Genomic DNA, 115,343 nt, shown 5'->3' with positions numbered 1-115,343 from the left:
CACAAAAATTCCATTATGCGGGTGCTGATTTTATCATTTCACCGGCGATGTTGACGGATGTTGCCCGTTTTTGTCAAACCAGAGGCATTTTTTATGTGCCGGGCTGCGCTACCATCACAGAAGTTCATACCGGTAAAAAACTGGGGTCAAGACTGATTAAAATTTTTCCGGGGAATGTGGTAGGCCCTGCCTTTGTAAAAGCTGTGCTTTCTGTGATTCCGGATATCAGATTGATGGCTACAGGTGGGGTAGAACCTAATGAAACCAATCTCAGGTCATGGTTTAATGCAGGAGTACATTGTGTAGGGATGGGCTCCCAACTTTTTGATGTTAAAGCATTGGAAAAAGGTGATTTCCAAGGTCTGAAGACCAATATCGAACAATCTTTGACCATCATTCAAAATCTGAAAAAATGATGCATCCCATGGGTTTAAGGTATTTCGTGAAAGCACTGTTAAAATGGATTTTTGGAATAGCGATGGTGCTGACTTTCAGTACCTGTAGTGGTCCCGGTGGCGTAAGAATCATCAAGATGGGCCATGGCTTAGGTGTCACTCACCCTGTTCATGAAGCCATGGTTTACATGGCCGACAGAATAGAAGAAAAATCCCAGGGCAGGATGATCGTTAAAGTTTATCCCAATCAGCAGTTGGGAACGGAAAGGGAATTGGTGGAATTGCTTCAAATTGGCAGCTTGGGTATGACCAAAGTGTCTTCTGCCACTTTGGAAAGTTTTGCTCCCCCCATGCAGGTCTTATCCATGCCCTACCTTTTCAGAGATGATGCCCATAGGGATAAGGTTTTGAAAGGCCCCATTGGCCAAAAATTGCTTTTAGAAAGTGAAGACTTCTGGTTAAGAGGCTTGTGTTATTACGATGCCGGAAAGAGGTCTTTTTATTCCAAAAATAAGCCCATTGAAACTCCGGAAGATCTAAAAGGATTAAAAATCAGGGTCCTGGAAAGCAATATGGCCACCAACATGATCAAGAGTTTTGGAGGTTCGCCGACGCCGATTTCCTATGGAGAATTGTATACAGCATTGCAACAGGGAATAGTAGATGCCGCTGAAAACAATCCTCCCAGCCTTTTCACTTCCAGGCATTATGAGGTTTGCAAATTTTATTCCATCAATGAACATACGGCAATTCCGGATGTGGTCATCATCAGTACCAAAGTTTGGAATAACCTCAGTCAGGAAGAACAGCAATGGATTCAGGAGGCAGCTGATGAATCTGCTGATTATCAATACAAACTTTGGGAAGCTTCGGTGGAATTGTCTTTACAGGAAATGGAAAAAGCAGGTGTAACTATCACTTATCCTGACCCTAGCCCTTTTCGGCAGGCAGTAGAGGTGATGTACGATAATTTTAAGACAACACAACCTGAATTATACGACATCATTGAGGAAATCAGAAAAACCGGGGAGTGATGTTAAACCTGATTTCAGTTGGGATTGCCTTAAGCAATGAAAAATGCTTAAGCCTAAATTGATTGCTAAAAAAATAGACACTAGGAATAAAACTATCATTTATGAAAGCAACCTTCAAATCAAATGTGGATAAGTTTGTGGCAGGAGTTCTCATTTTTTTGATGGGGATCATGGTGGTGAATGTGACCTGGCAAGTGGTTTCCCGCTACATCTTTCAAAACCCCAGTTCATTTACTGATGAGTTGTCCAGGTTTATGCTGATTTGGTTGGGTATGTTAGGGGCTGCATATGTGGCAGGCCAAGACCAGCATTTGGCCATTGATATTTTCCCACAAAAACTTGTGGGAAAAAGCCGGGCAAAGCTCATGATTTTTATTTACAGCCTTGTTCTGCTTTTTGCTTTTTTGGTCATGGTCTTAGGAGGTAGTAACCTGGTCTACATCACTTACATTTTGGGACAAAAATCAGCTACCCTGCAGCTTCCTTTGGCCTATGTGTACAGCATTATTCCCATTAGCGGACTTCTTGTCGCCTACTATCAGATCTATCAATTGAACCAACAAAGTATTTTGCTTAAAGCCCAATAACCTATGGAATACATCAGTATACTTATTCTTGTTTTATCCTTTATCACCTTGATGGGAATTGGTGTTCCTGTGGCCTGGAGCTTGGGTATTGCCAGTTTTTTGACCCTTTTGGTTTCTGTGGCAGCCATTCCTTCCGCTACTACCATTGCACAAAGGATGGGCACCGGCCTGGATAGTTTTGCCTTATTGGCCATCCCATTCTTTGTCCTTGCCGGTGAAATCATGAACCGGGGGGGTATTGCCAATAGGTTAATTGAAATGGCCAAGGCCATGACAGGGAAATTGCCCGGCGGATTACTATATGTCAATGTGATAGCCGCCATGTTGTTTGGTGCCATTGCAGGTTCTGCCGCAGCAGCAGTGTCTGCTATTGGTGGAATTTTGGGCAAAAGGATGGAGCAGGAAGGTTACCCAAAGGGATTGGGTGCTGCGGTCAACATCACCTCATCTACTACAGGTCTCATCATTCCCCCTTCCAACATCCTGATTGTGTATTCTTTGGCCTCAGGAGGGGTTTCTATTGCAGCCCTTTTTGTTGCAGGTTATTTACCCGGGATTTTTATTGGCTTGGTATTGATGTTAACTGCGGCCATTTTCATCAAAAAGCATAACCTGCCTGAAGGGGAAGTAAGCTCCTTTAAAGAATTGTTTGAAAAATCTGTACGGGCTTTTCCGGCATTGCTGCTACTTTTCATTGTGATTGGTGGGATAGTCGCCGGAGTGTTTACCGCGACAGAAGCTTCCGCCATAGCAGTGGTATATACTTTAGCCTTATCCTTTTTCTATAAAGAATTAAAGGTTAAGGATTTGCCTGCCATTTTATTGAAATCATCCGAGACCACAGCGGTTGTTTTGCTTTTAGTGGCAACCTCTATGAGTATGTCATGGGTGATGTCGAGTGAAGACATTCCCCAATCCATCAGCGAAGCCCTACTTTCCTTGAGTGACAATATTTTTGTCATTTTGATCATCATCAATTTAATGCTGCTCTTCGTAGGGATTTTTATGGATATGACTCCGGCAGTATTGATCTTTACGCCGATTTTCTTGCCCGTGGTTACTGCTTTGGGGGTAGACCCTGTGCATTTTGGCATTATCATGATTTTGAACCTTTGTATAGGCCTTTGTACACCTCCAGTGGGTTCTGTACTTTTCCTTGGGGTTCAGGTCGCGCAAATGAGCATTCAGAAGGCAGTCAAACCATTGATACCCTTCTTTATTGCCATGATTTTGGGATTGATTGTGGTGACGTTATGGCCTGGCTTGACATTATGGCTGCCTAGGTTATTTGGGTTGTAATGAAAAAAAACAGGCTGTCTCCAAAAAGAGGACAGCCTGTTTTTTTTATCCATTAAAAATTATTTCTCACCTATGAATGGCAAGCTTTCGGCAAGTGCAAGTAGGATGGTATTTTGAATATAGGTATCCAACTGTAAAAACCTGGCGGTTTCCATAGGAGAAATCACCTTATTGAATTGTTTATGGTACTTTTTGTGGAGGGCATTGATGGCAGCGTTGTTCCTGATGATGGATTTGGTAATGTCATTGGCATCTGCATCATTGAGATTATCGAATTTTTCAAGGTAATCATTGATGGTTTTTATTCTGTTCCGAATAAGCGCCCTTCTTTCATTTTCATAATTGTCATAGACTGTCCAAAATTGTGCATTCCTGTCATAACCCATATATTCCTCAATCAAGGCCCTTTTTTCCATGCCGAAGGCACTTTGGATCAGGGTAATTTCATCATCAATGGATTGGGCCCAAAGAAAAGCGGGACTTAACAATATTGCTGCAATAAGAATAAATCTGATTTTCATATAAGTATATTTTGGTTGGTTTTTAATTTTTTGATGGTAAATCAAGTTTTATACAAGATAAAAATAGTTTTTCTAATGAAATTTAAAATTCCGATTTAGATAGGTAACACGAAAGGTTAATCGGTGATTCTTTGCCAAATTTTAATGATTGTTTGCAATAATCAGGTCAAGGCAATTCATTCTAAGAATGAATTGTGCTGATCTTGGTTTAACTTTAAGGAAAGAAATTTCAGCGGTATGAAAAAAATATTTTTGTGGATCTTCCTATTTAGTATCATGATCCATGGAAAAGCTCAGGAAGCACATGTAGATCCGGGTGCAGTAATCATTTTGGACAGAATGAGCGAAATCATTGGGGACCTGAATTCCTGTAGTTTTACAGTGCACACTTCCAATGAAAAGTTTGATCCCGAAAAAGGCTTTGTCAAAAGCTTCCACAAGCATGAAGTGTATATGGCCGGGCCAGATAAAATGCATGTGTTAAATGAGGGCTCAAATGGTAAGACGGGTTACTGGTACCATGGAGACCTATTGCTGTATTATGCGGTGAATACCAATCAATATGGATTTATTGAAACGCCGGATAATATTATCGAAACCATTGATTTTGTTTACCAAGAATACGATTTGGAATTTCCTGCAGCTGATTTCTTTTATCCGGGCTTTACAGACGATCTGCTTGAAACTCACGAGCGGGTGACTTATGAAGGTTTGGTGAATATCAATGGGGTAGAAGCCCATCACATTGTGGCCTATGGAAAGGAAACCAATGTGCAGATCTGGGTCAGCAACGATACCTTTGCACTGCCCATACGTTATTTGATCCATGACCTTGCTACAGATAAACCTCTTCAGTTTGAGGGTGTGTTTTCCAATTGGGCATTGAATCCCATACTTCCCGATGCCATGTTTGACTTTGTGGTGCCTGAAAGTGCCAGTAGAGTCAGTATCCTTTCTAAATCATCCACTTACAGTAATATTTCCGACCAATGATGGCCTTCAAGTCTTTCCATAAAATATCCCTTTTGGGTTTCATTTTACTTTTCTTTTTTTTCAATCCCATTACCATGGAAGCCCAAAGGATGAATCATCCTTCTTCAGCCCGGTCTGCAGGGGCTTCAAGAGCTGCTTCACCTGGAGGAGGAGGGAATATGTCTAGACCTCCTTCAGGAGGAGCAGCTAGGCCCGCAACCCCTCCTTCGCGTCCGGCCACGGCACCTTCTTCAAGGCCTTCCAATACGCCTAATAGACCAAGTACGGCACCTGGCAGTAGACCCGCTAATCCAAGCATGAACAATCCCTCCCAAAGGGGAAATATCAATGGTGGAGCACAACGATCCCCTGACAGAAGGGTCAATACCCAAAATGCAACCCAAGACCGCTCCATCAACTCAGCAAGGGATCAAAGAGACAGGGGAGATTTTAATAGGGGGAATCAAGCTGGCTCCGACAGAACTGGAAACAGGACAGCCAATAGAGGAGGAAATGACAGGGGAGGAGCAGATAGGGGAAATATCAGGGACGGCAACAGAAATCCAGGAGGCAATAATGTCGGAAGGCCTTCCCGGCCGGGTGGAAATAATATCAATATAGGCAATAATAACAACATCAATATCAATGCACAACGCAACACCGTAGTCAGGGTGAACATGATGCATCCCATGATGATGAGGCCTCCTTTTATGTGGGGGGGCATGAGGGTTTTTGCTTTCCACTCCTTTTTCTGGTTTCCTTTTAGGCCCTTTTTCTGGGGTCCTATGTGGCATCCTTGGGGTTTTCATACGCCTATGCTTCCACCTCAGGCACAGGTGGTCAATGTAGTCAATGAAACCAATATCACGAATGTGACAAACGTGACCAATATCATCAATGAATACCATTATGTAGATGGTGTTTTCTACCAGAAAGATGATGAAGGCTATGTGGTAGTTCCTGCCCCTATAGGTGCAGAGGTAAGCCAGATTCCTGACAACTTTGAAAGAGTGGAGGTCGGTGAAAATGAATACAATTTTTATTGGGGTGGAGCCTATTTTGAGGAGACAGCCAATGGATTTAGGGTGGTGCCTCCTGTGGCAGGTACCCTGGTTGAAAACCTCTCTGAAGGGGGTGAAGAAGTTAAAATTGGGGACAGGACCTTTATCCGCTTTGGGGAAACCTATTATCAGCCGGTTCAGGTCAATGGAAAAAACATGTATGAGGTAGTGTATATTGAAATAGATGAAGAATAATATTTAGAAGAAGTTATCCTTACATATTGTTTTTTGCCTAAAAATTATTGATTTTCATACCGGTCATTATGGTATGAAACCAATAGTTTTTTATGGAAATATACCTCGATTGGAAAAATTCAATTTACCTGAGTTCTCAGTTAATTGGTTGTCTTATTGGATTTCTTCTGATTGGCAATGGATACAAAAAAAACCCATCGAATATTATTTTGGGTTTTATATTAATTAGTCTTTCGTACATAGCCTTTATTTCCTGGCTCGTCCATTCAGGTAATTTTATTTATTTTCCCCAATTGTACAGGACGGGAAACCTAGTGTCACTTGTAACGATTCCTTTTATTTTCTTGTATGTTCAGACGGTTATTCTCAGCAGGAAGGTTAAACCGACTGATTTGCTACATTTTCTGCCAGCTTTAATTTTTTTAGTCGATTTTTGGCCGGTTTTTATGTTGAACCCCCAAGAAAAATTAAAGCTGATTGAGTCAGAGATCTCTGATCCTGCTTTGTTTACCCAATATAATCAATCGAGGTTTTTCTCTTCCAATTTTTACACCTCTTTTCGAACCATTTTATTGGTTACTTATTGGATAGCTTCTTTAAGCTTGGTTTTGAAATGCCAATCCAAGATGCGTAAAACTTTCACAGATTTTGGAAAAACCTGGTTTAGTTGGATCAAGATTTTTTTGGGATTTGAATTATTATTGTTTATGCCATATTTGATTTTCATTAGGTCGGCTGATCCGCTCTTTGCTTTCGAATTGCTTCATTTTTTCGCAGCGGTTTTTACTTTGGGAGCTGGGGTAAGCTTGTTGTTTTTTCCTACACTGCTGTATGGTCTCAATGTAGAAAAACACATCGAGCAGAAAATCAAAGAAAAAACAGATACAAAAGATATTTTGACCCAGCAGAAGGTTTCAGAAATAGAAGCCAAATTAAAAGCTGTATTGGATCAAGAGAAAATTTTTTTGAACAGGGGATATTCTATTCATAATCTTGCTTTGGATACTGGTGTACCTGGTTATTTGTTGACCTTATTTATCAACCATCATTTAGATTGCAGCTTTTCAGATTTTATCAATCAAAAAAGAATTGATGAGGCTTGCCTGCTGATTGATTCCGGTAACTATAATCACCTTTCCATCAATGGATTGGCTGAATTGGCCGGTTTTAATAACAGGAATTCCTTTACCCAAGCTTTCCAAAAATTTAAGAACATCCCTCCATCAGCGTATATCAAGTCCTCAAAGGAAAAAACAGGCAAATAATCTCGCAAAGATTTATCAATTCTTGTCAACCCTACAAAGTAGAAAATAGAAGTAGCCGGTAATTCTAGGGTAATTTGTAATGTCATATCAAATTTATCCGACTATGAAGACAATTAATAAATTTCAGTACATTCTATCTTTTTTTATATCAGCATCAATGCTCATTTCCTGTTCATCTGGTGACTATTCAAGTGGTTCCGATGATGCCAATCTTGAGGTAAGCGGTCATTTTGATCCCAAAGGGAAAGGCCCCTCAAGTCACACCATTAAAATTCTGGATGAGGCCAGGAGAACCCTTCCTTTTTCTGACACCAGGGATTTTGAAGAAAACGAAAAAGGTTTTATTGCTGCGATGATGGAGCGTCAGATTAAAGCCAATGCCGGGCATATTGCCTGGGATATGGATGCTTTTAATTTTATTGATGAACAGGAGGAATATAGCAGTGTACATCCCTCCCTTCACCGTATTGCCAAACTCAACCAGAACTACGGTTTATATGAAGTCATTCCAGGTATTTATCAAGTGCGTGGCATTGACCTGGCTCAGATTACATTTATACGCGGTAAAAAGGGATGGATAGCCTACGATGTACTGGTAAGTGCTGAGACCGCAGCGGCTTCATGGAGACTTTTCCAGGAGCACATAGGTGGGGGATTGCCGATTACCACAGTAATCTATTCTCACAATCACGGAGACCATTGGGGTGGTGTTAGAGGATTGATTACTGATGAAGATGTAGCTTCAGGGCGTGTACAGGTTATTGCTCCGGATGGCTTTATGGATCACCTTGTTGCTGAGAACGTATTTGCAGGTAATGCCATGAACAGGCGCCTTTTCTATCAGTATGGTCTGTTATTGCCAAGGAGTCCATATGGCTATGTAACCCAAGGTCTTGGACATTTGATATCACAAGGATCAGTAGGACTAATAGCACCTACAAAATTGATCACCAAACCTATTGAGGAAGTAATGGTGGATGGTGTAAGGATGATTTTCCAACTAACCCCTGATACTGAGGCTCCTGCTGAAATGAACACCTATTTTCCTGACATGAAGGCCCTTTGGATGGCAGAAAATATAATGCACGGCATGCACAATATTTACACCTTGCGTGGTGCTCCGGTCCGCGATGCCCTGAATTGGTCCAAATACATCAATGAGGCGCTGTACCTGTTTGGACAGGAAGCCGAGGTGATGTTCGCCTCGCATCATTGGCCACGCTGGGGCAACGAGCGCATCCAGGAGATACTTCGGGCTCAGCGCGATGCATACGCCCACCTGAACAATCAGGTGCTACACCATGCCAATCAGGGTGTAACCATCAATCAAATTCATAATGTGTACGAAGTACCACATTCTTTGCAAAAATCTTGGTACACCCGCGATTACCATGGATCTCACCAGAATAATTCCAGAGCAGTAATACAGCGCTATCTTGGGTATTGGGACAACAATCCCACCACTTTGTTTCCTCTCTCTCCTGAAGAATCAGCGCCTCTTTATGTTGAAATGATGGGAGGTTCCAAAAAGATTATGGCCAAAGGCAAAGAACTGATCAGAGATGGCAAGTACAAGCATGCAACAGAAATACTTAACCGTCTCGTGCAAGCCGAACCAGGCAATCAGGAGGCTAAGGATTTGTTGGCAGATGCCTTCGAGCAAATCGGTTATCAACAAGAAAACCCGGGACTTCGTAACAGCTTTCTCGCCGGTGCATACGAACTCAGAAATGACATTCCTGCTTCTGCCATACCGAACTCCAGCAGTCCTGATGTGATCCGCGTGATGACCACAGGTCAGTTTCTCGACTTCCTCGCAATCCGGATGGATGGCCGAAAAACCCAAGGGATGAAGTATGGTATAAATCTTATCACCCCTGACAATGGTGAGAAGTATGCCATCGAATTAAGCAATGAGACGTTGACCAATATAAAAGGCTATGTACTCCCTAATCCCGATTTGGAGATTACCATCAATCGTAAAGACCTCGAAATAGTAATGATGGGCCAGAAGACTTTGGTGGATATGATCAAAGATGGCACGACAAAAACCCAAGGCGATCCAAGTATCCTTGCTAAAATCGGAGAGGCTATGGTCACCTTTGACCCGAGATTCCCAATCATGCCGGGGACCAAACTGCGTGGCTCAGAAACAATAAGTAAGGCCGATGCTTACTCAGCAGAAAAGTTGCCTCGTAATAATCCTGAATGAGGATGAATCTTGTTTTAATATTTGATCAAAGCCCCTGCGGATTTTTCTCTTTGCAGAGGCTTTGGTTTCAAAATCAGTTTTGAAGAAGATTTGAAATCTGTTAGTGGATTCAAGTCGCAAAAGTGAATTTGTATGGATTCATACCAGTGATTGGCTTCTTTAAGCTATTCATTATTGCTTGCCATGATTTATCAAATTCGGGCAAGGAATAAGAAAAGTTGAATTCCAATTTCAGTACATTCGACTGTTAATAATTAGTTTATCCCAAGAAAATCATGAAAAGAAGCTTCGTTAACATATGGATATTTGGTTTACTGTTTTTATTACCATTTAGTATGATGGCCCAAGGAGAAAAGGAGCTTGGTGAATTAGACAAAGACAAGGAGGAAAAGAAAGTAGACATTAACATATTGCCTGTCGTTGCCACCAACCCCACCGTAGGTTTCCTTTTTGGAGTGCTGCCCGGCGTGAACTGGAACATGGGAACGGAGGAAACCACCAGAAACTCTACTGCTTTAATTGGGCTGTATTATACTACCCTCAATCAGCTCTTCACCTCGGTTCGTGCAAACGCCTTTTCTAAGGAAGATAAATTTAATTTTCTGACCGACATCCGCTTCAACCTGAATGCCCAGCCTACCTATGGTCTGGGCTCAATATTGGACAGGAGCACCATTGTGAGTGGCGAAGAAATACCATCTGACAATCCTTATCCTCCCTTTCAGCAGCAGGAAATGATGTACTTCAACAATTTCCGGCTATACCAAACTGTGCAAATGAGGCACAAGAAAACCAATCTTTTCTACGGGATAGGTTACCATTTAGATATTTTTTGGAGTATAGATGATCGGCAGTTGGATTTGGAGGCAATTCCACCAAGAATTACGCATCATTACCAATTTCAAAGTCGCAAAGGTCTTGATACTGAGCGGTATTCTCAGTCAGGCCTTTCTGCCAATGGTACCTTTGATAGCCGTGACAATGTGGTGAATCCTTATGAAGGACATTTGGCTGCATTCTCATTTAGGGCTTTTCCTGAATTTTTAGGCAGCACGACCAATGCTTCCCAACTATGGATGGAGTACCGTACCTATGTAAACTTAGTTGAATCCCGTCCAAGAAATGTATTGGCATTTTGGACCTTTGGATGGTTTGTTACTAGTGGTACTTCTCCCTATATGGCCCTTCCTGCCCTTGGATGGGACATGTTCGCCCGTTCGGGAAGGCCTTATACCCAGGGAAGGATAAGAGGTGAGGATCTTGTTTATGGAGAGGCGGAATGGCGATTTCCTTTACAAAAGACGAAGGATAAATGGGGAGGGGTGTTGTTCCTGAATGCCACTACAGCAAGTAGTAGAACTGAAAACATCAACGCGTTTGATAATTTTGTGTTAGGATATGGTGGAGGATTGAGGTTTAGTATCAATGAAAAGAAAAGAGTTAATCTAGGCCTTGACTATGGTTTTGGTGCTAATGGTGCACAAGGTTTGTTTGTCAACTTAAACGAATATTTTTAGGAATTTGGAAGTAAATTAATTGAGGAATACAATTATGGATTGATTAAGGTGGAAAAGGTGAAAAACAGACAAAGGTCTAGGTTCATTTCGTTTTTTTGGATTTCTATGTCAAGGCAGATCAACAATTTTGCAGCAGCAGTGGAGGCCAAAAACCTGAAAAGTACCATTATCAAATCGGACTGGAGGAAGTTTTTCCCTTTTTTTATGTTTATTTTTTTGGGAAATCCTGTTCAGGCCCAGTTTGCCAAACCCCAATGGTGGTTTACCTTCAATCAAACAGGAAGATTTGAAGACAGGTGGAGTTATGGTTTAGACCTCAACTACCGTACCACTGGACTTATTCCCCTGAATTCCAGCCTGACAGCGGCAAGGGCTGGCTTGAATTATCATACCAATACAGGTTTTAGAGTTACCGGAGGTTATGCCTGGTTTGGAACCTATGCTCCTGAAGCAGAGCAGACCTATTTAAATGAAAACAGGATCTACCAACAACTGCAATACTATCATAAGCGGGGAGACATAAATATTGTACACCGGCTTCGCATTGAGCAACGTTGGAGGGAGCAATTTATCAATGAAACCTTGGAAGAAACCATTTCAACCTTTACAAACAGGTACCGGTATCTGATCCAATTTGATGGAACTATTACTGATTATCCTGAAAGTAAAATTCGTTTGCGATGGCAGTTGGCCAATGAATTTTTTATCCATAACAAGGAAGAAATAGGCTTTATGCTTTTTGACCAAAACAGGACCTTGGCAGGAGTACTCATTTCTCCACCAGGCAATGCTAATTTGAGTGTTGCTTTATTGTATCAGTTGATTGTTCAGCAACAGCCATTTTTAAGGGAAACTTTTTTGATCAATTCTTTTAGGGTCACCATTTTTCAAACATTGGATTTCAGGAAGAAGAGGAAAATTAAGATTCAAGATGAAGAAATTTTGGTAATTGATTAATCCAAAAAAACACTTTCAAGCAAGCCTTTCAAGTTCATTTTTTTCTAATTTATTTAGCAACAGTTTGCATCTTTGCTGGAGGGACAATTTTTTACTACGGTTTTAAATATTCTTCTCCGAATCAGCCTTTGAAAAAGGATTTATTCTCTCGATAATTTTACTCATATTTCTTTCTTCTTTTAAGTATCGGGGTCAGCTTAAAAATGATACTCATTTACAAAACTTTTAATTTTCAAAAAATAATCCAAAATTGAGTTTTGGTGATTTCGCCATAATTTCTGATAAGGCCGGCAATCATGGAGATTCAATTTGATTTTATCACTTTTGTTCAATTGGTCGTAGTGGCCTTGGGGGTAATCTCTGCTTCCGTGATTTTTTATTTTGGAATCAAAAAAAATCCGGCCAATATTCCTCTGGGAATTGCCCAGTTGAATGCTTCTCTGGCAGTATGGGTAAGCTTCTCCCTGACTTCTCAGTTACTGATTTATTGGCCGGTTTTTTATAGAACCGGACAGATATTTGTCCTCATTTTTTGCGTAATGGCATTTTTGCATATCGACTTTTATACGAAAGGCCGGAAATGGAAATGGCTTGACCTGCTGCATGCCATCCCACTTTTAATTTATCTGGTTGATTATTGGGATGTTCTGACCTTGCCTACTGCCGAAAAGAAGGAGCTTATTCTTCTGGAAATTAGCGATTTGGCACGTTTTGCCCAGTTCAATCAAAGTAAATTTTTTGGGCCGAATTTCCATCATGAATTTAGGACCTTCATTTTTGGAATGTATTGGATTGCTCAAGTGTATGTGTTGGTAAAATGGGTAAGGCATCAAAGCACTTTGAACAAGCATCAAAAAATTTGGAAAAATTGGATAATTGTGTTTTTAGGTTGTCAATTTTTTATTTGGTTTCCTCATATGATCAGTATTTTTTGGTTGGATCAATTTACCTCTTACCAATTGGCCAATACCGTTTCTGCAATTTGGTTGTTGATTTTAATTTTCTCTCTCTTTTTTTATCCTTCATTGCTGTACGGAAAATCATTCAACAGAAACCTAAAAACTTCTAAGGCTTTGGATAAAACCCAAATGACAGAAGAAGATAAAAAATTGGAGGAAATAATTTTTATGATTGATAGAGAAGTCCAAAGAAATCAATTGTTTCTAAAACTGGGCTACAGCATTCATGATTTATCCAGAGATATCAATGTACCTGCCTATCAAATATCAAAAAGTCTCAATGCATTTAAAGGCTATGGTTTTATAGACTTTATCAATCAAAATCGTATCCAGTATTGTGCATCAAAGTTAAAAAGTGGTGATTGGCTCAACTATACACTAGAGGCAGTTGCCTTTGAATGTGGTTTCAGTAATAGAAATTCCTTTACCAAATCATTCAAAAAAGTCATGGGGGTTTCTCCCTCGGAATATAGATCTACTTTGGAGAAATCAATCCGAAAATAGAATAATATGTATATCCGCAATGACACCAATAACCAAATATAATATTTTCACCTCGACAAGCTCGGTGACCGGATTGCTAAATTAATGGAGATGGGGGGTTTTAGAAATGCGGCAAAGCCGCATTTCTTCCCTCCCACTAGTTTAAAACCAATACCCGATCCCAAGAACTATCGCGGAAGAGGCATAAAAATTGATAAGTGTAACATTCCGAGTATAGAAAATCGGCATTTACAGAAATGGGAATGACAGCAAAGTTAACCTGATTAGGCCTCGGCAAGCTCGGCCACCGGGCCTGTAATGTGGGGAGGTGGGGATTGGAAAAGGGGCGCCGCCCCTTTTCCAATCCCCACCCTAATTAACCATTTTCTCCGTTCCCCGAGCTTGCCGAGGGGCATTTTAGGATTATGTCAATGGTATGTACGAGGGATCTCCAGAGGTTCTATTTATGTTAAATCTATCATTAAATGAACCTCATGAGATGCTTCCTTACGTTCAGCATGACGACTGGTCCGAAATTCTGTCATTGGTAACAGACAGAAAAGTTATTTATGTAAAAAAAGAACTTTTACTTCCATTGACTGAGAATTAAACTTTGTTGTTAATAGAAGTGATGGAAGAAATCTAACTAATTATGGATTTTCTGCTTGCATTCTTTAGATAAATCGGCGCAATGAGCCCAAGAATGCCGAATTCATTTGGTTTAAATTTGAATGTATCCTAATGATTTGTTCAAATGAAAACTATGAAAATCTGTTACTTACCTTTTATTTTTTTGATCCTTTCGGCATTGACTAATTGTACGCCCAAGGAAAAGTCTCTTAATTCAGGCGAACTACAGGCATATCATACTATGTCCTTCTCTGAAATGGAGCAGCAGGTTATAAAGCACCGTGCCGTCGAGGCTATGATATGGGGTATGCCTGCGGTTAATCTAGACCTTATGTACCAGGCCATGCTCCGCGAGACCGCTTGCCGGGACAACCAGATGCTGTATTGGTCGGGCCTGCTTGATTGGAAAAACCAAACACTTACGCCCAATACCGATGTCATCTATTTCACACCTTATTTTGATACGAAAGAAGTGGGGCCAGTGGTCTTAGAGATACCCCCGGCTGATGGCGGTGCAATTGTTGGGACTATCATGGATGCCTGGCAGATGCCGCTTGAAGATATCGGCCCGGCAGGTGCCGACGGGGGTAAGGGAGGTAAGTACCTCATTCTGCCTCCAGGGTATTCAGGCAATTTGCCCTCAGGATATATTGTTCTTCCATCGCTGACCTACAAGGGGTACGCTCTTATCCGTTCTGTACTAAAAAGTGGCAGTGAAGAAGACCTTGCCAAGGCAGTGGAATACGGAAAGCGAATGAAGATATATCCCTTGTCGCAGGCACAGGCTCCTCCGGCCACCGTTTATGTGGATGCGGCGGGCGTGCTTTATGATGCAACCATTCAGTATGATATCCGCTTTTTTGAGTCGCTTAACCGCATAGTTCAGTACGAACCCTGGCTAGAGCGTGACCGGACTATGATTGATAAATTGCGTATGATCGGCATTGAAAAAGGAAAGCCATTCGCACCGGACGCGGAGCACGCCCAATTGCTCAATGAGGCAGCCGGGCAGGGGTTTACGTTTATTGACGGGATGTATAAGGAAGTGGTGAAGGGCGGAGCATTTGCAGAGGGCAGTAGGTGGTCATTCCCCCAGTCAATTGCCATGGTGTTCAAAGCATCACAGGACCAATTCAAAGACCCGAACCTCTATCCGGTGGATGCCAGGGGCCTGTTGTTCTCCTTCATCTTCTTTACACCCAAACGCATGGGTGAAGGTCAGTTCTACCTCATGGCACTCGTGGATAAGGAGGGCCAGCTCTTAGACGGTGGTAAGACCTATAAGCTGAACGTTCCGGCAAATGCCCCAGTTCGGCAATACTGGTCGGCTACGCTCTACGACCTGAGGACACACGCTCTTATCCGTGAGATGTCCCACGCGGGACGTTCCTCCCAGAGTCCTGGTCTTCAGGTGAATGAGGACGGATCGGTGGATCTGTATTTCGGACCGAAAGCCCCAGAGGGCAAAGAGTCTAATTGGACCCCTACGGACCCTAAGGGAAAATTCGAGATACTGTTCCGGTTCTATGGACCGCTTCCTGAACTGTTTGACAAGAGTTGGGTATTACCAGATATCGAACCTGTGAATTGAGCATTTCTATAAAAATAAACTTATTGTATTGAATCATTTTCAATTAAAATTATCCAAAATGAAAACCAACAAATTTCTTTCCTTATCCATTTTGGCCTTGCTTGTTTTTACTACTGCCAATAATACTTTTGCGCAAAGAAAATCACGTACCGCACAAAGCATTTCTGTCCCATTAGAAAACGCCACATTGGTAGGTGACGAAAAAATCACAACCCCTTATGGTGTGATGGAACTGCAGCATAATTATCTGACAGATGAAAGCTCCCAAAAGCTTTTTGATGCCATGGACCTTCAACGTGCTTCTCAGGCTTATATGTGGTCAACACCTTTGGTCAGTTTTGTAACCTGGCGTGAAGAGCAGAACAAACACTACGGTCCCAACGCAAGGGGTACCTTTGCGGTCTTTGTAAGTTTCAGAGAGAAGCAGGGAATCGTCACAGCTAATCTGACAACGCCTTATTTTATATCCTTCGAAAACCTTTCAAAAGGCCCGCTTCAAATTGAGTACCCGGCCGGCATGACAGCAGGTGCAGCACTGGATTTTTGGCAACGTCCGATTGCCGATCTAGGGCTTACCGGACCGGATAGGGGCGAAGGAGGAACTTATATCATTGTCGGGCCGGAAGATGACCCAAAAAAGTATGAGAAAAGGGGAGTTTTTGTGGTTCAGTCTGCCACAAATAACATCATGTGGGGATTCCGTATTCTGGATACTGCCCCGGAATTTAAAAGTAATTTCGTAAAGGCCTTGAAAGTTTCTGCCCTTGGTGGGCAGCCTGTGCAGAATAAACTGATCGAGGGTTTGGATAAAGAATGGTCTGCTACGGCTTACCGTGGAATGGACTATTGGAAAGCCCTGCACGATGTCATCAACCAGGAGCCGGTGCGTGAGCAGGATAAAGTGTGGATGGCCATGATCGAGCCCCTCGGAATTGTAAAAGGTAAACCATTTAATCCGGATGCACGGCAAACGAAAATCCTGATGGAAGGAGCCGCGCTGGGCGAATTGATGGCCAGAAATCTCCAGATAAATCCACGATTTACTGAACCATATTGGCCGGGTACCCAGTGGTACAAGAGTATTGATTTTTCGATTCCACAGATTAACTACGACAAGGTTGAGCTTGATGAGCGAACGGTATGGTTTTATGAAGCCGTTACCAGCAGTGAAGGGATGGTGAACCCATATGTTGGTAAAGGTCAAATTTATATGACTGCAAAGCGTGATAGCAAAGGGAAACTGCTGAGGGCAGATAAGACATACAGGCTTCGGATACCGGCAGATGTTCCTACTGCCCAATTCTGGTCGGTGGATTTGTATAGTGAAGATACAAGAAGACACTATGAAAGCGATGGGACAGTACGTTCTGTTGCCATCAACAGCCGTATGCAGGACATCAAACGCAATCCCGATGGATCCGTTGACCTGTACATTGGGGCTAAAGCACCGGCAGGTTATGAAAGCAATTACATGAAGACAGTGGGCACCGATGGCTGGTTTGTGTACTTCCGCTTGTATGCACCACTGGAGCCTTTCTTTGACAAGACATTCAGTCTGCCTGATTTTGAGGAGATTAACTAAAATAATTAGCCCGCCCTGCTAAAATTGGGCGGGCTATTACTATTAATGTAGTCAAAAAAAGTTTATATTATTTTTTTTCAAACCTTTACCGCTAACAATAAGTGAAAGCATGAAATTTCCTTTGCAAGTAATCATTGCTATAGCTTTTGCACTGCTAACCATAACGCGTGGCCAAGCCAAAGTTGCTCCGGAAAATTCTCCCCGATTGGTCTTACAGATAACGGTTGACCAACTCCGTGGGGATATGCCCGTCCCAATATATCAGGATAAAAGCACCTTCTGGCGCAACAGGTTCGCCACTTATTGAAGTACTCAAAAGGTAATTTATTGGAATTAATTTTATCAAGTATTTCCTAGCCTTTTGAATGGCTCTATTTGGTCTTTGGCTTTTGGAGATATCCTCTAAAATGCATTTCTACCGGAAAATGAAAAAATTCAACTACTTACCATTTACCTTAATCGATTTTCAAAAAGTCCTTATACGCAAATATTCCTTCAATCTTTGCAAATTACCAAACTACATGGCCTAGGCTAAGCTTTTTTGTCAAGATGAATATGCATTCCTTTGTTTGCCATTAAATTAAATAAAAGCTTATAAAGCTTGGGCTTCTTTTTAATAATCGAAATAGAAACTAATTAATTAAACTTACTATAAATATGAAAAGAGTTTTAGTTGTTTTGTTTTTGTCACTAATATCATGCGTTGATCTGTTGGCTCAAGGGGTTGAAATCACTCCATTTACAGGATACACCTTTCAATCAAGCTTTAATATAGTCGGCGGAAGAGCAATAATACGGGATGGACAGAATTGGGGAGGGATGCTTGGGTTTTCTTTGAATGAATTCGCCGAAGTGGAGCTTGGGTACAGCTATTTGGGCACTAATGCTGTTGCAAGGTCTAGGGACTTACAAAATGATGTGGATGAAAGGGCACAAGTTCATTATGCAACCGTTGGAGTCAATAGATTAATTCCCAGATCTGAAAAAGTGACTTTGTTTGCCGGAGGTAAATTGGGAACCGGTACTTTAGCTTTTCCTGAAGCTAATATTCGGAATATCACAAGATTTTCTGTTGGCTTTCAAGGTGGTGTTAAAATATTTCCTACTGAAAATATTGGTATAAGAATGCAGGCCAATTTAATGGTCCCGATTATGGGTGTAGGAACTAGTTTATGGTGGAGTCCGGGACAAGGTACGCAAGTTGGTTTGACTGGATGGTCGCCAATTGCTCAATTTGGCTTTACCGGAGGTTTAATATTCAGATTGCCTGGATAATTCGTTAATTTTGGGCTTATTGAAAAAAGGTTTGATTAAGTGGACAAACCTATTTTTTATAGGCTATTATTTTGCTTATAAGCTTGATTTAATTTTTTGTCATTACGGGCATAAATAGATCAAAGCATCTGTCCCAACTTATCCATTTTAGCTTTTAAGTCTAAGATGGCTTTACTTGATCGGTCATCCCTTTCTTCTAGTCGAACGGTGGATTTCATTTCTGTTTCGTACCTGATTCCCGGCAGAATCCATGAAGCATAGCCGCTAAACGGATCAGTTTGGGATTGAGCTTCAGTATTTTATCCAGATTTCTTTGGAAATTCTTAAATCCACTTAAACTTCAAATTTGTATGTTTACGATTTGGTTTTAAAAAATAAGATGCGTTATCTAAAGATTTTAATTTTTAGTTTTCTATTTCATTCGGGATTTGCCCAACAGGATTTCACCTTTATTAATGAAACTTGGTGGGGAGTAATGACCTCTGTACAGGTTTCAGAAAAGTTTGCAGTTTGGAACGATACCCATTTTGTAGACGAACTCTTTTTTATTTACAGAACGGGTCTGACTTACCATCCTAAAAATGACAATTTTGTAACCACTGTTGGTTATGGTTTTTTAAGATTAGGAGCACCAAATTCAGAAGGAAGGTTGGTCAGACCGGAACATAGGCCTTGGATGCAGACCATATACAGGGTACCCTCCACAAAAAAACTGAGCACCAGTTTCAGGTTCAGATATGACGCCCGCTTTATTCAAAACCTGGAATCAGGAGATCTTGCAGATGGTTTTTCTTTTAATCACAGATGGCGTTTTAACAATAGCTTAAGGTATGCTTGGGGAAATGTGATCAGCGAAAATACCCGGTTTACCACCACTATGCTCAATGAAGCTTTGTTCAGAACCGGTCCAGGTCCAAATGGGGTAAGACATGAGCACAGAACATTCTTTTTGAGCCAGCTGGGCAAAGGAAATTTTATTTATTCTTTAGGATATGTGATCAGGTATATCAATACCAGTCCGACAGTGGCAAGAATCAATCATGGTCCCGTGTTCTGGGTAACCATTAACCTGAATTTAATGAAAGGCAAACAACTTCCGACTTTTATAGAATATCCCAGCGACCATGTGGATTAATTGACTTTAATAATTGTTGGCTAATAGTCAGGAAGCTACTTCATTTTATTTTTTGATTGATATTTTTGTCAATTTACAATTAACCCTTTTCTTTACTTTAGAAATCATCGACAAGATTTGTCTGGATCATGAAGGTTTTTTTTGTATTCATTTCTACACTTTTAGTTTTCCCATTTTTTGCCAATGGACAGGCCCAAGTGAGGTCAGAGACTTGGTGGGGCTTGATGACCTCAGGGCAAATTGCGGAAAGATGGTCTTTTTGGATGGATACGCATTATGTTCCTGAAATTTTCCTGATTGTGCGCTCTGGACTTACCTACCATACCCCCAGTGATAACTTCAACTTTACGGCAGGTTATGCCCATTTGGGTTTGACGACACCATTTTCGGAAGGCAGGCTTATCCGGCCTGAAAGAAGACCTTGGGGCCAAATTATTTTCAGGGTTCCAGGGGCTACCAGGTACGGGGTAAGTTTCAGATTCAGGTATGATGCCAGATTTCGCAATCAGTTTGATAGTGAATCCCTGTTGGATGGCTATGATTTAAACCACCGCTTCCGATTTAATTCAGCCATCCGCTACAACATTGGCCATTCTGAAAAATTGCAAGCTGCATTTTCATTCAGCATGGTGAATGAAACCCTATTAACACGAGGCCCTGCAATTGCGGATATTCCTTATGAGCACCGGATTTTTTTCCTTGCAGGAATGCAGCGAGGTACAACTACCATATCACCAGGATACCATTTGCGCTTTCAAAGTACTGCTTCTGGACAGGTCAGAATTTTGCAGGGTTTTGTACTTTGGATCAACCTCAATTATCGCTTTAAAGATTTCAAAAGACATTTGCTCAGGGAGTTTCCGGCAGACAAAATCTAAATGCCTTTCCATTATTTCTTTGGCCCTAAGGTTGGAGAAATCATGTAATCTTTAATTGCTGGTTTTTTAATGCCTTATCTTTTCTATAACTTTCAATCCTCAAACCAATTAAGCTTAATAAAAAATGAATAATGATAAGCAAAAGGATCCTTTGACTGATAAAGTTGAGGAAAAAGAAACTGTGAAATCTGAGAATAAAGAAGTTTTGATCCAAGATGCCAGGACTGGACTTACTGTGGAAGCCTTAAAAAAGGCTATTTTGAACAATCTTTTTTACGTGCAGGGAAAATATCCAGAAATAGCCACCCGTAATGATTACTATATGGCGCTGTCTTTTGCTGTAAGGGACAGACTACTCCAAAGATGGACGTCCTCTGTAAAACAATATCTTGAGGGGAAAAACAGGGTAGTGTCTTACCTTTCAGCGGAATACTTATTAGGTCCGCATTTGGCCAATAATCTGATCAATCTTGGGATTTATAAGGAAATGGAACAGGCAACCCAAGAACTGGGTGTCAATCTGCAGTGGTTGATAGATAAAGAAGTGGAGCCTGGCCTTGGCAATGGCGGTTTGGGTAGGTTGGCGGCTTGCTATATGGATTCCCTGGCCACTTTGGAAGTGCCTGCTATCGGATATGGCATCAGGTATCAGTTTGGTATTTTTGAACAGGATATCAGGGATGGCTGGCAAGTGGAAGACACGGACAATTGGTTACGTCGTGGCAATCCATGGGAAATCGCAAGAAGAGAGCTCAATTACGAGGTTAAACTTGGAGGTTATGTGCAGCATTACATGGACAGGGATGGCAGATACAGAAGCAATTGGATGCCGGAATTGACCGTTAAAGGTGTGGCCTATGATACGCCCATCCTAGGATATAAAGTAAATACCTGTAATGCCCTTCGTCTCTGGAAATCAGAAGCACCTAAGTCTTTTGATTTTCAGTCTTTTAACTCTGGGGATTATAACCATGCGGTCAACCAAAAAATTATCTGCGAAAACATAAGTAAGGTCCTCTATCCTAATGATGAAACCATCAGTGGAAAGATCCTTCGCTTGCAGCAGCAATATTTCTTCGTTTCCTGTTCCCTTCAGGACATGATCGGGATTCATCTGAGGCAAGGAGAGAAAATCGAGGATTTCAATGTGACCTTTGCGGTCCAATTGAATGATACACACCCTGCGATTGCGATTGCCGAAATGATGCGCCTGCTTTTGGATGAACATGACTTGGAATGGGTAGATGCATGGAGGGTTACCACCAGAACTTTTGCTTATACCAATCATACGCTGCTTCCCGAGGCTTTGGAAACCTGGGACCTGGAACTTTTCGGTTCTGTGTTACCAAGACATTTAGAATTGATTTATGAAATCAACAAAAGGTTTTTGGATGAAGTAACCATCAAAGTATATGGTGACCATCAAAAGATCAGTAGCCTTTCCATCATTGGGGAAGGTCCGAGGAAATTCATTAAAATGGCCAATTTGGCCTGTGTAGGAAGTTTTGCGATCAATGGTGTCGCTGCCCTGCATTCAGACCTGTTGAAAAAGACCGTTTTAAAGGACTGGTATGCCTACAGTCCGGAAAAATTCAGCAATAAAACCAATGGGGTTACCCCAAGGAGATGGATGGTACTGAGTAATCCAAAGCTTACAGCCCTCATCTCTGAAAAAATTGGGGAAAATTGGATCAAACATCTGGATGAACTGAAAAATTTGGAACAGTATGCCGATGATCCTGAATTCCAAAAATCATGGATGCAAGTCAAATTAGAAATGAAACAGGAGCTGGCCAAACGGATATTGGGTAAAACAGGTGTCAAAGTTGACCCCGAGTCAATGTTTGATATCCAGGTAAAAAGGATCCACGAATACAAGCGACAGCACCTAAATGTGCTTCATCTGATCACCTTGTACAATAGGTTGAAGCAGAATCCTAAAATGGATATGGTACCCCGAACCTTCATTTTTGCCGGTAAAGCGGCTCCGGGTTATAAAATGGCCAAACTGATCATTAAGCTGATTACCTCTGTAGGTGACTTGGTCAATAATGACCCTGATGTCAACCACCGTTTAAAGGTGGTTTTCTATCCCAATTACAATGTGACCAATGCCCAGCGTATTTATCCTGCAGCGGATCTTTCTGAACAGATATCTACCGCTGGAAAGGAGGCTTCCGGAACAGGCAATATGAAATTGTCCATGAATGGTGCCTTGACCATAGGTACATTGGATGGTGCCAATGTAGAGATCAGAGAAGTCGTGGGTGAGGAAAATTTCTTCCTTTTTGGATTGACTGCAGAAGAAGTTACCCAGAAAAGGAATGAGGGCTATGACCCTTACACTTATTATAAAAGTAACAAAGAACTTAAACTGGCCATTGATCAAATTGCTTCAGGCTATTTCTCTCACCTGGACGATAAAATCTTTAAAGATTTGGTCAATAACCTCATTTATCATGATCCTTTCTTGGTACTGGCAGATTATGAATCCTATGTTGCCTGTCAGGACAAAGTTTCTGAAGCATTCAGGGATAAGGCAGCATGGGCGAGAATGTCTATCTTGAATACGGCAAGAATGGGTAAATTCTCCAGTGATAGAAGTATCCGAGAGTATTGTGATGACATTTGGAAAGTGAAGTCTGTTCCTGTGCATTTGAACGGAGATTCTTAAAGGCTAATATTACTTGAGTAAGGTCTAAACGCCGAATCTTTTGTAAATTAAGCTTTCAATAGTTGTTCCCATAATGAAGGCTTGGTTACTCAATGGCGTTTCGGATTTGTCACAAACCAATTGTCCCTTGGTATTGGGAGAAATTCTGCTTCCAGTACCCAAGGGATATCAGGTTTTGATTAAGGTCTCTTGTTGTGGAATTTGCCATACAGAGCTTGATGAGATTGAAGGTAGGACAGCACCTCCTGTATATCCAGTGGTTCCCGGTCATCAAGTTGTCGGTACCGTAACTCAAAAAGGTGAAAATTCTTATAGGTTCAAAATCGGAGACAGGGTAGGAGTGGCCTGGATTTTTTCAGCATGTGGGGACTGTGAATATTGCTTAAATGGCATGGAAAACCTTTGTTCTTCCTTTAAGGCCACAGGCAGAGATGCCCACGGAGGTTATGCAGAATACATGCTAATCGATGAGCATTTTGCGTTTTTGTTACCTCCAACATTGAGTGATTTTGAAATTGCCCCTTTGCTTTGCGCGGGAGCAATAGGTTATAGGTCGCTCATGTTAACAGGATTGACCAATGGTCAATTTTTGGGACTTACGGGTTTTGGAGCCTCTGGCCATCTGGTGCTTAAAATGGCCAAATACCTCTATCCCAAATCGTCGATTTTTGTTTTTGCCCGCAGTAAAGAGGAGCAAAAATTTGCCCTTGAACTGGGTGCAGATTGGGCTGGGGATGTAGAAGCAGCACCTTCCCAATCATTACATGCTGTAATTGACACTACACCAGTTTGGAAAACTGTTTTAAGTGCTTTGTCACACCTGAGGCCAGGAGGAAGATTGGTCATCAATGCCATCAGAAAGGAATCTTCAGATCAAGAGGAGTGGCTGAAGCTCAACTATGAAAAGCAACTATGGATGGAAAAAGAAATCAAATCTGTGGCCAATATCTGTAGAAAAGATGTGGAAGAATTTTTGGACTTAGCTGCTAAAGTCCCTATTAAACCTGAAGTAGAAATTTACCCTTTTGAAAAAGCAAATGAAGCTTTGTTGGACCTTAAAATGCGACATATCAAAGGGGCAAAAGTGCTGGATAACAAAATTTAAATGGCGATTTCGCATTTATTAAAATCCTTTTTCGATAATCAATTTAATTACACTGATATCCCGCACTTGACACAAAATGATCTAAACTTCCTATTTTTTGATTAAAAAGAGGTGGTAAGTTACATTTCTTGATGAGGTATTTTTTTTCAAAGAAACATATAAAATCTAAAAAAGTGATTATTAATTACAAAAAACATAACAGAAGATACTTTCGAAAAATAGACAATTTTTAAATGAAAAATTTTTAATTTCTAATTTTTATTAAATAAATAAAATATTATTACATTTATACCATATTTTTCTGATTCTAGTAGACGGAATATTTGTACAAGTAATCAAAATGATTTTATCGAACTTTTTTTTAAAAGGAAAAATTTGGCAAATTATTGCTTTAGAGCTTAAGGTAAAATTTTGCATCCTAATTTTTATTCCTTTTTTAGTCATATCCTCAAATGCCCAAACACAACCTCCGAGTATCATCTCAGGGGTCACCTTCCAATGGGATGGTCCCCAAGCCACCTCTTCTTCACCGGCCAACTTGGTATCCATCACGGTGGACGATAAGGTATTTGATCAATTTTCGTTTCCGGACAGGTACGAGCTTACCCGTTTAGGAAATAGTGGGCACATTCAAAATAGATTAAATGAAAATGGTGTTTTAATTGAAAAAGCGAGTGACAGTCCAACTTGGAATGCCAATGCCTTAGCTGCTTTTTCCAGTGCCAACTTAAATTTCATTTTTGAGTCTGAAGGCAATGGACGAAACTTCTGTAGTGATTTTGACTTGGCATTGACCACGGATGCCCAGGTACAATCATTATATTATGATCAGCTGCAAATTGTCAATGAGGAAGGCATCATTGCAATTACTACAAGAAACGGTAATAGCTGTATCTATGTTGAAGTTTTGGGATCGGAGTATTTTGGAGGGCCTGAAGTAGTTTTGAGAAGGTTTTTTGCCAGGCCGGGACCTTCCATTTTTGGAGATTCATTTGGCCCCCCTGCTGTTGGGGCAGATTATTGGAGGTCAGGAAGAGTTAACGCCAATGATGGGAATATTGGAGTTGCACTGTTCAGACTGGATGAAGTGGCTCCTTTGGGCGCTTATATTTCCGGTGTAAGGTATGTAGGAGCTTCAAATAACCATGGAGATGGGAAAGTGTTTTTAATCAGGACTTCATCTATTGACCTAAGTGTAAAAAAAGCGGTCAATAACCCTGTTCCGAACCGTGGTGAAATGATTACCATTACCACAACAGCCATTAATAATGGACCTTTGAGTGCTACCGGCGTTCAGGTAAAAGAAACATTGGGTTCTGGTTATGTGGTAGTAAATGCCACCGCTTCTTTAGGTAGTTATAACAGTTTTACAGGCATTTGGAATATCGGTGCATTGGCTTATAACCACACAGCGACATTAAACATACAGGTGATTGTGGATGAGACGGGGGATTATTTCAGCACGGCAGAAATTTCTCCTACTTCAAATGATCCTAACCTGGAAAATAACACCTCTTCCATTTCAGCTGGACCTGCCAACTTAATTGAGGCCAATGATCTGGCCATTGTGAGTACCGCTAATAATTTGAATGCCGGAAATATTTTAAGCAACGATTTAATCAATGGAAATGGAATCTCTATTAGTGATGTAAATATCACTGCTTTAAGTTCTTCCAATGCTTTGGTTACTGTTGACTTTGAAACAGGAGATATTATTGTAGGTGCTGTCCCCAGTGGTATTTACACCATTGAATACACCATCTGTGAGGAAGGTACTGACACCCCGAATTCAAATTGTTCCTCTGCGGTAGTGACTGTTGAAATCCAGAATGTGATTCAAGCCAATGATGATCATATTAAAAGCCTAGCCAATAATCCTGAAGCAGGAAATATATTTGCTGACAATGGAAATGGGGAAGATACCATCAATGGCGAGGCAATAGGCATCGAGCAGGTTAGCATTACTAATGTGGTTTCTTCCAACCCTCTGATAAGCATTGATTTCAATAGTGGAAATATTTCTCTTGGGGGCGTTTCTGTGGGGACCTTCACGCTGGAATACACCATTTGTGAGAAAGGAACAGATCCGGAAAATTCAAATTGTTCTACTGCTACAGTGACAGTTGTTGTTCTAAGGGAAATCATGGCCAATGATGATTTCATAAGCAGTAGTGGAAAGAATTCTAATGCGGGCAATATTTTTCTGGATAATGGAAATGGTGAAGATTTACTAGGAGGAGAACCAGCAGGTATCGATAATGTAAACATTGTATCCGTAAGTCCATCAAGTCCATTGGTAACCGTTGATACTGAAACTGGAAACATTACTGTTGGGGATGTTCCTAGTGGTATATACACCATTGCCTATACGATTTGTGAAAAAGGTACGGATACGCCAAATTCCAATTGTTCATCAGCAATGGTTACTGTAGAAGTATTAAATCCTATCCTAGCCAATGATGATGAGATAAGCAGTACCTCCAACAACCCATCTGCTGGAAATATATTTGAAAATAATGGTAATGGAGAGGACCTATTCAATGGAGAAACTGCCAGTTTAGATAAAGTCCTTATTCAGTCTGTGACACCTCAAAATCCTTTGGTGACTGTTGAGAGTGAAACTGGAAAGATTAGTATTGGAGCTGTTCCAAGTGGGATTTACACCATTACCTACACGATTTGTGAAAAAGGTACAGAGACTCCAGAAAGTAATTGTTCTACAGCCACTGTAACAGTGGAGGTCCAAAACTCCATTGAAGCTAAAGATGATTTCATCATTGGAGCTCCAAATAATCCCAATGCAGGAAATGTTTTGGAGGATAATGGTAATGGACCAGATACTTTTAATGCTGCCCCTGCCACTTTGACTCAGGTCAAAATAGCTTCAATGAGCACTACTCACCCTGAGGTCACTATCGATTCTGCTTCTGGAACCATTAGAGTGGGTAATGTGAGCAGTGGACAGTATATCATTAACTATAGCATCTGTGAAATAGGAACGGAATCTCCGGAAAGCAATTGCGCCATAGCGACAGTAACTGTTATTGTTCAAAACATGGTAATTGCCAATGATGATACAGTCATTAGTACATCCAATAATGCCATAGCAGCTAATGTTTTGGAAGACAATGGTAATGGACCGGATACTTTTAATGGGGAGCCCGTAACCTTGCAGCAGGTAAGTATTACCGGTATCACTCCCTCTGACCCAGAAGTCACTATTGATCCTGTTACTGGAAATGTCATCGTAGGGGACGTTAGCAACGGTGCTTATGAAGTTCAGTATTCCATTTGTGAGAATGGAGCAGACCCCGCCAATTGTGATTCGGCCTTGGTAAGGGTCATGGTTGAGAACGAGGTTATAGTGATTGAAGCAAATGATGATCAAGTCCAACAGGTTCCGGGGATTACCGGTGCAAGTAATGTGATCAATGTATTTGACAATGACTTGCTCAATGGAAATCCAATCAAATCAGAAGAAGTGGTCTTATTGGTTGGGGAAAGCCCAGTTATGGAACCAATTTTATTTGTGGATTCGGAAAATAACCCAGCATCCAAAGTGGTGCTGAATCCTGATGGAAGTGTGGATGTGGCTCCGAATACAGAGGCAGGCACCTATAAATTAGTTTATACCATTTGTTCTTCCCAGGATCCTACAGTATGTGATGCGGCCACGGTTACCATTGTTGTCAATGTTTCTTCTATTAAAGCCAACGATGATAATTATGGACCATTTAACGGTATCTCAGGAGCTACCTTCGGAAATGTCCTTGAAAATGATTCCATTAATGGATTACCGGTTAAATTATCAGACATCCTTTTGACCTATATCAGTGGAAGTCCGGAATTGACCCTGAATGAAGATGCTTCTATTACTTTAGCTCCCAACACTCCTTCTGGTGAATACATACTTATGTACAGGATATGCGATGTGTCTGATCCCGACAATTGTGATATGGCTTTCGTGAATGTTATTGCAGTAGGGGAAGTGGACCTTGCCATAGAGAAAACTTCTAATGATATAGCAATATGGGGTTTGGAGGTGTTTGATTATTTCATCAGGGTTTCAAATTTAAGTGTGGCTGATGCCTCTAATGTGAGGGTGGAAGATCTGCTTCCTGAAGGAATTGTTTTCGAGTCCCAAGAAGTAATTAGTTCAATTTCAACTTTGGAGGTCAATTTTGACAGGCAGGAAAACAAATTGGTGTGGAATCTCCCACTTTTACCTGCCAAGGCATCAGTAGATATCAGATTAAGCGTATTGGCTGAAAATAATAACAGCACCAGGCCAATTCCTATCATTAATAATGTTACAGTGGCAGCAGAAGAGCCTGAATTGAACACAGAAAATAACAGCGCTACCGACATCAATGCCATTAATCCTTTCTTTATCCCCAATGTCATCACTCCCAATGGCAATGGCTTTAACGATACCTTCGAAATTGTGGGTATAGATAAATTTGTCAAAAATGATATCGTCATTTTCAACAGGTTTGGGGACCATATTTTCAAAACTGAAAATTATCAAAATGATTGGGATGCCCCAGGATTGGTGGCAGGTACCTACTTCTACTTATTTAGAGGGGAAGATAGGCAAGGTCAAAAGCAGGAATTTAAAGGATGGATACAAGTGATTAAAAAGTGAGGGTTTGATTTATGAAAAAGTATTTTTGTCATTTGCTTATTTTCTTTTTGTGCTTGGGGTTGGTTCCTAAGGATGCTTTTACCCAACAGCTTCCTCAATTCAGTCAATATATTTTCAATGGTTTGACCATTAACCCCGCTTACGCCGGCTATAAAAATCAAGGCTATATTCAAAGCACCTATAGAAATCAATGGGTAAATCTTCCAGGTGCCCCCCAAACTTTTTCATTGACCGGTGATTTTAGCCTCAATGATGGATTGGCCGGTTTTGGGGTGACATTTTTAAATGACCAAATTGGGGCAAATAGGACGACATCAGGACTCATTTCCTATGCCCATCGCATTCAGACAGGTGAAAACAGCTATTTGAGTTTGGGAGTCGGTGCCGGAGCAAGTCAATATTTCATTGATGAAAGTATGCTTAATCCAAAAGACCCACTTGATCCTGATTTATTTAATGATTCCCAAGTGATGTTCACGCCAAATATGAATACGGGATTGTTTTTTTATTCTGATCAGTTCTATGCAGGTATTAGTGCCTTTAATTTGGTGGGCAGGAGGTCATTGGAGCAGGAAGATATGGCACTTTCATTTCATGATATCCATTATTTCATCACTGCAGGGGCTATTTTACCAATCAATGACAGAATTGAGTTTAAACCCAGTTTCTTGATTAAAGAAGTCAAGGGAGCACCCACAAGTTTTGATGTCAATGGCATGTTTCTGTTTGTAGACCGGATATGGCTTGGGGCGAGTTATCGCGGCAATACCCGATTCATCACTGATTCCAGTTCCATGCTGAACAGTAGGACTGCGATGGCATTTCTTTTGGAAATTTTTGTTACCAGTGACCTGAGGTTAGGCTATGCGTATGATAAAAACCTAAACGCATTGGAAAACTTCAGGACCAATTCACATGAGTTTTCCATTGGCTATTATGTGACCAAAAGAGGTGCTAAAATTAAAAACCCAAGGTGGTTTTAATCTCGATGGAAAGTCTTATTCCTGATTCTTGGTCACATTTGCTCTTTTCCCAAATTTGGAAGGACTGCTTTTTCTCTCTGCTTCCTGATGTTGGGGTTTTCTCTCTTCTGAAGACCTTTCCTTTTTTTGAGGGCTTGATTGGGACTTGTTTGGTCCTTTTTTAGATTTGAAGTTTTTCTTTGAATGTTTTGGTTTATTTGAAGAAGTGGACTTTTGGTACTCAGGTCCAGCTTCAAAACCTTCTGGCAATGGCAGTTTGGGTACTTCTATGCCTATCAACTCTTCAATTCTTCTGAACTTGTATCTGTCCTTGTCATTGATAAAAGTGATGGCCTCTCCTTTACTGTCTGCCCTTGCGGTTCTTCCCACCCGATGAACATAATCTTCCGGATCGTTCGGGGTATCAAAATTGATTACCAATTCAATGCCTACCACATCTATTCCCCTGGATATGATGTCTGTCCCAATGAGGATTTTTAATGTTCTATTCTTGAACCTGGACATGATTTGCTCCCTTTCTACCTGGTCCAGGTCAGAATGGAAGGATTCCACATCAAATGATTTTTTAATCACCTTAAATAGGCTTTTTACCTTTTCCTTAGTGGAGGCAAAAATAATGACAGCTTCATAGGGCTTTTGTGAAAGAATATGTCTGACAAGGTCTTCTTTTTGGTGGTCGTAAACCAAATAAGCACCTTGGGTTACCCCTTCGGCAGTTTTACCTATGGCCAGGCTGATTTCTTCCGGCTCATGGAGTAGTTTTTTGGAAAACTGCCTGATTTTTGGAGGCATGGTAGCAGAAAATAAAATGGTCTGTCTCTTTTTGGGTAAGTAATTGACGATTTTTATAATGTCATCCGAAAAACCCATGTCCAACATCCTGTCTGCTTCATCCAAAATCAGATGCTGTATTTTATTGAATTCTATTTTGCCACTGGATAACAAAGCAATCAATCTGCCCGGTGTGGCCACAATGATCTCCGTTCCCGTTTCCAATGCCTTTTTCTGTTGCTCCCAAACGATACCATCTCCACCACCATAAACAGAAATTGAACTGATTCCCAAGAAATAAGCGAAACCCTGAATTTGTTGATCTATTTGGATCGCTAATTCTCTGGTCGGGGCAAGTATAAGAGTATTTAAGCCTGTTGAACCTGACTTGGCTATTTTATTCAAAACAGGTAGGATAAAAGCAGCCGTTTTACCTGTGCCTGTTTGTGCGCAGGCGATGATGTCACGCCCTTCCATGATTACTGGAATGGCTGATTCTTGAATGGGTGTGGGTTTTTCAAAACCCATGGCATCTAAACCTTCTGCCAGTTCATTTTCGAAATTAAATCGATCGAAATTATTTGTTTCCATAAATTAAGTATAATACATAGCCCAGGCTATGAGAACGAATTGTAAGGGCAATCTAAGTAACAATAACCAGTTGGGAATTCCTCTTACACCTTTTTGGTACATGTATATATTTGCAGGAAATACAGCTATCAAAAGCAATACAATGCCCCAGGCCGAGACTGACCTGTAAGATTCAAATAAGAGACCTATACCAAAAATAATTTCTAAAGCGCCGGACAGCAAGTTAAGGATTTTTGGTTGAGGAAAAAATGGCGGAATAATTTTGACGTACATTTTGGGTTTTATGAAATGCATGAGTCCGGCAAATACATAAAATCCACTCATAAGATACAGAAAAAATAGGGACATGTTTTTTTAAAGCGGTTTTAAATGGGTTATATTACGCAATACTGCCAAAATTGCAGCATGCTATAATCAAACAAATATAATAATTTCATGTAATTACCATATGATTATTTTAATGAAGCGCTTGAAGCGACCATTCCTTCTTGTGGGTTTTATTTTATTTTCTGCATTTCCTAACTATGCCCAGGAATTGTACCAAATCAAAGGTGTTTTGAAAGATGGGCTATCAGATCAATTTATTAATGGTGCTGTGGTTACCCTAAGAGAAACGGCCTTTTCTGCTGTTTCCAGGGATGCAGGTACATTTAATATTGCGAATGTATACAACGATAGATTTATATTAAACATCAATATTTCTGGTTATCAATCTTATCAGGCACAAATCAATGTAAAAGGTGATTTGGATTTAGGGGTCATAACCTTGTTTCCTATGGGATATGAAAACCCAGAAGACCTGGCCTTGCAGAAAACCATCCGAGCAACGAATATTGCCGAGCTTTTTTCCAAAAGGCCAAATTTCATTGGTGGTAATCAGGTTTTTGGTATCCCCCCAGAGCCTAAACGATTATATGGTAATTATTACCTTGATCCAAAATGGAATAAGGCTTCTGTTTTGCTGTACAGGGACAATGAGTTGATGGAAGGGTATTTTGTACGATATAATATCAGTTCAAATAATTTTGAATTAAGGGATGCAGAAGCCGATCAGGTTACGGTTTTGCCTGGACTTAGGGTGCAAAATTTAGTTTGGATAGACAGTGAACATAATGTGCCAAGATATTTCGTCAATGGAATGGACTTTAAGGAGGATGGCTCTCCCATTTCAGGTTTTTTTGAAGTATTGGTTGAAGGACAACTTCCTTTGTTACGAAGAACTATTGCTACCATCAAGCAGTCCAATTACAATGAAGCATTGATGATCGGGCAACGAAATGATGAAATTGTAAAGCGAAATACGTACTATTATCTTAAGGAAAAGGAGGTAATTGCCATTCCTAAACAAAAGAAGAAGTTTTATAAAATTTTTGGTGATAAGGCAGAGGAAATTGAGAATTTCGTAAAAGAAAATGCTGTAAATATCAAACAGCCAGCTGGATATTTTAATGTCTTTACATTCTATAACAGTATGTTTGATGGCTATGAACCGCTTATTCCTAAACTTATTGACAATTAATTTATGAAAAAAACTGCCTTTATTTTCTTAATTTGTTGTTTATCTGCTTCACTCGGTGCTCAAACTACCCAAAAGCCCCCGCTACACGGTAAACATTGGATGGCAATAACGGGTAAGCCGCTTGGTGCGACTGCAGGAGCCATGATATTTTCTCAAGGAGGGAATGCCATAGATGCCTCCTGCGCCATGTTGGCTGCTGTCTGTACCATGTGGGATGTTCTGAGTTGGGGAGGTGAAACACAAGCCTTAATTTATAACCCTCATACCCAAAAAGTTATCGCTATCAACGCAATGGGAATAGCACCAACGGGTGCAACCGTTGATTTTTTTAAAGAGAAAGATATGCAATATCCACCTGAATTTGGACCATTGGCGGCGACAACTCCAGGAACTCCAGGTGGTTTAATGACCATGCTGGCAGAGTACGGTACCATGAGTCTGGAGCAGGTACTTGCACCTGCCATGGAAATGGCTAAAGGATACCCAATTGAAGCGCAAACCGCCAATATGATTGAAAACAGAAAGGATTTGATCAAGGGTTGGCCCCATTCAAAAAAGGTTTTTTTGCCACATTTGGGCGAAGAACGTGAAGCCCCACATGCAGGAGAGATTTTTGTTCAGGAGGATTTATATCAGACTTTAAAGAAACTCGTAGATACTGAAAAAGCGGCGCTTGCAGCAGGTAAAACAAGAAAAGAGGCTATTTATGAAGCCTATGATCGTTTTTATAAAGGAGATATTGCAGAGGAAATCGTAAGGGGTACCCGGGAACAGGGTGGGTTGTTCACTATGGAGGATTTGTCCAAATGGAAGGTCAAAATTGAGGAGCCTTTGAGTACCAATTACAAGGGAATAGAGGTCTATAAGTTGCAGGAATGGACACAAGGACCCGTGCTTCTGCAAACTTTAAATATCCTGGAAAATTTTGACCTTAAGTCAATGGGTTACAATTCGGCCAATTACATCAATACGGTTTATCAGGCGATGAACCTGGCTTTTGCTGATAGGGACTTTTACTATGGTGATCCGGATTTCAGTCCTAAAAGTCCTATGAAAGGATTGCTGTCCAAAGAATATGCCAAGCAAAGAGCCAAACTCATTCAAGAGAAAAATGATCCGGAAATGGGACCAGGGGACCCTTATCCTTTTCAGAATGAAAAAAACCCATTTCTTCACTTACTCGAAAAGAGAAAGAATGATTTAGCCTATTACCAGCCTGAGCTCCCTATTCAGGGACCTGATGACCCATTCCTAAAGCAGTTTCAGTCTGGCACTACTTCCATTCAAGCAGCTGATAAGGATGGATGGGTGGTTTCCATCACCCCATCAGGTGGTTGGATTCCAGCAGTAATTGCCGGGAATACAGGTATTGGCTTAAGCCAAAGAATGCAAAGCTTCGTGTTGGATGAAGCGCTAAACCCTTTCAATTTACTTGAGCCCGGGAAAAGACCAAGGGTAACGCTGACGCCAAGTATGGCCTTGAAAGATGGTAAGCCTTTCTTATCTTTTGCAGTGCAGGGAGGAGATACGCAGGATCAGGATTTGTTACAACTCTTTCTTAACATGGTTGAGTTTGGTATGACGGTACAGGAAGCCTCCGAAGCCGCTAACATTCACAGTTATCAAATGCAGTCTTCTTTTGGGGCGCATGAATCCAAACCAGGTTCAATTACCCTCAATTCAGCAGTTCCGGCCTGGGTAAGGAATGACCTTAAAAATAGGGGATATAAAATGAATTTTCTCGAAAGAACTTCAGGCCCCTTGAATGCCATTTGGTTTGACTGGAAACATAGCAGTTTCTGGGGAGGGTCAAGTAACCATGGTGAGGATTACGGAATTGCCTGGTAAAAAAGAAGGGGGATGCTCAAATTAGCTTCCCCTTTTTTTATCGAACTGCATTCTCTAAAGTAGCCAAATATACCCATTTCTGATCACGCGATTTTAACCCCTTTTCTACAGCAGCCCTCTGTTCTGAGGTGGATTCCAAATCTTCATATTCCTGGGCATTAAAAAACTGTAAATAATCCTTGTAGACGTTCATAGTTAAATGGGTAGATTTTGCTTCACTTCCAAAAGGTAGGGCTGTCCTCAGAAGACTCCAGTGTCCCATTAAGCCCTTATTTATCCGGCTTTGGTGAATGGGAAGGAAAACTTCTTTTTCAGCTTTTTTCATATTCCTGAAATTTACCCTCTACCGCCTTCATGAGGTCAAAGGAGGCCAATGTTCCCCTTCTAAACTGAAAACTGTCCTGAGATGTAGCTATTTGCTGCATATAGGATCGCTGCGCAAGGTCCATACAGTTGTTAGCAGCCTCTAATTTTTGTTTTACCTGATTTTCATTCATATGAGGATAGGCTATCATGGCATATTTCACCAAATCCTGCTCATCTAATCCGCTCATCATGGATACAGGGTTATTATAATAGGTGACAGCGATATATTGAAACTCACTGGGATCGGCTCCTGATTGCAGCGACCAAAGGTCCCAGCCAATGATTTTTTTATCATTTATAGCACCTTGGTAAATTTTTTCCATAAACTCTTTATGGGCCATAAAATCGTAGGTCTGATTGGACTCCACCTTAATGAACTCAAAAACCAAGTATCGGGTCTCTTGGCCAAAGGTTATGGCTACAGTGACCATAATGGCAGCAATGGTTGAAATGATCTTTTTCATAGTGGTTACTTTAGTTTTGGAAATTATCAGATACACTAAAATTTAAGAATAAAATTTTAAAAAACATAATTATTTATTCATCAATAACATGTGAATTTACAATTTGGTAAAATTTACCGCATTTATGGAAATTTTAAAAAATTGTAGGGACAAGGGAATATTTGACTTTGATAAAAGCCCAATACTTAGTAGATTTTGGAAAATTGATATATACTATGAGTCTTTCCAGAAGAGATTGGTTAAAAAGTGCTTCGCTTTTAGGAAGCATAACCATGCTTACAGGTGCTGCCTCTATCGGAAAATTATCTGCAGAGGAAATTAAAAAATTCAATCCAAGACCTTTCGATACCCCCATCCGTTTGGGTTCCAATGAGAATCCATATGGCCCTTCGGATGCTGTAAGAAAAGCTATGAGGGATAATTTTGACATGGGCTGCAGGTATCCATGGGCTTACAATGCCCCATTGCGCGAAATGATAGCCCAAAAGGAGGGTGTCACACCGGATCACATTGTTTTGGTAGCTGGCTCAACAGAGGGGCTTAAAATTACGGGAATCACTTTTGCCGGAAGGGGGGATGAGATCATTTCAGGTTTGCCCACCTTTTTGTCCATGATGGAATATGCGAAAATTTGGGGTGCTGATATCAATTGGGTTCCATTGGATAAGAATCTGGATTATGACCTAGAAGAAATTGAAAAGCGTATCACGGCAAAGACCAAATTAGTATTTCTCTGTAATCCCAATAACCCTACCGGTAAATTGCTCCCTGCCAAGAAGGTATTGGATTTCTGTGAAACAGTCAGCGAAAAAACCATGGTATTCAGTGATGAGGCCTACTACGATTATATAGAGGATCCCGATTACCCCTCTATGGTCGATTTGGTGAAAAAAGGAAAGAACGTTATTGTTTCCAGGACACTATCCAAAGTTTATGGTCTGGCAGGTATTCGGTTGGGCTATATGGTGGCCAAACCTGAAATAGCTGCCAAGTTGAATGAAAGGGTGGTGGCCAATACCAATATGATGGCAATAGTAGCCGGGAAGGCCGCACTGGAAGATGATGATTTTTACCAATTTAGCTTAAATAAAAATTTGGAAGCCAGAAAAATGATTGAGGCTACCTTGGATCAACTACAACTCGAATATCTTCCCTCCCAGGCTAATTTTGTGTTCTTTCATGCCAAACAAGATGTCAGAAAATTAGCCGAAGTAATGTTGTCTAAAGGGGTCATCATCGGAAGGCCTTTTCCTCCTTTGGACGATTGGTGCAGGATTAGCACGGGAACAATTGAGGAAGTTGCATTCTTTAATCAAGCATTATTGGAAACCCTGGGCTGATGAGATTGGATTTCAACCTCTTGCTGGAAGACGATCAATTACTTTTGAGACCGGTTGAAGTAACTGATGTTAACAAATTATCGGAACTGACTTCTTCTCCTGAACTTTGGAAATTCTTTACCTATGACCTGAGTCAGTCAGAAGAATTTAATGCTTGGCTTAAGCCAGCCTTTGAAAAACAAAGGTTACAATTGGTTGCTATGGAAAAATCCGGACATCAATTGATTGGTACCACGGCTTTTGGTAACTATTCAGAAAGAGATAAAAGAATAGAAATTGGCTGGACCTGGCTTGGAAAACCTTATCAATCAATAGGTCATAATCAGACTATGAAAAAACTAATGCTTACTTATGCATTTGAATTCATGGAACTTGAAAGGGTAGAATTTAAAACTGATGTACTAAATCTGCAGGCAAGAAAAGCATTGAAGAACATTAATGCCATAGAAGAGGGGGTACTAAGAAGCCATACTTTGATGACCAAAGGTAGGAGAAGAGATACGATATTTTACAGTATTCTCAAAAATGAATGGCCTTTTGTCAAAAGAGAGAATGATTGGTGATTTTAAGCTTTTGAATAAAAAAAGCACAAAGTATTGCGCTTTGTGCTTTTTTCAATAAGGTATTTTCAATCATACTTTTGGTAGGTTCCATCCATTGTGGTACTCTGCTTTCATCAGTGCATTCGCATCCGCATCTGTAAATTGTCCTTTTCCAGCATCCCAATAGATTTTTTTACCAGTTTTATAGGCAATATTTCCCATTTGGGCATTGATGGCAGCTATACTACCGGTTTCAATACCACAGGTCAGCTTAGTTGGGTCATTTTGCATGATGGCATCTACAAAACCCTGGGCATGCAACTCCAAGGCATTGCCACTAGGTCGGATTAATGAAACTTCCTCCAATTTATTGATGCGCTGACCATCTTTGTTTTCGGTTTCAGGAATGACACGCCATCCTCCTCTGTTTACAACCAATGTACCATTGTTACCAATGAAGGCGATTCCTTCTGTGGTTCCATAATTACCGCCATCGATGCCCGTAGCATGCTCCCAAAGCATATTAAACCCATCATACTCATAAACAGTCTGTAATGTATCAGGCGTTTCTGAAGCATCATCAGGATAGGCAAATTTACCGCCAGAGGCCATTACTGACTTTGGTGCAGTGACGCCCATCGCATAAAGGGCAATGTCTATTTCATGTACTCCCCAATCTGTCATTAATCCCCCGGCATAATCCCAAAACCATCGAAAATTAAAATGAAACCGGTTGGTGTTAAATGGACGTTTGGGAGCAGGACCTAACCACATAGCGTAATCGACACCATTTGGAACAGGTCCATCAGGCATGACAGGAACTGGTTTCATCCATCCCTGATAAGCCCAAGTCTTTACCAGTCGGATCTGTCCCAATTTTCCGGACCGTACATAATCAATGGCTTCCGCATATTGGGAACCGCTTCTTTGCCATTGCCCAACCTGTACCATTTTTCCATATCGCTGTTTTGCTTTAACCATCAAATTGCATTCTTCTATGGTATTGGCAATGGGTTTTTCTACATAAACATGCTTTCCAGCAGATAGACTGTCCACCATATTCAGGCAGTGCCAATGGTCAGGTGTCCCAACAATTACGACATCAATATCTTTGTCTTCCAACAATTTTCTGTAGTCTTTGTAAAGCTTGGGTTTTTTGCCCCTAAGCTGATCTACATCTGCTGAGCGTTGGTCAAGTACACTTTGGTCAATGTCAGCCAAGGCGACACAGTTTACATTGGGGATTTTTAAGTGTGCATTCATATTGGACCAACCCATACCTTTGCATCCAATAACAGCAAAGTTAAGTTGGTCTGATGGGGCCACTTTTCTGGCCAGATTTCGAAGGCTTTCGGCTTCCACAATTCCTGGAATGCTGATTCCTGCGCCAGCCAGTAGGCTTGTTTGGATAAATTTTCTTCGAGAGGTCATTTTGGATAAAGGTTTAAAGGTTATTACAACAAAGAATTTTCAATATAATATTTTTGTATGGATCTGCATGAAGCATAAAAAACATTTGTGCATCCCACCACCAAAAGCTTCAATTCAAAAAAGGAAGCTAATCCTTCTTTAGAAATTAACTTATACCAATTCCAAATTTGGTGGCATAAATGGCTTTTACTAACTTTTTATCTAGGATATAGTTAATTTCGTTAGGTTATTGTAGCCGATTTTTCCTAATTTGGAGATATAGACTTAGTCAAAATTAAATTTGAAATATGGAAATGAAAAGTAAAGAAATCGTCACTTTGAAACGTTCTCTGCTTCATGATACTGAAAAGCTTCTGAACCAACAGATAGAAATGGAAGGTAAATCTTCCGCATATTATCTGTCAATGGCTTCTTGGTGTCAAATGATGGGCTATGAGAATGCGGCCAAATACCTGTATACCCATGCAGATGAAGAACGCATGCATATGATGAAGATATTCCACTACATCAATGAAGCAGGAGGACATGCCATCCAACCCGAAATTACAGGAATTAGGCATCATTTCAACTCATTGAGAGAAGTATTTGAATTGATTCTAGAACATGAAATTCAGGTCACAAAGTCCATTAATGCAATCGTAGACCATGCATTTTCAGCCAAGGACTTTGCGACTTTCAGTTTTATGCAATGGTATGTAACCGAACAAAGAGAAGAAGAAACACTGGCCAGAAGAGCAGTGGAATTATTTGAAATTATTGGTGAGGCCGGTGTAGGTCTATGGACCATAGACCAGGAATTGGGTAAGTTACATGCTACTACAGCTTCCCAGGAAGCATAGAAGGATTTGACTTCAGTACAGAAGCGGCCAAGGCCGCTTTTTTTGTGCCCATATTTTTTCATAGATTTAAGGAAAAAATAAATAGATGGTCAATAAGCTAGTCAAAGTAGATTTTTTTGGGAAAATGCTCTTGAGGATAGGCATTGCTCTGTATATGTGGTCAGTAGTACTTTTATCCTTTAAGTTTGATAAAGAAAACTTATGGATGGCTTTGTTGATGGCTTATTTGGTGGTCATTCCAGGACTATCACTTTTGCATTATAGGAATGCCAAGACCGGATTGATAGGAGGAATAGGCACTTTGTTGTTTTTTCTTGCATCATCAATCGTTTTGATTGTCACAGATCTGTCAGCAAACGTAAGCTGGACGCTAATTTATTTGCACATCATTAAAGACATACTACTGCTTTTTGGTAGTTTGATATTGATAGGAGAGTCATTAAAAGAAATAGTAAAGGATAGAATTACCGCTCCTTTTCCCAAATAATTGCTTTAGCGTTGAGAATATGAAATTTAAATTAACCCTTTTGAAAAGTGCATAGAAGAGAATTCAATAGATCATTAGTCAGAATATTTTTATACTGGAGTATATTGTCCATGCCACTGGTATTTGTTTCCTGTAAAAGCTCAGATAGGCAGGACTTAGAAGAAGAGGCTGTCCCATCAGAAGCACTTAAACCCCAAGGCATGGTTTGGATCCCTGGAGGAGAATTTTACATGGGTACCAATGAAATGGAATCCTATGCAGTAGAAAGGCCAGCAGTGAAAAAAAAAGTGAAAGGGTTTTGGATGGATGAAACTGAAGTAACCAATGCGCAGTTTGCAGAATTTATCCAAGCTACCAGCTATGTGACGGTGGCCGAGCGTGCCATAGATTGGGAAGAATTAAGGTTACAGTTACCGCCGGATACGTCTAAACCTGATGATGAACTCCTGCAACCGGGCTCTTTGGTCTTTGACCCACCTTCCCAACCTGTAGCTTTAAATGATATCAGCCAATGGTGGAAGTGGGTTACAGGAGCCAATTGGAAAAACCCTGAAGGTCCAGGAAGTAGTATTAAAGGAAGGGAGGACCATCCCGTAGTTCATATAGCCTATGAGGATGCCGTAGCTTACGCTACCTGGGCTGGGAAAAGACTCCCTACAGAAACAGAATGGGAATATGCAGCCAAAGGCGGAAGGGTGCATGAACGATATGCCTGGGGTGAAGCGTTCAAGCCAGGGGGTGTCTTTATGGCCAATACCTTTCAGGGGAAGTTTCCACATCAGAATGTAGCGGAAGACGGATTTGAAGGAACAGCACCTGTAAAAAGTTTTTCGCCAAACGATTTCGGATTGTATGATATGATTGGTAATGTTTGGGAACTGACCTCTGATTGGTATGATGCCATTTCATTTGCCCGCATTGCAGGAGATGCCCCGGCGCTGGATTCCAGTATAAATTTGTGCTATAATCCCTCCAACCCATTTGCTCTGGAAAAAGTAATCAAAGGAGGATCTTTTCTATGTGCTGATGACTATTGTATCAATTATAGACCATCTGCCCGTCAAAGTCAGGCATACGACAGCGGAACCTCTAACATAGGATTCCGCTGTGTAAAAGATATTGAATAGCGTTCAATTATTTAGGTAGGCTTTCAAGAACCAATTTAACCAAGTCGGCCTTTTTCTCATTTTTGATCCAACGGGTCACGATGATTAAGTCGTTTTCTTCATCTACATAGACCATATTGGTACCTGCACCTAAATGAAAAAAAGCAGATTCAGGTGCTGCTGGAATTTCTTTACGTTCAGTGTTGAGAAAATAATTCATGAAACCATAATTGCTTTGAACTGAAGTAGGCGTCCTGGATTTGTTTATCCATTCTTCTGATATCAATTGTTTGCCATTCCATTTCCCTTGATGAAGTGTAAGGTAGCCAAACCGTGCTTGGTCATAAGCGCTTATAAATAATCCACCTCCCCAGTGGGAACCCCCGCTTACAGATTGTACAACCTGTCCGTCTAAGACAATATATGAATTCTCATATCCTGTCCATCTCCACGTTGGGCTGGCCCCAATTTCATCCATGATATGTTCTTTTAAAACTTGTGGAAGAGGTTTTCTCCAGACATTCAATATGGCCAATGCCAAAACGTTCACACGGGTATCATTGTATTTATACACCGTGCCAGGTTCATGCCTAGTTCTTGTCAGCCACGTTGATGAATTACCCTGGGGCCTATCTGCCCAGTCCGGCTTTCCCCAAAGGCTGCCCTCCCAATCAGAAGTTTGTCTCAACAGGTGCTCCCAAGTAATCTTTTTATTGTGATCGGTAGCAAACAATTCAAAAATATCCTCTTCATACAAATGGTCTGCTTTATTCATTAATTGTTTATGAGGGTCATAAGGTATGATCGGTGCCATGTAAGGATATACTAAGTCTTTTTCACTTTTTATCAGCCCTTTGTCATAAGCCAAACCCACTGTGGTAGATAGAATGCTTTTTGCAACACTGAAAGTAAGATCTACCCTGTGGGGATCTCCCCACTTACCCACAACATAACCTTTGTAGATAATCAGACCCGTAGCTTCTCCACGGTTTTTCATTGGCCCGATGGGGTAGCCAAAAGGCTCCCTTCCAAAGGCACTTTGATAATGGGCCATTTTCAGGTTTTTAGCTGCTTCACTTTCTTCCTGAATGGCAAATGAAATGGCTTCCTGGAGTTTTTGTGTATGTATGCCCAATTCCTGGGGAGTTTTTTCCTGCCATTCACCAGCTTCAGGAAAGTATGTCCCTTGCGCATAAAGAACAGGTATGGAAAAAACAGTTAAAATCAGGAAATGAATGAATGGATTAAGTCTCATGGAATTTTTTTTATGTAAATTATGGTTTATTGGCAATTTCTAAAATCAATTTTACAGGATTCACTTTATTTGAATTGTAATTGGTCAGTGAAATGAGAATATTTAAAACCGATACGAAACAATTTATGGTGGATTTGGTCTAATTGTTATACCTAAGTTTTATGAAGAAAGAACAAACGATTTATATCATAGGAGCGGGGATTTCAGGTTTAATCGCTGCTTACGAACTGGAAAGGGCAGGGTTTAGCCCTATCATCCTTGAAGCTTCAGATGGCGTAGGAGGTAGGGTTAGAACGGATGAGTTTAAGGGCTTTTTACTGGATAGAGGATTCCAGGTATTATTGACTGCTTATCCTGAGGCCCAAAGGTACTTGGATTACGAAGCCTTACATTTGAAGAATTTTGAACCAGGTGCCCTTATTTTAAAACCCGGAGATGCATTCAGTATCAGTGATCCCTTAAGAAATCCTGGTCAAACATTAAGCATGGCTTTTTCACCTGTAGGCTCACTATTCGATAAAATTAAAATCTATCAATTGACCCAGTCACTAAAGCAAAAGACAGAGGAGGAAATATTTTCTGAAAAATCAACCACAACCTTCCAATTTCTCAAAGATTATGGTTTTTCGGACAAAATCATCAATAATTTTTTTAAGCCTTTTTTCCGAGGTATTTTTCTTGAAAATGAGCTGAGTACTTCCTCGAGAATGTTTAAGTTCGTATTTAAGATGTTTTCCCAAGGATTTGCAGCTGTCCCTGAAAAGGGTATGCAAGCGATACCAGAACAGTTAAAAGAGAAATTGACCAAAAGTCAAATCCGATTAAATACTCCCGTCAAGCAAGTCGAGTATGGTAAAATATACCTGAGCTCTGGAGATGTTCTGGAGGCTGACAGTATCATTATTGCTTCCCGGCCTGATCGAATTTTACCACAACTTCAAGGACAGTTTAAGCCTTCTAGGAAAGTAGTAAACATGTATTTTTCAATTGAACATTCTTTTATTGCCCAACCTAAAATTGCCCTGGTTACTGATGATCAGTTTTTGATCAATAACTTGGTGTTTATGACAGATGTAAGTTCTGCCTATTCCCAAAATAACAAAGCGCTGCTTTCCGTGTCTATCACCAAGCCAGTAGAAGTGGATGATAAATTGGCCAAGCTGGTAGCGATTGAACTGTCCGCTTTGACCAAAATCAGTGCTGAATTTTTTGAACATGTGAAGACTTATATTATTGAAAATGCCTTACCAGATGTAGATGATATGGCTTACTCCCTTGCTGCAGGCAATACAAAAGTGAGTGACGGGGTGTTTTTGGCAGGAGACTATATGCTCAATGGCTCTATTAACGCTGCCATGACAGCAGGCAGGAAAGCCGCTGAAGCTGTTATATCAAGTTATCAAACGGTTCATTGATTGAAAAAGACAATAGCCATAGCAGGAGCCGGGGGCTACATAGGAAGATGGTTTATCCAGCATTTTAAGGATAAGTATCATATTATAGCCTTAAGTAGAAGTGAGGCCATCAATAACCCGGAACCATCTGTAGAGTGGCGGAAAGTGGAGCTTTTTTCCATTACTTCTACTTCGGAAGTTTTACAGGGCGTAGACTATGCCATTTATCTGATTCACTCTATGAGTGCATCCACTCGGCTTAATCAAGGTTCTTTTCAGGATACAGACCTTTTATTGGCTGATAATTTTGCCAGGGCAGCAGCGGCCAATGGGATTAAACAGATCCTTTATCTTGGTGGTATCCTTCCAAAAGAAATTGGGGAAAACAATATTTCTGTGCATTTGCAGAGTCGATTAGAAGTAGAAAAAACGCTGGGTTCAAAAGGCACTCCTGTAACCAGTTTAAGAGCAGGTATTATTGTTGGCCCAGGTGGTTCTTCTTTTGAAATGATCCATAACCTGATAGCAAGATTACCTGTGTTGATTTGCCCAAAGTGGACACTCTCTCAAACACAGGCTATTTCCCTGAAGGATACTTTGGAAATTATGGATAAGTGTCTCGGAGATAAGGAATTGTTTAATAAAGCCTTCGAAATAGGTGCTCCAGAGGTGCTTACATATAAAGAAATGTTGGAAAAAACAGCCAGGGCTATGGGGAAAAAGAGATTGATTTTTTCCGTTCCCATATTTTCAGTTGGACTATCTAAACTTTGGGTAAGTTACTTTGGAAAAACACCTGCTAAATTAGTATCCCCATTGGTGGAAAGTCTCAAGCATACGCTAACGGTTTCGGAAGAACACGCTTTTGGTAACAGAAAATCTGATTATTTGGATTTTGATCAAAGTGCAAAAGAAGCTTTGGATGAAAGTGTACGTCTGCCAAAACTTCCACAATTCAAAAGAGATAAAGATGTCAAGAATACGGTTAGAAGTATTCAACGCCTGCCCAATACCAGACACAGAAGCGCCATTTGGGTAGCAAACCGGTACAAAGTTTGGCTCCCCACTTTTTTCAGTTTTTTGATCAATGCCAAGGAAAATAAGAATGGAGATATAGGTTTCTATCTTCTAAGAAGTTCAAAGCCTATGTTACAACTTACATGGATTCCTGATCGTAGTGATGTAAAGAGACAGTTGTTTTATATTACTGGAGGTTGGTTGGTCAAACGATTTGATTATGGCTGGTTGGAATTCAGGGAAGTAATGGGAGGGAAATATATGATTTCTGCTATTCATGAATTTGTACCCAGACTACCTTGGCTGGTTTACGTAAATACTCAGGCAAGGATACACCTGTGGGTAATGGACCGATTCAAACGTTATCTCGAAAAATATAAGTTTGAACAGTAAGAAAATCTTCACTTAAGCTTGTAAATTTACGTTAGAGGTTACGGCACAAATAATACGCAACCTGCTTTAAAAATCTGAAAAGTATGAAAACTCTGGAATTTAGAAATGGAGATAAATTACCGATGATTGGTTTGGGCACATGGAAATCTAAACCTGGGGAAGTTTATCAGGCAGTATTATGGGCCATAGAAGCCGGTTACCGGCACATTGATTGTGCAGCTATATATGACAATGAGAAAGAAGTAGGTAAAGCCTTAGACTATGCTTTCAAAAATAATTGGGTCAAAAGAGAAGAGCTTTTTATCACCTCAAAGTTATGGAACAGTGCACATAGACTAGAAGATGTAGAGCTCGCACTAGCCCAAACACTTAAAGACCTTAGGCTGGATTATTTAGACCTATATTTGATACACTGGCCGGTTAGTTTTAAGCCAGGTGTAGGTTTTGCACAGACAAGAGAGGAATTTTATACCTACAGCGATGTACCATTAAGCCAAACCTGGCAAGGTATGGAACAATGCCTTGACATAGGTTTGGTAAGGCACATAGGAGTTTCTAATTTTAACATTTCCAAATTGAAGGAAATCATAGATAACAATAGCATAATTCCTGAAATGAACCAAATTGAACTTCATCCATTTCTTCAACAAAATAAATTGGTAGGTTTCTGTAAGGAACATGGTATACTATTAACCGCTTATTCTCCTTTGGGTTCTTCTGATAGGTCAGCCTCTATAAAAAAAGCAGATGAACCCAGTTTGCTTAATAATTCCACCATTCTGGATATAGCCGATAATAAAGGAGTCAGTGCAGCACAAATTTTGATAGCTTATACCCGGCATAGAAATATTGCAGTAATTCCCAAATCAGTCAATAAGGAAAGAATTGCACAAAATTTAGCTTCCTTGGAAGTAGCGCTCAATGAGAAAGAAATGACAAGCTTAAATGATATAGGTATAAACTACAGGTTTGTAGATGGAAGTTTTTTCACCAGTCCCCAAAGCCCTTATAGCCTGGATGACCTTTGGGAAAGAGAGTAAAAAATGATAAAAAGAATAAAAAAACTTACTGTATTTCAAATATTATCCGATAGTATCAAGGATTTCACCTCTGGTGAATCTATGGGTTTAGCTGCTGGTACGGCATTTTATACTATCTTTAGTTTACCTGCTTTACTTATCATTATCTTGAATATAGGAGGTACTTTTTATGCAGAATCTGAAGTGAAGGATGAGTTGCTTGTGCAGGTTGAGGAATTGGGAGGAGAAGAGAGCAGAATTACGCTTGAGGAAATTTTAAAAAATTTCTCCATGGAAGATAGGGGTGTAATTCCAAATACGATTGCTATTTTTATCCTTGCTTTTAGCGCGACCACCGTCTTTGTTAGTTTGCAAAATGCAATCAATCACATTTGGCATATTAAACCCAAACCTGAAAAAGGCATCCTTAAATTTATCATTAATCGCCTATTGAGTTTTTCATTGGTGGCATCGATTGGATTTATCCTTATTATTTCTTTGATCTTGGATGCTGCTTTGGTGGTGATCAATCAGTACATTAAAGATTATTTGGTCGACCTTAACCTGAATACAGTAGCCATAGTTCATTATGCCATTACACAGGCTGTTTTGGTAGTCATTTTTGCCTTGATGTATAAAATACTACCTGATGCAAGGGTTAGGTGGCGTGATACTTGGATGGGGGCAATCATTAACATGCTCTTGTTTGCCTTGGGTAAATACCTTATCGGATTGTATTTGGGAAATAGTGATATTGGATCGGCTTACGGTGCTGCCGGTTCCCTTGCCATCTTATTGGTATGGGTGTATTATTCGGTAGTCATATTTTTATTTGGGGCCCAAATTACCTATTATATTGCCGAAAAAGTGGGAGGCAACATTATCCCACTTCCTCAAGCAGTGAAAGTGGAATTGAGAGAGATTGAAAGTTAAACCCGAAATATGCATTAGAATTTCTACGCCACGGCGCACAAGTTATTACGAGTCCAAAACACCTTAGAATCAAGCGCTTCGCTTCATTTAGCTCACTCACCATAGAAATGACTATGCTTCACTCGCTAAATGCTTGATTATTTTGTGTTTTGACCCCTCACTACGAACTCTAATACATAATCCGGGTTAAAGCAACCTCCTGACCAAAAATTCCCATTCTTCTTTAAGACTGGTTTGAGGCCTTTCTTCTGCAGACCTTCTGTACCAATAGTCTGCATTCCATAAATCCCCTTCCTTGCGATGAAGGTAGGCATGTACCCTCGCAAAAACTTTTCCTTCGGGACCATCTACCAGTTCGTGAGCCTTTTGCCAATTGCCATCGGCATCATGCCATAAAGCTTGCAAAGGCAGTGATAAGCCTTGGGGCATTTCTTTTTTTACGATGGATTCTGTGAATTCCTTGATGTCCATGATATTTTCATTTCTGTTAAAAGGGATAACCAATCCCAATATTGAAAACAGTTTGTCCTCTTTCGCCTAGAAAACTGTTGAAGAAATTTCCAAGAATGAATCTTTCACCTACAGGACGCGCAGGGTCTACCGCTTTGACCCCCATATCCAATCGTAAAACAAGGAAATCAAAATCCATTCTTAAGCCCAGGCCAGTTCCCACGGCAATCTCCCGCCAAAACCTACTGAATTCAAAATTCGCCCCTGGCCTGGAAAGGTCCTCCTGAAAGGTCCAGCTGTTCCCCAAATCTATGAAAAATGCGCCATCAAAATAACCATACAACTTTGACCTGAGTTCAAACATTCCTTCCAGAAGGATATCTCCTGGTTGTTCGAAACGGTAATCAAAAGTGCCATCTTCAAAAGTAGGAGGAGTAAAAGAACCCGGTCCTAATCGTCTGGGTTGCCACGCCCTGATCCCTGTACTACCACCGGCAAAAAAGTACTTTTCATATGGCAAGATGCCATCGCTGATCCCATATGGCCTGGCAAGACCCAAATTCAGGCGGTAAGCAAAGGTTTGTCTTCTTGAAAGTGGGATGAATCTCCTAAAATCAGACTGGAATTTTAAGAACTGAAAATAAGCCAGGCTTCTTGAATCAATAAATTCCCTGTTGACAAAATTCAAGGTAGTACCGCCACTTTCCAAAAATAACCTCCATAAAGATGACTTATTCCTCTGAAAGGCTCCGTATTGGTTAAAATTGATAATTACCTGTCCCGAGACACTACTGACATAGGAAGGTAAGAAAGAGTTGATTAGGTTATTGCCTTGGTTCTGTAATCCCTGTAATAAATCCCTGAATTCGTTGCTCAGGTTGGAACGGATAAAGTTAGCATCGAGGATATTGACGAGGTATTGCTGTCGGAGGTTCCTGGTATTCCAACTGTAACCCAAAATGCCATTGACACTTTCCCGAATATATTCAGGCCTATTGACGTAATTATACCCTATGAGCGTTCTGGTATTGGGATTGTACCGTCCAAATTTCTGTAAGGATTGGCTGCTAAGCGGAAAAAGGAATTGTGGAAAAATGATGGAAGCAGAAGTATTTAATTCACGGCTTCTAAAAACACCACCTTCACCGGTAAAAGAAACTACCCCTTCCAAACCTGCACGGAAAAAGAATTCAAATATCTCTGCACCCCGAAACAGGTTTCTGTTTCTCAGAGAATGGCTAAAGAATGGTCCTGGTATCTGTTCCGTGATACTAGCTCCCATTTGATTGGTAATTTGATATTTCTGGTTAGGTTGGGTATAGATCCTTGGTCTGAGGGTATTTCCCAGTGTATCAAAAGCTATATTGACAAAACGGAAAAGGTCTAAATTGGCCAATTGCCTTTGGGTCTCAATGACATCCCTTCGGCTATATAAATCACCCTTATTGAGAAAAATCCTTGATGCTATAATTTTTTCAGAATATTTGTCCCTGTAAAGTTCAAAATTAATATCCCGGAACTCCGTTTTGATGCCTTCGTCCACAAATTCAGAGGAAGGGGGATCTATGGAAAAGTACACAGAGTCTAAGAAATAGACCTGGTGAATATCTGCAAAGCTGGGTTTCCTAATGACTTGCTCAATGACTACGGATTTTTCAAGCGTATCCTTGTAAACATTGTATTCAATATAAGACCTGGAAAAAGTGTAATACCCATTTTCCTTAAGCAGATCTTCGACCCTTTGCCTTTCTTGACTGATGGCACTTTGGTTATAAATTCCCCGAACTTTAATATTGGTCCTCCTTTGGTTTCGCAGAAGGATTTCATAAATGTTTTCATCATCTGATCTGGTGTAAAAAGAGTCAATTTTGTACGGCTCGTTTTCAACAATCAAATAGGTGACAGTTGCTTTATTTCTCCTTTTTTCCACCGAGAAGTCCGTGCTCGCATCAAAAAAACCATTATTAAGTAGAAAATAGGCCATTTGTCTGCTACTCTCCTCTGCTTTAGTACTGTCATAGATGACTGGTGGATTACCGGTTCGCATGAAAAAATTTCCGTACTCTAATCTTTTTTCCAAAGAAGCAATATTATTGTTCAGTTTAAACAATCGTTTTCTCTGCTTTTTGTCCAAACTTTCATTTTCTTGGATTTCAAGTAGTTCATTTCTTTCAGCTTCATATCGCTGTTTGTTTTCAAGGTGCTTTGTACTGTCATAAGTCCACTCTCCAAAACGGTAAATCGCTACACCCATGGAAGTATTTAACAAGGGAATTCTTGTATTTGGGCTTTGTCTTGAAAGGTTGAGCAATTCTGTCCGACTGGTTCTTTTGTTGCCTTCCACTTTTATATCATAAAGCAGGTATTCTCCTTCCTTTAGGCCTTTTGTCAAAGAACAGGAAGAAATTAAAATCAGTAGAAAAAGAAAGTTTATATATTTGGACTTGTTCACTACTCCGAAATTATCCGAATGTTAAGCAAAAATACGCTTAAGTTTATTAAATCCTTGCAACTGAAAAAATTCCGCAAACAGGAACAGTCATTTTTCGTCGAAGGCGCCAAAAATGTAACGGAATTGCTACAGTCTGATTTTGAAGTCACCCATCTTTTATGCACAAAAAAATTTGTTGAAGAAAATCATCATCTCCTTCCAAAGGTAGGAGGATCCTTTTATGAAGTCAGTCAGCAAGAATTGGAAAGCCTGGGAACATTTCAATCCAATGACACTGCGTTGGCAGTGGCAAAGACCAAAAGCAATGAAACATTTGAACTTGGCTCAAATGAATGGGTTATTGCATTGGATGATGTCAGAGATCCTGGAAACCTGGGTACCATCATACGAATAGCTGATTGGTATGGGATTAGGAAAATATTGATTTCTAAAGAGTCAGCTGATATCTACAATCCAAAAGTATTGCATGCCAGTATGGGCAGTTTTACCAGAATTCAATTTTTTATCACAGATTTGGCCAACTTTTTTTCTAAGGGGAATTATCCTGTCTATGGTGCCTTTTTGGAAGGAAAGAATATTTATGAGGTAGAATTTGGATCAGGAGGGATTATTTTAATGGGTAATGAATCAAATGGTATCAGTCCGGAAGTAGGGAAATTTGTCAGCCAAAAAATTACCATTCCAAGGTTTGGACAGGCAGAATCCTTAAACGTGGCCATTGCCACCTCCATCATTTGTGACAATGTCAAAAGACAGGAGCATATTTTTTCAAAATCAAAAAAGTAATGGCAAAGATAAGGGCTACTTTAAAGCGGGTTGGATTAAATAACTTTTTCTTTTTGTTGATCGCCATGATCTTTCTGGCCAAGTTTTTCCCTCACTGGGGAACTGCTGATAGCCCGGTTCCATTAAAGCTGATCACTGGAGCCGGTATCTCGGTGATCTTCTTTTTCTATGGTGTCAAGCTTAGTCCACAGAAACTTATTGATGGTCTTTCCAACTGGAAGCTTCATTTGGTAGTGCAGGCCACCACATTTCTGGTTTTTCCGCTGGTTATTTTAATCCTTTATTGGTGCTTTGGAACAGAAGGAAATTATCTGTGGCTGGGGACCTTTTATTTGGCTGCCTTGCCCTCTACAGTATCTTCTTCTGTGGTGATGGTTTCCATTGCCGGCGGTAACTTACCGGCTGCGATATTTAATGCCAGCATTTCCAGCATGGTTGGGATTTTTATCACACCGGTATGGATGGATTTTCTTTTGCCTGAGACGGCTGTTTCCTTTGACCTGACAGATACCTTTATCAAATTGAGTCTTCAGGTATTGTTTCCAGTCCTCATCGGACTTATGCTTCACCACCGGTTGATTGCTTTTGTCAACAAATACCAAAACGCCCTAAAAAATTTCGATCAAGGAATCATTCTTTTGATTGTATTTACGGCTTTTGCAGAATCTTTTTCAGAAAACATGTTTGAAGGCCACTCTGCGGGTGAACTTATTGGTCTTGGTGCTTTGATGTTGTTGTTTTTTGGTCTGATGTTATTACTGATGTATTTTATTTCAAAAGGGTTTAGATTTTCCAGGGAGGACACCATTACCGTGATGTTCTGTGGAAGCAAAAAATCCTTGGTTCAGGGCGCAGTGATGGGAAGGGTGATGTTTCCGGATCCAGTGGTATTTGGGGTTATTTTGCTGCCCTTAATGGTGTACCATACCCTTCAATTGGTAGCAGGATCAGCCTTGGCGCAAAAAATGGGGGAGTCTACTGGCAAATAGAGTTTAAATAAGCAAAAGATAATGGCTTCAATTATCTTTTTCCTTATTTTTTTTGGGCATAAACAAGGAAAAAATAAATCCAAACCCCACAATCAAGTGGAGAAGGATAAGCAGTAAAATAATTTTGGTACCTAAGTCCATAAGGTCTTGCTATTTACATAATGTTATTAAAACTGGTTAAAAAATAAAATGCTTTTTGGATGGGTGGCTTAAAAATGAAAAAAGCAGTGGTTTTTCCACTGCTTTAGTACAACATTATGTTAATACAACACCCTGAACCTGATGGTGCCTGGTATATTTTTCATGGCATCGATGACTTCCGGCGAATAAGCTTTGTCGATATCAGTGATCACATATCCTATATCTTCGTTTGTTTTTAGGTATTGGCCTACAATATTGATTTCATGCTTGGCCAGACATTGGTTGATTTTTGCCATTACCCCAGGCTCATTTTGATGGATATGGATCAATCTGTGGGCATCTTTTAAGAATGGCAATTGGATGTTCGGGAAATTCACAGAGTTGTATGTATTCCCTGTATTGATGTATTCCATGATTTTGCCAGGAACAAATTTTGCAATATTTACCTGGGCTTCTGAAGTAGAACCACCAATATGTGGTGTCAAGATGGTATTTCTGGTCCCAATGATTTCAGAAACAAACGGTTCACTGTTGTTTTTGGGTTCCTCTGGAAAAACATCCACTGCAGCCCCGGCAATATGTCCACTGTCCAAAGCGTCTTTTAATGCTTTTATATCCACTACATGGCCACGGCTGAGATTAAGCAAATAAGAACCTTTTTTCATCAAGACTATTTTTGTGGCATCAATCAGGTTTTTATTTTCCTTTCTTCCATCCACATGTAGACTGATCACGTCGCAGGTAAGCAGTAATTCTTCCAATGATTCTAATTTGGTGGCATTCCCCAAGGCCAATTTTTCAATGACATCGTAATAGTACACATCCATGCCCATGTTTTCAGCCAATACCGACAATTGTGCTCCTATATTACCATATCCGATGATCCCTAATTTCTTTCCCCGGATTTCATAACTGCCAGTAGCAGATTTATCCCATTTTCCCTGGTGCATTCCTAAACTCTTATCATGGAAGTTTCTCATGAGGAAAATGATTTCTGCAATGGCCATCTCTACCACTGACCTTGTGTTGCTAAATGGAGCATTGAAAACAGCAATGCCTTTTTTGGTACAGGTATCCAAATCGATCTGATTGGTTCCAATACAAAATGCGCCTATGGAAATCAGTCTATTGGCATTTTCCAAGACTTTTTTTGTCACATTGGTTTTTGACCTAATGCCTAGGATACTGACATTTTTTATCTTTTCCGCCAACTCTTCCTCGGAAAGAGCAGAGGAGATTTCTTCCACATTGTATCCTTCTTGCTTCATTAATTCGACCCCTACAGGATGAATGTTTTCCAGAAGCAGGACATTGATTCGGCTTTTTGGGTAAGAGAATTTCTTGTTCATTTTATTCACATAGAGTATTTCATCCAGACTGGGTGCGATATGGTCTGCTTTGGCCGTCACTTTGGATCTTGCCACATTTTCAGTAAAGGCATAAAATTTATTGGCCAATCCTGAAGCTTTAATTTCATAATCCGTGTAACCATCTCCAATGACATAAATGTCTCCTTCCAAATTTAACCTTTTGATGGTTTCGGATTTTCCACCATTCTTGGAAAGTACATTCTCCCTATTGAAATCAATGATTTTACCTGATGCATCATATATGAAATCATTGGCAAAGACATTTTCAGGTTTGATGCCATACTCTTCCACAATGGGAGAGATAAAGTCCCTGAACCCATTGGAAATAATAATGATATCCCCTGCATTTTCTTCCAAGAACTCCTTGTTTCTTTTGAAAGACTTTGAAACTTTTGACTTAAGCGTCTCTACCAATGCTTCAATCTGAGCTTTGGAAGCTTCGAGAATTTCAAGCCTTTGCTCTAAACTTTGGCGGAAATTCAATGATCCATCCATACCCTTATCGGTAATGTCTTTGATAGCCTGAAGCTTTTCTGCTTTGTTGGGATCATTTTTCAAACTGATTTCACCCAACACGTCCAATGCTTCCACTTGGGTAAATGTACTGTCAAAGTCAATGATGAATTTTTTGTTGCTGGCCATTACTGTTATTGAAGTTTTTGTTAATTGAGTTCAAAATTAAATATTTATTAAAGATTTACCCCTTTCATTGAACAAAATACTTTTGTGATTTTAGGCACTTAGCGAATTAAATCGATTGTATGGTATTTAAACCCAAATATGCTGAAGTATTTTTTCTTTCGGGCTAAGCAAATGATCGGAGCGTAGGTGTTAAAAAAGAAAAAGTGGCCAGTAATGGACCACTTTTCCCTAATTTAAATTTTAACTAATCTTATCGAATAGACCTGATCAACCTTTCATTCAAACCCACATAATCAGGGTTTTTGGCTTCTCTCGCCATTTCCATAGATTTTTGCGCACTTTCAATCGCTTCTTTTTTCTTGCCTAATCCTAATTCTATCTTGGCTTTTAAATGCATGGTCCAGTATTTAGGGTCATCATCAACCGATTTAGTGATCCACTCATAAGCCTGATTCAGGTCTTTGTTGTTGGTAAAATAGTAGTTGGCCGCCTGGTAATATAGCCCTGGGTTTTGAGGTTGTTGATCAATGACCAACTCTTGGATCTGAGACATCACAATATCATCCACTTCGGTTTCAATCCTGAATTTTACCCTGGTGTTTTCCCACTTGATGGCTAAGGAGGCTCCTGTATCAGTCATATCTAGAAAATTGATTTCCATGGTCTCATAACGTTGGCCTGTTTTTCCTGGCTTGACCATAAAGCGCATCAGATCATCTGATTGATCATAGCCTACGGCCCCCCAAAGTTTGGTGTTGGAAGAGATAATGATAGTCCAAAGATTTTTTCCCGGAATGGAATACAGGGCATAAGTACCTGCTGGAAGCTTGTTGCCTTCGATATTGACCTCTGTGGAAAATGTAAGTAGTGTTGCTGCATTAGCCCCTGTCCTCCACACCTGACCGAAGGGAACCAATTCGCCGAAAATTTTTCTTCCTTTCATACTCGGTCTACTATATTCCACCGTAACATCGGTCAAGCCAACTTTTTGACTGATCTGTGCGGCTGGACTGGCCTGAGGCATCTGAATCTGCTGTGCCTGTACCAATGAAACCCAAAAAAGGAAAAATATTGGCAGTAATAATTTGGCTTTGTTTTTCATGTTTGAATTTTGTTGTAAGTTTTATGTTATTTGAAGTCTTTATTTTGAATTTTAAAGTATTCTTTTAATTTTGTCTATATACCTTTTTGGATTTGTTTGAGATCAATCCAAATTAGTTAACTAATTTTAAACCATAAATTCTGATTTATTTAAACGCAATGGGGATCGCCATTATTTCACCTAGTAGAGATACTACTGTTTGGGTCAAAAATATAAGAAAATTAGATAAAAATATTGAAATACAGGTTTTTCCTGATATTCAAGATTATTTGTCTGTGGATGCAGTTATTTTATGGCAGCATCCTAAGGGGATATTGGATAAATTCCCTAACCTAAAATTGATTTGTTCTATGGGAGCTGGGGTGGATCATATCCTCAGTGATCATAGCATTAAAAAGAGTATCCCTATTACCAGGATAGTTGATGAAAAGTTGACTTTTTCCATGACCAATTATGTTTTGATGGGTATACTGAATTTTCATAGGCAGATTGATCGCTATAAATCAGATCAAAAAAATAAGATTTGGGACATGTCCAATCCCGAAATCCCCATTGTTGTTGGTATAATGGGAGTGGGGGAGCTGGGCGGTGATGTCATCCAAAAACTTCAATTATTAGGAATTAATGTGGCAGGTCTTGGGTATTCCCCAAAGGAAAACTTGACCTATCCATATTACGATAAAAGTAGAACTGCTGAGTTTCTATCAGCTATCAATGTATTGGTATGTATGCTGCCCCTTACTCCGGACACAGAAGGCGTCTTGAATAAGGACTTATTTCAAAAATGTAAAAAAGGAACTTACCTGATCAATGTGGCGAGGGGTAAGCACTTGGTAGAAGAAGACCTCATTCCAGCTATTGAAAATGGATACCTATCAGGTGCTTTATTGGATGTTTTTCATCAAGAACCTTTACCCCAAGATCATCCATTTTGGAATAGGGAAGAGATTACGATTACCCCCCATATTGCCAGTGTAACCAATCCTGATGCTGCTGCTCCACAGATAATTGAAAATTATAACCGTATCATTCATCAAAAACCTTTATTGAATCAAATTGATAGAAATAAGGGATATTAAACCCAAATATCATGGCCAATCCTTTTAAAATTCTCTGTCCGACAGACTTTTCAGAATGCTCGCTGAATGCCATTGAATATGCCGCTAAACTGGGAGAACAGTACCAAGCAGAATTGGTCCTGTTTCATGTCCCTGATAAGGAAGATTATCAAAAATTGGCCGCAGGAGATGTATTTGCAAATGATCAATACGCTTTTATCAAAAAGAAACTCGATAATCTGGTAAAAACTGTTTCCGATGAAAGTCTTTCAAAAGGACTAAAGTCCTGCAAGGGTATGGTAAAGGAGGGGAAAGCAGTAAAAACCATATTAGATTATGCTGCAGAGATTTATGCAGACCTCATAGTTATGGGTACGGAAGGAATCAACGAATTCAAACAGAACTATGTAGGTACCAGAAGTAGTAAAGTGGTGGAGCAGGCAGAAATAGATGTGCTCATTATTCCAAGAAGGGTATATTTTAAACCTCCAAGAAAACTGGTCTATGCTACCGACTACCTTGAAGAAGATAAAATTGCCATTCAAAAGGTTGTGGAATTGGCCAGGTTTTTTGACAGTGAAATTGACATCGTGCATGTAAGTTCCAAGGAAAAAGCCATAGATAAAGCATTACATATCTCTATGGTACAGGAGATGGAACCTTTTATCAAATATGAAAAGGTAAATTATGTCCTTAAATCATACAGAGATGAACCTGGATTGGGTCTTGAAAATTATCTGATTACTGCTAGAGGTGACTTATTGGTGACACTAAGTAAAAAGAAGTCCTGGTTTGAACAGATATTTACTAAAAATTTATCCAGGAAAATGTCTTATTTTATCAATAAGCCTCTTTTGGTATTAAAAAGGGCCGATTAAGCCCTTTTCTTAAAACCGGATTTGATAAAATCCACAAATTCTTGTTGGATATCTTTATCTGTAAACACACTCTTAAGCGTACTTAAGTATTGGGAAAAACTTAATTTTTTTTCACTGGCATCTGCATACTGTTCAACAGCGGGATTGCCTATTTTAGGTAAGTCATTGACTAAATCAGATTCAATATTTTCTTTATTGTTTATGGAAGGTTGGTAACCCACCAAATCATCCGCTTTTTTAAAGCTTTTCTTGGATTTTGACATGTAGCCTAACTTCTCTTCAATAAGACCTTTGTTATTGTATGCAACAGCATCTTCCGCATCTAATTCAATGGCTTTTTCATAATCTTCAATGGCCCCCTTGTAATCTCCCAAACGATCCTTTAAATATGCCCTGCTTGAATAGCGGTATGGATTCAATGGTTCCAGGTTCAATGCCCTATCCAACTCCTCCATCGCTTCCTCATTCCTTTTCAGCAAATGAAGAACAACTGCCCGGTCACTGATATAGGTAGGGTTGAAAGGCTCGAGGCTAATCAAGTAATCAAAATCATTAAGAGCCATATCAAAATTGCCCATACGGCTACTTACTCTTGCCCTAAAAAAAATATACTCCGTATTACTTTTTTCCGCTGAAACGCATATATTAATCTGTTCAAGTGCTTGTTCGAACTTCCCTTCTTTAAAATAACTTACTGATAATTCAAATGCTTTCACTGTTTTTTCCTTGGTTTAACTATTATACAAAAATATCGGATATAAAGTTTAAAAATATATGGCATCAAAAATACTTGCCCCTTTTCCTGATTTGATTTCTTTATATATTTGAAACTAAATCATAGATATGGCCAGCAAAGCAGAAGACGTACTCAAAGATTTAAAGTCAGGCAAGTATGCCCCCATATATTTTTTACAGGGAGAAGAACCCTTTTACATTGATAGCATCAGTGATTATATAGAGAAAAATGCGATCCCAGAACATGAGAAAGGCTTTAATCAAGTAGTGATGTACGGTAAGGATGTCATGATGGAAACTGTATTAAGCAATGCAAGAAGGTTTCCCATGATGGCTGAAAGGCAGGTGGTAATCGTTAAAGAAGCGCAAAACATTCCTAATCTTGGTAAAGAAGAAGGAGATGCCCTCTTAATGAACTACCTGCAGAATCCCTTGCCAAGTACCATCCTTGTTTTTGCACATAAGTATAAAAAATTGGATGGCAGGAAACCCTTAGCAAAAGAATTGGACAAAAAGGCCATCTTGGTAAATGCTGAAAAATTACGGGATTATCAGGTGCCTGCTTGGATTGAAGCTTATGTCAAAGCACAAGGCCATCATATTGAATCCGCCACAGCCGCTTTTCTAGCTGAAAGTATAGGCAACAATTTAGAGGTAATTGCCAATGAAACAGCAAAAATCTTCATCAATTACACAGAGCCTACTACGGTCACCAAGGATTTGGTTCAGAAATATGTGGGTATCAATAAAGAATACAACAACTTTGAGCTATTGAAAGCTATTGGGTTTAAGGATGTGCTAAGGGCCAATAAAATCATCCATTATTTCTCCCAAAACCCTAAAAATAACCCATTGATTCCCTTGATCGCTTTGATGTACAATTACTTTGCAAAGATCGCGCTGGTCCATGCCAACAGCCGTTCCGGTGATGCGGAATTGGCAAAAATTACAGGTGTGAATCCATATTTTTTAAAAGAATACAGGACTGCGGCAAAAAACTATCATTTAGGCAAGGTTATTGATTGTTTTGCCTATATTCATGAAGCAGATTTGCATTCCAAAGGAGTTGATGCCGGTGGAAAGGATGATGCAGAAATACTCCGGGAAATGATATTTAAAATCATGCATTAATCGTTGTAGCTTTTAACTATGAAAAAAAGCCTCTATTTGCTTTTGCTAAGTGGCATGAGCATGACAGTATTTGGTCAGTCCAGCCTCTATCAAACCGGAACAGCCAAATCCTTGGATGAAAATTTTGAACTTTATCAAAAAGAACTTTTTGGCGCTTCAAAATATGGATTTGAAAAATTAAAAAGTCTGGAAGCGGATACTGAACCCAAAATAATGGCAGATCTTTATCATGCCTTATCTGCAATGAAAGTGGAAGACCCTGCTTCCTCTGATTTGGTATATTATTTCATCCGTAAATACCCTGATCATCCCACTACAAATTATGCAGCTCACATGCTGGGTAACTTCTTTTTTGAAAGGCGGAATTACAGGGAGGCTATTCAGGCTTTTCAGAAAGTAAACCTGAATAGGATAGATTTTGAACAAGGTTCAGAAATAAATTTTAAAATCGCCTATGCTTACTTACAGCTAAAGGATCAATCCAACGCTTTGAGGTATTTTAATGCTGTAAAATCCCAGCCCAACCAATACAAAGCAGATGCCCATTATTATGCCGGTTTCATTTACATGGAACAGGGTAACTACAGTCAGGCCATCATGGATTTTCAAGAGGCCGATAAATCCAGTTTTTATGCCAATAAAGTTCCTTACATGCTGGCTGGCGCTTATTACAAGCAGGCCATGTACACCGAACTGATCAATTATGCTGAACCGGTTTTGGCAAATAGAAGAAACTTGGACAGGAGGGAAGAAATTCACCTTTATCTGGCAGAGGCCTATTTTGAAAAAAGAGATTTTGCCAAGGCAGCCTCAAATTATGATGCCTTTGTCAATGCCAGAAGGGGAGAGTTGAGCCGTGCACAGATTTACAAAGCCGGCATCGCGCAGTTTGAAATTCAGAATTATCAAAGAGCAACCGATTATTTCAAGGTTGCTGCCGTAGAAAGCGATGAAATTGGTCAGGTTTCAAGTTATTACCTGGGACATGCTTATCTGAAACTGAATAATCCACAGTTTGCTATCAATAGCTTCAATGCCGCCTATAAAGGTAATGCCAATACAGCCATTAAGGAAGATGCATTGGTCAATTATGCCAAAGTGAACCTCGAAAGGGGAAGTTTTCAGGAGGCGGTCAATGCCCTTGATACCTATTTGAGCAACTATCCAAATGGAAGGTATGCAAGAGAGGCTGAGGGCTTATTAACTGATGCATTAATCAATACCAGCAATTATCTCAGGGCTATAGAATTGATTGAAAAAATGCCAAGTAAGTCAGAAAGGATAAGGGCAGCCTATCAAAAAATCACATTCTACCAGGGCATTGTTTATTACCGGGATAAGAGGTTTGATTTAGCCCCGACTTATTTTGATAAATCGATCAATACCCCCATAGATCGGGATATGGTGTTAGAAGCCATGTTTTGGAAAGGGGAAAATTTTGCAGCCAAAGGAGATTTGCCACAGGCCATCAGGGCTTACGAAACCTTGCAAAACCAAAGACCAAAAAACAATCATCCTTTTTTGATCAAGTCCTATTATGGACTAGGTTATGCCTATTTCAACACTGAACAGTACGCAAAAGCAGAAACACAATTCAGGAATTATGTGGATAGGCGACAGTCAATTGAGGACAGAGGAAATTACGACGAAGCATTGGTCAGGCTTGGAGACACCTATTATGTTCAGAAAAAATTTGTTGAAGCCCAGACTACCTTCCAAAAGGCAATTGCAGAAAACAATGAATTTATTGATTATGCTTTGTTTAGAAGTGGGGTTGTCTATAACTTTCAGAATAGAAATAATGAAGCCATTGGACAGCTGAACCAGCTGATCAATAATTACCCTTCAAGTTTGCATTTGGAAGATGCCATTTTTCAGAAAGCCCAGATCAATATGGAAGAAATGCGGTATGCAGAAGCCAGGGATGGGTTAACCCGGTTGATCAATACCCGGCCAAATAGCCCTTTTGTTCCTTTTGCACTGGAAGGTAGGGCAGTGGCCAATTTCTCCCAACAGAATTATGACGCTACCATTGATGACTACAAGAGGATTTTGGAAAATCATCCCAACTCCTCCAATGCACAGTCTGCGCTGGTCGGTTTACAAGAATCACTTTCACTACAGGGAAGGTCAGCTGAATTCTCCCAATATGCTTCCAGGTATAGGTCTGCCAATCCTGATAACCGCAGCCTGCAAAATTTGGAATTTGAGTCTGCCAAGTCGCTTTACTTTTCCAATAGCTGGGATCAGTCCATACGTGCCTTTGAGGATTATTTAAGGAATTATCCTCAGGCGGCCAATAGGGCAGAAGCTGTATTTTTTATTGCAGAATCTCATTACAGGGCAGGAAGAATTCAAAATGCACTGGATTTCTTCTATCAGATTGATAGGGAAAGGGAATCACCTCAAAGGTTGAGAGCTGTTCAAAGAATTGCCTCCATAGAGTTGGAAAACAGAAATTTCAGCAAGGCGCTTCCATACCTACGGGAATCTGCTACCAACGCACGAAATCAGATCGAGAAATATGAAAGCTATAGTGGTCTGATGCAGGTACATTACGAAATGACGGCTTTTGATTCTGCCATCCATTATGCGGACAGGGTGATTGCCCTGGGAAGTGTGACAGGTGACGCCATTCCCGAGGCTATGCTGCTCAAAGCCAAAGCTTATCAGAAGTCCAACCGGGTGGATGATGCAGAGGAAACCTTAAGGGATTTAATCAACGCCTACAAGACTATCCATGGGGCAGAAGGACTGTTCCTGCTGGCAGAATCCCATCATAAACGTAGAAGTTTTGTGCAAAGCAACGATGTTATTTTCGATTTTTCAGGCCCTTACAGTTCCTATGATTATTGGTATGGTCGAAGCTTTATCCTTTTGGCTGAAAATTACATCCAACTTGGTGAGGAGTTTCAGGCAAGAGCTACTTTAGAATCTATCGTTGAACGTGCCACCCATCCCGAAATCAAAAAAATGGCGCAAGATAAATTGTCAACACTCAATTAATGTCCAGAGTTATGTTTAAAATTGTCAATATTCAGCAGCATACCTTAAAGCTACTTTTATTGCTTGTCTTCTCTGGATTTACCACGATACTTCAAGCCCAACAGGCAGGGGAGGTGAGAGATCAGGAATTTATTATCAGAAAAGACAGGGTGCTAACCTTGCCTCAAAAACCAAGGAGATTTGAAATTATTCCGGTATTACCGACACCAAAATCTACGGCAAGCTTTAATTATACGGTCCAATCTTATTTCTTATCCCTTCCTCCAGAGGCCATCCGTCCGGAAGCGGCGCAAAAGCAATGGCCAAGGAAACAAGAGGAAATCTACCCTGGATTTGTTCGCTTGGGTTATGGTAATTATGCTTCTCCATTGTTGGATGCCAGGTACAACTTTACGGAGGAGGAAGATTATGATTTTGGAGTAAGGTTGATGCATGAAGGTTTTTATACTGGACCGGTAGACGGGAGTAACTCAGCAGAAAATTTTACCCAATTCAATTTGGATGGGACCTTGTTTAAGGATTTCTTTCAGGTGTATGGAGGGGTAGATTATGACAGACACCATTTTAATTTTTATGGTTATGATCCGGAGAATGTTCTTTTGGCCGATTTTATACCCAACCAAAACACCCTGAACACTTTCCGACTCAGGGCAGGGATTCAAAACCTTGAAAAAATGGAAAGTTTTAATTATGATGCAGGCTTTTTCATCAGGGCTTTTAATGATCGGTACTTGGCAAAAGAAACCGAATTAGGCGCCAAAGCTTTCGGTGATTTTTGGTTTGATGATTATTTGAGTACCGGTATCCATATGAATTTATCTCTAACCAGACCGGAAGATGAATTGTATATGGATATCAACAGAAACTACTTTAAGGTTAATCCTTTTGTACAGTATAGAAAGTCGGGAATGAGTATTGTGGCCGGAGCCAATATCATATTTGAAAATGATGTGACTTTCAATAAAAGGTCTGATTTTCATGTCTTTCCTAAAATAGACGCCCATTACATGTTGGCCGATGAATTTGGTATTTATGCCGGATTTGAAGGAGACGTCTTAAGAAAGACTTATATGGATTTTGTACAGGAAAACCCATTCCTAGGTCCAAGCGAAACCTTATTGAATACCATTCAAAATTTCCAGGCCAAAGCAGGGATAAAAGGGGTGCTCAATGACGAACTGAGCTATGAATTAGGGGCTGCTGTGGGAAGGTTTAGTAACATGCACTTTTTTGTCAATAGCACAGCTGATTCCTTGAGGTTTAATTTGGTATATGATGATGATACCCGCATGATCAATTACTCGACAAAGCTTGGATGGCATATTGGTAAAGTTTACCGTTTGGACGCAACAGCCAATTACTATTTTTACAACACCAATCAATTGGAAGCGGCCTTTTTGAGACCTGAGTGGGAATTATCCCTAAACAACAACATCATGCCGATGGATGAGTTACTCATTCAGCTCAATGCCAATATGATGGGAGGAATTCAAGGTTTGGTAAATTTTGGACCTGAAGAAGTTAACTTATCAAAGTTACCCATCATCATGGACATACAACTGAAGGCTGACTATAGGGTAAATGAAAGGTTTTCTGTTTTTGCAGTAGGTAATAATTTATTAAATCGACAAAACCAACGCTTTCTTAATTATCCGGTGAGGGGAATTCAGGGTGTGGGTGGAATCACCTTTAAATTTTAAGAAACTTTATGATAAGCTGGAAAAAACAGAACATGGCTTCCATTTGTCATTTGATTTAAATCTTTTAGTTTCGTGTAAAGTTTGAAATAAAACCATATGGCGGAAGAAAATAAAGATAGCTTATCTGAGCAAAATGAAAATGACTACGGTTTTCCTTTTGTTGAAGTAACGCCATTAAAGGCTAAAGCAGATCAAAAACCCTCAATAGAACAAGAAAACCTAGAGAAGCCGGTATCGGTTGCACGTGCCGAAACTAAGGAAGAGTTACCACAATTTGAAAAGCAGATCGTAGGAACTTCCTCAGAAAAAGGAAGAAAAAAATCACAATTGCCCCTTCAGTTTTCATTGGTCATGCTAATTTTGATCATTTTAGCTGCAATGGCATATTTCTTGTACTTTCTGCCGGAAACAGAAACAGTCCCAGTAATTACGGAAACTGTCGAAAGTAGTGAAGAAATGATACCAGAAGCAACTTCCGCACCATCGGAAGATCCAGTGGCAGAAAGGGAAGAAGAAGCATTGCAGGAAGAGGAAGAAACAAACATGGAAGAAATTATCAGTCCCTCACCTGTAAATGCTCAAACCTTCGGAGAGATTTTTCAGGTACGGCAAAGGTCTACCCCCATTCAGTATTACATCATTATTGCAAGTATGCCTTCAGAAGATTTGGCCATTGACAGGGCTGAGGAATTGCAAAGTGAAAATAGGGATGTTTGGGTTATTTATCCATACGGGGAAACAAGTAATTACCGATTATCAATTGGGAAATATACTGCTTTTGAAGAGGCTACCCAGGCCCTTGAAAACTTTAAAGCAGATTTTGGAGCATCAATCTGGATATTGAAATATTAAATATGATTCTAGCACAAATCAGTACTGAAGGCCAAATGATGGCCGATACACTTGCAGTAATGGAACCCGGTAGAGAAAGCATCGGGTTATTGGATCTCATGATCAAAGGGGGGTACATGATGATTCCGCTGTACATTTTGTTTGTATTGGCGATATTTATTTTTGTAGAAAAAGTCATTACATTAAGAAAGGCCGCCAAACCTTCAAAGCATCTTATGGATCAAATTAAAATTTTGGTTCAAGGTGGAAAAATTGATCAGGCCAAAATGCTATGCCAAGGGGATAATACACCTGTAGCAAATATGATCGCTAAGGGGCTAGAGAGAATTGGCAGTCCGCTGAAAAACATTGAGGTTTCCATCGAAAATGTGGGAAAAATTGAGATTTATAAGTTAGAGAAAAACTTGGGAATATTAGCAACTGTGGCCGGAGCAGCCCCTATGATCGGCTTCTTGGGTACTGTAGCAGGTATGATCAGGGCATTTATCGGCGTAGCTCAGGAGGAAGGGATGGTTTCTCCAAAATTACTTTCCACTGGTATCTATGAAGCGATGATTACCACAGCTACAGGTTTGGTAGTAGGTATTATTGCATATTTAGGTTATAATTACCTTGTCACACAAGTTTCCAAGCTTATTCACAGTATGGAATATACCTCTGTGGAGTTTATTGACTTATTACAGGATAAATAAAAATGGGATTACAATCCAAACATAAAGTTGATGCAGCCTTCAGCATGTCTTCCATGACAGATATTATATTTCTGTTGTTGATATTCTTCATGTTGACCTCATCTTTTATCACCCCGTCTGGTCTACCTGTGAACCTGCCTTCCAGTGAAACCTCTGACATTGTCATGCAGGAAATCACCGTTACGGTAACCAAAGACCTCAAGTTTTCCGTTAATGATAGGGTAGTGTCCAGGGATCAGATTAAATCTGAGTTGACTGCTTTGTTGCAGAATCAAAAAGGACAAGTAGTACTACATATCGACAAAGAGGTACCAGTAGAATTTCTGGTTGAAATTGGCGGCATAGCCGCTGGTTTGGAGGCAAATGTTTCCATCGCCACAAAACCATATAAGTAATATGCAACTTTGGGAAATTGATAGTAGGGAAGCTGAAAACAAAAGGAAAGCCTTAATCATAACGATTTTGGTTAATATTCTTGTGTTGTTGGCCATCTATTTTATTGTGGTCTGGAGAGAGCAGGTTCCCCCTTTGCCCAAATATGGCATGGAGCTGAACCTTGGCTTTACAGATGTAGGCAGCGGAAATAACCAAACTACTGCCCCGCCTTCTGATGTACAGACCAATGTTATAGAGGCACCTGCTCCCGGAGAACAGGCACCTAGACCAACTGAATCGACTGTACCTGTTACGCAACCCAAAACGGAATCTGCCAGGCCAAAAACGTCGCCCACCCAAAGTACCTATGAGTCCCAATCAAAAGTTCCAAGTACGCTAAAGGCAAGTGAAAAACCAACACCATCCGTAAAGGAGCCGAGTCCAACCAAAAAGGAATCCACTACAGTAACCCAACCTGCTAATGCTGAGGCCGAAAAAACTACTACCCAAGCAGAAGAAAAACCCAAAGTAGATCAAAGGGCAATTTTCGGTGCAGGGGGAACTACCGGTACAGGCAGTCAACCGGCACAAGGATCTGCTCAGGGAAGTTCAACCCAAAAAGGGGATGAAGGTAAGCCAACTGGTACCGTTGATGGTAGGGCCTTAATGGGTTCAGGAACCGGGACAGGTGCACCCGGGCCGGCCTCTGGTTATAACCTGGAATTGGCAGGATGGGATTTTGCCTCAAGACCAAATATCCAAGATAAAGTATCCACTAGGAATGGACAGATTGTTTTTAATATTATTGTAGACGATACTGGAAAAGTGGTTCAAGCTACTCCAGATCAATATAATGTGAGCAACGATGTTCTTGCATATTACAGAACTGTTGTTACCCAAATCAGGTTCCAGCGAAAGTCTGGTGCAGTAACAGCTGATTATTCCAGGGGAAAAATCACTTTTATTATCAAAGTAGATTAAATCCATGACCTATCAGGAGACATTGGACTTCCTGTTCAATGCATTACCCATGTTTCAGCGTGTGGGCGCTTCGGCATTTAAAAAGGATCTTAGCAATACTTATGCTTTGTGCGAGTACCTGGGTCAGCCACAGCAGAAATTCAAAAGTATCCACGTAGCAGGAACAAACGGCAAAGGAAGCACTTCCCATGCCATTTGTTCCGTTCTGATGGAATCAGGCTATAAAGTAGGCCTTTATACATCTCCTCACCTCAAATCTTTTACGGAAAGAATTAAAATCAATGGCAGGGAAATTCCTGAAAACGAGGTAGTGGATTTCGTAGCAAAGCATAAACCATTTTTAGAAAAGCTTAAACCCAGCTTTTTTGAAATGACAGTGGCCATGGCCTTTTGGTATTTTGCCAAAGAAGAGGTTGACATTGCTGTTATTGAAGTAGGGATGGGAGGTCGCCTGGACAGTACCAATGTCATTACTCCAGAGGTAGCGGTCATTACCAATATCGGATTTGACCATATGCAGTTCTTAGGAGATACGTTGGAAAAAATAGCTGGTGAAAAAGCAGGCATCATTAAAAAAGAAGTACCTGTTGTTATCAGTACCCAACAGGAAGATACCAAAGAGGTGTTTGAAAAGATCGCATCTGTTCAACAGGCTCCGATTTACTTTGCTCAAAGTTCCTTTCAAATCAGACCTTTGGGAAATAATATTGGCCATAAACGCCAATTTGAAGCGCTCCACAACGGACTCAGGAAAAACATTACCTTGGACCTTTTGGGCAATTATCAGAGGGATAACCTCCCTGGAATCCTTCAAGCAATAGAAGTTCTGACAGAAAAAGGTTTTAAAATTTCAGAGGATCATATTTCCCAGGGTTTATCCCAAGTGATCAAAAATACAGGTTTAAAAGGGAGATGGCAGGTTTTGGGGGAGTCACCTTGGATCATTTGCGATACAGGGCACAATGAAGATGGCATCAAGTATATTTTAAATCAGATAAATGAATATACTTATAATCAATTGTTTATGATTATTGGTATGGTGAACGATAAGGATGTTTCTAAGGTTTTAAGTTTCTTTCCCAAAAATGCCCAATATGTATTTTGTCAGGCCAATATTCCAAGGGCCATGCCGGCAGAAGAGCTCTTCGTGAAGGCAAAAGAAGTAGGATTGGAAGGATTTGTCACCAAAGATGTAAATGAAGCCATGGAATGGGCTAAGAAAAAGGCAAGAAAAGAGGACTTAATATTCATCGGAGGCAGTACCTTTGTGGTCGCCGAAATCAAGGAATTATAAGCATGAGCAGAAAGAAACTGCAAAGGTTCAAAGAGAACGAAGATAATAGAAATGTAGTCCAACCAGGTAAAGAGATTTTTGAAAAGATCAAAGGCCAATGGAACAGTGTGCAGTTTGAAAATAACCATCCTATTGTAGTAGAATTGGCCTGTGGTAGGGGAGAGTTTACCGTAGGGCTTGCCCGACAATACCCAGATAAAAACTTTATTGGAGTAGATATTAAAGGTTCCCGTATCTGGAAGGGAAGCACCATAGCCATTACAGAAGGTTTGAATAATGTGGCTTTTTTAAGGACACAAATCCAGTTGTTGGATAAGTTTTTTGACCATGGTGAAATTTCTGAGCTTTGGATCACCTTTCCTGATCCCTTTCCGAGAGACGGGGACGAGAAAAGAAGATTGACCTCTCCCAGGTTTTTGGACATGTATAAACCATTGATCAAAGCGGATGGTATCGTACATTTCAAAACAGATAATACAGGACTGTTTGATTACACCCTTGATGTGGTAAAGCAAAGAGGAGATTGTGAGATCATACTCCATACCCATAATTTTTATGCATCTCCCTGGAAAGAGGAGCATCATGGTATTCAAACCAAATATGAAAAGCTGTTCAGTGAAAAAGGGGAGAAAATCAAATACCTGAAATTTCGGTTTAAATAGATCGATAAAGACGGGGATCAAAAATAAATGGACTTTGGTCAATGATCTTTACTTCCTTGAAATAAGTACTTAGAGGGTTTAGAACCAGGCTGTACTGGTCGTGTACGATCGAACTGGACACTTTGATGCCTAGGATATCCAAGTTTTGATAATAAGGTTCTGCCAATGCTTTTAGGCTTCTGGGACTTGGGTACTGGTACCAGTTGTCGGGTAGTTGCTCTTTTTTAAGAATTTGTATTTTTTCTTCCGGAATTTCCAACGTTAGCAATCGTAGATCAGGTTGGAGCATAGGTGGTAGGTGAACTACGATTTCAAGTAAAGCCAGGGCTGTATTTTCAGAAGTATACACCACAGCTCTGCCTTTTTTATTCCATCTTCCCCCTGCTATTGCAGCGCCTACACCGCTCAGGTCATTGGCATAGGTAGATTTTGTCAGTCGAAAAACCTGCATTAGCTGTACACACCGTATTCTATTCTATGCAATAAATCCCTGACTTTGGAGATGCCTTCCGGATAACTGATCACTTCCATGGGAGTAAGCCCACCTAAAGCGGTATTGGGTAATTCCATCCATTTGAAGAAATTCTCTTTGCTTCCTATAACTTCCTCCCCATGAAAGAACATATCTGTAGCCTCCAATAATTTGATGGCTTCTTGCTTGGGAAGGGATTTGTTTTCTTTGATTCTTCTGTACAAGGTGGGCTCTGAACTGGATAAGATGGCTGCTATCTGGGATAAACCCAATGAAAAGGCTTCCTTAAATTTAGACAAAAAGGATGCGGCCAGTCCCTGATTGGCAACAAGATAGATGTCCATAGGCTCCTCCATAATATTTTGGAACTTATCCTTGGTCAGTGTCTCAAATTTTTCGGAATAATTTTTCATATGATAAATTATTTTCTCAAATTTAAAATAAATTTCCTGGTTTTCAAATTTTTAAATATTTTTAATCAAAACCAGGTCTGATAAACTTGTAGGCATCTGGAAATTCTTCTTCCAGCATGTGCTTAATTTGTATTAATTTATCCAACATGGGAAGGATAAATTCTTCTTCCTCATTAGCCCAAAAAAGGATGCCCTGCCAGGCGATGATACTGTTTTGAATACAGATCAATGCTACTTTAGCTGTACCATTGTATCCACGTTCCTCTACAGGATAATCATCCCAAAAAGATTTATCTGCCAGGTAATTCAGTGCACTTTTACATTTTACAGGAATCATGGTCTGGTACCATTGGACAGACTCCAAATGTTTGATGACTTTTTCTAATGCTTCAATTTCTACTTGATCATTGATGCCTTCCGGTAAATTGCCAAGGAGCATTGGTCCAAAAACCGGATCCTGCCTTTTGCTTTTCACCCAGGCCATGCATTCCTTCATGTATGCCTCACTAAGGTCTGATAGGGGATGGATATCTATTTTAATCTGAGTAATCTGATGCTCATGCATGGCTTCCTCTTGTGCCTCTTCATCTTCCTCCTCCATTTCCTCAAAGTCCATGTCAAATTCCTCAGCTGCCTCACTGAGCATTTCCATGGTTTCCATCATTTTTTCCCTCATTTTCTCCATCTTTTCATCCTCATCAAGATCACTTTCCATGATGGCCCTGTCTTCCTGCTCCTGCGCAAAGAGGTAGCACCTGGAAGTCATATGACATCGTTCGCACCATTTGTCACACCAATTGTAAATACCGGGAATGTGGTTGGGATCAAATTGCTTCATGATTTTTCGGTTTTGTAAAATTCAGTTGATATAGCCTATTTTCCATTCAAACAAGATAAGATTAAAGTTATTAGATAATTGCATAATATCATGTCAATTAATCGGATAAGAAATGGGTAAAATTCAAGCTTTCTCCAAAAATTTTCAGATAGGTCTCATACTTTGGCTAAGTCTTGTTTATGGCATAGAGCTTCAAGCTCAGCAAGTTAGCGAAGATGTATACCGCAGGGCAGCTTACTTCCTCAGTGACAATATCCAAAAAGAAATTTTTCATCTGGAAGTTATTCCCAATTGGGTAGAAGGGTATAATGCATTTTGGCATCAAACTTATACTGAAGATGGAAAAAGACTTTTCCTTACTGATGTTGGCGAAAGGACAACAACTGAGGCCTTTAACCATAATGCTTTGGCAGCATTGATGAATGAATTAACTGATAACCAAATCGATGGACAGGACCTTCCCATCTCTCAGGTGAAATTTTTGTCATTGTCCCGCATTAGTTTTTCCTGGGATAACAGGTCTTGGCTTTATGATAAGGAAAATAATACGTTGAAATCATCAGAAGAACAAAAGAGGGAAAACCTTATTGGAGTTTCTCCTGATGGAAGGTGGAGGGCTTTTTCCAAAGACTTCAACCTTTTTCTTGAAAATTTGGAGACTGGAAAAGTAGAGCAATTGAGTTATCAGGGCAAAAAGGGTTTTGAGTACGCCAGCAGTTATGGCTGGAGTGACCTGATGAAAGGGGAGATGGGCAACAGACCGGAAAGGCTTTATGTTTCCTGGTCACCGGATTCCAAAAAACTATTTACCCAGATTGTAGACCTCCGTCTGGCAGAGAAAATGTATTTGTTGGACTTCAGTCAGGATGAAAAATTCAGGCCCGAACTGCTTTCTTATTATAGGGGTTCACCAGGTGATACAACAGTGGTCTATTACTTGCCCGTAATTTTCGAAGTTGAAAGTAAAAAGGAAACCATTATTCATGACCTAAAGGCTCCTCATTTCATGGGATTGAATTTCAGATGGAATAGAGCAGGTGAAACACTTTCAGGTATATTTTTCCAGCGAGGATATAAACAAATGGACTTCATTGAAATCAATGCACTTGATGGTTCCTATAGAAGTCTGTTTGTTGATCAATCGGATACCTTTGTGGAAAATACCCAACTCTTTCTTGAAATAGGGAAAGACCGATTCATCATTTCCTCAGAAAGATCGGGATACAAACACCTTTACCTGATAGATCGAACCAATGGCAAAATCATCCGTCAGGTAACCTTAGGAGACTTTGTTGTCACCAAAATTCACCATTGGGATGAAAAAGAAGATTGGCTTTATTTTGAAGCTACAGGTAGGGAAAAAGGAAGAAATCCATATTTCCCCCATTTGTATAAAGTCAAACTGAATGGTGCTGATCTGACACTCCTTACCCCTGAAGATGCCTATCATGACATTCAATTTGCTAAGGACAGGTATTATTTCGTTGATAATTATTCAAAAGTAGATCAACCCACGCATGCTGTATTGAGAGAATTGGAAACAGGAAAAGTCATCCTCGATATCTCCAAGGCGGATATCTCCAACCTGGTCAAAAGAGGTTATCAATTTCCTAAACAATTCTCCGCCAAAGCCAAAGATGGGAAAACAGAAATCCATGGGGTCTATTTTCTTCCCGGAGACTTTGATGCAGAAAAACGCTATCCGGTAATTGATTACACCTACACTGGACCACATACTGCTGTTACTCCCAAAACTTTCAAGGGAGCAGTGATGGGGCTGCAACAATCTTTTGCGGAACTGGGTTTTATTGTGGTTACTGTCGATGGTCTGGGAACTGCGGGTAGGGGAAAAACTTTCCAAAATTTTTCTTACAGGAATCTGGGGGACGGTACCACAGACCACGTTTTGGCCATTAAAGAATTAGCAGAGAAGGTTACCTTTCTGGATATCGATAGGGTAGGGATATTTGGACATTCAGCTGGGGGCTATGATGCAGCTAGGGCCATGCTATTACATCCCGAGTTTTACAAAGTGGGGGTAGCCTCAGCTGCAGACCATGATCATCGCATGGAAAAAGCTTGGTGGCCTGAGATGTATATGGGGTATCCCGTTGGTGAATTCTACCACGCTCAATCCAATGTCACCAATGCGTCTAATTTAAAGGGTAGGCTGCTGCTGGCACATGGTGGTATAGATGAGAATGTTAACCCTTCTGCAACTTACAAATTGGCGGAAGCCCTGATCAACGCAGGTAAGGATTTTGATCTATTCATCTGGCCAAGTAGAAACCATAGTTTTGGTAGGACCAATGGTGATTATTTTACCAAAAAGCGATGGGATTATTTTATCCAATATTTGCAGGGTAAGGAGCCACTACTGCATTATGACAGATGGTATTAGGTAATTTTCATTTCCATCACCACATCATCCATCACAAATCCATTGCCTATGTCTATGACCTCTCGGAAATCTTCATAGAAACCTATTTTTGAATAGAAGTCAATAGCGGTTTGGTTGTATTTGTTCACGTTCAAAAACAAGTGGGTATCTCCGTTTTTTTGGGCGGTTTGGGCAACTTCCTGAATAAGTTTTTTACCCACTCCCTTGCCCTGTGTCTCGGGCAGGATATAAATCTTATGAATTTTGGTTTTTGAAGAATCTTTGGCATGAAGTTCATACGCGCAAAAACCCAGGCTTTTTTCACCTTCATTAGCAAGCAAAAATACATGTCCTTTTTCGAGAACCTGTTGCTCAAGGGCCTCAAGCTGATACATCCATTCCAACATGTAATCGATCTGCTCTTGTGTCAGGATATTGGCAAAAGTCTGGGGCCATGTTTTTAGGGCTATTTCCCTTACTTTTTGTAATTCTGAAAGATTGGCTTGGGTAATACGGATCATTTTGCTTCCTAATTTGCTTCCCGAAACTAATCAATTCCTGAAATCTTTGTCTGTCTTTTTTCACCATTGGTTTTTATGTTCTTTTGCTTTACTTTTTTAGAAGCGAAAACCCAAAACAGCACATGAAGTTAAGCTACTTCCTGGTCTTTTACATTAGTCTGATCGGCTGTGGTAAAAAAGATCTTGTTCAAACAAAATCTTGGGGCAGTGAGGCACCCATCTATACCACCTATGCCGCTGCACTCAATATTTTCCGTCCCGGAAGCCCCGAATGGGTAGAGGAGGATTACAGATTTTTTGGTCGAACATTAAGGGTATTGAGGGAAAATCACAATAACTTCATTTCTTTTGATTTTACACCCCTATATCCGACCCTAGAAGATGGGTGGTACGCACAGGGCGGTCCAAGGGAAACAACCCACTACAGGCAAATGTTGCTACGGGTTACGCCTGGTTTTGAAAGAAATGAAACAGTTGGCTTTAGATGTGTAGTAGAATGGTAAGGCTAAAACTGATTTTTATCATCTTTTTGATTGATATTGGTTTGTATTATTCTTATGTTAATTGGTCTAATTTGAGTAAAATAAAAGCTAAAGTGTTCAAAATCTTAAATATCAAAAGTGATTTCCTGAATGAAATTGGAGATATAAGCCGATTTTCTGCCAGGTTTTTCAGGGAAGTAATCAAACCCAAGCAAGAGTGGGAGGAGTTTATCAATCAATGCTTTTGGGTAGGTTATAAAACACTGACCTTGGTAGGGATTACGGCTTTTATCATGGGACTGGTCTTGACCATTCAGTCCAGGCCCACCTTGGTTGAGTTTGGTGCCGAAGCCATGCTGCCAGCTATGGTGGCGGTTTCATTGGTAAGAGAAATTTCTCCTGTTATCACAGCTTTGATTTGTGCCGGAAAGATCGGATCGGGAATGGGGGCGGAATTGGGATCTATGCGGGTGACGGAGCAAATAGATGCCATGGAGGTTTCTGGGACCAACCCATTTAAATATTTGATTGTGACGAGGGTATTGGCCACTACCATTATGGTACCAGTGCTTGCGAGTGTCGCCAATGCAGTTTCCCTGTATGGAGGTTATCTGGGAGCAAATTTAAGAGGGGATGTAAGCTGGAGTTTGTACTGGTTTCAGGTTTTTGATTCACTCAGCTTTGGGGATGTCGTGCCTTCTCTTATCAAAACTTTCTTCTTTGGATTTGCCATTGGCATTGTAGGTTGTTACAAGGGATTTTACTCTAAGAAAGGGACAGAAGGGGTAGGAAGGTCTGCGACCACCGCTGTAATTGTGGCTTCCTTATTGGTATTTATTATAGACTTGCTGGTTGTTCAAGTAACAGATATATTAGGATTGACCTGATTATGGAAAAGAGAACTCCGGTAGTAACAGTAGAGAACGTGAATAAGTCTTTTGGTGACAACCACGTATTAAGGGATTTCTCCATGAAGGTAGAAGCGGGAGAAAATTTGGTGATTCTTGGGAAATCAGGCTCTGGAAAATCTGTCCTGATCAAGTGTATCATTAAGTTGATTGAAACAGATTCCGGCAGTATTACAGTTTTGGGAAAGGATATTGATGCCCTGGGTGAAGACGAACTGAATAGATTACGGGCGGATATCGGCTTTCTTTTCCAAAGCAATGCCTTATATGATTCTATGACAGTAAAGGAAAACCTGCTTTTTCCTTTAAGAAGACATTGGAGCAAGGAAGATAGGGAAAAAATGGCGGATGCTGCCATTTTAGAGGCTTTGGAAGATGTTGGATTGGCCCATACCATCAATATGATGCCTGCAGAGCTTTCAGGAGGCATGAGAAAAAGGATTGCCTTGGCCAGAACATTGATATTAAGACCCAAAGTAATCTTGTATGATGAGCCGACTACCGGTCTGGACCCGATTACCGGGAGAGAAATTTCCCAGCTGATGATAGATGTTCAAAAAAAATACAATGCTACGTCCATTGTGATTTCGCATGATCTGAATTGCATCAAAATGATTGCTAATAGAATGATCATGTTAATAAATGGAAAGAACTATGCCTCAGGAACTTTCCATGAGTTAGAGGCTGCTACTGATTCTAAAATTAAAGAGTTTTTCGAATAGAAATGAAGACTAAAAAAGTAATTGACAACAGTAAACTGGGCTTATTGGTCATTGCCGGTTTATTATTTCTTGTTTTGACACTCTATATGATTGGTAGAAACAAAAACTTATTTGGAACCTCTGTGACCATCACAGCCGTGGTAGACAATGTCAGTGGTCTGGTCCCGGGAAATAACGTACGCTACAAGGGGATGAATATTGGTACAGTCCGTTCCATTAGTATGGAAAATGACTCCTCCATTTTTATCACCATGGCAGTACAAAGAAGGATGAAAGAGTTCATTAAAAAAAATGCCCTAACTTCTATCAATACCGATGGATTGATGGGAAATAAAATATTACAAATACTTCCGCAGGGAGGATATGCCCCCATGATTTCGGAGGGAGATACACTATTTGCACAGGTTGGTCTGGATACAGAGGAAATGTTAAGAACCTTGGAAAGCACTGGGGACTATCTGGAAAAAACCTTTTATAACTTATCCAACGTGTCCCAGAAACTTAATGAAAGCCAGGCATTATGGAGCTTGCTTTCAGACACTTTGTTGACCGCTGAAATCAAAGCGGCAGTGGAAGAAATTCGTGATGCCGGAAACAACGCCTCAGAGATGGCGCAGGCAGGAACCCGCATGATCCGAACCCTGGAAAAAGGCGAGGGTTTGGTACGACAGGTTTTCACCGATACATTGATGGCGGGAAATTTTGCCCATTCTATAGAACACCTCTTAGAGGTAAGCGAGCAGACCAAAGATATCATGGAGCAAGTGAAGTCCATTTTGACTGATATTGAAAACAGTGAGGGTACTGCCAAGTTAGTGCTAGAAGATCCTGCTTTAAAAGAAGCGGTCTTAAACAGTATGTTGAATATTGAAGAAGGTACGGCGGCTTTTTCTGAAAACATGGAGGCCATGCGCAGCAATTTCCTATTTAGAAGGTATTTCAGAAGATTGGAAAGGGAAGAACAAAGAGAACAGGAACAAAGGCAACAAGAGGCTACTAAAAATGGGAATTGAAAGGAAGATTAAAGAAGGGGTATTGTTGCCTGAATTGGAATTCAAGGCCAGCAGGAGCTCAGGTCCAGGTGGGCAGCATGTCAACAAAACCAATACCCGGATTACATTGATCTTTAATGTTCCCAATTCTTTGGTTCTGGACGAAGGAGAGAAATCCATTTTGCTGGATAAGTTGGCGAACAAATTGGATACTGCCGGAAATCTGATCATTCATTCTCAGGAAAAGCGAAGTCAGATACAGAATAAGGAAATCGCAATCAACAAGTTCTATGATCTTTTGAGAAAAGCTTTTCAAAAAAAGAAGATCAGAAAAGCGACCAAACCCGGAAAAGCAGCCATAGAGCAAAGGATCAAAGACAAAAAAGCCCATGCCCAAAAGAAAAAGGAGAGGAGAGGGGATTGGTAATTATTTTAATTTTTCTAAAAGTGAATCATAATAGGTATTGCTAATTGGTACTTTTGCATGGCCCAGTTCCACTTGGTGTTTTTCAATTTTTGTCACCTTTGTACTGTTGATGATAAAAGAACGGTGTGTTTTGATGAAAGAGGAGGGAAGAAGTTGCTCCAATTCAGAGAAAGTCATCCTACTGAGTATTTTGTCCCCTGAAATTTGAAAAGTCACATAGTTTCCACTGGCTTCGCAATAGAGTAAATCCTCCAAATTGATCCTGATCTGATCTGCACCCGATTTGATAAAAATGCTGTCCTTGTTGCCGTTTTTTAAGGATTTCAGGTCTTTGGCCTTTTGACATGCTTTCAAAAACCTGGAAAGGCTAAAGGGTTTCAGTAGATAATCCAAAGCGTCCAATTCAAAACTTTTTACCGCATGCTCAGAATAAGCGGTAGTAAAAATCACCATGGTGTCTTTAGGAATCAGACCTGCAATTTCCAAGCCTGAAATATCCGGCATTTTAATGTCCAAAAACAAAACATCCACTGGGTTTTGCTGTAAGTATTCCAAACCTTTGATGGGATTGGTGAAAACAGCTTTTAATGATAAAAAAGGGACTTTGGAGGCATGGGATTTGACTACCTCCAAAGCCATACTTTCATCATCGATGGCCATTGCAGTGAGCATTATTGACTGTTTGGGTTAGTTGCTGAAATATTAAAATAAGGTCGAAATATAATTGAAATAGGATAGAAATATGGTCATATTCATCAAAGCTTGATACTCAAATGTACAAAATACTCTTCATCATTTTCCCTGATAATGAGCTCATGCTTGCCAGGGTATAGCAGTTGCAATCTTTGCTTCACATTTAAAAGTCCAATCCCAGAGGACTTTTTTTCCGGATCTTCAGCCGTACCTCTGTGAATACTGTTATTGACATCCAAATGAACAGATCCTTCCAAACACCTGAGATTGATCTTTATCCATGATTTCTTTTGCAGACTGACGCCATGTTTAAAAGCATTTTCGACGAAGGGGATCAGCAGCATAGGCGAAATCTGCCCATTGCATGGACTTTCTGATCGACTGAAATGAATATCAATGTATTCATGGTCATTTAGTCTTAATTCCTGCAGGGCCACATAATTCGTCAGGTATTCTTTTTCATGCTGTAATGGAATGCTTTCCCGGTGATTTTCATGCAGCATAAAGCGCATCATGTCTCCCAGTTTCTGGATACTTTCAGCAGTTTTTTCAGCCTTTTCCTGCAAAGCGGAGCCATAAAGGGTATTCAAAATATTAAATAGAAAATGAGGATTTATCTGAGACCTAAGAAAGTCCAAATTGGCCTTGCTTTGATCCACGGTGCTGGTCAACTGCCTGATTTCACTTTGGAAAATATCATATTTTTCAATGAATAAGTTGGAAATGGGAATCAAAACCGCCACTACCAGTACTGAAATGGCCAGACCAAGGAAGAAAAAAGGAGGGAAGTTCACATTGGAAATACCAATCAAGGAAAATATAAGCAAAATACTCACCGCCAATAGCAGGAGGTATAGATTAGCAGTGCTGACATTGCCTGCTTTTTTGTTTTTATAGATCAGAAAGAAATTGTAAAAAAATATCAGGATCAGACTGGGAATGATAATGGCAAAAAGGACTGCGATCGGTTCTGAACCAAGGCCCTGAAACTGAAACAGGAATAAAAATACAAATAGGTAAATAGCGGATAACCTGACAATATTGTAAGGTTTATAGTTTTCCAATCGAGGAGGAGCCAAAATCTGTCCCATGATGTAAACGAATATCAAATAACCTATGTATATGGCAATGGTATTGAAATAGAAAGGCATAAAGAAATCCTTGGTGATATCATTTGATACCGAAAAGGCACCCGTCAACACAAAGGAAAAGAAAGCTACCAAGAATAGTAAGGAACCATATTTCCACTTTACTCTTTCTTCAAAATACCCTGGGATCAACTTCATATGTACCAGATAGAAAGTGGTAATCAGAATGATAGGTATAAAGAGTTTAGCAAAATACTTACCCATGTAATCATCCTGATAATTGGAATAAAATGGATTCGCAGAAAGGATATTGCTGAGGATGATTGACAAAAAAACCAGGGCTACTACCCACCATTCAATTTGTTGAAAAGGAAGCCTATTTTCTTTCATAAAATAATGATTATTAGTTATATGTGTACTTATTTATTAACTGATACTTCAATAAAATCCAATTCAATTTTTTTGCTATATTTCTTTCTGTTGTCATGTTGGGCTATCACATATAAGTTATAGATAAGCCCCAAGACTATCAGGAAAAGGTAATGCTTATTCTTTTTCATCGGTTATGCTGCTGTAAGCTTACACAAGGTTAATCAAGTGCTTGCATGCTATCAAAAAAATGTGACGAATTGGTCCGATGATGTGACGGAAAGTCTTAAAATACCTTTTCAGCTCAAATTCAAAAGGGATAGGTCCCCAAATCCAATCCCCAAAGAAAAGGAAGAACAAAATAAGTAAACAAAGTAATGATTAATATAGATAGGATATTCATCCAAAGGCCTGCCCGAAACATATCCGGTATGCTAAGGTATCCTGAGCCAAAAACCACTGCATTGGGAGGAGTAGCCACAGGGAGCATAAAAGCACAACTGGCGGCCAAGGTGGCGCCTACCATTAAGCCAAAAGGGTGCACACCCATAGAGAAAGAAACAGCGGATAATATGGGTAATATCATGGAGGCTGTAGCCACATTGGAAGTGATTTCTGTTAAAAAATTAACAGCAGCAATGATGATCAAAAGGAAGAGTCCAAAGGCAATAAAATCCAGGAAAACAAACTGATTGCCTATCCATGCTGCCAGTCCTGTCACTTTGAAGCCTTCTGCTAATGAAAGACCACCGCCAAAAAGCAATAAAATTCCCCATGGTATTTTTTCAGCTGTTTTCCAGTCTAATAACTTAGTTTTAGGGTCGGAGGAGGGGATGACAAACAATAACACCACGCCCGCTATGGCGATTATGGTATCATCCAAGGCAGGTATCAATTCCTGTAATAAAAAGGTCCTGCTGATCCATGCAAGACTCACCAAGCCAAATACCCAAGATACCCTTTTTTCTTCTTTTGACATTGTGCCAAGGAGCATCAGTTGTTTTTCAATTTCTTCTTTACCACCTACCACAGAAAATGACTTTTCAAAAGGGTAGGCGATACGGACCAGGTACTGCCAACAAAGGAAAAGAAGAATCACGGAAATGGGCAATCCAAAAAGCATCCATTGAGAAAAGCTGATTTCAAATCCATACAGTTCTTTCACAACTCCTGCAAGAATAATATTGGTAGGTGTACCAATCAAGGTGGCGACACCTCCAATGGAAGCTGAATAGGCTATACCTAACATTAAGGCCTTTCCAATTTTATTTGGGGATTGTTCTTTCAATACACCAGCAGGGGACAATTGCGTAACTACTGCTATGGCTATCGGTAGCATCATTAGAGATGTGGCCGTATTGGAAATCCACATGGATAAAAAAGCTGTGGCTATCATAAACCCTAATATAATCTGCTGGATGTTTGTACCGATAAAGGATATGGTTTTTAAAGCTATCCTTTTATGCAGGTTCCACTTTTCTATACACATGGCAATCATAAAACCACCCATATATAACAAGACCATAGGATGAGAATAGGATGAAGCTGTATTGCTTATGGGTAAGGCACCCAATGTAGGAAGTAAAACTAAGGGCAATAAGGCTGTCGCAGCAATGGGAATGGCTTCTGTAATCCACCAAGTGGCAATCCAAGCCGTCACTGCCAACATGGCCAATGCTTCCTGAGACATATTTTTGGGTTCTACAAAAAACAAAATAAAAAGGAATAAAAACGGTCCTAAGATCCTTCCAATAAATGCCGTATTATTTTGGGACATGTGCTGTAGATATATCCCTCTAAGCTTATAAAAAAAATGAGAAAATCAAACAAAGAAAGAGGGCAGTGATGATTTGCTGGGAAATATGGTAAATCAAAGTCAATATGAATTATCTCTATTTAACATAATGTAAATTATATAACAAAAACAGGTTAATATATTACCACTTACAAAATAAGCCTAAGCGTTAAAGGTATTATATACGGGCGAAATATTGGATTACTAAAGATCAGTTTGATTTACCTATTGTGAAATGGATGTGTATTGTTAAAAAGGTTTATATGGTCAAATTTTCAGCTTATTTTTTACAATGCTGTATTGTAGTAGAAATTTTGTAGTAGCTCAGTGAAAGAATTGTTGTAATCATTTTATTTCATTTTCGATACAATAACCTCATCTTTAATCGTCATTTCATGCCAAAATATGCTGTAATGCAGATTTATGTGCTTTAGATGTTTTGGAAATGTCAATTGATCATTGAACCCAAATCTATACCAAGTGAATATAAAAGCAACCCCAAAACTAACTCAAGTCCATCTTGATAACGAAGTCTATTATAAGATTTCCAATGTGGATCAGATGAGACCTTTTTTTATGAGTATCATCAGCCCTTCCAACCATTGGTTGTTTATTGGCAGCAATGGTGGATTGAGTGCCGGTAGAAAGGATCCAGAAAATGCCTTATTCCCTTACTATACCGATGATAAAATCATTGAATCTTCAGAGGTTACAGGTTCTAAGACGATAATTCAAATTAAGGAAAATAATGGTATCCATATTTGGGAACCTTTCTCCATTCATTATGCCAATCTATATCAATTAGAGCGAAATCTCTATAAAAATGTGTATGGTAATAAAATTCTTTTTGAAGAAGTCAATCACGATTTAAACCTCAGCTTTCAATACGAATGGTGTACAAGTGACCATTATGGTTTTATTAAAACCAGTAAACTATTCAATCATTCGACAGCTGAGGTTACACTATCAATTGTAGACGGCATTCAAAATATCATGCCCTATGGTGTAGGCAGCGGGCTTCAAAGCCAACGCAGCAACCTGGTAGATGCCTATAAAAGAAGTGAACTTGAAAAGAAAAGCGGTATGGGCATTTTTGCTTTAAGTGCGATTATCGTGGACAAAGCAGAACCCAGTGAGGCCTTGAAAGCAACTGTAGCCTGGTCTCTTGGTGTTCCAAATGCCAAGCGGCTCCTCTCCTCTTCTCAACTAAATGCCTTCAGGAACGGGCAAACTTTAAGGGAGGAAACAGATGTCAAAGCAGAAAAAGGCGCTTATTTTCTTCACGCGGATATAGCAGTTCCAGCAAAAGGTTACAAAGAATGGATATTTGCAGCGGATATCAATAAAAGTGCCTCCAACATCATTGCCCTATCCAATGCCATCAACTCAGATAAGGACCTGATTGAAAAAGTAAAACAAGACATTGAAACAGGAACACAGCAATTGGTTCAATTGAATGCCGGTGCAGATGGGCTGCAGTTGACAACCGATCATCTTCGAGATACCCGCCATTTTGCCAATGCCATGTTCAATATCATGCGCGGTGGTATTTTTGATGAGAATTACCAAATCGAAAAAACCGATTTGATCCATTATCTCTCCAAAGCAAATAAACAGGTTTTTGAAAAGCATAAATCCTCTATTCAATCCTTTGGGAATCAATTATCCGTCACGCAATTAAAAGCCTTTGCCTTGGGTGAAGCGGATACAGACCTCAGACGTCTATTGCTGGAGTATTTGCCTTTGAAGTTCAGCCGTAGACATGGCGATCCAAGCCGGCCTTGGAACCAATTTTCCATCAATACCCGGAATGAACATGATGGTTCAAAAGTGTTGGACTACGCGGGAAATTGGAGGGATATCTTCCAGAACTGGGAAGCCTTGGCCCACTCCTACCCAGGGTTCATCCAAGGCATGATATTTAAGTTTCTAAATGCCTCTACATTTGATGGTTATAATCCATACAGGGTGACCAAACATGGTATTGATTGGGAGCGAATCGAAGCGGATGATCCCTGGTCTTATATTGGTTATTGGGGTGACCATCAGATCATTTACCTTTTAAAGTTCCTAGAGTTTTCCGAAAGCCTTGCCCCTGGAAGTCTTGAAAGTTATTTTAATGAAGAGGTCTTTGTTTATGCCAATGTACCCTATAAAATAAAGGCTTACGAAGAAATCCTCAAGAACCCAAAGGATACCATAGACTTTGACCATCAGCTTGATCATAGCATCATGGAGAGATGGGCTGTGTTGGGTGCTGACGCTGCCTTATTGCAAAATGGAAATGGCGCCATCCATCATGTAAATTTCATTGAAAAGATTCTGGCGACTGTGTTGGCCAAAATTTCCAATTTTATTCCTGAAGGAGGTATTTGGATGAATACCCAGAGACCGGAATGGAATGATGCCAACAATGCATTGGTGGGGAATGGTGTCTCTATGGTTACCCTGTACTACCTCAGAAGATTTCTGACATTTTTTAATGAAGTCCTTGAAAATAGCGAAATACAGCAGGTTAGCATTTCAGAGGAGTTGCTTCAGTTCTTTGAAAGTGTGAAGAAAACGCTTTTCCAAAACCATCACCTGCTTGATGGAAAGATTTCCGATAAGGACCGCAAAACCATACTTGATGACTTAGGAATTGCTGGGAGTAACTATCGTTGGGGCATTTACGAGCACTCTTTTTCCAACACAAGGAGAACACTATCTTTAAAAGACGTAAAGGAGTTTTCAACACTTTGCCTTTGGTACCTCGACCACTCTATTCGAGCCAACAAACGGTCTGATAATTTGTACCATGCTTATAACCTGATGACCCTTGAAAATGATCAAGAGGTATCCATTTCCTACCTCAGCGAAATGCTGGAAGGACAGGTGGCTGTGTTGAGTTCAGGTTATTTGTCCTCCTTAGAAGCCCTTGAAACATTGGATAGTTTAAAGTCAAGTCTGCTTTTCAGAGAGGATCAGTTCAGTTACCTGCTTTATCCCAATAAGGATTTACCGGGATTCCTTCAAAAAAATGTCATTCCAAAAAGTGATGTCTCCAAATCTGAGCTTTTGAATGCCTTGTTAAATGCGAGTAACACCGCTATCATTCAAAAAGATGAGAATGGCGGTTTCCATTTCAACGGAAATTTCAGAAATGCTTCAGACCTGCAAGTAGCCTTGGAAGCCTTGGACAGTAAGGAGTATCCTTTATCGGAGACCAATAAAAAAGAAGTCTTCCAGATTTTCGAAAAAGTCTTTAACCATAAAGCCTTTACAGGAAGATCAGGCACTTTTTATGGATATGAAGGATTAGGCTCCATCTATTGGCACATGGTTTCCAAACTGCAACTGGCCGTATTGGAAGTTTGCCAAAAGGCCATCCAAGATGGGGAAAACGAAGCATTGGTAGGCAAGCTGTTGGAACATTACTATGAAATCAATGAAGGCATTGGGGTTCACAAGTCCCCTACCCTTTATGGTGCATTCCCCACAGATCCTTATTCACATACTCCGTCCAATAAAGGTGTGCAGCAGCCAGGGATGACTGGTCAGGTTAAAGAAGATATCATTTCCCGTTTCGGGGAGCTTGGTGTGGGTGTAAAAGAAGGGCAACTTACCTTTTATCCTTCCATGCTAAGGAAGTCGGAGTTCTTAACAAGCCCACAATATTTCAGGTTCGTGGATGTCCTTGGTTCTTCCCACAACATATCTATAGCGCCAAATTCACTGGTATTTACCTATTGTCAGGTTCCTGTGATTTATACTTTGGCTGGAGAAAATGCTGTTGAAGTGATTTTGAAGGATGGCTCTCGTTTGAATGTCAAAGGTTTAAGTTTGGATAAGGTTTCAAGTGAAAAAATATTCAACCGGACTGCTGAAGTGGTTCAATTGATAGTCAACATCAAAGAAGATATACTTAAATAAGCATCTCAACAGCCTGTAAAACAGCCCTTTTTTGAAGGATGAATAGCAAAATCAAGAAGGATATAGCCATAGAGGAAAAAATAGAAGCGCTTCTTCAACAGATGACTTTAGAGGAAAAAATCGGTCAAATGTCACAGGTGCGCCATTTTGATGATATTACCTTGGAGGACATTAAAACCAAGTATATTGGTTCGGTGATCCATACCCAGGGCCCTCTTCCAGGTAATGATGCGCTACAATGGCAGGAGAAATTTTCTCAAATGCAGCAGCAGGCTTTGAAAACCAGATTGGGCATACCTTTACTTTTTGGGGTGGATGCAGTACATGGGCAAAATACCTATGAAGGAGCGACCATCTTTCCCCATAACATTGGTTTGGGTGCTTCAGGGAATGCTGACTTGGTACAAAAAGTAGCCGCCATTACCGCCATAGAGTCCCAAGCGACAGGCTTCAATTGGGTTTTCTCTCCTTGTGTAGCTATCCCATTCAATGAGAAGTGGGGCCGGGTGTACGAGGCATTTTCCGAAAGTGCAGAACTTACTGCAGCACTGACAAGGGCTTCTGTAAAAGGACATCAAGATCAGGAGGGAAAGTTTGGCGTGATGGCCACCGCCAAACACTTTATTGGCGATGGGGCTACAGATTTTGGAATAGAGGGCGGCAATACCTCTTTAAGTCAGGAAGAAGTCATTCAACGTTTACTCCTTCCCTATCAGGCAGCTATTGAGGAAGGCGTGGGAGCCATCATGGCTTCTTTTAATACCTTGAATGGAATTTCTATGCATGCGCATAAAGCGATGATCACCGATCTTTTGAAGGACAAGCTGAATTTTGAGGGAATGATCGTGTCTGATTGGAAGGCCTATTCGCGATTTGGTGGAAATGACATCATCAATGCCGGAATAGATATGGTAATGGCAGTGGATGGGGATTTGGACATGTTTCAGGAGGGTGTAAAAAATGGAGTTCTGAATGAGGAAATACCGGAAGAAAGAATTGACGATGCCGTACGAAGAATTCTGATGCAAAAGTATCGCCTTGGACTCTTTGATAACCCTTTCCCTGACAAAAGGCTGATTGAAAAAATTGGTAAAAAAGATCACCGGGACCTGGCCCGTCAGGCTGTCAGGGAATCCTTGGTGCTATTGAAGAATGAAAACAATGCACTCCCCCTGAATAAGCAAACCAAAGTAGTGGTGGTTGGCGAATTTGGAAATAATTCCGGGCTTCAGTCCGGAGGGTGGACCATAAACTGGCAGGGTAGCACTGAAAATTATAAAGGGGCAACTACCATCTTGGAGGGCATCAGGAAGTTTTCAGAGCATGAGGTAATATATGATCCTGATGGGACGGTACCTGTCACAGATGTAGATGTGGCTGTTGTCATCGTAGGTGAAACACCCTATGCAGAGTTTTTTGGAGATATAGGCGGTGAGATGAACCTCTTTCAACTTACGCTCACAGAAAAACACCAAAACTATATTCAGAACTATGTGGAGAAAGAAATTCCGACGGTAGTGTTACTCATTTCGGGAAGACCTTTGGTAGTGACCCAAGAAATAGAAAAATCCAATGCATTTATAGCAGCTTGGTTGCCAGGTTCTGAGGGAGATGGTATTGCAGAGGTATTGTATGGAGCCTATGATTTCAATGGGAAACTCCCCCACTCCTGGCCAAAGTCAGTAGAAGATTACCATGGTAAATATGGTCCCAATTTTTGGGATGATACAATAATGCCATTATTTCCTTTGGGATTTGGTTTGAGTTATGATAAAATATTGTAAATCTGTAAGTTAATTGTTCATATATAAAAGATACTTGAATATGAAATGGACATTCATCAAATCCCTATGCTATGGAATGGCGCTCACAATGGCCTTTTCCTGTAACAAGAAAACAATAGAAGTAGAATCAGTTCAATCAACAAAACATAAAGAAGTGACAGCAAAAGATATTTTAGGAAATCCGGATTACCAGGCCATATCTTACGAAGGATACAGGGATTTATCCAGAGAAATTCAACCAAGTATTGCCCAGTTAATGGAAGATGTTAAGATTTTATCCGCCATGGGCATCAAAGTATTGCGAACATATAATGTGCAATTTCCCCATGCAGCCAATCTGCTAAAGGCGATTAGAGAGTTAAAAAATGCAGATCCTGATTTTGAAATGTATGTCATGTTAGGTGCCTGGATTGATTGTAAAAATGCCTGGACAGACATGGAGCCTGATCATGAGGTAGAAAGTGAACAAAATGCAGAGGAAATTGAACGTGCCGCAGCACTGGCCAATGAGTATCCGGATATCGTCAAGATCCTTGCTGTAGGCAATGAGGCCATGGTGAAATGGGCTACTGCTTACTACGTGCAACCTTGGGTCATCCTTAAATGGGTCAACCATTTACAAGAGATGAAGGCTTCCGGAGATCTTCCAAAAGACCTTTGGATTACCAGTTCGGATGATTTTTCTTCCTGGGGCGGTGGAGACCCTATGTACCACACCGAAGATTTGGAGAAATTGGCACATGCGGTAGATTACATTTCCATTCACACCTACCCTTTCCACAATAGCCATTATAACCCTGATTTTTGGAGGGTCCCCAATGAGGAAAGTCAGCTTTCGGAGATAGAAAAGGTGGATGCAGCAATGCTTCGCGCCATAGATTTTGCCAAAATGCAGTACGATTCAGTGGCCAGTTATATGAGAGGACTGGGTGTTGAAAAGCCCATTCATATTGGAGAAACAGGCTGGGCCAGCGTTTCAGATGGCTTTTATGGAACTGAGGGTTCACTTGCTGCAGATGAATATAAACTGGGTCTTTATTACAAGCACATGCGGGAATGGACGAATGCTGCTGGGATCTCCTGCTTTTACTTTGAAGGCTTTGATGAGCCTTGGAAAGATTCCCAAAACCCAATAGGTTCTGAAAATCATTTTGGTCTTTTCACAGTAAAAGGTGAGGCCAAATATCCACTGTGGGACCTGGTAGATCAGGGGATTTTTGAGAACCTAAGTCGTGATGGAAACCCCATCATCAAAACTTACGGAGGGGACAAGGAAAAACTGCTCCAAGAAGTAATGGCACCTCCATATCGATAAATACAAATTCAAAACCCGAAAATACCATTAGCCACTTCAACCCAAAATAAAATGTCAACAACAAGCAGAAGCGTTCCGATGGGCCAAAAGATTGCCTTCGGTATCGGTATGTTAGCCAACCAAATGTTCCCTGCGATACTGGGGATTTTTATGGTTGTGCTGGTTCAGGATTTAGGATTTCCAGGATGGATGTGGGGCATCCTGTTTTTCCTTCCCAGGGTATTCGATTCCATTACAGATCCCATCATGGGCTTCATCTCTGATAATACCAAATCCAAGTGGGGCCGCAGAAGACAATATGTGTTTATAGGAGCCATTATGCTAGGTGTTTCCTTTGTAGTCATGTGGCAATTGTACAGGGAAAATGGAGTGGATTACAATTTTGCCTACTTCTTGTTCTGGTCCTTTATCTTCTATTTGGGCTTGACCATTTTCAGCGTGCCCTACGTGGCCATGGGCTATGAAATGAGCAATGATTTCCATGAAAGAACTGATATCATGGCGGTGGCCCAGTGGATTGGTCAGTGGGCCTGGGTGATTGCTCCATGGTTTTGGGTAATCATGTACGATCCTTCTTGGTTTGAATCTGCCGATGTTGCCACCCGTGAACTTGCCCTATGGGTTGGAATAGTTTGTATGGTCTTTGCGATGGTACCTGCAATTTTCATTAAAAGTACATCCACTTTGAATGAAAATTACTCTCCTTTGACGCCCCAGAATATTGGTTCCAGCCTCAAGGAGATATTGCAGGGTTTTAAAGAAGCCTTTACTTCCATCCCTTTCAGAAAGTTGTGTATTGCCACTTTCTTGATTTTCAATGCCTTCAATACCATTGCCGCATTTTCATTTTTTATTGTGGTTTACTACTTATTCAGTGGAGATGCCGGAGCTGCTGGTGTTTGGCCAACCCTTTTTGGAAGTGTCGGGGCTTTGGTTACTACCTTTATCGTTATTCCAATTGTAGCCAAGCTTTCCAAAAAAATTGGAAAGAAAAGGGCTTTTATTGCTTCTCAGGGGATTTCTGTTTTCGGTTATATTTTGCTTTGGTTTTTATTTATTCCTGGTAAACCCTACATGTTCCTATTTGCCCTCCCCTTCTTTTCATTTGGTATAGGCAGTTTGTTTACCTTGATGATGTCTATGACAGCTGATGTGATTGACTTGGATGAATTGAGTTCGGGTAAGAGACGTGAAGGCGTTTTTGGTGCCATATATTGGTGGATGGTCAAGTTCGGATTCGCTATTGCAGGTTTGCTTAGCGGAGCAATATTAACCATCGTGGGATTTGATGCGACACTGGAAACCCAATCAGAAGGGGCTGTATTGGGACTAAGGGCATTCTATTCCGGCCTGCCCATACTCGGTACGTTAATAGCCATGTATGTGATGAAAGACTACGACTTGACAGAGACACGTGCCAATGAAATACGGGCTGAATTGGATGCGCGTAAAAGTACCAAACCTATCACCATTACTTCTGTCTATCAAAATAGAAATGCCCTCCTTGTATCTCAAAAACAGACGCTGGAAACAGATTTTGATTTTTCAAAAACTACTCCATCTGACATTAAGAATGCTTTCAATAACACGCTTAACACCGGTCTTCACGGTATTTGCTTCAGTCCCTATTTAGAGGGGCAAAGCATCGGGGAACACTTAACTGAAGCACAAATCATCCGGAGAATGGAAGTGGTAGCCCCTTATACCCAATGGATACGCTCTTTCTCTTGTACGGAAGGGAATGAATTTATTCCAAAGGTGGCGAAGCAGAAGGGATTAAAGACCATGGTTGGGGCTTGGATTGATAGCAATAAAGCCAATAATGACAAAGAAATTGAGTCCTTGATCAGTTTAGCGGACCAGGGCTTGGTGGATATTGCAGTGGTCGGAAATGAAGTAATGCTCAGGAATGAATTAACCGAAGAAGAACTGTTGCATTACATCCAAAAAGTAAAACAGGCCCTTCCCGGTATACCGGTAGGTTACGTGGATGCCTACTATCAGTTTAAGGAAAATCCTGCCTTGGTGGATGCTTGTGATATTGTACTGGTTAACTGCTACCCATTCTGGGAAGGAAGCAATATCACGCATGCAACAGCGCATTTGAAAGAAATGTATTCCCTAGCGAAGCAGGCTGCAAATGGCAAGAAAGTCATCATCACCGAAACAGGTTGGCCAAATGAAGGCAGTAGTAACAATGAGGCCTACCCTTCCATGGAAAATGCCATGCGCTATTTTATCAATATCCAAAATTGGTCTCAAGAAGAAAGCGTGGAGATGTTTTACTTTTCTTCCTTTGATGAATCCTGGAAAGTACGCCATGAGGGTGATGTAGGCCAGGCTTGGGGATTGTGGGATAAAAATGAAAACTTAAAATATAAATAACTATGTCGTTTAACCCTGACAAAATTTTGGCCCTTGCTGGAAAAGATTTGCAAGGCTTTTCTAACAAAGAATTATCGGAATTATTTAGGTCTACGCTAAAAGAAGGCATGCCTGGCCTTTGTTTTAGCCCTTATGAAGATGGGCAGCAACCAGGAGATCAGCTTTCTGAAGAACAAATTCGCAGACGTTTAAATATCATTCGCCCCTATACCCAGTGGGTCCGGTCCTTTTCCTGTACAGATGGTAATGAACTGATTCCAAAAATTGCCAAAGAATATGGCATCAAAACCCTTGTTGGCGCTTGGTTGGGAAAGGATGATGAGATCAACCAAAAAGAAGTCAAAAACCTGATCCAATTGGCAAAGGATGGCTACGTAGATATTGCCGCTGTGGGCAATGAGGTAATGTATAGAAAGGATCTGAGTGAAGATCAACTCCTTGAATTTATCCATCAGGTGAAAAGTGAGTTGCCTGATATCCCTGTAGGTTATGTGGATGCTTATTATGAATTTGAACGTAAACCACGCATTACCGACGCCTGTGATGTGATCCTTGCCAATTGCTATCCTTATTGGGAAGGTTGTGCGTTGGATTATTCCTTATTGTACATCAAAGACATGTATGCCAGAGCAGTACGTTCCGGTAATGGCAAGAAGGTTATCATTACAGAGACAGGTTGGCCAAGCCAAGGAACTGCACTTTACGGCGCCGTTCCTTCTGACGAAAACTTTATCAAATATTTTATCAATATCCAGAAATGGTCCAAGGAGGAATCCATCGATATCCATTATTTTTCTTCTTTTGATGAGGCTTGGAAAGTGGGTGCCGAAGGTGATGTGGGTGCCTATTGGGGATTATGGGATAAAGATGAAGATTTGAAGTACTAAATTCGAGAACCCACAAAAAGGGCTGATACAAAAAAACAGTATCGGCCTTTTTTTATTAAAAATCATTGGCTAAGGACCCGATCTATCCCTGCCCAATTACCTTTTAAAGCCTCATCCAGCAGGCCATTCCATTCTTCCTGTGCCTGAATATCCATGCCATGCCGGGTCTGCTTGTCATAAATCTCCTGAAGGCGGTTCATTTCTCTGTAAGCATCAAAAAAAGCATCATTGATGGTCGCTTCATACCAATCCGGGTCCAGGTCAAGGTTTTTTAGTTTGGTTATTAGCCGGTTTGCTACCACCCTGACCACATCAAAATGTCTCTGCTCATGGTTGAGCGCATAATCACTGGGATTTTTTACCCATGATTGTTCTGGCAACATGTATACATCAATTTCTATCCGTTGTACAATTTCCCCAGCTTCAATCATCGATTTGCCCTGCATGGAAAAACTGGTGAAAATGCTGGCATTGAACCTGCTGCTTCTCTGGGGTTTATCTCTAAAATCGCTCCATTGAAGTGGTCTGTTTACGTCATAATACACCGTGTCGCGGTGACTGGGCTTCACTTGGTCAATGATTTCCAAACGTACAGTTCTGGCCAAATGTCTATTTTCCATTACCTGGAGTTTCATCCAGGTATCAAAATAACTGACGCTGTTTTTGAAAACCCTATTGACTACGTTTTCTATCATATCCAGCCTGTTGATGGACCGTTTGTACTGGGCAGAACCATTATAGTCCACCAAATGGACAGGTTCTCCTATCCCCATTTTATAAAATCCTATTACCAGCTGAAAATCACCTTCATATACATTATTATTTGAAGCTTTTTTTTCACTTACTTTTACTTCATAAATTCTTACCTGAATGGATTGGGAGCTGCCTTCAATTTGTTGTATGGCTGAGTGAAAAAAGTTTTTAACCGTTTGGTCGAGCTGTGCTTTAAAGGCGATGTTTCTTTTGACGTTGCCAAGGGCATGCACCTGCCCAATTTGTTGCTTAGACACCCGAAGGTCCAGTACTTCTTTGATCTGGTAGCCAAGTCCTTTCATGGGATCCCCATCATACCGCAGATGGATCTGTAAATCTTGGGCCAACAAGGGAGGTCCCAAGATTAAAATACACAACCAAAAGAAAAGAATTCTCAAATTAACTACCCGTTTAGACTTTCTAGTTGTAAACGAAAATCATACTGTAAATCTTCATGAAGACCTGAAATAATTTTTTCTACTTTGCCTAGTTGGATTTTGTAAAGGTTCTCAATGACGGGATGACGGAAATTGAGGTAGCCATAAAGCTTCATCTTTTCACAAAAATACAAGATGAGCTCCGCATGAGCTTCTTTGTCTTTACTCAGTTTCAGGTGTTTATTCAATTTCCTACGAATGGCCTGCGCGGATTTTTTGGCCAAATGATAATGCTTGGTATTGGCATCCATGAATGCCAGATCGAGATCTTCCTTTACCATGTCAATAAAGATGCGTGGATTCTCTCTCTCAAAAAGTTTAAAATAGAGATAGGCTTTATTGTCCCGGTTAAATTTACTGAGGTTTATGATGACTTCTGTCAGCTCTTTTTCATCAAGATATTGCAACTCTTTTTTAATATCTGCCAATGAAGGTATTTTCATGCTTTTCGGGGAAGCTATCCTGTAAGAAATAAACAAGCCTGGAAAAATTCAATGATTTTTTCCAGGCTTTGGAATTAGAATTACTTTTTACTGAACAAGTTTAACTTCTATGGCGCTAATGCCTTTAGGAGTTTTCTCCGTCAAAAAGGTTACTTTATCATTTTCTCTGATTTCATCAATACAGCCACTCATGTGTACAAATATACTTTCCTGTGTTTGTTCATCTTTTATGAAACCATAACCTTTGGAATCATTGAAAAATGTCACTTTGCCCTTCCTGCCTGCATCTGAATCTTCAGCTTCAACGGCTTTAGGGATACCTATATCAATGGTATCAGGATCAATTTCCTTCTTCTTTTTGCTCGGATCAGGTGGTGTAGAAGTGATATTCCCAAATTCATCCACATATGCAATCATGTCTTCAAAATCTGTTGACTTGTCTGTATCAGAATTTCTGGCTTCTCTTTTTTCCTTCTTCTCCTGTTTCTTTTTAGCTCTTTGTTTTTCCTTTTCTTTTTTACTAAATGTTTCTCTTGATCTTGCCATATGTTACAAAATTCTCTTTTTTTCCCTGTATTTCCTATTAATTTCGAAAATGATTGCCAGATTTACAAATAATGCTAGCAAATCCTTTCCAGATTGAATTTCTACTTTTACCTTCTATCAAATCTGTTTTCTTCTGCCTAAAAAATTATGTAGTTTGGGGATTTAATTCGAGGACATGAAAGAATTCCAGCAAATCATTCAAGCTTATAAAATCTGTCAGGAAAATGATCAAAAGGCAGCCTTAGCAACTGTAGTTAAAGTGGATGGTTCTGCTTATCGCCGTCCTGGTGCAAGAATGTTGGTGACTGAAGACGGTATGCTGACAGGAGCTATTTCTGGTGGCTGTCTCGAAGGAGATGCACTTAGAAAAGCCCAATCGGTAATTTTTCAACAAAAATCAATGTTGGTAACCTACGATACCACAGACGAAGACGATCAGAAATTCGGTATAGGCTTGGGATGTAACGGTATCATCCAAGTACTCATTGAACCCATTGACGCATCTAATCCAGACAATCCCCTTGAATTATTGAAAAAGGCGCTTTTAAATAGAGATAGGGCGGTTTTGCTCACTTTCTTTTCCCTTAAAAGGTCAAAAGAACAACAAATTGGGACTAAATTGCTGTTAAAGTCAGCTAAATGGTCAGGTGATGAATCCCCTATTCCCTCTATATTGTTAGAAGAAGTAAAAAGGATAGCTGGTCAAATTGAAGTGGAGGGAAATAACCTGATAAAAACTTACACGGAACAGGATGAACTCGTGGTCTTTTACGAACTTATTAAAAGTGCTACTAGGGTTTTGTTGTTTGGCGCTGGGAATGATACACAGCCACTCGCCAAAATGGCTGAGCTATTGGGCTGGGAACTTTGGTTGATAGACGGAAGAAAATCATATGCTACCGAAGGTAGATTTCCTTCAGCCTTCAAAATTTTGACTGGAACGCCCGAGGAAACCATTGATCAAGTGGCATGGGATCTAAATACAGTGGCCTTGCTGATGACCCACAACTTCGAATATGAAGTTCAGGTACTTAAACGGATCCAAGCTTGGGAACTTCCCTATGTAGGTATTCTTGGACCTAAAAAGAAAACCTTTAAACTATTGGAAAGACTTCAACAAGAAGGGATACAGGTAGATGATAGGAATATTTTCGGCCCTGTGGGTTTGGACATAGGCGCTGAGGGTTCAGAAGAAATCGCCCTTTCTATCTTAAGTGAAATCAAAATGGTGCTGGCTAAGAAACCGGGGTCAAACCTAAGGAGCAAAGAAGGGCCCATACACGAAGAAAATGTCCATGGATAAATTTCCCATTGGTATAATAATCCTTGCTGCAGGAGGTTCTTTACGTTTGGGCCAACCCAAACAACTATTGGCCTATGAGGGAAAAACTTTACTCGAAAATGCCATTAATGCAGGAAGGGAATCAAAAGCCATAGATTGCGTCGTGGTTTTGGGAGGCAATGAAGAGGTCATCAGAAAGCAACTGGACCTTAAACATACCTGGGTCATAAGTAATCCTGACTGGGAAAAGGGAATGTCTGCTAGCCTGCGGTTAGGTTTGAAATTGTTGATTACAAAAAGGTCCTTGGATGCTGTTTTACTCATGTTGGTGGATCAGCCTTTTGTGGATGCAACCCTTTTGGATAAAATGATGACCAAATGGGTTAATAATGGGAAAGGAATAGTTGCTTGTGCTTATCAAAACACCTTGGGTGTTCCTGCTATTTTTGGGAAAGAATATTTCCCTGAACTTTTGGCCCTATCAGATGCGGAGGGTGCTAAGAAAGTTATTTATTCCCATCCCTTGGAAACAATGGCTATAGATTTTCCTTTAGGGATTGTGGATGTAGATACCCAGCAGGATTACGAAAAACTCTTGAGGAAGTCGTAATTTTTAATTTCTAAGCTTTTCAAGAACAGCATTAACATGTTCAATACAAGTCATTATGTCTTCTTCCTGTGTGAATTTTCCAAGGCTAAAACGAATAGAGGCCCTTCCAAGATCATTGCTAAGTCCCATTGCTGCCAAAACATGGGAGGGCTTAGGCAAAATGCTGCTACAGGCTGAGCCTGAACTTACCGCTATTTTTTGATTGACAGCCCTCAAAAGGGCATCCCCTTCCACCCCACCGAATGCTATATTAGTGACGTGCGTTAAACGGTTTTCATTGCTTCCATTGAGTGTGGTATCAGGGATGGAAAGCAGGTTATCTTCCAAAAGGTTCCGCAACTTGCCCAACTTTTCGCCCTCATTGATCATTGACATTTGCCGAATTTCAGCAGCTTTTCCCATACCTACAATACCAGGAACATTCAAAGTCCCGCTTCTGAATCCTTTTTCATGTCCTCCTCCCACAATAATGGGCAGGGGCTTAGGAAGGGAATGATTGTGCCTGATGTAGAGTGCCCCTACCCCTTTTGGTCCGTAAAATTTATGGGCCGAAAAGGCCATCAAGTGGATATTTTGTGTATTTACAGGTATTTTACCTACTGCTTGAACAGCATCGGTTAAAAAGATTATCTGATGTTCCTCAGCGATTTTGGCAATTTGTTCCACGGGGTGGATAATGCCGGTTTCGTTATTGGCCCACATCAGGCAAATCATTTTTGTATGGGGTTTAATATTTTCTTGTAGGTCTTTTAGATTGATTTCACCTTTATTGTTGACATCCAAAAAGCTGACTTCTGCTCCTTGGGCTTGGATTTTATGGAAATTGTCCAGGACAGCCTTATGCTCCGTCTTGCAGGTAATATAGTGCTGACTTTCATTTGAGAACAATTCAAAAATTCCCTGAATGGCCAGATTTAGTGATTCGGTGGCACCGGAAGTAAAAATGATTTCTTTTGGTTTAGCACCAATCAAATTTGCAACCTGTTCCCTTGATGTTTCAACAGCCTCCTCGGCAAGCCATCCATAGGGATGGCTTTTACTTGCGGCATTTCCAAAGTGCTTGCTGAAAAATGGAAGCATGCCTTCCACTACTTTCGGGTCACAGGGCGTTGTAGCGTTATAGTCCAAATAAATAGGATAATTCATATTACTAATTTCCACATTTTTTTCACCTCCCCCAAGATTCATTGTGAAAAGTGGAGTTTTTCAAATTTAACCTGACTGAGTAAATTTTTAAGAATATCTCTTTGCCCTTCTTCTGAAGTCAGCTAACTTCTTTTACTTTTAAAAAAGTCTTAGATTTCGGGTAAAAAGGTTGAGATGAAAAAAAAACGGATTTATTTCTTAAACCTCCGGTACTATTGAATTATTTTTGCCATCCAAATCACTGCCATGAAAGAATTACAAGAATCAATCAATTTCATTGAACATATTATTGAAGAGGACCTTGCCAACGGCTTTCCTAAAGAAAAGCTACGTTTCAGGTTTCCTCCTGAGCCTAATGGATACCTTCATATCGGACATGCTGCCTCCATTTGCCTGAATTTTGGATTAGGTGAAAAATACAACGCACCGGTCAATCTCAGGTTTGATGATACCAATCCAGCGAAGGAAGAACAGGAATATGTGGATGCCATCAAAAATGATATTGCATGGCTTGGCTTTAAGTGGGCTAATGAGTGTTATGCCTCAGATTACTTTCAGCAACTCTATGATTGGGCAGTAGACCTTATCAAAGTAGGGAAAGCCTATGTGGATCAGCAGTCATCCGAAGAAATAGCCTCACAAAAAGGTACTCCAACTTCTCCTGGAACAGATAGTCCTTTTAGAAATCGACCTATTGGTGAGAGTTTGGATTTATTTGAAAGGATGAAAAATGGAGAATTTCCTGCAGGGAGTTATGTCCTTCGTGCCAAGGTAGACATGTCCTCTCCCAATATGCATATGAGGGACCCCATTTTATACAGGGTCATCCATGCCCATCATCACCGAACCGGAGGTGATTGGTGTGTATACCCCATGTATGACTGGGCCCATGGAGAGTCCGATTACATAGAGCAGGTATCGCATTCACTTTGTACACTTGAATTTAAAGCCCACCGGGAACTTTACGATTGGTATTTGGATCAAATCTGGGATCCTAAATTACTCAGACCTAAGCAGCGGGAGTTTGCCCGTCGAAACCTCAGCTATACCGTGATGAGTAAGCGAAAGCTTTTAGAATTGGTACAAAAAAATATAGTGGCTAGTTGGGACGATCCCCGGATGCCTACCATTTCCGGATTAAGACGAAGAGGTTACACTCCTACTTCCATCCGTAAATTCAGTGATTTGGCAGGTATTGCCAAAAGAGACAATGTTACAGATGTTTCCCTGTTGGAGTTCTGCATCCGTGAGGACTTGAATAAAACTGCTACCCGGGTGATGGCGGTGCTTAATCCTGTCAAATTGGTGATTACCAACTATCCTGAAGGTCAATCGGAAACCCTTCATTTGGAAAACAATCCCGAAGAGCCTAATTCTGGCACCCACGAAGTTCCTTTTTCCAGAGAGTTGTACATTGAAAGGGAAGACTTCAAGGAAGATGGTGGCAAAAATTTCTTCAGGCTTTCACTTGGCAATGAAGTTCGGCTGAAAAGTGCCTATATCATCAAAGGAGAGTCGGTGGTGAAAGATGATGCCGGAAAAATACAGGAAATCCACTGTACGTATGATCCGGATTCCCGTTCCGGAAGTGGTACAGCTGCCAGCGAGAGAAAGGTTAAAGGAACCCTTCATTGGGTTTCCATTCCCCATGCCATCAAAGCAGAGGTAAGAGAGTATGATCGATTGTTTTTGGATGAAGCACCAGATGCCCATGAAGATAAGAGTTTCTTGGAATTTGTGAATCCCGATTCTTTGAATGTCATCAAAGAAGCTTATTTGGAGCCATACTTATCCCATGCAACCCTGGCTGATAAATTCCAATTTCAAAGGTTAGGCTATTTTACACTTGATCCTGATTCGAAAGACGGACAATTGGTTTTCAATAAGACTGTAGGATTGAGAGACACTTGGGCAAAACAAAGCACAAAAACTCCAACTCAAAACCAAACAAAATCTAAACCTACGAATCAGCAACAAGGACAGAGAAAGGCTTTGAACGAGATTCAACAAATCGGTAAAAAGCTAACCAATCTGTCCGGGGATAAATTGGAAACAGCCATCAAATCCATTAAGGAATTCTCCCAAGAGGTGACTTATGAGGAATTGGAGCCCCTATTTAATACAGCAGCCAAGAAAGTCGGTACCAGAATCGCAGTAATGCTGGCTTTGGGGGTATTATTGGAAAAGGGCCAAGATAAGACTCAGGTTGTTATTGATTTTATTGAAGCTGGAAAAGCTGATGGAAATGATATTTTAAGGACTGAAGCTGAGAAATTGATTTAATATTCAAAAAAGCAAATCCTGGATCTTCATCAATGCCTTTATAAAAAGCCTTTAAATGACCTTTAGAGGCTTTTTTTAGTTTTGGTGATTCATTCGGTTGGAGTCAACATTCAATTTGGATAAATTTAAATATGCAACATTCCTGGAGCTTTCATCTGCCTGAATCCATCCCCCATCCTATTTCTAAAGTCTGCTTGAAAAAATTCTTTGAGGATAGTACAAAAGACTTAGGTATTTTTCTTTCCTATTATTTCCGTAAAGAAGGTGCAGTGACAGAAAATGTGAGCATCCCAGAGGAACCTGTATTTGAATCAGAGTCCTCGGGTACAGTTAGGGTGCAGTTCGATTTGATTTATTTTAATGCTTGTCTTAACATCCATGAAGAGGAAAAAGATCAAATGCTGCTTAGCTTCAGCATTCTTGAAGAAGATCATCTATTAACTGTAATTGGGCCCTATTGGCCGGAGAGAGGGATGGATGAAATATAATCTGGGTTAAAAAAATCAAACCCCTGACTGGTAAGTCAGGGGTTTTAGGGAAATAGGGTTTAAGCAACTTATGTTCTTCTTATTTCCAATTTGATATCTGAAAATTCTTTTTGCTCTATGAATGGCTGGCTTCTTAGCCTTCTACCTGTGGCCGCAAAAATCGCATTGGCGATCGCTCCCCCAGTGGGAGGAAGTGCTGGTTCACCCAGACCGGTAGGGTCATAGCCACTGTCCACATAATGTACATCAATTTCAGGTACTTCCTTCATCCTGATCAATCGATAGGTATCAAAATTCCTTTGTCTAGGAAGACCGTTTTCAAAAGTCATATTGGTAAACATGGCATGCCCCATGCCATCTACTATACCACCCCTCACTTGATGATTGGCACCTGTAGGATGCACCACGACGCCACAATCTGTAGCTGCAGTTATTTTTTTCAAGACAGCTTGTCCCCCATCCATGACGATATCTGCCACTTGTGCCACATAAGACCTATGGGAGAAATATACGCTGAATCCTTGTAATACATCTTTATTTTTACCCCAATTGGACTTTTCTGCTGCCATCTCTATGACTCCTCTCATACGGTCAATATCGTAATGGATTTCCCCAACGGGATTCTTTTTGGCCCTGTCCAGCAAGGCTAATCTAAATTCCACCGGATCTTTCTTTGCTGCTAATGCGACCTCATCCAGAAAAGATTGTTCTGCATAAGCCAGGAAATTGGTTATTGGTGCCCTCCAGGCATTGGTGGTAATTGGAGACCTGTGCTCAACATTTTCAATTAGCAAATTGTCTACAGAACCGGAAGGGAAATTGTTCTCCCTGGTGGAATTACCGGCATTGATACCGGCACCCCTTAGTTTGTAGGCAGTCATATTGCCATTTTCATCCAATGCCGCTTGGAACCTGTATCTCACAGCAGGTCTGTAGGCCCCTCCTGTCATATCATCTTCTCTGGTCCAGCTAACTTTAACCGGTTTATCCAGGATTTTGGAAAGCTCCGCCGCTTCTACAACGAAGTCAGCCCTCAACCTTCTACCAAAACCACCTCCCAAGCGGGTGAGTTCTACAGTAATGTTTTCTTTTGGAATGCCCAGTAACTGGGCTGTTTCCATTCTTGCCCTGTCTGGGGTCTGAGTAGGACCAATCAATTCTACTTTATCTCCTTTAACATGCGCAAAGAAGTTTTGAGGCTCCATCGGAGAATGGGAAAGAAAAGGACACTGATATTCGCTGGTGATGACCTGAGCTGCATTTTTGAAAGCAGTGTCCACATCTCCATCTTTACGCATCACCTGTGCAGTCTTACTGTCCAGCATTTCCTTCATGATCCTATCATGGTCAAAACTGCTTTCAACTGACCCATCAGGTTCATATTCAATCCTCAGCTGCCGCTTGGCTTTAATCAAAGGCCATGTGGAATTTCCTACCACGGCCACATTATTTTTAAATACGATTACATCTGTAACTCCCGAAACAGACCTGGCCGCAGAGTCATCCACAGATTTGATTTTCATCCCAAAGGGAGGACGCTGAATCATAGCATTTACCATGCCTTCCCTGTAGACATCCAAACCATAAAGGGGCATACCTGTAAACATGTCCTTATTTTTGACATTCTTTACAGGAGTACCAATGATTTTAAAATTTTCAGGGTCTTTCAGTTGTACATCATCGGGTGCAGTCAGTTTAGCCGCTTCACCCGCAACTTCTCCATATCCAAACTGTTTTTTCCCATTGTGATAGATGATGCCTTCTTTTCCTTCCAACTCATCTATCCCTACGCCTAATTTTTCTGCTGCGGCTGTCAACAATAAGTGTTTGGCAGTCGCACCTGCTTTCCGTAACCTTTCCCAGGAATGCGGCATGGCACCAGATCCCCCCGTCAGTTGACGGTAAAATTTATCATTGTCCAATGGGGCTTGAAATACCCTGACTTTCGACCAGTCTGCATCCAATTCTTCCGCCACGATCATAGGGAAAGACGTAATGATATTTTGCCCCAACTCCGGATTTGGAGAATAAATGACAATGTCACCACTGGGAGATATGGACAGGTAGGCATTGAAGTCCAAGGCCTGTGAAAGCACCTCCTCATCAGTCAATACCTTCATCTTTGGAGAATCACAGCCTGACCAATAAAAACCAATGAACAAGCCTCCGGTTGCTGTTGCAGCGACTTTAAGAAAGTCCCTTCTGTTTGTTTTCAATAGCTTTTCCATAATTATTTCGTTTTAGCGGCCAAGGCAACTGCTTCTCTGATTTTATGATAAGTTCCACACCTGCAAAGGTTTCTGTTCATCGCATTTTCTATTTCCTCCATAGAAGGGTTTGGGTTTTTTCTCAAAAATGCGGCAGCTTGCATTATCTGTCCTGCCTGACAATAGCCACATTGAGCAACATCAATTTCGTCCCAGGCTTTTTGAACAGGATGATCTCCATTTTTCGATAAACCTTCAATGGTTGTAACCTCATCGGATCCAACACTGGATACTGGTAAAGTACAGGAGTAAGTAGATTCTCCATTAATATGCACCATGCAGGCTCCACATTGGGCGATCCCACAGGAAAATTTCGTACCCACTAATCCAAGATGATCTCTTAATACCCACAATAAAGGCGTATCATCCTCAACATCAACCTGATAATTTTGTCCGTTGATTTTAAGATTGTAATTGGCCATGATCTTTATTCTTTTTTTAAGATTACCAATTTAATTAAAATTAGAAGGTTTTCTAAATTCCTGCTGCTGATTTTTTATGGATTTTGATGAACTGCTTGGTGTATCCTTGAATGGAACAACATTGGCATGGTTTATGGTATTTAAATTTAACCTGCTACTAATCTTAGACTTTCATTCATTTTATTTTGAATCATCCCGAGTCTGAATCACATAAAATGCGAAAATGAATACCTATGTTGTTAGTATTTAATCGATTTCATATACATAAAAAACAGGTTTATGAAGAATATTTTGTTTTGTACGTCTGTTTGTAACAAAAATTTTGAAAAATGTTTTTTTATGTATTATTTCGATTGTGCGGGAAGCCCAAAACGAACTCTAAAATTACAGGTGGACATGCTAAGAAATGCAATTAAATTAGTCTTTTCTATAGGACTTCTTGGCGGAATAGTGGCCTTTATGATGCTAATAAATGTTACTTTTTACAAAGAAAAGCAAAATTTGGCTGATGAAGCTGTGGAGTATATCATTGTTCACGATGATTATATGGCCTTTTCTACCAATGAGACAGGAATTTTCATGGAAAATGAAAGTTTGGATAATGCCCAATTTCAGGAAATAGAGTTTTCTATTTTGCCAAAATTTTTTATTTCAAGTCAATTATCAAAAGTTCAGCTTATTGTAAGCCATTTCTTATTTGCTTTGATCTGTTTATTGATTTCGACCCAATTCCATGTGGAAACCAATATGTATGAATTCTTTCACAAACGTGAGGATGGTACCGTTTTATTTGAAAGTAATGCCAATGCAATCACCCATTATCTGAGTATTTACACAGGAATGATTTTTAAAGTCTTAGGAGTCTCCTGTATATTTTTAGCAATTTTTCACATAGTAATTTAAATAGACCGAATACAAGTAATTTAAATTTTTTCTGACTGACGTTTGATTTTTTGTGTTCTCTGTAAAAGCCTGTCTCTTTTGAGTTCAGGCTTTTCTGCTTTTGGATTGGGAAGTACATTTTAAATAAGCTGCTATTATCCAATTTTTAAAATCAAAATCTTGCTCCTATCTTTATTCATTAGAAAAGTAAATTTCAAACCAAAAGACCTATGACAAAAAAAATCAATGCTGCTATTGTGGGCACAGGCTTTATAGGGCCGGCACACTTGGAAGCACTTAGAAGACTTCCGAGTATTGAGGTTACAGCCCTTTGCGAAGTAAATCTTGAATTGGCTAAAGAAAAGGCGGAATTATTGGGCATCCCTAACGCCTACACTTTTGAAGAAATGCTAGAAGATGCCTCTATTGATGTAGTGCACGTTTGTACACCTAACTTTTTACATTTTTCTCAATCCAAAGCGGCTTTATTGGCCGGAAAGCATGTTGTCTGTGAAAAACCTCTGGCAACCAAAATTGAAGAGGCGGAAGAATTAGTTGCATTAGCCAAAGAAAAAGGCCTGGTAAATGCCGTACACTTCAATTTAAGGTATTATCCCATGGTCCGACAGATGAAAAACATGCGGGAGAATGGAGAATTAGGTGAGATATATAGTATTATGGGCTCATACCTTCAGGATTGGTTATTTTTGCAGACTGATTACAATTGGAGGCTTGAACCTGATAAATCCGGCGATTCACGTGCTATAGCGGATATAGGATCTCATTTATTGGACTTGACAGAATATGTTACGGGCTTAAAAGTGACTGAAGTGATGGCAGATTTTTCGACTGTACATAAAACCCGTCTCAAGCCTTTGAAAGCCATTGAAACCTATTCAGGAAAAATGTTACAGCCATCTGATTATGAAGAAGTCCCCATCAATACAGAGGACCATGCAACGGTGATGTTACGTTTTGATAACGGCAATAAAGGATCTGTTACAGTTTCCCAGGTAAATGCCGGTAGAAAAAATAGATTAAATATTGAAATAGCAGGTTCTAAAGCAAATTTTGAATGGTGTTCCGAAAGGCCAAATGAAATTTGGATTGGAAAAAGAGAAACTGCCAATCAACACTTGATGAAAGACCCTTCACTGTTTCATAAAGATGCAGCTGGACTGATCAGTTTTCCGGGAGGCCACAATGAAGGGTTTCCAGATACTTCAAAGCAGATGTTCAAAGAGGTTTATGCGGCAGTAAGAGAGGGAAAACAACCGGAAAACCCAAGTTTCCCTACCTTTGAGGATGGCTACAGAGAGCTTTTGATCTGTGAAAGAATCATAGAAAGCCATAAAAAACAGACTTGGGTAAAAATATAGTAAATCATAACATTGCTCAACCCATGATTTATACCACCCTTGAAGCCTTTCAAGTGGTGGTATTTTTTATCTTTGCCCTAAATTTCATTTGCAATTGTCATTTAATTATTCCTCAATAGATCTTCCTGTTGTTCAGTTAATACCTGAGTTCAAAAAGCAACTGGCCTCCAATAACACCTTAATTCTTCATGCCCCTCCCGGGGCAGGTAAAAGTACTTTACTACCACTGACATTGTTGGAAGAAGAATTTTTGAAAGGAAAGAAAATTTTGATGCTGGAACCCAGAAGGCTTGCTGCTAAGTCCATTGCTTATAGGATGGCAGATCTTTTGGGTGAACATGTTGGTGAAAAAGTCGGGTTTAGGATTCGATTTGAAAATAAAGTTTCTCCAAATACTCGTCTTGAAGTGCTTACCGAAGGAATTTTGACCAGGATGATGCAGCATGACAATGCACTGGAAGACATAGGTTTAGTTATTTTTGATGAGTTTCACGAAAGAAATATCCATGCAGATCTGGCTTTGGCATTATGCAGGGAGATCCAGCTGGTCCTTAGGCCTGATTTAAGGATTCTGATTATGTCTGCCACTTTGGACATGCCCCAATTAGCCACTTTGTTGTCTGCCAAAACCCTTAAATCTGAAGGAAGAACCTTTCCTGTCGAAATTTTTTATGAAGGAGATTATGATCCTTGGATGATGCCGGAGTTTGTTTCAAAAAAGGTGCTTGAAGTGGCGCAGCAACACAAAGGCGATATATTGGTTTTTCTTCCCGGTCAAGGAGAAATAAAAAAAACAGAAGCTTTACTTAAACGACAACTCAAGTCTTTTTCTATTCATCCCCTTTATGGACAATTGAGCCCCATGACCCAGATCCAGGCAATTTTGCCCAATAAAAAGGGGTTAAGGAAGGTTGTGCTTTCTACATCTATTGCGGAAACGAGTTTGACCATTGAAGGAGTTACTGTAGTGATAGATGCAGGTTACAGTAGAATTTCCAGATTCAATCCACGATCTGGCATGAACCGTCTTGAAACAGTCAGAATTACCCGAGATGCAGCCGATCAAAGGGCAGGACGTGCAGGCCGATTAGGTCCCGGGATTTGTTATAGGATGTGGTCTAAAGCAACTGATGCCAATTTAGAGGCTTTTAGGACGCCTGAGATTATGGAGTCGGATTTAGCTCCCTTGACGCTGGACTTGGTGAATTGGGGTGTTAAGGACTGGAAGACCTTATCTTGGTTGACCCCCCCGCCCTATGGTGCTATACAACAAGCTTATGATTTATTGGAAGAAATGGGTGCTATTAAAAATGGCCAAATAACCGAACATGGCAAGGCCATCCATAGGATTCCTGCTCATCCAAGAATAGCCCATATGCTCCTGACTGCCCAAGCCAGTGGAAAAGTAAGTCTTGCAGGGGATATTGCTGCATTGTTGGAAGAACGTGATCCATTGAAACCCGATGCAGGGGTAGATATCAATTTGAGGATAGAGGCATTAAGAAGAGCCAGGAATGAATCTTTATCTATAAAAGGAATCAATAAGGTAGAGAAAGTGGCCAAACAATACCGAAAACTTTTTAAGGTAGAAGCAGAAAATGGATTTGTTGATCCCTACGAAACAGGGTCATTGATCGCTTCTGCTTATCCTGAAAGGATTGCCTTTGCCAGACCTGGTAACAATGCACAATTCCAATTGGCCAATGGAAGATTGGCCATGTTTTCTCATAGGGATGATCTGGCACAGGAATCTTGGCTAGCCGTATCCCATATTGATGAACGTGATGATGTTGGGAAAATTTTTATGGCCTCCCCTTTAAATCCCAAAGATCTTCGCCCTTTTCTAAAAGAAAAAAGAATCATAAACTGGGATTTGAAAAAAGGGGGGCTATTGGCTCAAAAAACGCTGTCCATTGGAGGAATTGTCTTGCGTGCAGAATCTTTGACGGATATGAGCGATGCAGAAAAAATGGAGGCAATTGTAAATGCCATCCGGGTGCATGGTGAAAAGCTCTTGGATTTCAGTCCGGATACCATGCAATTATGCAATAGGGTACTCAGTCTAAGAAAATGGAATGTGGATCAAGATTGGCCAGACTACAGCAAAAACCAACTACTTCAACGCAATGAAACTTGGCTTGGACCCTATCTTCAGCAAGTCAAGAAAAATGAAGACTTGAAAAAGCTTGAACTTAAGTCAATACTGTTACATCACCTAGACTACCAGCAACAAAAAGCGCTGGACCATTTGGCACCTGAAAAAATAATGGTTCCCAGCGGCAGTCAGATTAAAATCAGCTATGCTTCTGATGGGGAAGCGCCTGTTTTAGCCGTGAGGCTACAGGAACTTTTTGGGATGTTGCAAACACCAAGGATCAATGATGGAAAAACTCCCCTTCTTTTGCATTTGCTTTCACCTGGATTTAAGCCTGTACAGGTTACTTCCGACCTGAGGAGCTTTTGGGAGAAAACTTATTTTGAAATTCGAAAAGATCTTAAGAGAAGGTACCCCAAGCATTATTGGCCTGATAATCCATTGGATGCAGCAGCGGTAAGAGGGGTTCCCAAAAAACAGTGATTCCTAATTTTAAAGATTTTCCAGGTAATCCAATAAATTGATAAAAGAGGCCAAAGTAAATGGGGTTACCTGCTTTTCATTCAACATGTTGAGGTAAAGCTTTTTGGTTTTTTCGTAGTTCTTGGGATTAAAAAGTTTAGCCATTGTAATCCCTCTAGCAGACCTGTAAGTGAAATTTTGGGTGACAATTGGGATGCCTACATCAGCATTGAAATACTTTTCAAGTTCCTTACCTGAAGTGTATTTATCCAGGAATCTGAAACCTTTTTTTATCAAAAAATGCTCAACCTGTTGAATCACTTTTTTCACTTCAAAATCATTCTCTATCAAAAACCTTCGCGGCATTTCCGGATCAATGCGGTCCATGGTTTCCACGAGTGATATACTTCTTTCTTTGTAATCTCCTAAAGAAGGTAAAAATCGATGTACTATATTTTCAACCTTTTCTAATCTAATTCCTAAATGATATTCTAAATAGGCGCTATCATCATGCTGCGAATAATGAAAAAAAACCATTTGCTTTCCTTCAACAGTTTCTTTTACGTAGTATAATGAGCGATTATCCAACTTAAAGCCAAAGTCAGCTAGAAAACCCTCCTGCATTAAGATGACGTTTTTTATTTCCATTTTATTTTGAACATAAAAATTGATAACAAAGTTACTCTTTATTCGGCTAATATTTGTTTTAACTCTTGTATAATCTCTTGAGCTTCAGAATATTTTACCTGATAATCTGCAGCTTCCTGGCTGACATTGTGGCAATAGTGATTCCAGTGCTTTTCCACTTTTTTCAACACTCTTGGACTGATTTCAAATTCAACAGTATCCAGGTAATTTTTCGCCAAAATAGACGATTTGAAATTTCCAAATAAATAAATTCTAAAAAGGTCAACGAATTTGTAGGATAGATCAAAATTTCCCAACATCTCTACCAACCCGCCATTGTTATGCTGGTTCTTTTTATCATGAATTACTTCTAATAAGGTGTTCAAAGCATTGTGTTTGCTTTCCATCTGACCCAATGCCCGTGCCGCCAAATAAGCATTTTCAATGTCATCTCCTTTAAGAATCCCGATCAGCTTAAGCACTACCTCTTCGGAATTAATTTTAGCCAGTTTATCGGCAAAAAGGTAAGCTTCTGCTTCATTTTTATCACACATTTTTTCCAATAGGTGATCTATTTCTTGACCCATGTTTTGCTTGAAGTTTCTATATTTGAACAAAAGTAAGACTAAATTTAATTATTTAATGCAAGAGATTGATGGATCCTCTGATATTTGATGATAAGTGGACACTTTCATTTTTCAGCTTTCTGAAAAACAATAATTTGGAAATTCAATTTTCCACAAAAAAGAAAAAGATCATTTTTTTAAATGCTAACGGAGAGAAACTATTTTCCCTGAGAACATCTGTACAGCTCCATATGGATGTGCAAAAAGAAGTTCTTATTTTGGAAGAATTCAGCAACTATCTTATCATTTTGATCCGTTCAGGTTTGGCAGCGGTGGGTTTGGTCCAGAATGGAGAACTACTGCACCATAAAGTATTCAGGGCATATATGGTCAGAAAAAAACAAGGAAAGAGTCAGGTCAAATATTTGAAAACAAAGGGCAAAAGTAGGGCTGGCTCCAGGGTACGCCTGGGAGAAACCATGGAGTTTTTTCAGGATATTGGAATTAGAGTAAATACGCACCTCAAGGACTATCCTGTAGATCACATTGGCTTAAGTATTTCTACTACTTTATTGCCTTACTTTTTTAATGAAAATCCGGTTTTAAATCTGGATAAAAAAGACCCCAGAATTTTTAAGATTCCCAAACATGTAGGCTCACCTACCTTGGAAAACCTTTTTTTGGTCAAAAATTTTTTAGAAAAAAATGAGTGGTATGTCATGGAAGGAGGTTTAGCTCTCCTTCAAATTTTTAATGCCCAAAAAAAATCTTTGGATCATGAAGAAGATTCTGAAGATTGGTGAAAATTGGTATAATAATTGAACATTGGTCAGGTTCATTGGTAAATTTAGCAATTAATAAGATTTTCATGAGATCCTTTCTTTTTTTCAAAATTCTTGGGCTTACGCTCATTTTTGTTAGTGCTGTTGCAGAAGTGACTGTGGCGCAGCGTTATGCCACTTCAGTAGGCCTTAGGTTTGGCAATAATGATGTAAGTAGAATGGTAGGTGTTACGGCAAAGCAGCGCATCATGCAGCAATTGACCGTGGAAGGAATTATCCAAAGCGATTTTAATAAAAACACCACAGCCCACATTTTAATGGCGAATCACCGGCCTATTATTTCAAAAAGATTCAATTATTATTACGGTGCCGGTTTTTCTTTTGGAAGAGAAGAAAGTTTTGTGAAGCAAAGGGAAACCAAAGAAATCGTTCATACCTATGGCAATGCTACGATGGGGATGGATCTTATCGCTGGCTTGGAGTTAACAGTGGCCAATACCGTTATTTCATTGGATTATAAACCAAATGTAAATTTGGCAGGAAGGGAGGAATTTTTCAGAGGTCAAGTAGGCATATCTGCCCGTACGGTGCTTGTCAAAAGTAAGGAGCAGGATAGGAAATGGAGAAAAAAGAAGAGGGCTAAGAAACGTGCCGCCAGAGAGCCTTTTGGAGATAAGCTCAAGAATACTTTTAATTTTAGATCCAATTAATCCATTCCCCTAACTGCAATAGATTTTTAAATGGTTTAAACACCGCAAAAAGTTAATATTGACTCCATTCGCATAAATGCGTCTATGATTTATTTTTTTTAATTTTATATTAAAGGGTAAGATTATAAACGCACACTATGAAAAAATTAAATTTACCTTTAATTCTGTTTCTGCTGTTATTTTCCGGAGTCCTTATGGCTCAGGAAAAGACGGTTTTGGAACCATTGGAAGAAGTTGCCATTGTTGACCAGAAGGTCATGATGCCGATGAGAGATGGTGTCAGGTTGGCAACCGATATTTACAGGCCCAAGACGGATCAGCCTGTACCCATTATTTTCTCCCGAACCCCTTACAACTTCAATTCCTACCGTGATGGAGAGCTGGTTACCCGAACCTTACAGTCCGCCTTGGATGCGGTAAAAAAAGGTTATGCCTATGTGGTACAAAATGAAAGAGGGAGGTTTTTTTCTGAAGGAGAATGGGATATCCTTGGCGTACCCCTAACAGATGGGTATGATGCATTTGAATGGATGTCCAAACAGCCTTGGAGTAACGGAAAAATAGGAACAATTGGTTGCTCTTCAACTGCCGAATGGCAAATGGCAGTAGCTTCCCTAAATCACCCAGCCCATACAGCTCTGGTACCTCAAGGTTTTGGTGCCGGAGTAGGAAGAATCGGTGATTATTATGAGCAGGGTAACTGGTACCGCGGTGGGGCCGGTCAGATGTTATTCACAGCGTGGTTGTACGGTACACAACATGATCCTTTGGCCCCAAAGTTGCCTGTAGGGATCGAACAAAAGGACTTATTAAGACTGCAAAGGTTTTATGATATGGCACCTCGCTACCCAAGAGTAGATTGGTCAGAAGGGCTTAGCCATCTTCCTGTTCAGGACATCATCAAAAATGTGAACGGTCCGATGGGAATCTATGAAGAAATGATTACCCGGAAACCTAATGACCCCAAATGGTATGAAGGAGGCTTATTTCATGATGATATGGATTTTGAAAAACCTGCTTTTTGGTTTGTATCATGGTATGATGTTGCTTCCAGTCCTAACCTGGCCATGTATAACCACATCATCGCCAATGCCAAAGAACAGAAAACCAAAGATTCCCAGTTCCTTATCATAGGGCCTACCCTACACTGTGCTTTCCTCAGAGCGACAGAGAATACCATTGTGGGAGAAAGAAGTGTAGGTGATGCCAGACTTCCTGATACTGAAATCACTTATAAATGGTTTGACTATTGGCTCAAAGGAGAAGATAACGGTATTTTGGAGTCCATGCCGAAGGTTCAGTATTTTACCATGGGAATCAATAAATGGCAAAGTTCAGATACCTGGCCACCTAAAGAAGCCAAAATGGAAACCTTCTTTTTGGACAGTAAAGGCAAGGCAAATTCCAGACTGGGTGATGGTGTGCTGACCAAGAAAAGACCTGGCAGAGACAATCCAGACACTTTTCAATATGATCCTATGGATCCTGTAACTTCTTATGGTGGAAATGTTTGCTGTACTGGAAATGCTGTTCAAGGTGGCTCTTTTGATCAGCAGGAAATGGAGTTGAGAGAAGATATCCTGGTTTATACCAGCGAACCCTTGGCTGAAGGTGTAGAAGTGAGTGGATTTATTGAGGCCAAGCTGTTCCTGTCTTCCGATGTAAAGGATACTGACTTGACCATAAAACTGATTGATGTTTACCCTGATGGTAGGGCCTATAACTTAGATGAAACCATTCAGAGGGTAAGGTATAGAGAAGGATACGAAAAAGAGGTATTTATGGAAGAAGGTAAGGTGTATGAGGTGAATATGACCCCTATGTCAACTTCCAATTACTTTGAGAAAGGACATAGAATCAGGATCGAGGTTTCTTCTTCCAATTTCCCGAGATTTGATAGAAATATGAACACCGGTGGTAATAATTATGATGAAACAGAGGGTGTAGTCGCTACTAACTCAATTCATCATTCCAGCAGATATCCGAGCAGTATCTCATTGCCTATCGTGAAAAGGTAATAGGTTTAGTAATGATAAACTATTTTGAAAGCCCTTCCCTTCATGGAGGGCTTTTTTTATTCACCTTTAAGGGTTTAATTTTTCGTTTCTTTTTTTGTAAAATTCTTTTTCATGAATCTTAACCTGTTTGACCAATCCCCTGTACCATGTGGAGCGTAAGGTTTCTTTTTCCTTTTCTGTCAAATAGAAATCAGGTATTTCCCTTGCTTTTACTTTATTTAAGAGGTCAAATAAAAAGATCGATGCTGCCACTGAAATGTTAAAACTTTCTGTAAATCCATACATGGGAATATGTACCAAGCCATCTGCCTGCTCCAGAATTTCCTGACTGACCCCTTCGTGCTCATTGCCAAAAACCAAAGCTAGCTTTTGATCAGGTTCCAATTCATGGATGGGAATACTTCCAGCTTTGGGACTTGTGGCCATGATGCGATAACCTCCTTTCCGAAGAGTAGTAAAACAATCATGAACAGCATTTCCTGATTCATTGCTGTATTTGTACAAATCCACCCATTGGGAAGCCCCTCTGGTCACATACGGATTGATTTTGTAGGAATTTTCCTTTTCAATCACATGAATATCCTGAAGCCCAAAGCAATCAGCTGTCCTTAGTACGGCAGAAGCATTATGGGGTTTATAAATATTTTCCAGCACGACGGTGAAATATCGGGTTCTTTTATTCAGTATTTCCTCTATCAGGGCTGTCTTGTGAGGGGTAATGAAATCACTGAGGTAGGTTAAAAATTCCTTTTCTATTGCATCCATCCCCAATTATAGGATAGTTTGCATGAAATCTAAAATCCTACAAAGAAATATAACATGGTAGCGGCTATGGTGTAACCTATCAAAAAGGAGAAAAATATTGGCGTGGCGAGGGAAAACTTTAGATATTCAGGAGCATTTTTGTGGTGGTTGAAATGACTGATTTTTCTTAGGTATTTTTCAGGAAATACAGCTAAGATCAACAGCCCGTAAAACACGGTCATCAACACCAATGAAAAGAAGGTTTCCATAAATATTTTCTGTTATGCAAATATAACATTTTGCCATTCATAACAACATGATTGTTAAGTAATTTTTAACCTAATATAAAGGGAATGTTAATAAATCAATTGACTTTAAAAAATATCCTCAATGGAAAGATTTCTTATAATCCAAGGGTATTTATCTTTCTATGTATAATTCAACCCTTCTGTTGATTTCTCGGCCTTCTTCTGAGCTGTTGTCCGCCAAAGGTCTTGTTCCGCCCCAACCTGTAGTCCGGATCCTTTCATAGTCAATACCTTTCAAAGCCAAATAGGTTCTGATTTTAGATGCTCTCCTGATGGACAGTTCCTTATTAAGGGCTGGATCTCCGATATTATCGGTATGGCCTTCCAGTCGGATTTTGATGTCCTGATTTTCTTTCATAAAAAGCACCAAACGATCCAGCTCTTGAAGTGTCTTGGTGTCGGCAAATTCAGATGTTCCCCGATCAAATTGAATGTTTTTTAATACCAGACTGGCACCGCTTACCGCTGTTTCCATTTTTAGTTTTCCCTCTTCTATCTGCTGCCATTCTTCTATATTAAAGCCTAAAGGCATGTATCCTTTAGCCAGCACCATAATGTGTTTCCAATCCCAGGCATTAAAAGCCTGTCTCATTTCTTCCTGATTTTCCACCTCTTTTATGAAGGCACTGTCATCAGATAAGGTCAATCTGTAGGATAAGGGTTCCGAAGTTTTGGCATCCAAAATTTGAACTTCTTTCAATGGCACTTTAGTCACTTTTTCTTCTTGTTTTTGGACTAGTGTTGATGCATCTCTTTCACTGCTTTTATCTTCCACTGTTAAAACAAGTGGTGTTGTTGATGTTATTGCAGCATTATTTTTTTTGTCATCCTGAATCCGATCTGAGATTTGCATTTTATTTTTTACCTGGCTTTGTGTAGTTGAATCTGATGTCATTATTTCGGTTTCCGGAACCTTCAAGTTTTGCCCCTCGTTTTCCAACTCGGTTGAAGCAGAAGCTGTAATGGTACGGGCCAATTGCTGCGCTTCTTCATTATCTTCCCAGGATTGTTTTTCAAACGCTATGAGTACAAAGTCACCCATACCTTCTGAATTAGAAGTTGTGGTAAATATGGCCAAATTTTCATCGGTAAAAATATTGGCATAGCCTGATTCAGATCCAATAGAGTTTGCAGTAAGCAATTCTTTTGGTTGGGTCCAGTTTTGCCAGGAATTATCCACCCTATGGGAATAAAATATATTTTTTCCACGACCTCCTGCATTGGCATTGGATGAGAAGTAAAGTGTCCGTTGGTCTTCTGAAAGGTATGGTGTTTGCTCCTGGGCATAACTATTGATGGTAGGGCCTAAATTCAGCGGAGCAGTCCAGGAATTTTCAGCTGTCTTAAAACTCACAAAAATATCTTCATTGCCAAAACCATCTTTTGTCTGAATGGACATGATGAGTGTCTGCTTATCAGCTGACAGCCTGCCACTAAAAAGATTGGATTCATTGTTGAAATTTTCTATCGATAAAGGCCTGAGGTAGGTCCAGCTGTTATTAAGTCTGCTATAGGCATGAATTCCTTTAGGCATTTGTTGTCCGTCATGGTAAACCAAGATGGAAACAGGGTCGGTAAAGCCAACCACAATATCATTCCCTGAGGTTGACAGCTCCTTTACCCTCTGAGGTTTGCTCCAATTAGAAGTGCCTGAAGGTTCACTCATCCAAATATCTCCGGGATCAGTTTGTCCACCGGCATTCTCAGGATGGTAGCCCACTGAAAAAAACAGCCCTCCAAATGGAGCCAAAACAGCGTGATGCTCATTGTAGGGAGAATTGACAGCTGTAAACGGTCTAAGTTCTTGAGCCGAAACTTGAATTAAAATTGAAAAAGCAAGCAGTGATAGGCTGCTTGCTTTCAAAATGGTTTTTTTTGTAATCATTTTATTGATCCATAACGATAGCAAACACAAGTGGTGCTACAATTGTCGCATCAGATTCAATGATAAATTTGGGGGTGTCAAGTCCTAATTTTCCCCAAGTTATCTTTTCATTTGGAACTGCTCCGGAATATGAACCATATGAGGTGGTCGAGTCAGAAATCTGACAAAAATAACCCCACAATGGCACATTATCCCTTTGAAGGTCCTGATGCAACATCGGTACCACGCAAATAGGGAAATCTCCTGCAATACCTCCGCCAATTTGGAAGAAACCTACCGTACTATCCTCTTTTGCATTCTGGGTGTACCATTCAGCCAAGAACATCATGTACTGAATACCACTCTTTACAGTATGTACATTTTTTACATCTCCCGAAATCACATGCCCGGCATACATGTTACCCAAAGTAGAATCTTCCCAACCCGGTACAATAATCGGAAGGTTCTTTTTGGCAGCTTCCAATAGCCAGGAGTTTTTTGGGTCAATTTGGAATGAATCATCCAGTTTTCCGGATAGTAAGATTTTGTAAAAGAACTCATGCGGAAAATAACTTTCACCTGCTTGATCTGCCTTTACCCACTCATCCAGGATCACATCTTCAATCCTTCTCATGGCCTCCATTTCAGGAATACAGGTATCAGTAACCCTATTCATATGACGATCTAGCAAATCTTGTTCCTCTTCTGGTGAAAGGTCTCTATAATTTGGAATTCTTTCATAATAATCATGTGCTACCAGATTAAAAACATCTTCTTCAAGGTTGGCACCAGTACAGGAAATGATCTGAACTTTGTCCTGTCTTATCATCTCTGCCAGGGAAATGCCAAGTTCAGCAGTGGACATGGCACCTGCCAATGTTATCATCATTTTTCCATTATTGTCCAAATGTGCTTTGTAGCCTTCTGCAGCATCGATCAAAGCAGCTGCATTAAAATGTCGGTAATTATGCTTTAGGAATTCCGTGATTTTCATGAAAGGTAATTTTCTGTTGAGCTGCAAAAGTACCAATTAATCCAACACGAAAAAAGCCCTGTGTCAACAGGGCTTTTCATCTAAATGGTACTTAAACCGTATTATTTTTCTGCAGACTTTTTCTCTCCATACTTTTTATTGATACCCGCGATGACATCATCTGTTACATCCAGGGCCTTTTTGGAGTACCAGATTGCTCCACCTCTGGTGTAGGATAAAATTAATTCCAAATCCTTCTCCTCGGCATACTCAGTCATATACTCCTGAACCATATCATACACGTCGC

At 40.2% G+C, this 115,343-nt stretch carries 99 protein-coding genes and 1 pseudogene (1 of these 100 running past the window's edge); 66 read left to right on the top strand and 34 right to left on the bottom strand.

Going from position 1 to position 115,343, the window contains the following annotated elements:
* From B879_RS02400 to B879_RS02385, 4 genes are all read left to right on the top strand, one after another.
* Positions 1-416 carry the 3' portion of a beta/alpha barrel domain-containing protein gene (locus tag B879_RS02400; protein ID WP_009183541.1) on the top strand. The gene continues 241 nt to the left of window position 1, outside the view, so only the last 416 of its 657 coding nucleotides appear in the window; its start codon lies off the left edge, out of view; its stop codon occupies positions 414-416.
* An 8-nt stretch (positions 417-424) separates the two neighbouring features.
* Complete coding sequence (locus B879_RS02395) at positions 425-1,429, top strand: TRAP transporter substrate-binding protein (protein WP_009183540.1); 1,005 nt, start codon at positions 425-427, stop codon at positions 1,427-1,429.
* Positions 1,430-1,530: 101 nt separating this feature from the next.
* Positions 1,531-2,016 (top strand): TRAP transporter small permease, encoded by a 486-nt coding sequence (locus tag B879_RS02390; protein WP_009183539.1) that lies wholly within the window; start codon positions 1,531-1,533, stop codon positions 2,014-2,016.
* 3 nt (positions 2,017-2,019) lie between these two features.
* Complete coding sequence (locus tag B879_RS02385; RefSeq protein WP_009183538.1) at positions 2,020-3,315, top strand: TRAP transporter large permease; 1,296 nt, start codon at positions 2,020-2,022, stop codon at positions 3,313-3,315.
* Positions 3,316-3,374: 59 nt separating this feature from the next.
* On the opposite strand, the gene B879_RS02380 is transcribed toward B879_RS02385, so the two are convergent.
* Positions 3,375-3,836, bottom strand: a complete 462-nt coding sequence (locus tag B879_RS02380; protein WP_083847921.1) for a hypothetical protein — start codon at positions 3,834-3,836, stop codon at positions 3,375-3,377.
* A 237-nt stretch (positions 3,837-4,073) separates the two neighbouring features.
* Here B879_RS02380 and B879_RS02375 point away from each other — a divergent pair, with 237 nt between their 5' ends.
* The 15 genes from B879_RS02375 (at position 4,074) to B879_RS02305 (ending at position 24,327) form a co-directional block, all read left to right on the top strand.
* On the top strand, positions 4,074-4,829 hold the full coding sequence (locus B879_RS02375; protein WP_009183536.1) for a DUF2092 domain-containing protein: 756 nt from the start codon (positions 4,074-4,076) through the stop codon (positions 4,827-4,829).
* Between the two features lie 74 nt (positions 4,830-4,903).
* Positions 4,904-6,064, top strand: a complete 1,161-nt coding sequence (locus B879_RS02370; RefSeq protein WP_238542067.1) for a DUF6515 family protein — start codon at positions 4,904-4,906, stop codon at positions 6,062-6,064.
* 626 nt (positions 6,065-6,690) lie between these two features.
* Positions 6,691-7,329 (top strand): helix-turn-helix domain-containing protein, encoded by a 639-nt coding sequence (locus B879_RS23125; protein ID WP_238542066.1) that lies wholly within the window; start codon positions 6,691-6,693, stop codon positions 7,327-7,329.
* A gap of 103 nt (positions 7,330-7,432) precedes the next feature.
* Positions 7,433-9,541: an alkyl/aryl-sulfatase gene (locus tag B879_RS02360; RefSeq protein ID WP_009183533.1), complete on the top strand. Its 2,109-nt coding sequence runs from the start codon at positions 7,433-7,435 to the stop codon at positions 9,539-9,541.
* A 275-nt stretch (positions 9,542-9,816) separates the two neighbouring features.
* Positions 9,817-11,058 carry a BamA/TamA family outer membrane protein gene (locus B879_RS02355; RefSeq protein WP_009183532.1) on the top strand — a complete coding sequence of 414 codons (1,242 nt, stop codon included), beginning with the start codon at positions 9,817-9,819 and terminating at the stop codon, positions 11,056-11,058.
* Positions 11,059-11,115: 57 nt separating this feature from the next.
* Positions 11,116-12,015, top strand: coding sequence for a DUF2490 domain-containing protein (locus B879_RS02350; RefSeq protein ID WP_238542065.1), 900 nt, complete (start codon positions 11,116-11,118; stop codon positions 12,013-12,015).
* Positions 12,016-12,311: 296 nt separating this feature from the next.
* Positions 12,312-13,478 (top strand): helix-turn-helix domain-containing protein, encoded by a 1,167-nt coding sequence (locus B879_RS02345; RefSeq protein ID WP_009183530.1) that lies wholly within the window; start codon positions 12,312-12,314, stop codon positions 13,476-13,478.
* A gap of 742 nt (positions 13,479-14,220) precedes the next feature.
* Complete coding sequence (locus B879_RS02340) at positions 14,221-15,678, top strand: DUF1254 domain-containing protein (RefSeq protein ID WP_238542064.1); 1,458 nt, start codon at positions 14,221-14,223, stop codon at positions 15,676-15,678.
* Positions 15,679-15,736: 58 nt separating this feature from the next.
* Positions 15,737-17,260, top strand: a complete 1,524-nt coding sequence (locus B879_RS02335; protein WP_009183528.1) for a DUF1254 domain-containing protein — start codon at positions 15,737-15,739, stop codon at positions 17,258-17,260.
* 109 nt (positions 17,261-17,369) lie between these two features.
* Positions 17,370-17,567: a hypothetical protein gene (locus B879_RS02330; RefSeq protein WP_009183527.1), complete on the top strand. Its 198-nt coding sequence runs from the start codon at positions 17,370-17,372 to the stop codon at positions 17,565-17,567.
* Between the two features lie 350 nt (positions 17,568-17,917).
* Positions 17,918-18,535: an outer membrane beta-barrel protein gene (locus B879_RS02325; RefSeq protein ID WP_009183526.1), complete on the top strand. Its 618-nt coding sequence runs from the start codon at positions 17,918-17,920 to the stop codon at positions 18,533-18,535.
* A 379-nt stretch (positions 18,536-18,914) separates the two neighbouring features.
* Positions 18,915-19,670, top strand: coding sequence for a DUF2490 domain-containing protein (locus B879_RS02320; protein WP_009183525.1), 756 nt, complete (start codon positions 18,915-18,917; stop codon positions 19,668-19,670).
* Positions 19,671-19,798: 128 nt separating this feature from the next.
* Positions 19,799-20,548, top strand: a complete 750-nt coding sequence (locus tag B879_RS02315; protein WP_009183524.1) for a DUF2490 domain-containing protein — start codon at positions 19,799-19,801, stop codon at positions 20,546-20,548.
* A gap of 124 nt (positions 20,549-20,672) precedes the next feature.
* A complete protein-coding gene (locus B879_RS02310) occupies positions 20,673-23,222 on the top strand; it encodes a glycogen/starch/alpha-glucan phosphorylase (RefSeq protein WP_009183523.1) in 2,550 nt (849 codons plus the stop codon).
* A gap of 73 nt (positions 23,223-23,295) precedes the next feature.
* Positions 23,296-24,327 carry a zinc-dependent alcohol dehydrogenase family protein gene (locus tag B879_RS02305; protein ID WP_009183522.1) on the top strand — a complete coding sequence of 344 codons (1,032 nt, stop codon included), beginning with the start codon at positions 23,296-23,298 and terminating at the stop codon, positions 24,325-24,327.
* A gap of 261 nt (positions 24,328-24,588) precedes the next feature.
* On the opposite strand, the gene B879_RS22815 is transcribed toward B879_RS02305, so the two are convergent.
* Entirely contained in the window at positions 24,589-24,876 is a 288-nt protein-coding gene (locus B879_RS22815; protein WP_162136884.1) for a hypothetical protein, read from the bottom strand.
* On the opposite strand from B879_RS22815, the gene B879_RS21715 reads away from it, so the two are divergent.
* Together B879_RS21715 and B879_RS02295 are read left to right on the top strand one after the other, a co-directional pair.
* Entirely contained in the window at positions 24,866-28,972 is a 4,107-nt protein-coding gene (locus B879_RS21715) for a T9SS type B sorting domain-containing protein (protein WP_162136883.1), read from the top strand. The genes B879_RS22815 and B879_RS21715 overlap by 11 nt on opposite strands.
* Positions 28,973-28,983: 11 nt before the next feature.
* Entirely contained in the window at positions 28,984-29,955 is a 972-nt protein-coding gene (locus B879_RS02295; protein WP_009183520.1) for a PorP/SprF family type IX secretion system membrane protein, read from the top strand.
* Between the two features lie 15 nt (positions 29,956-29,970).
* On the opposite strand, the gene B879_RS02290 is transcribed toward B879_RS02295, so the two are convergent.
* Complete coding sequence (locus B879_RS02290; protein WP_009183519.1) at positions 29,971-31,317, bottom strand: DEAD/DEAH box helicase; 1,347 nt, start codon at positions 31,315-31,317, stop codon at positions 29,971-29,973.
* Between the two features lie 3 nt (positions 31,318-31,320).
* Positions 31,321-31,641 (bottom strand): DoxX family protein, encoded by a 321-nt coding sequence (locus tag B879_RS23680; RefSeq protein ID WP_497706783.1) that lies wholly within the window; start codon positions 31,639-31,641, stop codon positions 31,321-31,323.
* Between the two features lie 136 nt (positions 31,642-31,777).
* Between B879_RS23680 and B879_RS02280 the strand changes: the two genes are divergently transcribed.
* Both B879_RS02280 and B879_RS02275 read left to right on the top strand, forming a co-directional pair.
* On the top strand, positions 31,778-32,836 hold the full coding sequence (locus tag B879_RS02280) for a carboxypeptidase-like regulatory domain-containing protein (protein WP_202949572.1): 1,059 nt from the start codon (positions 31,778-31,780) through the stop codon (positions 32,834-32,836).
* 3 nt (positions 32,837-32,839) lie between these two features.
* Complete coding sequence (locus B879_RS02275; protein ID WP_009183516.1) at positions 32,840-34,684, top strand: gamma-glutamyltransferase family protein; 1,845 nt, start codon at positions 32,840-32,842, stop codon at positions 34,682-34,684.
* Positions 34,685-34,721: 37 nt separating this feature from the next.
* Here the strand turns inward: B879_RS02275 and B879_RS23115 are convergent, their stop codons facing one another.
* Positions 34,722-35,009, bottom strand: coding sequence for a hypothetical protein (locus B879_RS23115; protein ID WP_009183515.1), 288 nt, complete (start codon positions 35,007-35,009; stop codon positions 34,722-34,724).
* Entirely contained in the window at positions 34,996-35,514 is a 519-nt protein-coding gene (locus B879_RS02270; protein ID WP_009183514.1) for a hypothetical protein, read from the bottom strand. Before B879_RS02270 ends, B879_RS23115 begins: the two co-directional genes overlap by 14 nt.
* 215 nt (positions 35,515-35,729) lie before the next feature.
* On the opposite strand from B879_RS02270, the gene B879_RS02265 reads away from it, so the two are divergent.
* Entirely contained in the window at positions 35,730-36,854 is a 1,125-nt protein-coding gene (locus tag B879_RS02265; protein ID WP_009183513.1) for a pyridoxal phosphate-dependent aminotransferase, read from the top strand.
* Positions 36,854-37,417, top strand: coding sequence for a GNAT family N-acetyltransferase (locus tag B879_RS02260; protein ID WP_009183512.1), 564 nt, complete (start codon positions 36,854-36,856; stop codon positions 37,415-37,417). The genes B879_RS02265 and B879_RS02260 overlap by 1 nt, the downstream gene beginning before the upstream one ends.
* A gap of 69 nt (positions 37,418-37,486) precedes the next feature.
* On the opposite strand, the gene B879_RS02255 is transcribed toward B879_RS02260, so the two are convergent.
* Positions 37,487-38,827: a Gfo/Idh/MocA family protein gene (locus B879_RS02255; protein WP_009183511.1), complete on the bottom strand. Its 1,341-nt coding sequence runs from the start codon at positions 38,825-38,827 to the stop codon at positions 37,487-37,489.
* A gap of 293 nt (positions 38,828-39,120) precedes the next feature.
* Here B879_RS02255 and B879_RS02250 point away from each other — a divergent pair, with 293 nt between their 5' ends.
* From B879_RS02250 to B879_RS02240, 3 genes are all read left to right on the top strand, one after another.
* Complete coding sequence (locus B879_RS02250) at positions 39,121-39,666, top strand: ferritin (protein ID WP_202949567.1); 546 nt, start codon at positions 39,121-39,123, stop codon at positions 39,664-39,666.
* An 85-nt stretch (positions 39,667-39,751) separates the two neighbouring features.
* Positions 39,752-40,153 (top strand): hypothetical protein, encoded by a 402-nt coding sequence (locus B879_RS02245; RefSeq protein WP_009183509.1) that lies wholly within the window; start codon positions 39,752-39,754, stop codon positions 40,151-40,153.
* A gap of 47 nt (positions 40,154-40,200) precedes the next feature.
* Positions 40,201-41,280 carry a formylglycine-generating enzyme family protein gene (locus tag B879_RS02240; protein ID WP_009183508.1) on the top strand — a complete coding sequence of 360 codons (1,080 nt, stop codon included), beginning with the start codon at positions 40,201-40,203 and terminating at the stop codon, positions 41,278-41,280.
* 7 nt (positions 41,281-41,287) lie between these two features.
* Here the strand turns inward: B879_RS02240 and B879_RS02235 are convergent, their stop codons facing one another.
* Entirely contained in the window at positions 41,288-42,514 is a 1,227-nt protein-coding gene (locus B879_RS02235) for a serine hydrolase domain-containing protein (RefSeq protein ID WP_009183507.1), read from the bottom strand.
* 161 nt (positions 42,515-42,675) lie between these two features.
* On the opposite strand from B879_RS02235, the gene B879_RS02230 reads away from it, so the two are divergent.
* The 4 genes from B879_RS02230 to B879_RS02215 all read left to right on the top strand — a co-directional run bounded on the left by B879_RS02230 (position 42,676) and on the right by B879_RS02215 (position 47,270).
* The gene (locus tag B879_RS02230) at positions 42,676-43,929 is read left to right on the top strand and encodes an NAD(P)/FAD-dependent oxidoreductase (RefSeq protein ID WP_009183506.1); all 1,254 of its coding nucleotides are present in this window, start codon (positions 42,676-42,678) and stop codon (positions 43,927-43,929) included.
* Positions 43,930-45,318, top strand: a complete 1,389-nt coding sequence (locus B879_RS02225; protein WP_009183505.1) for an NmrA family NAD(P)-binding protein — start codon at positions 43,930-43,932, stop codon at positions 45,316-45,318.
* An 83-nt stretch (positions 45,319-45,401) separates the two neighbouring features.
* Complete coding sequence (locus tag B879_RS02220; RefSeq protein ID WP_009183504.1) at positions 45,402-46,358, top strand: aldo/keto reductase; 957 nt, start codon at positions 45,402-45,404, stop codon at positions 46,356-46,358.
* Positions 46,359-46,361: 3 nt separating this feature from the next.
* Entirely contained in the window at positions 46,362-47,270 is a 909-nt protein-coding gene (locus tag B879_RS02215; protein WP_009183503.1) for a YihY/virulence factor BrkB family protein, read from the top strand.
* A gap of 186 nt (positions 47,271-47,456) precedes the next feature.
* On the opposite strand, the gene B879_RS02210 is transcribed toward B879_RS02215, so the two are convergent.
* Both B879_RS02210 and tamL read right to left on the bottom strand, forming a co-directional pair.
* Positions 47,457-47,741, bottom strand: coding sequence for a hypothetical protein (locus B879_RS02210; protein WP_009183502.1), 285 nt, complete (start codon positions 47,739-47,741; stop codon positions 47,457-47,459).
* 16 nt (positions 47,742-47,757) lie between these two features.
* Positions 47,758-50,172, bottom strand: coding sequence for a translocation and assembly module lipoprotein TamL (gene tamL / locus B879_RS02205; RefSeq protein ID WP_083847919.1), 2,415 nt, complete (start codon positions 50,170-50,172; stop codon positions 47,758-47,760).
* Positions 50,173-50,190: 18 nt separating this feature from the next.
* Between tamL and B879_RS02200 the strand changes: the two genes are divergently transcribed.
* Together B879_RS02200 and B879_RS02195 are read left to right on the top strand one after the other, a co-directional pair.
* The gene (locus B879_RS02200; protein WP_009183500.1) at positions 50,191-50,958 is read left to right on the top strand and encodes a TrmH family RNA methyltransferase; all 768 of its coding nucleotides are present in this window, start codon (positions 50,191-50,193) and stop codon (positions 50,956-50,958) included.
* Complete coding sequence (locus B879_RS02195) at positions 50,958-51,947, top strand: bile acid:sodium symporter family protein (RefSeq protein ID WP_009183499.1); 990 nt, start codon at positions 50,958-50,960, stop codon at positions 51,945-51,947. The genes B879_RS02200 and B879_RS02195 overlap by 1 nt, the downstream gene beginning before the upstream one ends.
* Positions 51,948-52,207: 260 nt before the next feature.
* Here the strand turns inward: B879_RS02195 and serA are convergent, their stop codons facing one another.
* Entirely contained in the window at positions 52,208-54,100 is a 1,893-nt protein-coding gene (gene serA, locus B879_RS02190; protein WP_009183497.1) for a phosphoglycerate dehydrogenase, read from the bottom strand.
* Positions 54,101-54,350: 250 nt separating this feature from the next.
* On the bottom strand, positions 54,351-55,202 hold the full coding sequence (locus B879_RS02185) for a DUF2911 domain-containing protein (RefSeq protein ID WP_009183496.1): 852 nt from the start codon (positions 55,200-55,202) through the stop codon (positions 54,351-54,353).
* Positions 55,203-55,360: 158 nt separating this feature from the next.
* Between B879_RS02185 and B879_RS02180 the strand changes: the two genes are divergently transcribed.
* The gene (locus B879_RS02180; RefSeq protein WP_009183495.1) at positions 55,361-56,281 is read left to right on the top strand and encodes a 2-hydroxyacid dehydrogenase; all 921 of its coding nucleotides are present in this window, start codon (positions 55,361-55,363) and stop codon (positions 56,279-56,281) included.
* 11 nt (positions 56,282-56,292) lie between these two features.
* On the top strand, positions 56,293-57,138 hold the full coding sequence (locus tag B879_RS02175; protein WP_009183494.1) for a universal stress protein: 846 nt from the start codon (positions 56,293-56,295) through the stop codon (positions 57,136-57,138).
* On the opposite strand, the gene B879_RS02170 is transcribed toward B879_RS02175, so the two are convergent.
* Positions 57,135-57,854 carry a tetratricopeptide repeat protein gene (locus B879_RS02170; protein WP_009183493.1) on the bottom strand — a complete coding sequence of 240 codons (720 nt, stop codon included), beginning with the start codon at positions 57,852-57,854 and terminating at the stop codon, positions 57,135-57,137. The genes B879_RS02175 and B879_RS02170 overlap by 4 nt on opposite strands.
* Before the next feature lie 127 nt (positions 57,855-57,981).
* Here B879_RS02170 and holA point away from each other — a divergent pair, with 127 nt between their 5' ends.
* The 9 genes from holA to trmB all read left to right on the top strand — a co-directional run bounded on the left by holA (position 57,982) and on the right by trmB (position 68,566).
* The gene (gene holA, locus B879_RS02165) at positions 57,982-59,004 is read left to right on the top strand and encodes a DNA polymerase III subunit delta (RefSeq protein ID WP_009183492.1); all 1,023 of its coding nucleotides are present in this window, start codon (positions 57,982-57,984) and stop codon (positions 59,002-59,004) included.
* A gap of 18 nt (positions 59,005-59,022) precedes the next feature.
* Positions 59,023-62,010 carry a tetratricopeptide repeat protein gene (locus tag B879_RS02160; RefSeq protein ID WP_040400124.1) on the top strand — a complete coding sequence of 996 codons (2,988 nt, stop codon included), beginning with the start codon at positions 59,023-59,025 and terminating at the stop codon, positions 62,008-62,010.
* The gene (locus B879_RS02155; RefSeq protein ID WP_083847918.1) at positions 62,010-63,710 is read left to right on the top strand and encodes a TonB-dependent receptor; all 1,701 of its coding nucleotides are present in this window, start codon (positions 62,010-62,012) and stop codon (positions 63,708-63,710) included. The genes B879_RS02160 and B879_RS02155 overlap by 1 nt, the downstream gene beginning before the upstream one ends.
* A 96-nt stretch (positions 63,711-63,806) precedes the next feature.
* Positions 63,807-64,562, top strand: coding sequence for an SPOR domain-containing protein (locus tag B879_RS02150; RefSeq protein WP_009183489.1), 756 nt, complete (start codon positions 63,807-63,809; stop codon positions 64,560-64,562).
* A gap of 2 nt (positions 64,563-64,564) precedes the next feature.
* Positions 64,565-65,254 (top strand): MotA/TolQ/ExbB proton channel family protein, encoded by a 690-nt coding sequence (locus tag B879_RS02145; RefSeq protein WP_009183488.1) that lies wholly within the window; start codon positions 64,565-64,567, stop codon positions 65,252-65,254.
* Positions 65,255-65,256: 2 nt separating this feature from the next.
* Entirely contained in the window at positions 65,257-65,649 is a 393-nt protein-coding gene (locus B879_RS02140; RefSeq protein ID WP_009183487.1) for an ExbD/TolR family protein, read from the top strand.
* A gap of 1 nt (position 65,650) precedes the next feature.
* Complete coding sequence (locus tag B879_RS02135) at positions 65,651-66,610, top strand: hypothetical protein (protein WP_009183486.1); 960 nt, start codon at positions 65,651-65,653, stop codon at positions 66,608-66,610.
* 4 nt (positions 66,611-66,614) lie between these two features.
* Positions 66,615-67,904, top strand: a complete 1,290-nt coding sequence (locus tag B879_RS02130) for a bifunctional folylpolyglutamate synthase/dihydrofolate synthase (protein ID WP_009183485.1) — start codon at positions 66,615-66,617, stop codon at positions 67,902-67,904.
* A gap of 2 nt (positions 67,905-67,906) precedes the next feature.
* A complete protein-coding gene (trmB, locus tag B879_RS02125; RefSeq protein ID WP_009183484.1) occupies positions 67,907-68,566 on the top strand; it encodes a tRNA (guanosine(46)-N7)-methyltransferase TrmB in 660 nt (219 codons plus the stop codon).
* On the opposite strand, the gene B879_RS02120 is transcribed toward trmB, so the two are convergent.
* The 3 genes from B879_RS02120 to B879_RS02110 all read right to left on the bottom strand — a co-directional run bounded on the left by B879_RS02120 (position 68,559) and on the right by B879_RS02110 (position 70,289).
* Entirely contained in the window at positions 68,559-69,017 is a 459-nt protein-coding gene (locus tag B879_RS02120) for an RES family NAD+ phosphorylase (RefSeq protein ID WP_009183483.1), read from the bottom strand. The two genes, trmB and B879_RS02120, sit on opposite strands and share 8 nt — an antisense overlap.
* Positions 69,017-69,451, bottom strand: coding sequence for an Xre family toxin-antitoxin system antitoxin (locus B879_RS02115; protein ID WP_009183482.1), 435 nt, complete (start codon positions 69,449-69,451; stop codon positions 69,017-69,019). The genes B879_RS02120 and B879_RS02115 overlap by 1 nt, the downstream gene beginning before the upstream one ends.
* Positions 69,452-69,512: 61 nt before the next feature.
* Positions 69,513-70,289, bottom strand: coding sequence for a hypothetical protein (locus tag B879_RS02110; RefSeq protein ID WP_009183481.1), 777 nt, complete (start codon positions 70,287-70,289; stop codon positions 69,513-69,515).
* Positions 70,290-70,401: 112 nt separating this feature from the next.
* Here B879_RS02110 and B879_RS02105 point away from each other — a divergent pair, with 112 nt between their 5' ends.
* On the top strand, positions 70,402-72,690 hold the full coding sequence (locus tag B879_RS02105) for a S9 family peptidase (RefSeq protein ID WP_009183480.1): 2,289 nt from the start codon (positions 70,402-70,404) through the stop codon (positions 72,688-72,690).
* On the opposite strand, the gene B879_RS02100 is transcribed toward B879_RS02105, so the two are convergent.
* A complete protein-coding gene (locus B879_RS02100; protein ID WP_009183479.1) occupies positions 72,687-73,190 on the bottom strand; it encodes a GNAT family N-acetyltransferase in 504 nt (167 codons plus the stop codon). The two genes, B879_RS02105 and B879_RS02100, sit on opposite strands and share 4 nt — an antisense overlap.
* A gap of 122 nt (positions 73,191-73,312) precedes the next feature.
* Here B879_RS02100 and B879_RS02095 point away from each other — a divergent pair, with 122 nt between their 5' ends.
* Genes B879_RS02095 through arfB form a run of 5 tightly spaced genes read left to right on the top strand, consistent with a single transcriptional unit; the run spans position 73,313 to position 76,721 of the window.
* Positions 73,313-73,693 carry a hypothetical protein gene (locus B879_RS02095; protein WP_009183478.1) on the top strand — a complete coding sequence of 127 codons (381 nt, stop codon included), beginning with the start codon at positions 73,313-73,315 and terminating at the stop codon, positions 73,691-73,693.
* Positions 73,687-74,559: an MlaE family ABC transporter permease gene (locus tag B879_RS02090; RefSeq protein ID WP_009183477.1), complete on the top strand. Its 873-nt coding sequence runs from the start codon at positions 73,687-73,689 to the stop codon at positions 74,557-74,559. Before B879_RS02095 ends, B879_RS02090 begins: the two co-directional genes overlap by 7 nt.
* Positions 74,560-74,561: 2 nt before the next feature.
* On the top strand, positions 74,562-75,302 hold the full coding sequence (locus B879_RS02085; protein ID WP_009183476.1) for an ABC transporter ATP-binding protein: 741 nt from the start codon (positions 74,562-74,564) through the stop codon (positions 75,300-75,302).
* Positions 75,303-75,304: 2 nt separating this feature from the next.
* Positions 75,305-76,315, top strand: a complete 1,011-nt coding sequence (locus B879_RS02080) for an MlaD family protein (protein ID WP_009183475.1) — start codon at positions 75,305-75,307, stop codon at positions 76,313-76,315.
* Positions 76,305-76,721 carry an alternative ribosome rescue aminoacyl-tRNA hydrolase ArfB gene (arfB, locus tag B879_RS02075; RefSeq protein WP_009183474.1) on the top strand — a complete coding sequence of 139 codons (417 nt, stop codon included), beginning with the start codon at positions 76,305-76,307 and terminating at the stop codon, positions 76,719-76,721. Before B879_RS02080 ends, arfB begins: the two co-directional genes overlap by 11 nt.
* Here the strand turns inward: arfB and B879_RS02070 are convergent, their stop codons facing one another.
* From B879_RS02070 to B879_RS02060, 4 genes are all read right to left on the bottom strand, one after another.
* Positions 76,722-77,393 carry a LytR/AlgR family response regulator transcription factor gene (locus tag B879_RS02070; protein WP_040400121.1) on the bottom strand — a complete coding sequence of 224 codons (672 nt, stop codon included), beginning with the start codon at positions 77,391-77,393 and terminating at the stop codon, positions 76,722-76,724. It abuts the gene before it with no gap.
* 83 nt (positions 77,394-77,476) lie between these two features.
* Complete coding sequence (locus B879_RS02065) at positions 77,477-78,892, bottom strand: sensor histidine kinase (protein ID WP_009183472.1); 1,416 nt, start codon at positions 78,890-78,892, stop codon at positions 77,477-77,479.
* A 29-nt stretch (positions 78,893-78,921) separates the two neighbouring features.
* Positions 78,922-79,062, bottom strand: a complete 141-nt coding sequence (locus B879_RS22550) for a hypothetical protein (protein WP_009183471.1) — start codon at positions 79,060-79,062, stop codon at positions 78,922-78,924.
* Between the two features lie 119 nt (positions 79,063-79,181).
* Positions 79,182-80,648, bottom strand: a complete 1,467-nt coding sequence (locus B879_RS02060; protein ID WP_009183470.1) for an SLC13 family permease — start codon at positions 80,646-80,648, stop codon at positions 79,182-79,184.
* A 498-nt stretch (positions 80,649-81,146) separates the two neighbouring features.
* Here B879_RS02060 and B879_RS02055 point away from each other — a divergent pair, with 498 nt between their 5' ends.
* Genes B879_RS02055 through B879_RS02035 form a run of 5 tightly spaced genes read left to right on the top strand, consistent with a single transcriptional unit; the run spans position 81,147 to position 90,949 of the window.
* Positions 81,147-84,578 carry a 1,3-beta-D-glucan phosphorylase, GH149 family gene (locus tag B879_RS02055; RefSeq protein ID WP_009183469.1) on the top strand — a complete coding sequence of 1,144 codons (3,432 nt, stop codon included), beginning with the start codon at positions 81,147-81,149 and terminating at the stop codon, positions 84,576-84,578.
* Between the two features lie 38 nt (positions 84,579-84,616).
* The gene (locus tag B879_RS02050; RefSeq protein WP_009183468.1) at positions 84,617-86,362 is read left to right on the top strand and encodes a glycoside hydrolase family 3 protein; all 1,746 of its coding nucleotides are present in this window, start codon (positions 84,617-84,619) and stop codon (positions 86,360-86,362) included.
* A gap of 40 nt (positions 86,363-86,402) precedes the next feature.
* Positions 86,403-87,677, top strand: a complete 1,275-nt coding sequence (locus B879_RS02045; protein ID WP_009183467.1) for a glycoside hydrolase family 17 protein — start codon at positions 86,403-86,405, stop codon at positions 87,675-87,677.
* 51 nt (positions 87,678-87,728) lie between these two features.
* Positions 87,729-90,062 (top strand): MFS transporter, encoded by a 2,334-nt coding sequence (locus B879_RS02040; protein WP_040400119.1) that lies wholly within the window; start codon positions 87,729-87,731, stop codon positions 90,060-90,062.
* A 2-nt stretch (positions 90,063-90,064) separates the two neighbouring features.
* Complete coding sequence (locus B879_RS02035; RefSeq protein ID WP_009183465.1) at positions 90,065-90,949, top strand: glycosyl hydrolase family 17 protein; 885 nt, start codon at positions 90,065-90,067, stop codon at positions 90,947-90,949.
* 62 nt (positions 90,950-91,011) lie between these two features.
* Here the strand turns inward: B879_RS02035 and B879_RS02030 are convergent, their stop codons facing one another.
* The 3 genes from B879_RS02030 to B879_RS02020 form a co-directional block, all read right to left on the bottom strand.
* On the bottom strand, positions 91,012-92,064 hold the full coding sequence (locus tag B879_RS02030) for a DUF922 domain-containing protein (protein WP_202949566.1): 1,053 nt from the start codon (positions 92,062-92,064) through the stop codon (positions 91,012-91,014).
* Between the two features lie 41 nt (positions 92,065-92,105).
* The gene (locus B879_RS02025; RefSeq protein ID WP_009183463.1) at positions 92,106-92,582 is read right to left on the bottom strand and encodes a hypothetical protein; all 477 of its coding nucleotides are present in this window, start codon (positions 92,580-92,582) and stop codon (positions 92,106-92,108) included.
* An 87-nt stretch (positions 92,583-92,669) separates the two neighbouring features.
* Positions 92,670-93,128 (bottom strand): cold-shock protein, encoded by a 459-nt coding sequence (locus B879_RS02020; RefSeq protein WP_009183462.1) that lies wholly within the window; start codon positions 93,126-93,128, stop codon positions 92,670-92,672.
* A gap of 175 nt (positions 93,129-93,303) precedes the next feature.
* On the opposite strand from B879_RS02020, the gene B879_RS02015 reads away from it, so the two are divergent.
* On the top strand, positions 93,304-94,431 hold the full coding sequence (locus B879_RS02015; protein WP_009183461.1) for an XdhC family protein: 1,128 nt from the start codon (positions 93,304-93,306) through the stop codon (positions 94,429-94,431).
* Positions 94,424-95,020 (top strand): nucleotidyltransferase family protein, encoded by a 597-nt coding sequence (locus B879_RS02010; RefSeq protein WP_009183460.1) that lies wholly within the window; start codon positions 94,424-94,426, stop codon positions 95,018-95,020. Before B879_RS02015 ends, B879_RS02010 begins: the two co-directional genes overlap by 8 nt.
* A gap of 3 nt (positions 95,021-95,023) precedes the next feature.
* On the opposite strand, the gene B879_RS02005 is transcribed toward B879_RS02010, so the two are convergent.
* A complete protein-coding gene (locus tag B879_RS02005) occupies positions 95,024-96,166 on the bottom strand; it encodes a cysteine desulfurase family protein (RefSeq protein WP_040400126.1) in 1,143 nt (380 codons plus the stop codon).
* Between the two features lie 246 nt (positions 96,167-96,412).
* Between B879_RS02005 and B879_RS02000 the strand changes: the two genes are divergently transcribed.
* The gene (locus tag B879_RS02000; RefSeq protein ID WP_009183458.1) at positions 96,413-98,449 is read left to right on the top strand and encodes a glutamine--tRNA ligase/YqeY domain fusion protein; all 2,037 of its coding nucleotides are present in this window, start codon (positions 96,413-96,415) and stop codon (positions 98,447-98,449) included.
* A 131-nt stretch (positions 98,450-98,580) separates the two neighbouring features.
* Positions 98,581-98,937, top strand: coding sequence for a hypothetical protein (locus B879_RS01995; protein ID WP_009183457.1), 357 nt, complete (start codon positions 98,581-98,583; stop codon positions 98,935-98,937).
* A 68-nt stretch (positions 98,938-99,005) separates the two neighbouring features.
* Here the strand turns inward: B879_RS01995 and B879_RS01990 are convergent, their stop codons facing one another.
* Both B879_RS01990 and B879_RS01985 read right to left on the bottom strand, forming a co-directional pair.
* On the bottom strand, positions 99,006-101,165 hold the full coding sequence (locus B879_RS01990) for a xanthine dehydrogenase family protein molybdopterin-binding subunit (protein WP_009183456.1): 2,160 nt from the start codon (positions 101,163-101,165) through the stop codon (positions 99,006-99,008).
* Positions 101,166-101,167: 2 nt separating this feature from the next.
* On the bottom strand, positions 101,168-101,626 hold the full coding sequence (locus B879_RS01985; RefSeq protein WP_009183455.1) for a (2Fe-2S)-binding protein: 459 nt from the start codon (positions 101,624-101,626) through the stop codon (positions 101,168-101,170).
* Positions 101,627-101,905: 279 nt separating this feature from the next.
* Here B879_RS01985 and B879_RS01980 point away from each other — a divergent pair, with 279 nt between their 5' ends.
* From B879_RS01980 to hrpB, 3 genes are all read left to right on the top strand, one after another.
* Entirely contained in the window at positions 101,906-102,529 is a 624-nt protein-coding gene (locus B879_RS01980; protein ID WP_009183454.1) for a hypothetical protein, read from the top strand.
* 209 nt (positions 102,530-102,738) lie between these two features.
* Positions 102,739-103,887, top strand: coding sequence for a Gfo/Idh/MocA family protein (locus B879_RS01975; RefSeq protein ID WP_009183453.1), 1,149 nt, complete (start codon positions 102,739-102,741; stop codon positions 103,885-103,887).
* A 94-nt stretch (positions 103,888-103,981) separates the two neighbouring features.
* Positions 103,982-106,465 carry an ATP-dependent helicase HrpB gene (gene hrpB / locus B879_RS01970; RefSeq protein ID WP_009183452.1) on the top strand — a complete coding sequence of 828 codons (2,484 nt, stop codon included), beginning with the start codon at positions 103,982-103,984 and terminating at the stop codon, positions 106,463-106,465.
* A 9-nt stretch (positions 106,466-106,474) separates the two neighbouring features.
* Here hrpB and B879_RS01965 read toward each other — a convergent pair whose 3' ends face one another.
* Together B879_RS01965 and B879_RS01960 are read right to left on the bottom strand one after the other, a co-directional pair.
* Entirely contained in the window at positions 106,475-107,092 is a 618-nt protein-coding gene (locus B879_RS01965; RefSeq protein ID WP_040400118.1) for a hypothetical protein, read from the bottom strand.
* A gap of 38 nt (positions 107,093-107,130) precedes the next feature.
* Complete coding sequence (locus B879_RS01960) at positions 107,131-107,658, bottom strand: HEAT repeat domain-containing protein (protein ID WP_009183450.1); 528 nt, start codon at positions 107,656-107,658, stop codon at positions 107,131-107,133.
* A 68-nt stretch (positions 107,659-107,726) separates the two neighbouring features.
* Here B879_RS01960 and B879_RS01955 point away from each other — a divergent pair, with 68 nt between their 5' ends.
* The 3 genes from B879_RS01955 to B879_RS01945 all read left to right on the top strand — a co-directional run bounded on the left by B879_RS01955 (position 107,727) and on the right by B879_RS01945 (position 111,147).
* Positions 107,727-108,440, top strand: a complete 714-nt coding sequence (locus tag B879_RS01955; RefSeq protein WP_009183449.1) for a VLRF1 family release factor — start codon at positions 107,727-107,729, stop codon at positions 108,438-108,440.
* Positions 108,441-108,505: 65 nt separating this feature from the next.
* The gene (locus tag B879_RS01950; protein ID WP_009183448.1) at positions 108,506-109,129 is read left to right on the top strand and encodes a hypothetical protein; all 624 of its coding nucleotides are present in this window, start codon (positions 108,506-108,508) and stop codon (positions 109,127-109,129) included.
* Positions 109,130-109,266: 137 nt separating this feature from the next.
* A complete protein-coding gene (locus B879_RS01945; protein WP_009183447.1) occupies positions 109,267-111,147 on the top strand; it encodes a CocE/NonD family hydrolase in 1,881 nt (626 codons plus the stop codon).
* 66 nt (positions 111,148-111,213) lie between these two features.
* Here the strand turns inward: B879_RS01945 and B879_RS01940 are convergent, their stop codons facing one another.
* The 5 genes and pseudogenes from B879_RS01940 to B879_RS01920 all read right to left on the bottom strand — a co-directional run.
* Positions 111,214-111,912, bottom strand: coding sequence for a TrmH family RNA methyltransferase (locus tag B879_RS01940; protein WP_009183446.1), 699 nt, complete (start codon positions 111,910-111,912; stop codon positions 111,214-111,216).
* A 29-nt stretch (positions 111,913-111,941) separates the two neighbouring features.
* Positions 111,942-112,160 (bottom strand): hypothetical protein, encoded by a 219-nt coding sequence (locus B879_RS01935; RefSeq protein ID WP_009183445.1) that lies wholly within the window; start codon positions 112,158-112,160, stop codon positions 111,942-111,944.
* 151 nt (positions 112,161-112,311) lie between these two features.
* Positions 112,312-114,084, bottom strand: coding sequence for an OmpA family protein (locus tag B879_RS01930; protein WP_009183444.1), 1,773 nt, complete (start codon positions 114,082-114,084; stop codon positions 112,312-112,314).
* A gap of 1 nt (position 114,085) precedes the next feature.
* Positions 114,086-115,057 (bottom strand): deoxyhypusine synthase family protein, encoded by a 972-nt coding sequence (locus B879_RS01925; RefSeq protein ID WP_009183443.1) that lies wholly within the window; start codon positions 115,055-115,057, stop codon positions 114,086-114,088.
* A 101-nt stretch (positions 115,058-115,158) separates the two neighbouring features.
* Positions 115,159-115,343, bottom strand: a pseudogene (locus B879_RS01920) (OmpH family outer membrane protein); the annotation flags it as partial.

The organism is Cecembia lonarensis LW9 (assembly GCF_000298295.1).
Lineage (GTDB): Bacteria > Bacteroidota > Bacteroidia > Cytophagales > Cyclobacteriaceae > Cecembia > Cecembia lonarensis.
The sequence above is the reverse complement of the archived record's forward strand: the minus strand, read 5'-3'. Positions and strand labels throughout refer to the sequence as shown.

Coding starts and splice junctions, on each gene's coding strand:
- B879_RS02040 (WP_040400119.1), top strand. CDS start 87,729: ATGTCAACAACAAGCAGAAGCGTTCCGATGGGCCAAAAGATTGCCTTC.
- B879_RS01995 (WP_009183457.1), top strand. CDS start 98,581: ATGCAACATTCCTGGAGCTTTCATCTGCCTGAATCCATCCCCCATCCT.
- B879_RS02185 (WP_009183496.1), bottom strand. CDS start 55,202: ATGAAAAACAAAGCCAAATTATTACTGCCAATATTTTTCCTTTTTTGG.
- B879_RS02290 (WP_009183519.1), bottom strand. CDS start 31,317: ATGGAAACAAATAATTTCGATCGATTTAATTTCGAAAATGAACTGGCA.
- B879_RS02050 (WP_009183468.1), top strand. CDS start 84,617: ATGAATAGCAAAATCAAGAAGGATATAGCCATAGAGGAAAAAATAGAA.
- B879_RS02280 (WP_202949572.1), top strand. CDS start 31,778: ATGAAGCGCTTGAAGCGACCATTCCTTCTTGTGGGTTTTATTTTATTT.
- B879_RS02250 (WP_202949567.1), top strand. CDS start 39,121: ATGAAAAGTAAAGAAATCGTCACTTTGAAACGTTCTCTGCTTCATGAT.
- B879_RS01950 (WP_009183448.1), top strand. CDS start 108,506: ATGAGATCCTTTCTTTTTTTCAAAATTCTTGGGCTTACGCTCATTTTT.
- B879_RS02120 (WP_009183483.1), bottom strand. CDS start 69,017: ATGCAGGTTTTTCGACTGACAAAATCTACCTATGCCAATGACCTGAGC.
- B879_RS02015 (WP_009183461.1), top strand. CDS start 93,304: ATGAAAGAATTCCAGCAAATCATTCAAGCTTATAAAATCTGTCAGGAA.
- B879_RS02345 (WP_009183530.1), top strand. CDS start 12,312: ATGGAGATTCAATTTGATTTTATCACTTTTGTTCAATTGGTCGTAGTG.
- B879_RS02060 (WP_009183470.1), bottom strand. CDS start 80,648: ATGTCCCAAAATAATACGGCATTTATTGGAAGGATCTTAGGACCGTTT.
- B879_RS02200 (WP_009183500.1), top strand. CDS start 50,191: ATGTTAAGCAAAAATACGCTTAAGTTTATTAAATCCTTGCAACTGAAA.
- B879_RS02255 (WP_009183511.1), bottom strand. CDS start 38,827: ATGACCTCTCGAAGAAAATTTATCCAAACAAGCCTACTGGCTGGCGCA.
- B879_RS02375 (WP_009183536.1), top strand. CDS start 4,074: ATGAAAAAAATATTTTTGTGGATCTTCCTATTTAGTATCATGATCCAT.
- B879_RS22550 (WP_009183471.1), bottom strand. CDS start 79,062: ATGAAAAAGAATAAGCATTACCTTTTCCTGATAGTCTTGGGGCTTATC.
- B879_RS02150 (WP_009183489.1), top strand. CDS start 63,807: ATGGCGGAAGAAAATAAAGATAGCTTATCTGAGCAAAATGAAAATGAC.
- B879_RS02340 (WP_238542064.1), top strand. CDS start 14,221: ATGAAAATCTGTTACTTACCTTTTATTTTTTTGATCCTTTCGGCATTG.
- B879_RS02325 (WP_009183526.1), top strand. CDS start 17,918: ATGAAAAGAGTTTTAGTTGTTTTGTTTTTGTCACTAATATCATGCGTT.
- B879_RS02335 (WP_009183528.1), top strand. CDS start 15,737: ATGAAAACCAACAAATTTCTTTCCTTATCCATTTTGGCCTTGCTTGTT.
- B879_RS02035 (WP_009183465.1), top strand. CDS start 90,065: ATGTCGTTTAACCCTGACAAAATTTTGGCCCTTGCTGGAAAAGATTTG.
- B879_RS01935 (WP_009183445.1), bottom strand. CDS start 112,160: ATGGAAACCTTCTTTTCATTGGTGTTGATGACCGTGTTTTACGGGCTG.
- B879_RS02315 (WP_009183524.1), top strand. CDS start 19,799: ATGAAGGTTTTTTTTGTATTCATTTCTACACTTTTAGTTTTCCCATTT.
- B879_RS02245 (WP_009183509.1), top strand. CDS start 39,752: ATGGTCAATAAGCTAGTCAAAGTAGATTTTTTTGGGAAAATGCTCTTG.
- B879_RS01925 (WP_009183443.1), bottom strand. CDS start 115,057: ATGAAAATCACGGAATTCCTAAAGCATAATTACCGACATTTTAATGCA.
- B879_RS02320 (WP_009183525.1), top strand. CDS start 18,915: ATGCGTTATCTAAAGATTTTAATTTTTAGTTTTCTATTTCATTCGGGA.
- serA (WP_009183497.1), bottom strand. CDS start 54,100: ATGGCCAGCAACAAAAAATTCATCATTGACTTTGACAGTACATTTACC.
- B879_RS23680 (WP_497706783.1), bottom strand. CDS start 31,641: ATGAGTGGATTTTATGTATTTGCCGGACTCATGCATTTCATAAAACCC.
- B879_RS02195 (WP_009183499.1), top strand. CDS start 50,958: ATGGCAAAGATAAGGGCTACTTTAAAGCGGGTTGGATTAAATAACTTT.
- B879_RS02360 (WP_009183533.1), top strand. CDS start 7,433: ATGAAGACAATTAATAAATTTCAGTACATTCTATCTTTTTTTATATCA.
- B879_RS01965 (WP_040400118.1), bottom strand. CDS start 107,092: ATGGAAATAAAAAACGTCATCTTAATGCAGGAGGGTTTTCTAGCTGAC.
- B879_RS02210 (WP_009183502.1), bottom strand. CDS start 47,741: ATGGACATCAAGGAATTCACAGAATCCATCGTAAAAAAAGAAATGCCC.
- B879_RS02230 (WP_009183506.1), top strand. CDS start 42,676: ATGAAGAAAGAACAAACGATTTATATCATAGGAGCGGGGATTTCAGGT.
- B879_RS22815 (WP_162136884.1), bottom strand. CDS start 24,876: ATGGATACCAAGTTGGCCGGTGAAGAAGAGGTGGCTTGGGGACCATCC.
- B879_RS02380 (WP_083847921.1), bottom strand. CDS start 3,836: ATGAAAATCAGATTTATTCTTATTGCAGCAATATTGTTAAGTCCCGCT.
- holA (WP_009183492.1), top strand. CDS start 57,982: ATGGCCAGCAAAGCAGAAGACGTACTCAAAGATTTAAAGTCAGGCAAG.
- B879_RS01945 (WP_009183447.1), top strand. CDS start 109,267: ATGAAAAAATTAAATTTACCTTTAATTCTGTTTCTGCTGTTATTTTCC.
- B879_RS02395 (WP_009183540.1), top strand. CDS start 425: ATGGGTTTAAGGTATTTCGTGAAAGCACTGTTAAAATGGATTTTTGGA.
- trmB (WP_009183484.1), top strand. CDS start 67,907: ATGAGCAGAAAGAAACTGCAAAGGTTCAAAGAGAACGAAGATAATAGA.
- B879_RS02145 (WP_009183488.1), top strand. CDS start 64,565: ATGATTCTAGCACAAATCAGTACTGAAGGCCAAATGATGGCCGATACA.
- B879_RS02155 (WP_083847918.1), top strand. CDS start 62,010: ATGTCCAGAGTTATGTTTAAAATTGTCAATATTCAGCAGCATACCTTA.
- B879_RS02180 (WP_009183495.1), top strand. CDS start 55,361: ATGGGGATCGCCATTATTTCACCTAGTAGAGATACTACTGTTTGGGTC.
- B879_RS02100 (WP_009183479.1), bottom strand. CDS start 73,190: ATGATCCGTATTACCCAAGCCAATCTTTCAGAATTACAAAAAGTAAGG.
- B879_RS01940 (WP_009183446.1), bottom strand. CDS start 111,912: ATGGATGCAATAGAAAAGGAATTTTTAACCTACCTCAGTGATTTCATT.
- B879_RS02310 (WP_009183523.1), top strand. CDS start 20,673: ATGAATAATGATAAGCAAAAGGATCCTTTGACTGATAAAGTTGAGGAA.
- B879_RS02130 (WP_009183485.1), top strand. CDS start 66,615: ATGACCTATCAGGAGACATTGGACTTCCTGTTCAATGCATTACCCATG.
- B879_RS02045 (WP_009183467.1), top strand. CDS start 86,403: ATGAAATGGACATTCATCAAATCCCTATGCTATGGAATGGCGCTCACA.
- B879_RS01980 (WP_009183454.1), top strand. CDS start 101,906: ATGAAGAATATTTTGTTTTGTACGTCTGTTTGTAACAAAAATTTTGAA.
- B879_RS02220 (WP_009183504.1), top strand. CDS start 45,402: ATGAAAACTCTGGAATTTAGAAATGGAGATAAATTACCGATGATTGGT.
- B879_RS02080 (WP_009183475.1), top strand. CDS start 75,305: ATGAAGACTAAAAAAGTAATTGACAACAGTAAACTGGGCTTATTGGTC.
- B879_RS02085 (WP_009183476.1), top strand. CDS start 74,562: ATGGAAAAGAGAACTCCGGTAGTAACAGTAGAGAACGTGAATAAGTCT.
- B879_RS23125 (WP_238542066.1), top strand. CDS start 6,691: ATGCGTAAAACTTTCACAGATTTTGGAAAAACCTGGTTTAGTTGGATC.
- B879_RS02135 (WP_009183486.1), top strand. CDS start 65,651: ATGCAACTTTGGGAAATTGATAGTAGGGAAGCTGAAAACAAAAGGAAA.
- B879_RS01930 (WP_009183444.1), bottom strand. CDS start 114,084: ATGATTACAAAAAAAACCATTTTGAAAGCAAGCAGCCTATCACTGCTT.
- B879_RS02110 (WP_009183481.1), bottom strand. CDS start 70,289: ATGAAGCAATTTGATCCCAACCACATTCCCGGTATTTACAATTGGTGT.
- B879_RS02275 (WP_009183516.1), top strand. CDS start 32,840: ATGAAAAAAACTGCCTTTATTTTCTTAATTTGTTGTTTATCTGCTTCA.
- B879_RS02175 (WP_009183494.1), top strand. CDS start 56,293: ATGGCCAATCCTTTTAAAATTCTCTGTCCGACAGACTTTTCAGAATGC.
- B879_RS02270 (WP_009183514.1), bottom strand. CDS start 35,514: ATGAAAAAGATCATTTCAACCATTGCTGCCATTATGGTCACTGTAGCC.
- B879_RS01960 (WP_009183450.1), bottom strand. CDS start 107,658: ATGGGTCAAGAAATAGATCACCTATTGGAAAAAATGTGTGATAAAAAT.
- B879_RS02065 (WP_009183472.1), bottom strand. CDS start 78,892: ATGAAAGAAAATAGGCTTCCTTTTCAACAAATTGAATGGTGGGTAGTA.
- B879_RS02010 (WP_009183460.1), top strand. CDS start 94,424: ATGGATAAATTTCCCATTGGTATAATAATCCTTGCTGCAGGAGGTTCT.
- B879_RS02020 (WP_009183462.1), bottom strand. CDS start 93,128: ATGGCAAGATCAAGAGAAACATTTAGTAAAAAAGAAAAGGAAAAACAA.
- B879_RS23115 (WP_009183515.1), bottom strand. CDS start 35,009: ATGAAAAAAGCTGAAAAAGAAGTTTTCCTTCCCATTCACCAAAGCCGG.
- B879_RS02215 (WP_009183503.1), top strand. CDS start 46,362: ATGATAAAAAGAATAAAAAAACTTACTGTATTTCAAATATTATCCGAT.
- B879_RS02295 (WP_009183520.1), top strand. CDS start 28,984: ATGAAAAAGTATTTTTGTCATTTGCTTATTTTCTTTTTGTGCTTGGGG.
- B879_RS02070 (WP_040400121.1), bottom strand. CDS start 77,393: ATGCTCACTGCAATGGCCATCGATGATGAAAGTATGGCTTTGGAGGTA.
- B879_RS02355 (WP_009183532.1), top strand. CDS start 9,817: ATGAAAAGAAGCTTCGTTAACATATGGATATTTGGTTTACTGTTTTTA.
- B879_RS02140 (WP_009183487.1), top strand. CDS start 65,257: ATGGGATTACAATCCAAACATAAAGTTGATGCAGCCTTCAGCATGTCT.
- B879_RS02115 (WP_009183482.1), bottom strand. CDS start 69,451: ATGAAAAATTATTCCGAAAAATTTGAGACACTGACCAAGGATAAGTTC.
- B879_RS02105 (WP_009183480.1), top strand. CDS start 70,402: ATGGGTAAAATTCAAGCTTTCTCCAAAAATTTTCAGATAGGTCTCATA.
- B879_RS02160 (WP_040400124.1), top strand. CDS start 59,023: ATGAAAAAAAGCCTCTATTTGCTTTTGCTAAGTGGCATGAGCATGACA.
- B879_RS02095 (WP_009183478.1), top strand. CDS start 73,313: ATGAAGTTAAGCTACTTCCTGGTCTTTTACATTAGTCTGATCGGCTGT.
- B879_RS02305 (WP_009183522.1), top strand. CDS start 23,296: ATGAAGGCTTGGTTACTCAATGGCGTTTCGGATTTGTCACAAACCAAT.
- B879_RS02260 (WP_009183512.1), top strand. CDS start 36,854: ATGAGATTGGATTTCAACCTCTTGCTGGAAGACGATCAATTACTTTTG.
- B879_RS02390 (WP_009183539.1), top strand. CDS start 1,531: ATGAAAGCAACCTTCAAATCAAATGTGGATAAGTTTGTGGCAGGAGTT.
- B879_RS02005 (WP_040400126.1), bottom strand. CDS start 96,166: ATGAATTATCCTATTTATTTGGACTATAACGCTACAACGCCCTGTGAC.
- B879_RS01985 (WP_009183455.1), bottom strand. CDS start 101,626: ATGGCCAATTACAATCTTAAAATCAACGGACAAAATTATCAGGTTGAT.
- B879_RS02370 (WP_238542067.1), top strand. CDS start 4,904: ATGGAAGCCCAAAGGATGAATCATCCTTCTTCAGCCCGGTCTGCAGGG.
- B879_RS01990 (WP_009183456.1), bottom strand. CDS start 101,165: ATGGAAAAGCTATTGAAAACAAACAGAAGGGACTTTCTTAAAGTCGCT.
- B879_RS02000 (WP_009183458.1), top strand. CDS start 96,413: ATGAAAGAATTACAAGAATCAATCAATTTCATTGAACATATTATTGAA.
- B879_RS02330 (WP_009183527.1), top strand. CDS start 17,370: ATGAAATTTCCTTTGCAAGTAATCATTGCTATAGCTTTTGCACTGCTA.
- B879_RS02235 (WP_009183507.1), bottom strand. CDS start 42,514: ATGAGACTTAATCCATTCATTCATTTCCTGATTTTAACTGTTTTTTCC.
- B879_RS02025 (WP_009183463.1), bottom strand. CDS start 92,582: ATGAAAATACCTTCATTGGCAGATATTAAAAAAGAGTTGCAATATCTT.
- B879_RS02090 (WP_009183477.1), top strand. CDS start 73,687: ATGGTAAGGCTAAAACTGATTTTTATCATCTTTTTGATTGATATTGGT.
- B879_RS02265 (WP_009183513.1), top strand. CDS start 35,730: ATGAGTCTTTCCAGAAGAGATTGGTTAAAAAGTGCTTCGCTTTTAGGA.
- B879_RS02385 (WP_009183538.1), top strand. CDS start 2,020: ATGGAATACATCAGTATACTTATTCTTGTTTTATCCTTTATCACCTTG.
- B879_RS01955 (WP_009183449.1), top strand. CDS start 107,727: ATGGATCCTCTGATATTTGATGATAAGTGGACACTTTCATTTTTCAGC.
- arfB (WP_009183474.1), top strand. CDS start 76,305: ATGGGAATTGAAAGGAAGATTAAAGAAGGGGTATTGTTGCCTGAATTG.
- B879_RS01975 (WP_009183453.1), top strand. CDS start 102,739: ATGACAAAAAAAATCAATGCTGCTATTGTGGGCACAGGCTTTATAGGG.